This is a genomic window from Roseateles chitinivorans, from assembly GCF_050632145.1.
GTDB lineage: Bacteria > Pseudomonadota > Gammaproteobacteria > Burkholderiales > Burkholderiaceae_C > Roseateles > Roseateles chitinivorans_B.
The window spans coordinates 4563505-4674268 of sequence record NZ_CP192577.1; the positions used below are offsets into that span (position 1 = coordinate 4563505).

Annotated in this window: 110 protein-coding genes and 3 pseudogenes (2 of these 113 running past the window's edge); 73 read left to right on the plus strand and 40 right to left on the minus strand. The window is 65.3% G+C overall.

Annotation, left to right across the window (positions count from 1 at the left end):
- The 4 genes from ACQ86G_RS20950 to ACQ86G_RS20965 all read left to right on the plus strand — a co-directional run.
- Positions 1-161: the final stretch of a post-PEP-CTERM-1 domain-containing protein gene (locus ACQ86G_RS20950; protein WP_431257132.1), read on the plus strand. It extends 289 nt beyond the left edge of the window; the window shows 161 of its 450 coding nt (coding positions 290-450); its start codon lies beyond the left edge, outside the window; its stop codon occupies positions 159-161.
- Between the two features lie 3 nt (positions 162-164).
- Positions 165-1649 (plus strand): PA domain-containing protein, encoded by a 1485-nt coding sequence (locus ACQ86G_RS20955; protein ID WP_431257133.1) that lies wholly within the window; start codon positions 165-167, stop codon positions 1647-1649.
- Positions 1650-1952: 303 nt separating this feature from the next.
- Positions 1953-2228 (plus strand): HU family DNA-binding protein, encoded by a 276-nt coding sequence (locus tag ACQ86G_RS20960; RefSeq protein WP_067272237.1) that lies wholly within the window; start codon positions 1953-1955, stop codon positions 2226-2228.
- Positions 2229-2416: 188 nt separating this feature from the next.
- On the plus strand, positions 2417-4678 hold the full coding sequence (locus ACQ86G_RS20965) for a putative bifunctional diguanylate cyclase/phosphodiesterase (protein ID WP_431257134.1): 2262 nt from the start codon (positions 2417-2419) through the stop codon (positions 4676-4678).
- Between the two features lie 54 nt (positions 4679-4732).
- On the opposite strand, the gene ACQ86G_RS20970 is transcribed toward ACQ86G_RS20965, so the two are convergent.
- Positions 4733-5566, minus strand: coding sequence for an enoyl-CoA hydratase-related protein (locus ACQ86G_RS20970; RefSeq protein ID WP_431257135.1), 834 nt, complete (start codon positions 5564-5566; stop codon positions 4733-4735).
- Between the two features lie 153 nt (positions 5567-5719).
- Positions 5720-6907, minus strand: coding sequence for an NO-inducible flavohemoprotein (gene hmpA / locus ACQ86G_RS20975; RefSeq protein ID WP_431257136.1), 1188 nt, complete (start codon positions 6905-6907; stop codon positions 5720-5722).
- A gap of 183 nt (positions 6908-7090) precedes the next feature.
- Here hmpA and norR point away from each other — a divergent pair, with 183 nt between their 5' ends.
- Entirely contained in the window at positions 7091-8719 is a 1629-nt protein-coding gene (gene norR / locus ACQ86G_RS20980) for a nitric oxide reductase transcriptional regulator NorR (protein ID WP_431257137.1), read from the plus strand.
- On the opposite strand, the gene ACQ86G_RS20985 is transcribed toward norR, so the two are convergent.
- The 9 genes from ACQ86G_RS20985 to ACQ86G_RS21025 all read right to left on the minus strand — a co-directional run bounded on the left by ACQ86G_RS20985 (position 8703) and on the right by ACQ86G_RS21025 (position 14890).
- The gene (locus ACQ86G_RS20985) at positions 8703-9005 is read right to left on the minus strand and encodes a hypothetical protein (RefSeq protein WP_431257138.1); all 303 of its coding nucleotides are present in this window, start codon (positions 9003-9005) and stop codon (positions 8703-8705) included. The genes norR and ACQ86G_RS20985 overlap by 17 nt on opposite strands.
- Before the next feature lie 8 nt (positions 9006-9013).
- On the minus strand, positions 9014-9460 hold the full coding sequence (locus ACQ86G_RS20990; RefSeq protein ID WP_431257139.1) for a hypothetical protein: 447 nt from the start codon (positions 9458-9460) through the stop codon (positions 9014-9016).
- A gap of 125 nt (positions 9461-9585) precedes the next feature.
- A complete protein-coding gene (locus tag ACQ86G_RS20995) occupies positions 9586-10077 on the minus strand; it encodes a hypothetical protein (protein ID WP_431257140.1) in 492 nt (163 codons plus the stop codon).
- The gene (locus ACQ86G_RS21000; protein WP_431257141.1) at positions 10077-11078 is read right to left on the minus strand and encodes a DUF4238 domain-containing protein; all 1002 of its coding nucleotides are present in this window, start codon (positions 11076-11078) and stop codon (positions 10077-10079) included. The genes ACQ86G_RS20995 and ACQ86G_RS21000 overlap by 1 nt, the downstream gene beginning before the upstream one ends.
- 20 nt (positions 11079-11098) lie before the next feature.
- The gene (locus ACQ86G_RS21005; RefSeq protein WP_431257142.1) at positions 11099-12103 is read right to left on the minus strand and encodes a hypothetical protein; all 1005 of its coding nucleotides are present in this window, start codon (positions 12101-12103) and stop codon (positions 11099-11101) included.
- A gap of 380 nt (positions 12104-12483) precedes the next feature.
- Positions 12484-12735, minus strand: coding sequence for a hypothetical protein (locus tag ACQ86G_RS21010; RefSeq protein WP_431257143.1), 252 nt, complete (start codon positions 12733-12735; stop codon positions 12484-12486).
- Positions 12736-12939: 204 nt separating this feature from the next.
- Complete coding sequence (locus ACQ86G_RS21015) at positions 12940-13974, minus strand: DNA-binding protein (RefSeq protein WP_431261459.1); 1035 nt, start codon at positions 13972-13974, stop codon at positions 12940-12942.
- 326 nt (positions 13975-14300) lie between these two features.
- A complete protein-coding gene (locus ACQ86G_RS21020; protein ID WP_431257144.1) occupies positions 14301-14621 on the minus strand; it encodes a hypothetical protein in 321 nt (106 codons plus the stop codon).
- Positions 14618-14890 carry a hypothetical protein gene (locus ACQ86G_RS21025; protein WP_431257145.1) on the minus strand — a complete coding sequence of 91 codons (273 nt, stop codon included), beginning with the start codon at positions 14888-14890 and terminating at the stop codon, positions 14618-14620. The genes ACQ86G_RS21020 and ACQ86G_RS21025 overlap by 4 nt, the downstream gene beginning before the upstream one ends.
- A 55-nt stretch (positions 14891-14945) precedes the next feature.
- Between ACQ86G_RS21025 and ACQ86G_RS21030 the strand changes: the two genes are divergently transcribed.
- Positions 14946-15341, plus strand: coding sequence for a hypothetical protein (locus ACQ86G_RS21030; protein WP_431257146.1), 396 nt, complete (start codon positions 14946-14948; stop codon positions 15339-15341).
- 18 nt (positions 15342-15359) lie between these two features.
- Here ACQ86G_RS21030 and ACQ86G_RS21035 read toward each other — a convergent pair whose 3' ends face one another.
- On the minus strand, positions 15360-15608 hold the full coding sequence (locus ACQ86G_RS21035) for a hypothetical protein (RefSeq protein WP_431257147.1): 249 nt from the start codon (positions 15606-15608) through the stop codon (positions 15360-15362).
- A gap of 93 nt (positions 15609-15701) precedes the next feature.
- Complete coding sequence (locus ACQ86G_RS21040) at positions 15702-16208, minus strand: hypothetical protein (RefSeq protein ID WP_431257148.1); 507 nt, start codon at positions 16206-16208, stop codon at positions 15702-15704.
- A gap of 134 nt (positions 16209-16342) precedes the next feature.
- Between ACQ86G_RS21040 and ACQ86G_RS21045 the strand changes: the two genes are divergently transcribed.
- Positions 16343-16699: a helix-turn-helix domain-containing protein gene (locus tag ACQ86G_RS21045; RefSeq protein WP_088404272.1), complete on the plus strand. Its 357-nt coding sequence runs from the start codon at positions 16343-16345 to the stop codon at positions 16697-16699.
- A 46-nt stretch (positions 16700-16745) separates the two neighbouring features.
- A complete protein-coding gene (locus tag ACQ86G_RS21050) occupies positions 16746-17042 on the plus strand; it encodes a BPSL0761 family protein (protein WP_088404271.1) in 297 nt (98 codons plus the stop codon).
- Positions 17043-17053: 11 nt separating this feature from the next.
- Here the strand turns inward: ACQ86G_RS21050 and ACQ86G_RS21055 are convergent, their stop codons facing one another.
- Complete coding sequence (locus ACQ86G_RS21055) at positions 17054-17287, minus strand: helix-turn-helix domain-containing protein (protein WP_421038142.1); 234 nt, start codon at positions 17285-17287, stop codon at positions 17054-17056.
- A 365-nt stretch (positions 17288-17652) separates the two neighbouring features.
- Here ACQ86G_RS21055 and ACQ86G_RS21060 point away from each other — a divergent pair, with 365 nt between their 5' ends.
- Genes ACQ86G_RS21060 through ACQ86G_RS21070 form a run of 3 tightly spaced genes read left to right on the plus strand, consistent with a single transcriptional unit; the run spans position 17653 to position 20108 of the window.
- The gene (locus tag ACQ86G_RS21060) at positions 17653-17859 is read left to right on the plus strand and encodes a hypothetical protein (protein WP_431257149.1); all 207 of its coding nucleotides are present in this window, start codon (positions 17653-17655) and stop codon (positions 17857-17859) included.
- A 42-nt stretch (positions 17860-17901) separates the two neighbouring features.
- Positions 17902-19140, plus strand: coding sequence for a hypothetical protein (locus tag ACQ86G_RS21065; protein WP_431257150.1), 1239 nt, complete (start codon positions 17902-17904; stop codon positions 19138-19140).
- Complete coding sequence (locus ACQ86G_RS21070; RefSeq protein ID WP_088404267.1) at positions 19137-20108, plus strand: tyrosine-type recombinase/integrase; 972 nt, start codon at positions 19137-19139, stop codon at positions 20106-20108. The genes ACQ86G_RS21065 and ACQ86G_RS21070 overlap by 4 nt, the downstream gene beginning before the upstream one ends.
- A gap of 126 nt (positions 20109-20234) precedes the next feature.
- Here the strand turns inward: ACQ86G_RS21070 and ACQ86G_RS21075 are convergent, their stop codons facing one another.
- Positions 20235-21896, minus strand: coding sequence for an alpha-D-glucose phosphate-specific phosphoglucomutase (locus ACQ86G_RS21075; protein ID WP_431257151.1), 1662 nt, complete (start codon positions 21894-21896; stop codon positions 20235-20237).
- Between the two features lie 146 nt (positions 21897-22042).
- Here ACQ86G_RS21075 and ACQ86G_RS21080 point away from each other — a divergent pair, with 146 nt between their 5' ends.
- Positions 22043-22462 (plus strand): hypothetical protein, encoded by a 420-nt coding sequence (locus tag ACQ86G_RS21080; protein WP_431257152.1) that lies wholly within the window; start codon positions 22043-22045, stop codon positions 22460-22462.
- Here the strand turns inward: ACQ86G_RS21080 and ACQ86G_RS21085 are convergent.
- Complete coding sequence (locus ACQ86G_RS21085) at positions 22451-22867, minus strand: zinc ribbon domain-containing protein (RefSeq protein WP_088404265.1); 417 nt, start codon at positions 22865-22867, stop codon at positions 22451-22453. The two genes, ACQ86G_RS21080 and ACQ86G_RS21085, sit on opposite strands and share 12 nt — an antisense overlap.
- Positions 22868-22981: 114 nt before the next feature.
- Between ACQ86G_RS21085 and ACQ86G_RS21090 the strand changes: the two genes are divergently transcribed.
- The 12 genes from ACQ86G_RS21090 to ACQ86G_RS21145 all read left to right on the plus strand — a co-directional run bounded on the left by ACQ86G_RS21090 (position 22982) and on the right by ACQ86G_RS21145 (position 36666).
- The gene (locus ACQ86G_RS21090; RefSeq protein WP_088404264.1) at positions 22982-23482 is read left to right on the plus strand and encodes an MgtC/SapB family protein; all 501 of its coding nucleotides are present in this window, start codon (positions 22982-22984) and stop codon (positions 23480-23482) included.
- Between the two features lie 118 nt (positions 23483-23600).
- Positions 23601-23942: a CzcE family metal-binding protein gene (locus tag ACQ86G_RS21095; RefSeq protein WP_431257153.1), complete on the plus strand. Its 342-nt coding sequence runs from the start codon at positions 23601-23603 to the stop codon at positions 23940-23942.
- A 93-nt stretch (positions 23943-24035) separates the two neighbouring features.
- Entirely contained in the window at positions 24036-24407 is a 372-nt protein-coding gene (czcI, locus tag ACQ86G_RS21100; protein WP_088404262.1) for a cation efflux protein, CzcI family, read from the plus strand.
- A gap of 103 nt (positions 24408-24510) precedes the next feature.
- The gene (locus ACQ86G_RS21105) at positions 24511-25806 is read left to right on the plus strand and encodes a TolC family protein (protein WP_431257154.1); all 1296 of its coding nucleotides are present in this window, start codon (positions 24511-24513) and stop codon (positions 25804-25806) included.
- 26 nt (positions 25807-25832) lie between these two features.
- Positions 25833-27440 carry an efflux RND transporter periplasmic adaptor subunit gene (locus tag ACQ86G_RS21110; protein ID WP_431257155.1) on the plus strand — a complete coding sequence of 536 codons (1608 nt, stop codon included), beginning with the start codon at positions 25833-25835 and terminating at the stop codon, positions 27438-27440.
- A gap of 14 nt (positions 27441-27454) precedes the next feature.
- A complete protein-coding gene (locus ACQ86G_RS21115; protein ID WP_088404259.1) occupies positions 27455-30634 on the plus strand; it encodes a CusA/CzcA family heavy metal efflux RND transporter in 3180 nt (1059 codons plus the stop codon).
- Positions 30635-30732: 98 nt separating this feature from the next.
- Positions 30733-31680, plus strand: a complete 948-nt coding sequence (locus tag ACQ86G_RS21120) for a cation diffusion facilitator family transporter (RefSeq protein WP_088404258.1) — start codon at positions 30733-30735, stop codon at positions 31678-31680.
- 107 nt (positions 31681-31787) lie between these two features.
- Complete coding sequence (locus tag ACQ86G_RS21125; protein WP_416759315.1) at positions 31788-31937, plus strand: hypothetical protein; 150 nt, start codon at positions 31788-31790, stop codon at positions 31935-31937.
- 39 nt (positions 31938-31976) lie between these two features.
- The gene (locus ACQ86G_RS21130) at positions 31977-34097 is read left to right on the plus strand and encodes a heavy metal translocating P-type ATPase (protein ID WP_431257156.1); all 2121 of its coding nucleotides are present in this window, start codon (positions 31977-31979) and stop codon (positions 34095-34097) included.
- A 28-nt stretch (positions 34098-34125) separates the two neighbouring features.
- Entirely contained in the window at positions 34126-34812 is a 687-nt protein-coding gene (locus ACQ86G_RS21135; RefSeq protein WP_088384632.1) for a heavy metal response regulator transcription factor, read from the plus strand.
- A 62-nt stretch (positions 34813-34874) separates the two neighbouring features.
- A complete protein-coding gene (locus ACQ86G_RS21140; protein WP_431257157.1) occupies positions 34875-36146 on the plus strand; it encodes a heavy metal sensor histidine kinase in 1272 nt (423 codons plus the stop codon).
- A gap of 121 nt (positions 36147-36267) precedes the next feature.
- Complete coding sequence (locus ACQ86G_RS21145) at positions 36268-36666, plus strand: hypothetical protein (protein WP_431257158.1); 399 nt, start codon at positions 36268-36270, stop codon at positions 36664-36666.
- 17 nt (positions 36667-36683) lie between these two features.
- Here the strand turns inward: ACQ86G_RS21145 and ACQ86G_RS21150 are convergent, their stop codons facing one another.
- Positions 36684-37250, minus strand: coding sequence for a hypothetical protein (locus ACQ86G_RS21150; protein WP_431257159.1), 567 nt, complete (start codon positions 37248-37250; stop codon positions 36684-36686).
- 224 nt (positions 37251-37474) lie between these two features.
- Here ACQ86G_RS21150 and ACQ86G_RS21155 point away from each other — a divergent pair, with 224 nt between their 5' ends.
- Together ACQ86G_RS21155 and flgB are read left to right on the plus strand one after the other, a co-directional pair.
- The gene (locus tag ACQ86G_RS21155) at positions 37475-37819 is read left to right on the plus strand and encodes a CzcE family metal-binding protein (protein WP_431257160.1); all 345 of its coding nucleotides are present in this window, start codon (positions 37475-37477) and stop codon (positions 37817-37819) included.
- 44 nt (positions 37820-37863) lie between these two features.
- Positions 37864-38334, plus strand: coding sequence for a flagellar basal body rod protein FlgB (flgB, locus tag ACQ86G_RS21160; protein ID WP_088404252.1), 471 nt, complete (start codon positions 37864-37866; stop codon positions 38332-38334).
- A 45-nt stretch (positions 38335-38379) separates the two neighbouring features.
- Here flgB and ACQ86G_RS21165 read toward each other — a convergent pair whose 3' ends face one another.
- Together ACQ86G_RS21165 and ACQ86G_RS21170 are read right to left on the minus strand one after the other, a co-directional pair.
- A complete protein-coding gene (locus ACQ86G_RS21165) occupies positions 38380-38574 on the minus strand; it encodes a hypothetical protein (protein ID WP_431257161.1) in 195 nt (64 codons plus the stop codon).
- Positions 38575-38678: 104 nt separating this feature from the next.
- Positions 38679-39724, minus strand: a pseudogene (locus ACQ86G_RS21170) (porin).
- Positions 39725-40102: 378 nt separating this feature from the next.
- On the opposite strand from ACQ86G_RS21170, the gene ACQ86G_RS21175 reads away from it, so the two are divergent.
- The 6 genes from ACQ86G_RS21175 to ACQ86G_RS21200 all read left to right on the plus strand — a co-directional run bounded on the left by ACQ86G_RS21175 (position 40103) and on the right by ACQ86G_RS21200 (position 45597).
- Positions 40103-41626, plus strand: a complete 1524-nt coding sequence (locus tag ACQ86G_RS21175; protein WP_431257162.1) for a hypothetical protein — start codon at positions 40103-40105, stop codon at positions 41624-41626.
- 51 nt (positions 41627-41677) lie between these two features.
- The gene (locus ACQ86G_RS21180) at positions 41678-42712 is read left to right on the plus strand and encodes a glycosyltransferase family 2 protein (protein WP_431257163.1); all 1035 of its coding nucleotides are present in this window, start codon (positions 41678-41680) and stop codon (positions 42710-42712) included.
- Positions 42713-42797: 85 nt separating this feature from the next.
- Positions 42798-43409, plus strand: a complete 612-nt coding sequence (locus ACQ86G_RS21185; RefSeq protein WP_431261460.1) for an ArnT family glycosyltransferase — start codon at positions 42798-42800, stop codon at positions 43407-43409.
- Complete coding sequence (locus tag ACQ86G_RS21190; protein ID WP_431257164.1) at positions 43406-44227, plus strand: hypothetical protein; 822 nt, start codon at positions 43406-43408, stop codon at positions 44225-44227. Before ACQ86G_RS21185 ends, ACQ86G_RS21190 begins: the two co-directional genes overlap by 4 nt.
- Before the next feature lie 138 nt (positions 44228-44365).
- Positions 44366-45226, plus strand: coding sequence for a flagellar motor stator protein MotA (gene motA, locus ACQ86G_RS21195; protein ID WP_088404247.1), 861 nt, complete (start codon positions 44366-44368; stop codon positions 45224-45226).
- Positions 45223-45597 carry a diacylglycerol kinase gene (locus tag ACQ86G_RS21200; protein WP_088404246.1) on the plus strand — a complete coding sequence of 125 codons (375 nt, stop codon included), beginning with the start codon at positions 45223-45225 and terminating at the stop codon, positions 45595-45597. The genes motA and ACQ86G_RS21200 overlap by 4 nt, the downstream gene beginning before the upstream one ends.
- 311 nt (positions 45598-45908) lie before the next feature.
- Here ACQ86G_RS21200 and cadR read toward each other — a convergent pair whose 3' ends face one another.
- Positions 45909-46355: a Cd(II)/Pb(II)-responsive transcriptional regulator gene (gene cadR, locus ACQ86G_RS21205; RefSeq protein WP_088404245.1), complete on the minus strand. Its 447-nt coding sequence runs from the start codon at positions 46353-46355 to the stop codon at positions 45909-45911.
- A gap of 85 nt (positions 46356-46440) precedes the next feature.
- Here cadR and ACQ86G_RS21210 point away from each other — a divergent pair, with 85 nt between their 5' ends.
- Both ACQ86G_RS21210 and ACQ86G_RS21215 read left to right on the plus strand, forming a co-directional pair.
- Complete coding sequence (locus ACQ86G_RS21210) at positions 46441-49029, plus strand: heavy metal translocating P-type ATPase (RefSeq protein WP_431257165.1); 2589 nt, start codon at positions 46441-46443, stop codon at positions 49027-49029.
- A 135-nt stretch (positions 49030-49164) separates the two neighbouring features.
- On the plus strand, positions 49165-51084 hold the full coding sequence (locus tag ACQ86G_RS21215; RefSeq protein WP_431257166.1) for an FTR1 family protein: 1920 nt from the start codon (positions 49165-49167) through the stop codon (positions 51082-51084).
- Between the two features lie 33 nt (positions 51085-51117).
- On the opposite strand, the pseudogene ACQ86G_RS21220 reads toward ACQ86G_RS21215, so the two are convergent.
- The 8 genes and pseudogenes from ACQ86G_RS21220 to ACQ86G_RS21255 form a co-directional block, all read right to left on the minus strand.
- Positions 51118-51378 (minus strand): annotated as a pseudogene (locus ACQ86G_RS21220) (MFS transporter); the annotation flags it as partial.
- 67 nt (positions 51379-51445) lie between these two features.
- A complete protein-coding gene (gene arsH, locus ACQ86G_RS21225; RefSeq protein ID WP_431257167.1) occupies positions 51446-52168 on the minus strand; it encodes an arsenical resistance protein ArsH in 723 nt (240 codons plus the stop codon).
- Complete coding sequence (gene arsB, locus ACQ86G_RS21230; RefSeq protein WP_088404241.1) at positions 52161-53240, minus strand: ACR3 family arsenite efflux transporter; 1080 nt, start codon at positions 53238-53240, stop codon at positions 52161-52163. The genes arsH and arsB overlap by 8 nt, the downstream gene beginning before the upstream one ends.
- A gap of 9 nt (positions 53241-53249) precedes the next feature.
- A complete protein-coding gene (locus ACQ86G_RS21235) occupies positions 53250-53738 on the minus strand; it encodes an arsenate reductase ArsC (protein ID WP_088404240.1) in 489 nt (162 codons plus the stop codon).
- A 3-nt stretch (positions 53739-53741) separates the two neighbouring features.
- A complete protein-coding gene (locus ACQ86G_RS21240) occupies positions 53742-54236 on the minus strand; it encodes an arsenate reductase ArsC (protein ID WP_431257168.1) in 495 nt (164 codons plus the stop codon).
- A gap of 12 nt (positions 54237-54248) precedes the next feature.
- The gene (locus ACQ86G_RS21245; RefSeq protein ID WP_431261461.1) at positions 54249-54575 is read right to left on the minus strand and encodes an ArsR/SmtB family transcription factor; all 327 of its coding nucleotides are present in this window, start codon (positions 54573-54575) and stop codon (positions 54249-54251) included.
- 499 nt (positions 54576-55074) lie between these two features.
- Positions 55075-56436 carry a heavy metal sensor histidine kinase gene (locus tag ACQ86G_RS21250; RefSeq protein WP_088404238.1) on the minus strand — a complete coding sequence of 454 codons (1362 nt, stop codon included), beginning with the start codon at positions 56434-56436 and terminating at the stop codon, positions 55075-55077.
- Between the two features lie 56 nt (positions 56437-56492).
- Positions 56493-57173, minus strand: coding sequence for a heavy metal response regulator transcription factor (locus ACQ86G_RS21255; RefSeq protein WP_088404582.1), 681 nt, complete (start codon positions 57171-57173; stop codon positions 56493-56495).
- Between the two features lie 157 nt (positions 57174-57330).
- On the opposite strand from ACQ86G_RS21255, the gene ACQ86G_RS21260 reads away from it, so the two are divergent.
- The 11 genes from ACQ86G_RS21260 to ACQ86G_RS21310 all read left to right on the plus strand — a co-directional run bounded on the left by ACQ86G_RS21260 (position 57331) and on the right by ACQ86G_RS21310 (position 67290).
- Positions 57331-57663 carry a copper-binding protein gene (locus tag ACQ86G_RS21260; protein WP_431257169.1) on the plus strand — a complete coding sequence of 111 codons (333 nt, stop codon included), beginning with the start codon at positions 57331-57333 and terminating at the stop codon, positions 57661-57663.
- A 116-nt stretch (positions 57664-57779) separates the two neighbouring features.
- Complete coding sequence (locus ACQ86G_RS21265; RefSeq protein WP_431257170.1) at positions 57780-58256, plus strand: hypothetical protein; 477 nt, start codon at positions 57780-57782, stop codon at positions 58254-58256.
- A 723-nt stretch (positions 58257-58979) separates the two neighbouring features.
- Positions 58980-60422, plus strand: a complete 1443-nt coding sequence (locus ACQ86G_RS21270) for a TolC family protein (protein WP_088404235.1) — start codon at positions 58980-58982, stop codon at positions 60420-60422.
- Positions 60423-60439: 17 nt separating this feature from the next.
- A complete protein-coding gene (locus ACQ86G_RS21275) occupies positions 60440-61852 on the plus strand; it encodes a multicopper oxidase family protein (protein ID WP_431257171.1) in 1413 nt (470 codons plus the stop codon).
- Between the two features lie 53 nt (positions 61853-61905).
- On the plus strand, positions 61906-62451 hold the full coding sequence (locus ACQ86G_RS21280; RefSeq protein WP_431257172.1) for a cupredoxin domain-containing protein: 546 nt from the start codon (positions 61906-61908) through the stop codon (positions 62449-62451).
- A 7-nt stretch (positions 62452-62458) separates the two neighbouring features.
- On the plus strand, positions 62459-62941 hold the full coding sequence (locus tag ACQ86G_RS21285; protein ID WP_088404232.1) for a DUF411 domain-containing protein: 483 nt from the start codon (positions 62459-62461) through the stop codon (positions 62939-62941).
- A 29-nt stretch (positions 62942-62970) separates the two neighbouring features.
- Positions 62971-63315, plus strand: coding sequence for a copper-binding protein (locus tag ACQ86G_RS21290; protein WP_431257173.1), 345 nt, complete (start codon positions 62971-62973; stop codon positions 63313-63315).
- Positions 63316-63344: 29 nt separating this feature from the next.
- Positions 63345-63695: a hypothetical protein gene (locus ACQ86G_RS21295; RefSeq protein WP_431257174.1), complete on the plus strand. Its 351-nt coding sequence runs from the start codon at positions 63345-63347 to the stop codon at positions 63693-63695.
- A gap of 230 nt (positions 63696-63925) precedes the next feature.
- The gene (locus ACQ86G_RS21300) at positions 63926-64267 is read left to right on the plus strand and encodes a four-helix bundle copper-binding protein (protein ID WP_088404581.1); all 342 of its coding nucleotides are present in this window, start codon (positions 63926-63928) and stop codon (positions 64265-64267) included.
- Positions 64268-64493: 226 nt separating this feature from the next.
- Positions 64494-64757 carry a heavy-metal-associated domain-containing protein gene (locus ACQ86G_RS21305; RefSeq protein ID WP_088404229.1) on the plus strand — a complete coding sequence of 88 codons (264 nt, stop codon included), beginning with the start codon at positions 64494-64496 and terminating at the stop codon, positions 64755-64757.
- Positions 64758-64869: 112 nt separating this feature from the next.
- Complete coding sequence (locus ACQ86G_RS21310; RefSeq protein ID WP_431257175.1) at positions 64870-67290, plus strand: copper-transporting P-type ATPase; 2421 nt, start codon at positions 64870-64872, stop codon at positions 67288-67290.
- A gap of 96 nt (positions 67291-67386) precedes the next feature.
- Here the strand turns inward: ACQ86G_RS21310 and ACQ86G_RS21315 are convergent, their stop codons facing one another.
- Positions 67387-68010, minus strand: a complete 624-nt coding sequence (locus ACQ86G_RS21315; protein WP_088404227.1) for a DUF4148 domain-containing protein — start codon at positions 68008-68010, stop codon at positions 67387-67389.
- 248 nt (positions 68011-68258) lie between these two features.
- Between ACQ86G_RS21315 and ACQ86G_RS21320 the strand changes: the two genes are divergently transcribed.
- The 7 genes and pseudogenes from ACQ86G_RS21320 to ACQ86G_RS21350 all read left to right on the plus strand — a co-directional run bounded on the left by ACQ86G_RS21320 (position 68259) and on the right by ACQ86G_RS21350 (position 78921).
- Positions 68259-68603 carry a DUF305 domain-containing protein gene (locus tag ACQ86G_RS21320; protein WP_431257176.1) on the plus strand — a complete coding sequence of 115 codons (345 nt, stop codon included), beginning with the start codon at positions 68259-68261 and terminating at the stop codon, positions 68601-68603.
- 262 nt (positions 68604-68865) lie between these two features.
- Positions 68866-69207, plus strand: coding sequence for a hypothetical protein (locus ACQ86G_RS21325; RefSeq protein ID WP_431257177.1), 342 nt, complete (start codon positions 68866-68868; stop codon positions 69205-69207).
- Positions 69208-69284: 77 nt separating this feature from the next.
- Positions 69285-70517, plus strand: a complete 1233-nt coding sequence (locus ACQ86G_RS21330; RefSeq protein ID WP_431257178.1) for a TolC family protein — start codon at positions 69285-69287, stop codon at positions 70515-70517.
- Complete coding sequence (locus tag ACQ86G_RS21335; protein ID WP_431257179.1) at positions 70514-72049, plus strand: efflux RND transporter periplasmic adaptor subunit; 1536 nt, start codon at positions 70514-70516, stop codon at positions 72047-72049. The genes ACQ86G_RS21330 and ACQ86G_RS21335 overlap by 4 nt, the downstream gene beginning before the upstream one ends.
- Entirely contained in the window at positions 72046-75225 is a 3180-nt protein-coding gene (locus tag ACQ86G_RS21340) for an efflux RND transporter permease subunit (protein WP_431257180.1), read from the plus strand. Before ACQ86G_RS21335 ends, ACQ86G_RS21340 begins: the two co-directional genes overlap by 4 nt.
- Before the next feature lie 13 nt (positions 75226-75238).
- Positions 75239-75583: a copper-binding protein gene (locus tag ACQ86G_RS21345; RefSeq protein ID WP_431257181.1), complete on the plus strand. Its 345-nt coding sequence runs from the start codon at positions 75239-75241 to the stop codon at positions 75581-75583.
- Between the two features lie 378 nt (positions 75584-75961).
- Positions 75962-78921: pseudogene (locus ACQ86G_RS21350) on the plus strand (Tn3 family transposase).
- Positions 78922-78959: 38 nt separating this feature from the next.
- On the opposite strand, the gene ACQ86G_RS21355 reads toward ACQ86G_RS21350, so the two are convergent.
- A complete protein-coding gene (locus tag ACQ86G_RS21355) occupies positions 78960-79622 on the minus strand; it encodes an MBL fold metallo-hydrolase (RefSeq protein ID WP_431257182.1) in 663 nt (220 codons plus the stop codon).
- Positions 79623-79711: 89 nt separating this feature from the next.
- Between ACQ86G_RS21355 and ACQ86G_RS21360 the strand changes: the two genes are divergently transcribed.
- Positions 79712-80110 (plus strand): winged helix-turn-helix transcriptional regulator, encoded by a 399-nt coding sequence (locus ACQ86G_RS21360; protein ID WP_431257183.1) that lies wholly within the window; start codon positions 79712-79714, stop codon positions 80108-80110.
- A 4-nt stretch (positions 80111-80114) separates the two neighbouring features.
- Here the strand turns inward: ACQ86G_RS21360 and ACQ86G_RS21365 are convergent, their stop codons facing one another.
- The 6 genes from ACQ86G_RS21365 to ACQ86G_RS21390 all read right to left on the minus strand — a co-directional run bounded on the left by ACQ86G_RS21365 (position 80115) and on the right by ACQ86G_RS21390 (position 86563).
- Positions 80115-80522, minus strand: coding sequence for a di-heme oxidoredictase family protein (locus ACQ86G_RS21365; RefSeq protein ID WP_431257184.1), 408 nt, complete (start codon positions 80520-80522; stop codon positions 80115-80117).
- Entirely contained in the window at positions 80453-81058 is a 606-nt protein-coding gene (locus tag ACQ86G_RS21370; RefSeq protein WP_431257185.1) for a di-heme oxidoredictase family protein, read from the minus strand. Before ACQ86G_RS21370 ends, ACQ86G_RS21365 begins: the two co-directional genes overlap by 70 nt.
- Positions 81055-82278, minus strand: a complete 1224-nt coding sequence (locus tag ACQ86G_RS21375) for a hypothetical protein (RefSeq protein ID WP_431257186.1) — start codon at positions 82276-82278, stop codon at positions 81055-81057. The genes ACQ86G_RS21370 and ACQ86G_RS21375 overlap by 4 nt, the downstream gene beginning before the upstream one ends.
- Positions 82279-82643: 365 nt before the next feature.
- Positions 82644-84422, minus strand: a complete 1779-nt coding sequence (locus tag ACQ86G_RS21380) for a hypothetical protein (RefSeq protein ID WP_431257187.1) — start codon at positions 84420-84422, stop codon at positions 82644-82646.
- Between the two features lie 16 nt (positions 84423-84438).
- A complete protein-coding gene (locus ACQ86G_RS21385; RefSeq protein WP_431257188.1) occupies positions 84439-85956 on the minus strand; it encodes a TIGR01777 family oxidoreductase in 1518 nt (505 codons plus the stop codon).
- A 1-nt stretch (position 85957) separates the two neighbouring features.
- Positions 85958-86563 carry a DUF4166 domain-containing protein gene (locus ACQ86G_RS21390; protein WP_431257189.1) on the minus strand — a complete coding sequence of 202 codons (606 nt, stop codon included), beginning with the start codon at positions 86561-86563 and terminating at the stop codon, positions 85958-85960.
- A gap of 238 nt (positions 86564-86801) precedes the next feature.
- Between ACQ86G_RS21390 and ACQ86G_RS21395 the strand changes: the two genes are divergently transcribed.
- On the plus strand, positions 86802-88670 hold the full coding sequence (locus ACQ86G_RS21395; protein WP_431257190.1) for a sensor histidine kinase: 1869 nt from the start codon (positions 86802-86804) through the stop codon (positions 88668-88670).
- Positions 88667-90046, plus strand: coding sequence for a sigma-54-dependent transcriptional regulator (locus ACQ86G_RS21400; RefSeq protein ID WP_431257191.1), 1380 nt, complete (start codon positions 88667-88669; stop codon positions 90044-90046). The genes ACQ86G_RS21395 and ACQ86G_RS21400 overlap by 4 nt, the downstream gene beginning before the upstream one ends.
- Before the next feature lie 94 nt (positions 90047-90140).
- On the opposite strand, the gene ACQ86G_RS21405 is transcribed toward ACQ86G_RS21400, so the two are convergent.
- Positions 90141-90920 (minus strand): SDR family oxidoreductase, encoded by a 780-nt coding sequence (locus ACQ86G_RS21405; RefSeq protein ID WP_431257192.1) that lies wholly within the window; start codon positions 90918-90920, stop codon positions 90141-90143.
- Positions 90921-91034: 114 nt separating this feature from the next.
- Between ACQ86G_RS21405 and ACQ86G_RS21410 the strand changes: the two genes are divergently transcribed.
- The gene (locus tag ACQ86G_RS21410; protein ID WP_431257193.1) at positions 91035-91964 is read left to right on the plus strand and encodes a LysR substrate-binding domain-containing protein; all 930 of its coding nucleotides are present in this window, start codon (positions 91035-91037) and stop codon (positions 91962-91964) included.
- A 30-nt stretch (positions 91965-91994) separates the two neighbouring features.
- Here the strand turns inward: ACQ86G_RS21410 and ACQ86G_RS21415 are convergent, their stop codons facing one another.
- Complete coding sequence (locus ACQ86G_RS21415; protein WP_431257194.1) at positions 91995-92909, minus strand: alpha/beta fold hydrolase; 915 nt, start codon at positions 92907-92909, stop codon at positions 91995-91997.
- Positions 92910-92994: 85 nt separating this feature from the next.
- Positions 92995-93393, minus strand: a complete 399-nt coding sequence (locus ACQ86G_RS21420; RefSeq protein ID WP_431257195.1) for a VOC family protein — start codon at positions 93391-93393, stop codon at positions 92995-92997.
- Between the two features lie 173 nt (positions 93394-93566).
- Here ACQ86G_RS21420 and ACQ86G_RS21425 point away from each other — a divergent pair, with 173 nt between their 5' ends.
- Together ACQ86G_RS21425 and ACQ86G_RS21430 are read left to right on the plus strand one after the other, a co-directional pair.
- The gene (locus tag ACQ86G_RS21425) at positions 93567-94199 is read left to right on the plus strand and encodes a TetR/AcrR family transcriptional regulator (protein ID WP_431257196.1); all 633 of its coding nucleotides are present in this window, start codon (positions 93567-93569) and stop codon (positions 94197-94199) included.
- A gap of 325 nt (positions 94200-94524) precedes the next feature.
- Positions 94525-101211 carry a DUF3320 domain-containing protein gene (locus ACQ86G_RS21430; RefSeq protein WP_431257197.1) on the plus strand — a complete coding sequence of 2229 codons (6687 nt, stop codon included), beginning with the start codon at positions 94525-94527 and terminating at the stop codon, positions 101209-101211.
- Positions 101212-101454: 243 nt separating this feature from the next.
- Here ACQ86G_RS21430 and ACQ86G_RS21435 read toward each other — a convergent pair whose 3' ends face one another.
- Positions 101455-101751: a hypothetical protein gene (locus ACQ86G_RS21435; RefSeq protein ID WP_431257198.1), complete on the minus strand. Its 297-nt coding sequence runs from the start codon at positions 101749-101751 to the stop codon at positions 101455-101457.
- A gap of 198 nt (positions 101752-101949) precedes the next feature.
- Here ACQ86G_RS21435 and ACQ86G_RS21440 point away from each other — a divergent pair, with 198 nt between their 5' ends.
- The 15 genes from ACQ86G_RS21440 to ACQ86G_RS21510 all read left to right on the plus strand — a co-directional run.
- Positions 101950-102144, plus strand: coding sequence for a hypothetical protein (locus ACQ86G_RS21440; protein ID WP_431257199.1), 195 nt, complete (start codon positions 101950-101952; stop codon positions 102142-102144).
- Positions 102145-102148: 4 nt separating this feature from the next.
- On the plus strand, positions 102149-102274 hold the full coding sequence (locus ACQ86G_RS21445; protein ID WP_431257200.1) for a hypothetical protein: 126 nt from the start codon (positions 102149-102151) through the stop codon (positions 102272-102274).
- Complete coding sequence (locus ACQ86G_RS21450) at positions 102271-102531, plus strand: hypothetical protein (RefSeq protein ID WP_431257201.1); 261 nt, start codon at positions 102271-102273, stop codon at positions 102529-102531. The genes ACQ86G_RS21445 and ACQ86G_RS21450 overlap by 4 nt, the downstream gene beginning before the upstream one ends.
- On the plus strand, positions 102531-102746 hold the full coding sequence (locus ACQ86G_RS21455; RefSeq protein ID WP_431257202.1) for a hypothetical protein: 216 nt from the start codon (positions 102531-102533) through the stop codon (positions 102744-102746). The genes ACQ86G_RS21450 and ACQ86G_RS21455 overlap by 1 nt, the downstream gene beginning before the upstream one ends.
- Before the next feature lie 2 nt (positions 102747-102748).
- On the plus strand, positions 102749-103516 hold the full coding sequence (locus ACQ86G_RS21460; RefSeq protein ID WP_431257203.1) for a DNA adenine methylase: 768 nt from the start codon (positions 102749-102751) through the stop codon (positions 103514-103516).
- Positions 103513-105552 (plus strand): replication endonuclease, encoded by a 2040-nt coding sequence (locus ACQ86G_RS21465; RefSeq protein WP_431257204.1) that lies wholly within the window; start codon positions 103513-103515, stop codon positions 105550-105552. The genes ACQ86G_RS21460 and ACQ86G_RS21465 overlap by 4 nt, the downstream gene beginning before the upstream one ends.
- A complete protein-coding gene (locus tag ACQ86G_RS21470; protein WP_431257205.1) occupies positions 105498-105689 on the plus strand; it encodes a hypothetical protein in 192 nt (63 codons plus the stop codon). The genes ACQ86G_RS21465 and ACQ86G_RS21470 overlap by 55 nt, the downstream gene beginning before the upstream one ends.
- Before the next feature lie 352 nt (positions 105690-106041).
- Complete coding sequence (locus ACQ86G_RS21475) at positions 106042-106539, plus strand: hypothetical protein (protein ID WP_431257206.1); 498 nt, start codon at positions 106042-106044, stop codon at positions 106537-106539.
- Positions 106529-107260, plus strand: a complete 732-nt coding sequence (locus ACQ86G_RS21480) for a hypothetical protein (protein ID WP_431257207.1) — start codon at positions 106529-106531, stop codon at positions 107258-107260. Before ACQ86G_RS21475 ends, ACQ86G_RS21480 begins: the two co-directional genes overlap by 11 nt.
- Before the next feature lie 246 nt (positions 107261-107506).
- On the plus strand, positions 107507-108331 hold the full coding sequence (locus tag ACQ86G_RS21485; protein ID WP_431257208.1) for a major capsid protein P2: 825 nt from the start codon (positions 107507-107509) through the stop codon (positions 108329-108331).
- 23 nt (positions 108332-108354) lie between these two features.
- Complete coding sequence (locus ACQ86G_RS21490; RefSeq protein ID WP_431257209.1) at positions 108355-108795, plus strand: hypothetical protein; 441 nt, start codon at positions 108355-108357, stop codon at positions 108793-108795.
- 10 nt (positions 108796-108805) lie between these two features.
- Complete coding sequence (locus tag ACQ86G_RS21495; RefSeq protein ID WP_431257210.1) at positions 108806-108988, plus strand: hypothetical protein; 183 nt, start codon at positions 108806-108808, stop codon at positions 108986-108988.
- A 3-nt stretch (positions 108989-108991) separates the two neighbouring features.
- A complete protein-coding gene (locus tag ACQ86G_RS21500; RefSeq protein ID WP_431257211.1) occupies positions 108992-109429 on the plus strand; it encodes a hypothetical protein in 438 nt (145 codons plus the stop codon).
- Positions 109429-110088 (plus strand): hypothetical protein, encoded by a 660-nt coding sequence (locus tag ACQ86G_RS21505; RefSeq protein WP_431257212.1) that lies wholly within the window; start codon positions 109429-109431, stop codon positions 110086-110088. The genes ACQ86G_RS21500 and ACQ86G_RS21505 overlap by 1 nt, the downstream gene beginning before the upstream one ends.
- Positions 110085-110764: the beginning of a hypothetical protein gene (locus tag ACQ86G_RS21510; protein WP_431257213.1), read on the plus strand. The gene runs 754 nt beyond the window's last position; only the first 680 of its 1434 coding nucleotides appear in the window; it begins with the start codon at positions 110085-110087; its stop codon lies beyond the right edge, outside the window. Before ACQ86G_RS21505 ends, ACQ86G_RS21510 begins: the two co-directional genes overlap by 4 nt.

A 110764-nucleotide genomic window follows, 5' to 3' on the forward strand; every position in this document is an offset into this window, starting at 1 on the left:
CGGTCGGCATCCGCATGACCGACGAGATGGCCAGCCAGTCCGTGATCGTGCGCGGCGCCGACGGCAAGCTGATCGAAGCCTGCTTCGCCAGCAAGGAAGAGGCCGAGGCCTTCATCAAGAGCGGCGGCACCCTCGCCAAGTCGGCCCTGCCCACGGAGTAAGCCATGCACAAGCAATTCAAGAAGAACCTGATCCGCACGGCCGTCCTGGCCGCGCTGTGCGGTGCCGGCCTGGCGCAGGCCGCGACCATCGTGATCCAGAGCCGGGATCTGCCCGGCGTCGGCTTCAACGACGCGACGCCGGTGGCGCCGGTCGGCGGCAACCCCGGCACCACGCTGGGCGAGCAGCGCATGTTCGTGTACCGCTACGTCGCCGACGTGTGGGAGAAGGCGCTGGACAGCAACGTCACGATCACCGTGAACGCCGGCTGGGAAGCGCTGAGCTGCACGGCCTCGTCGGCCACGCTGGGCAGCGCGGGCGCCTGGAACATCTGGCACGACTTCGCGGGCAGCCAGCCCGGCACCTGGTACCCCCAGGCGCTGGCCAACAAGCTCGCCGGCGTGAACCTGAGCGAAGGCATGGAAGATGACGGCACCGGCTACGCCGGCGTCGACATCAAGACCCAGTTCAACATCAACCTCGGCAAGAGCGACTGCCTGGCCGGTTCGCCGTTCTACCTGGGCATCGACGGCAACTTCGGTACCGGCGTGAACTTCGTCGAGACGCTGCTGCATGAACTGGGCCATGGCCTGGGCTTCAGCGTGCTGTCGGTGCAGACCTCGACCGGCTTCCGCATCAATGCGGCGGGCACGGCCTATGTCGCCAATGGCGGCCTTCCCAGCATCTGGGAACGCTTCATGTACGACAACACCGTGGGCAAGACCTGGCTCGACATGAGCAGCGCGGAGCGTCGCGCCTCGGCCATCAACCCGCTGGGCCTGGCCTGGATCGGCGCCAACGTGCTCGCCGGCGCCGACATGCTCGCCGCCACGCCGGTGCTGAAGGTCGCGACCTCGGCGCCTGGTCAGTCCGGCCAGTATCCGTATGGCACGGCCTCCTTCGGCCCGGCGGTCAGCAGCGGCCTGAACCTGGGTGCGCTGGCGACCGTGCCGGCGGATCCGGTCAACGGCGCGGGTTGCCTGACCTTCAGCGCGGCCGATGCGGCGGCGGTGGCGGGCAAGGTGGCGGTCATCGATCGCGGCACCTGCGGCTTCGCGGTGAAGGCCAAGAACGCGCAGAACGCGGGCGCGACCGGCGTGATCATCGCCAACAACGCGGCCGGCGCGGCCCCGGGCCTGGGCGGCGCGGATCCGACGGTGGTGATCCCGACGGTCAGCGTCTCGCAGGCCGACGGCGTCAAGCTGCGCGCGGCGATCGCCGCGTCGGTGCCCTACGGGACCCGCGGCAAGCCGGGCGTGGCGACCTCGTCGCTGTCCAGCGATCCGAGCCGGCGCGCCGGTGCCGATGCGCTGGGTCGCCCGCTGCTGTACACGCCGAACCCGCTGGTGGGCGGTTCGTCCGTGTCGCACTGGGACGTCTCGGCGACGCCGAACCTGCTGATGGAGCCCAACATCAGCCCCGACCTGGGCCTGATCCTGGTGGCGCCGAAGGACCTGACCAAGCCGCTGCTGAAGGATCTGGGCTGGTAATCCGCCCCGGTTCCGGTGCCTGACCGGCCCCCTGCGGGCGGGTCAGGTAGGATGGACCTCGAAAGCCTGGTGCGTAAGCGCCAGGCTTTTTCTTGCACGCGGCAACCCGAGGTGGGCGGATCCCGCTCGAATGTCGACGTCATGTCGCCGGAATGTCGCTCAAACGGGCGATGAAATCCGCCATGCGGACGTTTGAGGGGTGAAGCCGGCCTCAGGTTGCGTCTTCAAACAGGCGGGGGTCAGGACTGGCTGATAATCGCCGGCCCCGGCTCGCCGGAACCTGGTTTTTTACTGGAAGCATTGATGAACAAGAGTGAACTGATCGAAGGCATCGCCACCAAGGCTGGCGTGACCCGTGCCGTGGCCGCGACCGCCCTGGACGCGACCCTGGAAACCATCACCGAAGCGCTGGCCTCCGGCGACCAGATCGCCCTGGTGGGCTTCGGCACCTTCAAGGTGAGCGACCGCGCTGCCCGCACCGGCAAGAACCCCGCCACCGGCGAAGCGCTGGACATCCCGGCCTCCAAGGTCGCGAAGTTCACCGCCGGCAAGGCGCTGAAGGATGCGGTGAACAAGTAAGCCTCCCGGCTTGCCGTCACTGGGCGACGCCCGCTCCTGCGACAGCAGGGCGGGCGTTGTCGTTTTTGGGGGGCAGGCTGTCGGCAACTTGCTGACGCGCGTTGAGGATATCCGCCGCTGGTGAGGCGGGGACCCGGTCGGAACAATCAGCCCAGGTCCCAGCTCGCACCCCTTCGCGGAGCCCCACCATGACACATCACGCCCAGATCGCGTTCCCGCCGGAGAGGCCGTCCCGCGGCGCGCCGCCCGCCGCCGTCGAGGAAGCGCGTGCCGCGCCGGTGGACCGCTGGCGGCGGTGGGCGGGGCCGGCAGGCGGCATCCAGCGCAAGCTGATGGGCCTGGTCGCCGTGGCGTGTGCCGCCGTGGCCCTGATCACCGGCGCCGCCTTGACGGTGCAGTGGCAATCCCTGGAGCAGGCCGCGCAGGTCGAGGCACGCAACCTCGCGTTGTCGCTGGCACAGACGATGTCCGCGTCGACGAGCCACACGCTGCACTTCCTGCCCGGCACCCATGGCGTCGACCAGCGCGACCTCTTCGTGCTGGACCGCGAGCGCCGCACGCTCGCCAGCGTCGTGCCGGCCGAGATCGGCTCGCTCTATGTCGACGACAAGTCCACGACGATCGATGAGGTGCTGCGCGACGGCATGCCGCGCAGCTTCACCGAGACGAGCGCCCAACATCCCGAGGGCGCCCGCTTCATGGCGGTCGCCGTCCGGGCGTCCGCCGCGCCGGATGCCCCGGTCACCGGCGTCCTCGCGCTCGAATCCAGCCGCCTGGCCCGGCAACTGATCGCCGACAGCGCCCCGCGCCTGTATGCGATCGCGCTGACCGGACTGGCGGTGATGTTGGGGGTCGCCCTGGCCGGCACGCGTTGGGCGCGCCGGCTTTCCGCCTCCATCGAGGATCTGCGCGCCGGTGTCGACGCCTTCGCCGAGGGCCGTCTCGGCACCCGGCTGGTCCCGCAGGGAACCGCCGAGGTTGCCGCATTGGGTCGCGCCTTCAACGGCATGGCCGAGGCGTTGGAGCGCACCACGCTCGAGCTGCGCCTGGAAAGCGAGATGGCGAGGGAGGCGGCGGCCCAGGTCGAGCGCCTGGCCTTCACCGATCCCGTGACGGGTCTGGGCAATCGCGCGTCGCTGTCGCGGCTGCTGAGCAAGCAGATCGCCTGGGCTGCCGCGTCGGATCGCGGCTTCGCGTTGCTGATGCTGGGCTTGGACCGCTTCCGCAACGTCAACGACTCGCTCGGGCACGGCGTCGGCGATGAGTTGCTGAGCCTGCTCGGTGAACGCCTGCAGGCCGCCGTCGGCGCGCACCGGATGGTCGTGCGCCTGGGCAGCGACGAATTCGCCCTGCTGCTGGACGAGCTCGATCCGGCGGCCCTGGGCGCGACCGCGCGTCACCTGATCGACACGCTGGGCGCGCCGTGCCGCATCCGCGGCAACGAACTGCGCCTGAGCGCCAGCGTCGGCGTGGCGCTCTGTCCCAAGGACGGCGGCAACGAAGAGACGCTGATGCGTCATGCCGACATCGCGATGCACAACGCCAAGGAGGACGGCGGCGGCACCTTCAAGCTCTACGCCGAGGACCTCAACCGCCATTCCGTCGAGCGGCTGGCCTTCGAGGCCGCGCTGCGCCAGGCCGTCGAGGCCGAGGCGCTGTCCGTCCACTACCAGCCCAAGGTCTCGGCGCACACGGGACTGATCGAAGGCGTCGAGGCGCTGGTGCGCTGGAAGCATCCTCAACTGGGCAGCATCTCGCCCGTGAAGTTCATCCCGATCGCCGAGGAGACCGGCCTGATCGTCCCGCTGGGACGCTGGGTGATGCGCCAGGCCTGCGAACAGCTGGTCGCCTGGCAGCGCGAGGGGCTGCCCGCGATCGGCATGGCGATCAACCTGTCGCCGGCCCAGTTCCGCAGTCCCTCGATGCTCGCCGACATCGACGCGGCGATCGCGGACTCCGGCGTCGATCCGACGCGGCTGGAATTCGAGATCACCGAAAGCATGCTGATGCAGGACGGGGGCCGGACCGCCGGGATGCTGAGGGCGCTCAAGGCGCGCGGCGTGCGCCTGGCGGTGGACGATTTCGGCACGGGTTATTCGTCGCTGTCGCAACTGCGCAGTTTCCCGGTCGACACGCTGAAGATCGACCGGAGTTTCGTGCGCGGCATCGCCGACGACGTCGAGGACCGCGCGATCGCCCAGGCCATCGTGCAGATGGCCCGCACGCTGCGGCTCAAGGTGGTCGCAGAAGGCGTGGAGACGGACGCGCAGGAGCGCGTGCTGGGCGCCCTCGGGTGCGACCTGTTGCAGGGCTTCCTGTACAGCCCGGGCGTGCCCGCGGCCGAACTCGAGGCGATGCTGCGGCGCGAAACCGACCGCGGGGAGTACTGCGCCCAGGCCGTGGCCACGCTGACCGGCCTGGAAGTCAAGTTCGCGGCGACGAACTTCTGACGGGGCAGGAGCGGCGGGCGCCGCGGGCGTGGTAGGTCGCCGCGCCGATCGCGCTCAGCCTTCCCGGAAGTACTTCAGCGCGGCCAGGTCGGGGAACGCCGTCGGCCGCTTGGCCTGGGCCGCCGCGAACGCCTCCATCAGGTTGCTGTTCTGCCAGATCGCCGCCTGCAGCCAGCCCATCTGCTGGAGGCTGTCCTTGACGCCGTGGTCGCGCGCGTAATGGATCGCCTGCTTGCTGCCCCAGATCGCCACCGGCGGCTTCTGCGCGATCTCGCGCGCGCATTGCAGCGCGGCCTCGACGCATTCCGCCTGCGTCGCGAAGACATCGTTGACCAGGCCCACCGCCTGCGCCCGCGCCGCCGGCATGCGGCGGCCCGTGTACGCGAGTTCCTTGACCACCCCCAGCGGCACGAGTTTCGGCAGCCGCTGCAGCGTCCCCAGGTCGGCCACCATGCCGATGTTGATCTCCTGGATGCAGAAGAACGCGCCGGTCTCCGCGTAGCGGATGTCGCAGGCCGCGACCAGGTCCACCGCGCCGCCGATGCAGCCGCCCTGGATGGCCGCGATCGTGGGCACGCGCAGCTCGTCGAGCTGGTTGAAGGCCCGCTGCATGTCGGCCAGCAGGTCGACGATCGCCGCGCGGCCTTCGGCGCTGCGGTCGTCGAGCTGGATGCCGCCGTTCTGGAACACCTCCAGCGACATCCCGGCGCTGAAGTGCCTGCCCGTCGACGAGATCACCAGCGCCCGCAGCGTCGGGCTGCGGTGGAGCTGCGCCAGCACCGTCTCCAGCTCGCGCCACAGCTGTGGCGACATCGTGTTCATCGCGTCCGGCCGGTTCAGCACCAGATGGCCGACGCCGGCTTCTTCGGTCAGGGTGAGGCAATCCATGCGAGTCTCCTTCAGTCGTTGCTGTCGTCCCTGTCACCGGCCTGGCGCGGCGGACCGCGTGCGGGCACTGTGCAGGGGATCGGACCATGCTAGCGGGAGACCGCCGGACGCCGCGTCAAGGACGCGACGTCCGATGCCGATTGGAGAGCGCTCTCAGGCGCCGACCAGTTCCTCGGCCGGGCCGAAGAACTCGTAGCGGAGCTGCGTCGTCGGGATGCCCAGCGAGCGGCCGGCCCGGTAGACCGCCTGCATGAAGGGCTTGGGCCCGAGCAGGTACAGGTCGACGTCGCGATCCTCCGGCAGGTGGCGCGCCAGCAGCGCATCGGTGACGTGGCCGACCTCGTGCGGCTCGTCGCCTTCGCGCGGCGCGTCGTAGACATAGAGCGCCTCGACGTTCTCGTGCGCGGCGGCGAGCAGGTCCACGCGCTCCCGGAACGCATGCACGCCGCCGTGGCGCGCCGCATGGATGAAGCGGATCGGCCGGCCGCTGGCCGCCGTCGATTCGAGCATGGACATCGCCGGGGTGATGCCCACGCCGCCGGTCACCAGCACCAGCGGGCGCGTGGCCGCGGCGTCGAGGGTGAACTCGCCCGCCGGCGCCTGCACGTCGAGCCGGCTGCCGACCTCGGCCGTGTCGTGCATCCAGTTGGATACCAGCCCGCCGTCCTCGCGCTTGATGCTGACGCGGTACCAGGGCTTGCCCGGCGCATCCGACAGCGAGTAGTTCCGGCGCACCGTCCTGCCGTCGATGTCCAGCACCAGGGTCAGGTATTGCCCGGGATGGAAAGGCGGCAGCGGCTGGCCGTCCACCGGCTCCAGGTAGAACGAGGTGATCAGCTCGCTCTCGCGTTCCTTGCGCGCGACGACCATCGTGCGCTGTCCGCGCCAGCCGCCCGGCAGCGCGGCGGTGGCGGCGTAGACCTGTTCCTCGGCGTCGATCAGCAGCTGGGCCAGCGCGCCGTAGGCCTCGGCCCAGGCGGCGATGATCTCGGCGGTCGCGACGTCCGCGCCCAGCACCTCGCGGATCGCGGCCAGCAGACACGCGCCGACGATCGGGTAATGCGCGGGCTGCACGCCCAGCGCCACGTGCTTCTGGATGATGCGGGGCAGGGCAGGGGCCAGTTCGTGGACGCGGTCGATGTGACTCGCGTAGGCCAGCACCGCGCCGGCCAGCGCCCGCGCCTGCGTGCCTTCGGCCTGGTGCGCCTCGTTGAAGAAGGCCTTCAGTTCGGGATGCTCGGTCAGCATCGCGCGGTAGAAATGCCGCGTGATGTCCTCGCCGCGTGACTTCAGCAGCGGCACCGTGGCCTGGATCAGGGCGATGGTCTGGGGCTTGAACATGAGCTTCTGGACTCCGGAGTCGTTGAGGATGCAACCCTCATCTCACGTTCCGTGCCAGCGCTCGCGACTTTATAAATAAGTCGCAACTTGTTGATTTTCAATGACTACGATTTTTCCGATGGACATAAAAGGTCCAAATGACCGAACATCGGGCGCAGTCCAAATGACAACGAACAGGTCGTAGTGACACCAGATTCCCGCTACCGCCAGCTGCTCGCCGCCGTGCGCGGCCTCGTGCGATGCGACGCCGCCGCGTTGCTGCGGCTGCTGCCGGGCGAAGGCGCGCCCGTGCTGCAACCGGTGGCGGTGGATGGTCTCGCGGAGGAGGCGCTCGGTCGACGCTTCCCGGTGGCGGCGCATCCCCGCCTGGCGCGTCTGATGGACAGCCGGCAGGGGTTGCGCTTTCCCTCCGACGCGGGCCTGCCTGATCCTTATGACGGGCTGCTGGAACATCAGCAGGAACTCGAGGCGGTGCACGACTGCATGGGTGCACCCGTGCGCGTCGACGGACGGATCTGGGGCCTCGTGACCCTGGATGCGATGGACCCGCGCGCCTTCGACGGCGTCGACGACGGCCGTCTGCAGGGCATCGTCCGACTGCTCGAGGCCGGCATCGCCGCCGAGGAGACCATCGCCGAGCTGGCCCGCCGCGCCGAGCAGGAACAGGCGCTGGCACGCGCCGCCTCACGCGGCGGATCGCGCGAGCTGCTCGGCCGCAGCGCGGCGATGGTCCGGCTGCGGGAGGAGATCGACACCGTCGCCGGCTCCGACCTGACGGTGCTGGTCCTCGGCGAGACCGGCGTGGGCAAGGAGCTCGTGGCGGAACGGCTGCATGCGCGCTCGCCGCGGCGCGACCGCCCGCTGGTGCAGATCAACTGCGCGGCGCTGCCGGAGACGCTGGCGGACAGCGAGCTCTTCGGCCACAAGCGCGGTGCGTTCACCGGCGCCGTCGCCGACCGCAGCGGCAAGTTCGAGCTGGCCGACGGCGGCACGCTGCTGCTGGACGAGGTCGGCGAGTTGCCGCTGCCGGTGCAGGCCAAGCTGTTGCGGGTGCTGCAGAGCGGCGACGTGCAGCGGCCCGGCAGCGATCGAGTGCAGAAGGTCGATGTGCGCGTGATCGCGGCGACCAACCGCGACCTGCGCGAGGAAGTCGCGCGCGGCCGCTTTCGCGCCGATCTGTATCACCGGCTGTCGGTCTATCCGCTGCACGTGCCGCCGTTGCGCGAGCGCGGCCGCGATGTGCTGGCGCTGGCCGGCGGTTTCCTCGAGGAGAACCAGCACCGCCTCGGCGCGCGCAACCTGCGCCTGTCGCCGGCCGCGTCGGAGGCCCTGCTGGCCTACGACTGGCCGGGCAACGTGCGCGAGCTGGAGCACCTCATCAGCCGCGCCGCGTTGCGCGCGTTGTCGTCGGCGGGCCGGGGAGGGCGCTGGATCGCGATCGAGCCAGCGCATCTGGGATTGACGGCGGACGTCGGGACCGCGCGTCCTGCCGCCATGTCGTCCGCCCCACCTATTTCACCGGCGGCGAGGCACGACGCGGATCCTCGGCGCGCGCAGGCCCCGGAACAGGACCCGGAACAGGACCCGGAGCGGGGTCAGGAACGGGGTCACGAGGTGGGCACCTCGGGATCGCCCCCAGGCCTGGGCCTCCGCGAAGCCACCGACCGCTTCCAGCGCCAGTGGATCGAAGCCGCCATCGCGCGGCACGGCGGGGCGATGGCCGCCGCCGCCCGCGAGGCGGGCATGGATCGGAGCAACTTCCTGCGCCTGGCCAGGCGGCTCGGTGTCCCGGGGCTCAGCGGCAGACCGTGACCGCGTCCCAGGGCATCTCGCCCTTGTTCACCTTGGCGCCGAGGGCCAGCACGTCGTCGCCGGCCGCCTGGGGGTAGCGCTGCTTCATCGCAGTGATGAGGGCGGTCGAGTCGGCGGCCTTCGACAGCGCTTCGCCGTAGGCCTCGAGATAGTCGAGGCTGAAGCGCACGGCGCTGAGGTCCTCGGCGGCGCCCGGCCTGGCATGACCCGGCACCACCGTGGTCGGCGCGAGCGCCTCGATGCGGCGCAGGTCGAGGATTGGCCGTGATTCTTGAAAAATCCGCAAGAAGTGCTCTATGTGCCTGATTTTTCAAGTGTTTTCAAACGCGATTGCAACGCTTCCGATGTCGCGTCGCATAGGCCCTCGCGTTCCAAGTTCTTGCTCCGTAGCTTGCGATGGAGCGAATCCCTCACCGCACTCGGCTTGAATGCCGCCGAGTCGGTACAACGGAGCAGCTTCTTTGACAGGTCGGTTTCCACCGCCACAGCTTCGGCGCTGACCAGGCGCCGCGTGCTCCGCTCTACAAGTTCCACACCCGGTTGGCCGATGATCGAGACCACCAGGATGGTCCCGAGCATGCGCCAGGGCATCTTGTCGAGGTTGTTGACCAGCATCGCTCCCAAGCGAGCGATTGCACTGTCATTGCGGAAATACCAGAGGTAGGCGTGCTCGCCCTGGGGCGGCGTGGCCTCGGAGGAACGGGCGGTCGTCGTGCGCGAGGCGCGGTTCGGCTTGCTCATGCGGAAAATGCTACGGAGCCTGCAAACCGGGCCGGAGGCCTGTTTTCCGGATTTGGCGGCACGAGCAGCGCCGCTCGCGATACTGCTGCTTCTAATCCCCTGTGGCGCCGAACCGAGGAGGAAGCTCAAGGGACGTCAGCGATCTTCGCCGCGTGGCGTAGCAGCGCAACGATCAGCCTGGCGCACGAGTCGCGGAACTCGTCATGTAGTGCGGGGTCCAGGAGCGGGGTTAGTGCCCGGGCCGAATTACTTTCATGCTGGACGCTGAAAGCTTTTCCGTCCGCGTGGGCGATCGTGCCGTGGCGCAGTTCCATGAGGAGGTCTCGCAGAGCCTGGAACTTGGCCAGATCGACGTGATGCGGGAAAGCCTCCCGCTCAAGCGCGTCAAGTTCCACCGCCATCTGCTTGTTCGAAGCGACTGCGGCGCCATCCTCGTAGCCGACCGTATAAAGCTGCCCGAAATACACGATCGCCAGCCGGATTAGGTGCCGCGCCGCGCTCTGCGCTTCGGTTGAGTGCAGAGCCTCACTTGCCGGAAGGCCCTGCAGCCGCTGCGCCAGATCGAGACAGTCCCGGCAGTCCGTGAGCGCCGTGGCCCACAGGAGTGCACGTCCCATCAAGGGTTTCGCCACTGCTGCCCCTTCGTTGGAGTGCGGGGTGTCTCTTCTGATGCGTTCTGAGTGTTCAGCGCGGCGGCGAGGCCCGCATCCGCGTTGACCGCCGCTGGTTGCGGGCGTGGGCCGAGGCCAAGCCCCGCGTCGGCGGCCTCCTTGGCCAGACGGGCTTGCAACAAGCGCTTGTGCGCGAGATCGGTGCCGTAGACGTAGACGCTTGCCTGCTCGACCATGAAGCGATTCAATTCCCTCAGGAATACCACGTCCCCTTTCTTGACGATGCGGCGGGCCGTTTCGCGAGAGTTGAACGCCAGGAAGGCCCGGTCCGGAGCCACTGGTAGGTACAGCAGAAAGTTGTCATTGAGCGCGCCGAACAGCGTCAGCGGCCGGTCCCCAATGAGCAGCCGCTCCGAGGTGCCAGTGAACCGCCTTGTCACCCACGAAGCCTCGAAGATCGTCCGGTTGAGCGCCGAGGTCTGGATAAGCGTCGGCAGCGAGCGCGTGCCGAAATCGTTGAGCAGGTCTGGGGAGTTCTTTTCCACGTAGCGCCTGAGGCTTGCCTCGGGCTGCGGACCGCGCGAATCCAGGAAGTCGTCGGGCCAGGTGTCGAGCTCGTCGCCCAGGGCCTCGATGCCACGAGCGCGCACATGCGCAACCGTGCCCGGACCGCGTAGGGCCAGCGACACCAGAAAGAGCGTCCACGCGTACTGCTGTTGTTCGGTGAGGCGGTTGAGCTGATCGTCCAAGATTGCTCGATGAACCTGCGACGCGGGTTCGTCGACGTGCAGCGTCATGAACTCTCGCTCAAGAACCTGGTTCGGTTCCCCACGCTCGCGGCCGATGGCATAGAGGTCGCGCTCCTTCGCAACAGACCTCGCCTTGTAGCGTTTTTCGGAGATGTCGCCCCGCAGCCATCGCATGGCGGACAGGCGGCCGTTTGCGTTGCCTTCCCAGCGGCTCAAAAGGAATCGCGGGATGAAGTGATGCTCTTTGTGCGTTCCCATGTGCAAGGGCAGCCGGCGTGTCAGTCGCAGATGTGGATGCCGGTGTGGCGCAGCATGTCGGTGGATCTCATCGCATGAAGGCCTTGCATGGTGGACAAGCGTTTGGACGCCGGTGTGATCAGCCTGGCGACGCGACGGATTTCGGCATCCCGCAAGCCAAAGACCGTGCCGGCCAAGCGAGGGGCATCACCGTCGAGGGCATCAACGATTGCGTTCATCGCGCCCTGCAGGTCCGGGCTCAGCCGGGTCACGTTCAGGTCGTCAAACGCGAAGCCCAAAAAGACAAGGCGTTCGGCCTCCGAGATGATCTTCTTGGCCCGATCGAAGCCCTCGGAGTGCTGGTCCCCGCGGTGCTCGGGAATCACCCGGATCTGCGCCGCGGCTTTGGTTACCAAGCGCTGACGATGCTGCTCGTCGGCCGAGGAGATACCGGAGTCGCGCAATCCGCCCAGCCCATAGGGAACGAAGTTCTGCGATTGGGGGTTAAGGCTACCCAGGCTGCCATACACGTGGACGATCGGGAACTGCGCTGTCGCTGTCCACGCTTCGTCATCGGTCAGCTTGTACGTGTGCCGCAGGAAGCTCCACAGTGCCAGTTCCAAGGAACGGTCGTAGTTGAAGGTGACGAACGAGACCTTGTTGCTGCCCAGGTGCTCGCGAGGACAACGGATGGCATTGAACACGGCTGCGTACCAATCGTCGTCGTTGGCGTCGTCAAACAACCGATGAACTACCTCGTAGCCAAGCAAGACCTTGGCGATGGCAATTCGGCCGATCTCCGCGAACTCCATGCGATTCGCGAGGAACGCGTCAATGGACGGCGCCTTTGATTCGATGAAGGCCTGGAAAAACTCGGTCGTCGAGGGTTCAACGGCGATGGGTTTGGGCCGATCAAGAAACTTCACATCGTGCAGGTACGTCGCCGGCACTTTCATGATGTCCTGGCGCAGCTTGACGCCCAGGGGAAAGCCATAGGGGTAGCTAGCGCCGGCGCCTAGAACGAACACGGTGTTTTTGTGAATCAAGGCCTCTCTCCTCCCTTGCGTTCCTATTCTGCTGCATGCAGCACACGCGGGGGCGACCGGAGTCGAACGTGCTCAGGCGACCGGTGGCGGTTCGCGCCAGGTCCGCCTGAGCCACGTCACCCTCGGCGCGGTTGATCGGTTCGTTCGTCGCTGCGACATCTCGCACGATCTCCAGGCCCACGACGGCAGGATCGTGAACTGGGCCCTGTGGAGCTCCCGGTCGACCCTGCCGCCGAGGTGACGCCGCCGGCGGAAGTCGCGGCGAGGGCGAAGCATGTGATCGAAGTACTAGGTACGGCTTCGCTGCCACCCTGAGTGATGGTCTACCGCTTGGCCAAGTCAAACGCGAACTGAGCGGCCGGCGCGATCTCGCCCTTTGCTCATCTCACGAGGGCGATCAACGCCAATACGGAGCACCCCGCTTCGGCAATAAGCAAAAGCCGCCTGGTGCGGGGGTTAGGGTAGATCTCGGGAATCCCCCACCCTTTCACCGCATAGCGCAGATTAATGACAAACAGTGACGTCACGGCCACCCCTAGCAAAATTCGAAACGGGGCGGGTGGCAACCAATTCAACAGCACCGCCGACGCCAACACCCCCGTCAAAAGCGTAAGCGCAGAGATGAGTTTCATTTCAGTTGATCACTTGCAAGATTCGTCGGCCCACTTATCCATCCAGAACTTTGCAACAGCTAGGTCGCCTCCGCCCTGCTCGTACTGCCTCGCGAGCTCGGCGTTCCGCGACACCCACATCCTGCAAGGTGTAGTAGCCCATTGCGCGGGCAAGTCGATTCAAGAGTTGACGCATGGCGGTGATCGCATTGAAAGGGCAGCTGGTTAGGACTCGGCCTGGGTAAGCATTGGCGGGTTGCCGGCGGATCCGATGCGGGCCAGCACGTCCTTCATCAGCTGATCTTGCGCCTGCGCTGAGGCGCTGAGTGCGGCGAGCTGGCGCTCCAGTTCAAGGTTGCGCTCACCCAGCGCAGTGGCCCGGGCAAGCAGCGTTTCGTACTGGCTGTTGGCCCGTGACGCCTGGGCCCGCAGATCATCGGCGACCTGGGTCTGTGCGGCCAGTCGCTGCGCGGCAGGTTTGAGTTCACGCAGCAGATCATCGAGCTGGCGTTTCTCCGCCCGCACGCCGGTCAACTGAGCCAGTGCGTCCGCTTTCTCCTGCAAGCCGTTACGCAGTTCGGTGTGCTTTGCGGTCAGCGCTTCGGAGGACGCGCGTAGCTCCCCTTGCAGATACTGGAGCTGCTGCTCATGCTGGCGCGCCTCGCGGTCGCGTTGTTCGCGCGATGACTGACGGAAGTGCTCCAGCGCCTCCCGGGCGTTGTCGTGCTTCTCTTCCAGCGAAGCTATGTGGCTCCGTGCCGCCTTCAATTGCTCCTGGAGGCCGGTGACTTGGGCACCGAGCTGAGCGGTCTGCTCAGCGCGTTCCAGGCGGGTTGCCGCCAGATCAGCCTCCAATTCCTGCCTCCGCGCGCGCTCGCCAGCGAGTTCGGCCGCCAGGCGCTCGATCTCCAGGCGCGCTGTGCGCGCGTCGGCCTGCGTCCGCTCCAGCGCCTCACAGACGCGCTTGAGTTGGGCAGCGTGTCCTGATTGCAGTATGTCCAGCCGCTCCTTTGCCTCGTACTCCAGCCGTCCCGCCAAGTTGGCCACGAACGCCTGCAGTTCCTCGCTGACCGACGCCTGTGGGGAGCTGACGCCGCCCTCGTCGGCCTCGATCTCCTTGAGGTGGCGGTAGATGGTGGCCTTCGAGCCGGTGTTGCCCAGTTCGATGCGGATCGCATCGATCGACGGGTGCTTACCGGCCTTCATTAGGCCCATCCTTGCTCGCTGTACTTCTGCCTTGCTCACGCCTGGTCGTGCCATGTCCGCCGCCAATTTCGTATGTGATACGTAATGCAGATGGTACGTATTACGATAAGAGATTTCAAGAGCCAAATTGCGCGTTGCAATGAGATTGGTTAATGTCTGGTTATTCAACCTGAGCGCAGGAATGCGACGTGGACCCCATCCGAAGGGGCCAAAACCGTCTGGAACCCTGGTTCCCCGCGAAAAGTCCGCTGAAATCCGTCCTACTCTACGAACGAACGATTTCCGGAAAACAAGTAGACGCAACGCGCCATCCGTCGCCGCTCGCGTCGATCCAAGGAGGAAGATGATCGCAAGGGGCCGCTGCCCGGGAGCTGAATGGCTTATGCCGATCCCGTCGAAGGGGTGTCCGGCGCCGGGACGATGCGTGTGACCTTGGCGCCCTGGAACGCCCGCTGAACCGCCGCAGCGGCTCCGTTCAAGGCCTCTTGGGCCGTGCGCGCTGGCGTGATGAACTGGAGTTCTACTGAGCACGTCGCGCCGGCTCCGACCAGCGTGTCAAAGCATCCTGCGTCGTCCAGCCGCTGCATAAGCGACTCCATCACGGGGTCGTGCTCGGCCAGTTCCACCTGCAGCGTGAACTCGAACTCAAGGTCAACGACCGCCTTCGCAGCCAAGTCCGCCGCTAAATGCGCGTTGCTCATAGTGCCGCGGCCGGCTCCACCTCGCCGGCGGCCAGTTCATCATGCGTTGGGGTGGCGACTGCCTCGCCGTCGCGCCGCAACTCAGCACGGCTTCGTTCAAGCAGGCCGCGCTTGGCCGGGTCGGCATTGATGCGACGTCGAGCTTCCAGGATGGCGCCCCTGTGCTCGGGCCGCCGCTGGGCCCAGTCCGCAAGAAGCGCACCATGCCGTTGTGGGTAGACAGCCCACCACTCGACGATCGTCGACGCGTCGTTCAGGTCCAGCAGCATGCGAGCCCTTTGAAGTTGGAGCTCCGCTATACTGTATGCAAATACAGTATCCATCATGTTGGTTCGGGCAGTTCGACTTCGGCGCCAAGGGGTCCGGCTTCCTATTGAAGAGCTGCGGGCGGAAGTTCCGCTCGCGGGCCATCTTCTGATGCGGGAAAGCGCATATCAAGGCCGCGACGGACGCGGTAAGCAGGTCTGCCTGCTGATGCCGCCCTCAGGCAGTGCCGTCCCGATCGTCGAACTGTTCTCGGCGCGGCTCCTGCGCATCGAATCACGCGGCCTCCTGATCGGAGGCCACGAAGAGTTCTGGAACAGGAAGCAGAAGACCTCGCATGTGCAAGTGCTGTGGGCCTGGCCCATGCCGCCGGAGATCAGGGAAGAAGCACCACCGTCCACGGTAAGCAGCCCGGAAGTGCGTCGTCTCCTTGAGGCATTGGACGCCATGGCTTGATACCTTGCAGTCTTGCGATCAAGCTGCGCCCGGCCCGGTGCCCAATGCTGGGTTCTCGACGATGCTGCCATCGTTGAGCCAGAACTGGATCGCCCAGTTGATCGTGATAGACATGCGCCGCTCGCCATCGATAACCCAGTGGATGGCCTCCCCGTCGAACATCAGGTGTCCCTGGTCAGGCTCGATCAGTTCGTCGTACTGGTCTCGAGCGGTCATAAAGTTCAGCATGATCCCTTTACGGATCTCGAAAAAACGCTCCGTGTTCATCTCCGAGAGGTGGACGGTGAAGTTGGTGAACTGGGGGCCGTGCTAGCGCCGGGCATGAACCGCACGTGCCGCGGCCCACATGAGAGCGGTCGCCTATTTCGCATGCGATGAACGACGCCTGGTCCGTCCCGATCCAGCCGATCTTGGCCGTAGCGCTCGGGAGCCGCCGTTCAACCGCAGCAGCAGTTCTCCGCTGGGGCCAGCCTTCGGCGGCTCGATCAGGATGCCGGCCTCTAGCTTCTTCCCGGCCACATCCAAGAGGGTGACGAACTTGCCGGCCTCGCTGCTGTCGAGCCAGACTTCGTTGATCTGCCGCGACGACCATTGGCCCGTCGGCGATGCCCAGGCCGGAATCATGGCGACGAGTCCTCGTATGCGGGAGGCCTCGATGGACTTGATCGCGTCGGCCAAATCGGTCTCCCAGGCGATGCACAGGGTGTGGCTAGTCGCCCAATCTAGGTTGCCGGTATCGGCCCGTTCTACGGTCAACAAGTACCACGGGGCGTGCAGCGTCATCTCGACGACCCGCCAGTGCTTGCCACCCGGGACGTTGAGGCCTGCGGGCATCTGAAACTCGTACTGCGGAAGCGAGAGAAACATCAGTCTGATGCCGCAAACAACGAGGGTTGGGCGGCGCGATTGTTGACATGCGGACAATTGTTCGCGGCCCCCGTCCATATCCAAATTTTTGATACGGCGCGGGCTCGGATACGGTGCGAGGCTGAGAGCGATACATGGCCAAAACTCTGCACAGCCGACACAACGAGATATTTCTGGAAAAGCTGCGCAAGCTTCGGGAGTCCCGCGGCTTGCGCCAGGCTGATCTCGCGCTTCTGATCGGCCGTAGCCAAGGCGCGGTGAGCTACGTCGAGAGCGGTCAAACTCGCCTGGACATCATCGGCCTGCGAGACTGGTTGGAAGCGCTGGACTATGGCTTCTTGCGCTTCCTCAAGGAACTCGACGCAGACTTGCGCCGACTGGATGCGCTGAGGATGCGTCCCAAGGCGGGGAAGCCGGGCAAGCGTGCGGCGCGGACGGCTCGAACACAGCTCAGCCAACTGCTTCTTGCCGGTCCCGTGAGCGACGAATGAATCGCCCCAGCCATCGACCCGCACGACGATCCGATGAGGCCTGGGGATGACTACTCCGGACGAGCGGCGCCGCAACCTTCTGTGGGGGCGTGAGATGCTGAAGGAGTTCAGCGTGGACACCGGCTTGACGTCGGACTGGCGCGCAGCTGCCGGCGTGCTGCTGGCCAGTTATCCGTCGCTGGACTTCCTGCGGCACTTCGACGCCACTGAGCCCAGCGAGCTCGATCCCTACGCCGGCGTACTCTTTCAGGTGCGAATGCTCTTCAGCCGCGTGCTGGCCAGTTCCTGCTGCTCCGAGCAACGCGCATACAGCCTTCGGGTCGTGCTCCGACACTTTCCATAACCGGTCTGCGGCTACAGGAGGCTGGGAAATTGATGACGCTGAATTCGCTCGTCAAGACGTTTGACAAACGCTTCGAGCGTGGTTCCGCAGGCATGCGTCCATAGGGCCAGCTCGAACACGTCGACGCGCCGACGCCCGGACTCGCAACGACTGACGATGTCCTGGCCGATCTGCATGCGCTCCGCCAACTCCATCTGGCTGAGGCCGGCCTCAGCCCTGAGGGCGTTCAGCTCCTCAAGGAACAACTGGTACTTCTCACTATGGAGCGGGCTTCTCATCCTGTTGCGGCAGCGACTGCAACAGCACAGGATCAGAGGGAAGAGAAATTATGGGAAAACGCCATAATTCAGAGGGACTAGTCCCTGATCCACCCCGAGCTTCGCCATCGACTCGCATGCGTGGTCGCCTTGCCCTCTCGCGACGGTGAGGCGCAGCTAATGCGCTACCCGACGACTCCCAGCCGACCTCGGCCTCAAATCGGATAATCCATGCGGGACCTATCGCAGGCCCATGAGTTAGTGGGCGAAGCGCTCTACGCGCGCGTATGCCGTTCAGCAAGTGCCCCGCACAGGGCGCCCTTGAAAATTCTGAGGCTGACGAGACCACAGGGATGGATGAAGACTTCTGGGCCGAATCGGATGTCGAGGCTGTCGAACCGGACCAGTTCCGGGCGGTGTTGGTATTGGGATTGAGAACGCGCTTGGGCGATGACAACGATGTGATCCGCATCCCTCTTACGGGCGAGCACCCCACTGCGGACGAGGCGCGCGCTGCCGCCCGCGCCGCCATCGCAGCAATGGGGCAAGGCGGTCAGTAGGTCAACACGGCAACGCATCCTTCACGAAGGCACTGAGGCACGATGACGCTCCTACACCAAGGATGCATTTACTGTGGCCAGGATGGGCCGTTCAACGCCGAGCATGCGATCCCGGCCGGCTTGGGCGCGGGTGACGAACTCGTGCTCGAAGATCTGGTGTGCAAGGCGTGCAACGACTTCTTCTCGCGAGATTTGGAGGTCCGAGTGCTGCGTCGCGGCGATATCGGTCTTGGACGCCTGGCGCTGCAGCCGCACGGGAGGTCGAGGGGAAGCAAGACGCGCGCGCCAACCTTTGAGATGTCCTCCGCCAAGCTGTTGACCGAGGATGGGCGCGCGCTGGAGATCGCGCTTGGGACGGGTCTGGCGCCAGAGATCCTGCCGCAGCTCACCCTTCGCGGCCGTGAGTTGGAGGGCAACGGAAGCGATCGCGCCAAGGTGGGCGCGTTCTTGCAGCGCCTGGACCGGGTGTTGGGCGAGCGCATCGAGCTCGTGCTCAAGCGCCTGGAGTCTGAAAAGTCGCTCACCTTTGAGGATCTGCGCTGGAACGGCGGCGCCTATGAGCACGTCGGCGCGCGGACTGAAGGCAAGCCAGGCAAGGACGCGATCTGGATGGAATCACCGCAGCCCGACACAGGCGGCCTTCCGAGGGCTCTTCAGCGCCAGAACGGCTCCATCGTTTTTCAAGTCAAGGAGCGCGATGTGCGTGCGGCGGCGACGTTGGCGACGCTCCTCCGTCGCAACTTGCCCACGCTCCAGCAGTCCCTGTCGTCCGTGGCGCGAGAGACTGACATCCAGCAGCCGCAGATCAGGGTCACGGGCCACTCGCCACTGGAGGAAGACGTGGCCCGGTTGATCGCCAAGATCGGTTTCAATCTCCTCGCCCTGGAACAAGGCGCGGAATTCTGCCGACACACGCGGTTCGACGTCCTTCGCTCGGCCGTTCGCACGGGCAGCCCTGAACTTCTCATGTCGGAGTGGAGGGAGACCGAAGGCCTGTTGCCAATGCTGCGGCGAATCTTCGCTCAGCGGCACTGGATGATGCTGGCGCCCATGCCTAACCCAGCGACGCAGGGACATGGGCTTGCCTTCGGCTGTAGCTTTTATGGCGGCGTTTCCCGGATCGTTCTGCTCACTGAAGACCTGCCGGCGCAGAACTTTGACTTTCACGTCTTCTACGCGGTCGACTACCAGACGCACAGCGTCGCCCGATACGACCTTCGCCAAATCGTGCAGATGATGCAGCAGCCAATGCAAGGCGATAACACGGTTGTTTCTTCATGAACGCCAACGTCCAGCAGTACATCGATGCCGCCGATCGTGAGAACACGACACGCAGCTACGCCTCGGCGCTTCGCCACTTCGAAGTGGAGTGGAAGGGGCTGCTCCCAGCGACGATCGATACCGTCGCCAGGTACCTGGCGGAACACGCCACCGTCTACAAGATCAGCACCTTGAGGCTGCATCTGGCTGCGTTGGCGCGGTGGCACGCTGACAACGGCTTTGCGGATCCGACCAGATCGCCGCTCGTGCTCAAAGTGCTCCGAGGAATCCGGGCTAAACACGCTGCTCCGCAGCGTCAAGCACGGCCTCTTCAACTCGACGTCTTGGAGCAGGCATGCGAATGGCTGTTGCAAGCGCAAGTCGCAGCGGTTGAGAGTGGTCGCCGTGCTGAAGCGCTGCGCCGCGCGCGCGATCGATCCCTGCTGCTGCTCGGATTCTGGCGAGCGTTCCGGTCGGACGAGCTTGCGCGGATGCGCATCGAGGAAGTCCGAGCCGTGCGCGGTCAAGGGCTAACGTGCAGGCCAGGACGAACGAAGACTTCAGACGAGGAAGACGATCGAGCATTCCGTTGTCCGGCGCTGTCGCGGCTATGTCCCGTCGACGCCTACCTGGACTGGCTCGAACTCAGCGGCAGAACCACCGGGCCTGTCTTCCCAGGTATCGACAGGTGGGGAAACATTGCTCATGAGCACATGGCCAGCCAGGCGGTGCTCCCGCTGTTGCGACGGATCCTCAAGGATGCGCAGGTTCAAGAAGCCGACACCTATTCCAGCCATTCGCTGCGCCGCGGCTTCGCAGGCTGGGCGAGCGCCAACGGGTGGGACTTGAAGGAACTCATGGAGCACGTGGGGTGGCGCGACGTAGGTTCAGCCATGCGCTATATCGATGTCCCGCAAGACTCGGTGAAGGCCAAGATTGAACGCGCGCTGGCCACCAGCGACGGTAGACCAACCAAAGCCTCGCGCTGAGGCAAGGTGCCACTTGAGGGTCCAGCACCTGGCCCCAGCGCCCGTGCAATCCTCTCGCATGTGGCCAGTCGCGAGACCTGCTCACGCACAGGGCGCGGCAGTCGGGGGCGCGCGATGGCCCCGCCGTTAGCGGTTTGCATCCGCCATGCTGCGATCAGCGATCGACCCTGCGTCGCAAAGCAGCTTTTGAAGGTGCTCGTTGCTTTCGAAGCTCTCTCCGTAAATTTTGTATACATCCTCGGTTCCAGAGGGGCGCATTGCGACCCAGCCGCGGCGCGAAGTCAGCTTGACGCCGCCGATTGGCTGATCATTGCCCTGCGCTCGCGTTTGCACTTGCGTGATCTCATCGCCGACGAGCATCAGCCGCTGAAAGTCTTCGGCGTTCGCGTTCGACAACCGAGTCCGCTGCTCCCGGGTGGCGGGAGCGTCGATGCGATCTGACCACGTCGACCCTAGCGTGGCACTCAACGTGCGGTAGTACAGCCCAGGATCCGCCCCGGCACGCGCGGTGATCTCCGCAGCGAGCAGCCCTGCCGCGATCCCATCTTTCTCCGTTGTCCACACCGAACCGTCGCGCCTTAGGAACGACGCTCCGGCGCTCTCTTCACATGCCATCGCCAGTTCACGGTCATAGAGACCCTGGGCGAACCATTTGAAACCCACTGGCGTCTCCAGGACGCGGCGATCCCTGGCCCGCGCGACTCGGTCGATCATGGAGGTCGTTACGACGGTCTTGCCTACGGCCGCAGCGGCTGGCCATTGGGGGCGATGCGTCAGCAGGTAATCCGTCGCGACGCTGAGGAAGTGATTCGGTGGCAGCAGGCCGCTACTCGGACATACGACGCCGTGTCGGTCATGATCCGTGTCGCAAGCGAACGCGACGTCGAACAAGGAACACTTGCGCGTGAGCGCCTGCATGGCGAACGCGGAAGACGGATCCATGCGGATCTGGCCGTCCCAGTCCAGCGGCATGAACGAAAACGTGGGGTCGACGTTGGCGTTGACCACGGTCAACGGGAGGCGATATCGGTCGGCGATGGCTTCCCAATACATGACGCCGGCACCGCCCATCGGGTCGACCCCGATGCGAACCCCCGAATCTCGAATCGCTTGCAGGTCGATGACGTGGCTCAGCGCCACCACGTAGCGCTGCAGAAAGTCGTAGGGGCGCTCGGCCCCAGAGGCCAAGGGCCTGGCAACTACAACGCGTCTCACGCGCTTGCAGTTCTCCACGAGATGCTGGTTGGCCAGTTCCTCGATCGCCGTTGCGGCTTGGCTGTCGGCCGGCCCGCCGTGGGGAAGGTTGTACTTGAACCCACCGTCCCGCGGTGGATTGTGTGAGGGCGTCACGATGATGCCGTCGGCCAGAGGACCGGGCGCGTGCATCCGGTTGAAGTCGAGGATGGCGAGGGAAACAGCGGGCGTTGGCGTGAACTGGCCTGACGGCGCCACACGGACATCTACGCCGTTGGCCGCGAGGACCTCCAGGGCACTCGTACGCGCCGGCAGGGACAACGCATGCGTGTCGATGCCAAGGAAGAGTGGGCCTGTCGTCCCCACGCTCCTTCGATAGTCACAGATGGCCTGCGTGATCGCCCAGATGTGCCGCTCATTGAAAGAGCCATCCAAGGACGAGCCGCGGTGCCCGGAGGTGCCGAACCGCACGCGTTGCTGTGGGTCTTCGGAGTTGGGGATCAGTGAGAAATAGGCGCCCCGCAGGGCGCTCACATCGATGAGGTCCTCCTCGCGCGCCGGCTCGCCGGCCCGAGGGGAAATGCGTGTCGTCATCAGAGTTCCTTGGTCCGATCGTGAGGAGCTGGGACCTCGAACGATCGGAAGTTGTCAGTCTTGTAATCCAGCGGTCAGTGTTTGGCGGGGCTGCCAGTTCCACAGTTCGACCCTTCTCGGCAATCGACGGGCACAGGGTGGTGGAAATGGGGCGAGCCAAGCAGATCGATCGGCAGCGGCCTCACTGGGGCATCGTCCTGGTGACGCTGGCGCTCTTCCTGTGGGGATGTACGACGCCAGGGGTGCCGACTCACCTCGAAAGCCAGGGTTGGCGTCTTGCGACGCTTTGGGCGGTGCGCCCCGCGGCAGAGTTCAAGGTGCCGGCTGCGTCGCTGGATTGCCGCCGACCCGAAGACACGACCGCGCCCTATGCCCTGGCCAGCTACCGGAGCAACCATCGGGGCTGGATCCTGCTGCTGCCGGCGGGAACGACCCAAGCGACATCAGACCCGCGCTTTGTCCTCGTCAAGCCAGGCTCCTGCGAAGCACCAATCGAACAGCTCGCTGACGGCGAAGCACCGCCACTGCAGGTCGAACGTCCAGACGAGCGAGGTTCAACCAGATGAAGCGGGAGACGCGGCGGGAATGGGCGTGCCGCAATTTGGGCAGAACTTGCCTTCCGTGCCGAGCGGTTCGGCGCACTTCCCGCAAGCCGTGGGGCGCAGCGCGAAACCGCACTGGGTGCAGAAGCGGCCTGCAGCGTTGTTGCTCGCGCCGCAGCGCATGCAGGCGACATGCTGTTCGTTGGAGCGCTCCATTGGCGGCTGCGACGGTTCCGACCATCCCGAATTCCGACTGCCGTGCGAGTCGTACCTCGGGTCGCCGAGACGGCGATGCCCGCCGTGGTGATCACTTCGTCCGTGACCACCGCTGTGGTGGCCGCTGAACAGGCGGCGAAGAATGGACATGGTCGCTCCGATACATCGTGGTTGGCGGGCTGGGAGCCAGGGGGCTGCCCAGTGCGTCGCCATGATGAGTTGCCGCTGCGGGCAAGCCGCTGACGGCGCGATTACGGTGTTGTCAGGAATGCCTAACGCTTGCCGCTTTGCCGATCGTTCTCACTATCAAACGGCTAGGAGCCAAACATGACAGGTCAAGTGAATTGGGTCGAGATCGCCTCCCACGTGATGGACTTGGGGATCGCGTACGTGCTTGCGTTGCCCATCGGCTGGGACCGGGAGCGCAAGGAGCGCAGCGCTGGCATACGCACCTTTCCTCTCGTGGCCATCGCCAGTTGTGGCTTCGTGCTGGTCGCCATCCGTGTACTGGGCATCGACTCGATCGGTCAGGCCCGCATCCTGGAAGGTCTCATCACCGGCGTCGGCTTCATCGGAGGTGGGGCGATCCTGAAGCACTCTGCCGGCGCTTCGGGAACAGCCACTGCGGCAAGTCTTTGGGCGACCGGCGCGGTCGGCGGTGCGGTTGGCTACGGCCTGTATGACATCGCGGTGATCCTCAGCCTGGTGACCTACGCCACGCTTCGCTGGATGGCGCCGCTGAAAGAGGTCGCGCGCACCGACGACGAAGGGCCGTCCGCGGGTGCTCAACCTGCTTCTGCGGCCGACCGCGCCACTCTCAGAAGCTGACAGTTTTGTAATCAACACGCACGGTTTGCTGGAAGGTGCCGACTTCTAAAGTTCACTCCGCGATGAACGTTGTGTCGCCTCCGTCGGAGGTCACGTTCACGAACAAGGAGTACATCAAGTGAAGGTTTCCGTGTCGATCCTCTCTGCCGTTGCCGCTGTGATGCTGACCGCTGGCGCCCAAGCTGCAACCCAGTCGGAGCTCATGATGAACGGCCGCTCGCCGCACGGCCTGCCCGTCGCAGCAGTGAAGGCCGATAAGGTGGTCAACGTCAAGCAAGGCGGCTTTGTGAACGTCGACTGCGGCCAGATCGTCGAGTTCCGTGACGGTGCGAAGACCTTCACCTGGAAGTTCGACTCGGCGCAACATCGCGCCGTGAACCTGCCCGTCATCGCACCGGAAGGCTTCGCTAACACGAACTTCACGGTTTACGTCGGCCGCAATGAGTCCGAAGGCAGTTAAGCCCGGTCGGGCTGTGCCCGATTGCCTACACGTGTCCCTTAAAGGCTAGGTCAACGGCTCTTCTGAACCGTTGACCGCACTAGACTGCGCCATATGCGTCGCTGGCTCTCAATCTTCTTGCTGGTGCTGCTGCCCTTCCAGTTCACCTGGGGAGCAGCGGCAGCCTATTGCGAGCACGAGAGTTCGAGGGAGGCCAGTCACTTCGGTCATCACGTGCATTCGCACGCCGATGTTGGGCAGCAGGCTCAGGGCAAAAAGCCACAGCCCAGCGACAAGACCAAGCTCGGAAAAGCCAGCTTGGACAACGACTGCGGTGCGTGTCATCTCAGTGGTGCCAAGCCGGTCTCCAGCACCAGCATGGCGCTCGCGGATCTCAGCGCGCAGATCATGCGTGGCCTAAACGAGCAAGTCTTCTCGACTCGGGCTCCTGATCATCCAGAACGCCCCAATTGGCGCATCGCCTGATTCGGCGATCGCAGCGGGTTCCTTCCTGTTCCTCCTCTAGCGGCTTGAGCCGCGCTGCCTTCGTCGAATCCTTCGAGTTGTTTCCACAACCCTGGAGTTTTCGATGCGCAGATTGCTTGTGCCGCTTGCTTGTGCGGCACTCTTCCAAATTCAAGCCTTCGCCCAAGCTGGCGAAACCCGTCCCGCAACCCCTGAAGCCGCGGCCTCTGCCGCTGGTTCCTCGGCCGGTACTGTCTATCCTCAATCTGGACTGACGCTCGATGCGGCCGTGCAAACGGCGTTGCGTCAGAACCCGCTTCTGCGATCGTTCGGATACGAGCTCGAGTCCAACGATGGCGCGATTCGTCAGGCGGGCCTGATCCCGAATCCCACGCTCGGCTTGAGCACTGAGGACACCCGCAAGGCCACGCGTACGACGCAGGTCACGCTCAGCCAGACCATCGAACTGGGAGGCAAGCGATCCGCTCGCGTCGAGCTGGCTCAGCGCACCCGCGATGTCGCGGCGCTGGAGCTAGAGACGCAGCGTGCTGAAACTCGCGCCGGCGCCATCCAGGCCTTCTTCGACGTACTGATCGCGCAGGAACGCGTGAAAGTCGCCGAAGAGTCTCAGCGCATTGCCACCAACGGCGCAGACGCCGTGGGTCGTCGCGTGACCGCGGGCAAGGTGTCGCCTACCGAAGAGACGCGGGCTCGTGTTGCGCAATCCACGGCGCGGATCGAGCAACGCCTGGCGCAGGCGGACCTGACCGCAGCCCTGAAAGCGCTGAGCGCGGTGATGGGGGTGCCTCAGGGGTCGATCTCGCTGGTCGACGGCAGCCCTGACGCGCTGCCGGCGCTACCTGGTGCTGAAACCCTTGGGAACCGCATCCAGGGCTCTCCGATCCTGCGTCGTGCGCAGATGGAGGTTCAGCGCGCGGAAGCGGCCTTCAATCTGGAACGCGCTCGCGGCGTCCCCGATGTCACGGTCGGCCTTGGCGCGCAACGCGCACCCGACATCGGCCGCACGCAGCCGTTGATCAGCGTCTCGATTCCGATTCCCTTGTTCGACCGGAATCAGGGCGCTCAGTTCCAGGCGCTGCGCAAGCGCGACGCGGCGCAGGCGATGGCTCAAGCGGAGGAGCAGCGACTGCGTTCCGAGGTGCTGCAGGCCGTCGACCAGCTCGACGCGCGTACCGACGAGATCGAGGCACTGCGTCGCGATGTGCTCCCCGGGGCCCAGACCGCCTACGAGGCTGCGCGCCGCGGCTTCGAGCTGGGCAAGTTCGGCTTCCTGGATGTGCTGGATGCGCAGCGCACCTTCTTGCAGGCGCGCGGGCAGTACTTCACCGCGCTCTCTCAAGCCCACCGCCTCTTCGCGGAGATCGATCGCCGGCTCGGTAGCGCCGACGCTCGTCCCTGAACAACGATCCATCAACGAGTTTCCAAATGACATCCAAGAACGAACTCAAGGAACGCCTGCGCAGCGGCGCCGGCAAGAAGCAGGCGATCGCCATTGCCGTGGTGCTGGCGCTTGGCGCCGCAGCCGCCGTCGGGCTGATGACCACGGGCGGGAAGTCTGGCGGCGAAGAGTCGCACGCACACGAAGAAGCCAAGGGCCATGGCGACGGCGAACATCACGGGGAAGCCAAGGCCGGTGGCGAAAAGGGCCACGACGACGCCAAGGGGCATGGGGACGGCGAACACCACGAAGAAGCCAAGAAGGGCAGCCGTGGTGGTGAGCTGATCTCCAAGGGCAACGTGACCGTCGAGGCGCTGCTGTCCGAGGATCAGGGTACTCCCCGCCTCAAGATCTGGGTGTCTCAGGCAGGCAAGGATGTCGCGCCGGGTCAGCTGCAGGTGACTGCGCAGATCAAGCGTCCGGGCGGCGAGGAGCAGAAGCTGACGTTCGCGGCTCAGAAGGACGCGCTTGTCAGCGCCCAACCTGTTGAAGAGCCGCATGTCTTTGAGGGCGTCATTCAGGTCGTGGTGGGCGGTCAGACCCAGTCGTTCCCGTTCTCGCCCAGCGAAGGCGTGATTGCGTTGACCGCTGAGCAGCAGAAGTCTTCAGGCATCGTAGTCGAGGCCACCAAGGCAGCTTCGCTGGCAGCCAGCTACCAGTTGCCGGGCGAGGTCAAGTTCAACGAGGACACCACCGCGCACGTCGTCCCACGCGTGGCCGGAGTCGTCGAATCCGTGCCGGTGGCGCTGGGCCAGATGGTTCGCAAGGGCCAGGTGCTGGCCGTGGTGAACAGCACGTCGATCTCCGACCAGCGTGCCGACCTGCAAGGTGCGCAGAAGCGCCTGCAACTGGCCAAGATCACGTACGAGCGTGAGAAGAGCCTGTACGAGGCGAAGATCTCGCCGCAGCAGGATGTTCAGATTGCCGAGCAAGCCATGCGCGAGGCGGAGATCGCGGTGTCGAACGCCCGGCAGAAGCTCCAGGCCGTCGGCGCTACGCTGGATAGCGGTGCCCTCAACCGGTATGAGCTGCGTGCGCCGTTCGATGGCACGATCGTCGAGAAGCACATCGCGTTGGGCGAGCAGGTACGCGAGGACGCCAATGTCTTCACGGTCGCCGATCTGCGCACCGTGTGGGCCCAGATCAATGTCCCTGCCAAGGACCTGCCGCTGGTGCGCGTCGGCGACAACGTGGTCGTGCGCGCGGCGGCGTTCGAGCAGTCCGCGATCGGCAAGGTCGCCTACGTTGGCTCCCTCATCGGCGAGTCGACCCGCACGGCCCAAGCTCGCGTGACCCTGGAGAACCCCAAAACCGCGTGGCGGCCGGGCCTGTTCGTCAACGTCGAGATGAAGAGTGAGACCTTCGACGCGGCGGTGACCGTGACCTCTGAAGCCGTTCAGACGATGGAAGAGAAGCCCGTCGTGTTCGTCAAGACCGGTTCGGGCTTTGTCGCCCAGCCCGTCAAGGTGGGCCGCACGGACGGCAAGCGGGTCGAGATCGTCGAAGGTCTGAAGGCCGGTGTGCCCTACATCGCTGTGGGCAGCTTCGTTGCCAAGGCCGAGGCCGGCAAGTCCACGGCTTCCCACGCCCATTAAAGAGATGACGCAACATGTTTGAACGCATCATCCGCTTCGCCATCGAGCATCGATGGCTTGTCATGCTTGCCGTCTTCGGGATGGCCGCACTCGGGGTGTTCAGCTATCAAAAGCTGCCCATCGACGCCGTGCCGGACATCACCAACGTGCAGGTGCAGATCAACACCGGTGCGCCAGGCTATTCGCCGCTGGAAACCGAACAGCGCGTCACCTATCCAATCGAGACGGTGATGGCCGGCCTGCCTGGCCTGCAGCAGACCCGTTCGCTGTCGCGCTACGGGCTGTCCCAAGTGACGGTCATCTTCAACGACGGCACGGACATCTACTTCGCCCGCCAGCTCGTCAACGAACGAATCCAGTCCGCGCGATCTCAGCTGCCCGAGGGCGTGACGCCCAACATCGGGCCGATCTCGACGGGGTTGGGTGAGATTTTCCTTTGGACTGTCGAGAGCGAGCCAGGCGCGAAGAAGCCCAATGGTGAGCTGTATACGCCGGCAGACCTGCGCGAGATTCAGGACTGGGTCATCAAGCCGCAGCTGAAGAACGTGACGGGCGTGACTGAGATCAACTCCATCGGCGGCTTCGCCAAGGAGTACCACGTCGCCCCCGATCCGTCCAAGCTGTCCTCGTACGGCCTGACGCTCAGCGACGTGGTGACTGCCCTCGATCGCAACAACGCCAACGTCGGCGCGGGCTACATCGAGCGCCGCGGTGAACAGTACCTGATCCGAGCCCCGGGCCAGGTGCGCTCGATGACCGACATCGGCAACATCGTCCTGCTCAACGCAGGCGGCGTCCCGGTGCGCGTGCGCGATGTCGCCACGGTCGAAATCGGCCGTGAGTTGCGGACCGGCGCTGCGACCGACAACGGCCGCGAGGTCGTGCTCGGTACCGTCTTCATGCTAATCGGTGAGAACAGCCGGACGGTCTCGCAAGCGGTTGCCAAGAAGATGGCCGAGATCAACGCGAACATGCCCAAGGGCGTCCATGCGGTCACGGTCTACGACCGAACCAAGCTGGTCGACAAGGCGATCGCCACCGTCAAGAAGAACTTGATCGAAGGCGCTGTGCTCGTCATCGCCATCCTGTTCTTGTTCCTGGGCAACATCCGTGCGGCCATCCTGACGGCCATGGTGATTCCGCTTTCGATGCTGTTCACCTTCACCGGCATGGTGAATCAGAAGGTCAGCGCCAACCTGATGAGTCTGGGGGCACTGGACTTCGGCATCATCATCGACGGCGCAGTGGTGATCGTCGAGAACTGCGTGCGGCGCCTGGCGCATGCGCAGGAGCACAAGGGACGGCTGCTGACGCGCTCGGAGCGCTTCCATGAAGTGTTCCTCGCCTCGCAGGAAGCTCGTCGTCCGCTGCTGTTCGGGCAGCTGATCATCATGATCGTCTACCTGCCGATCTTTGCTCTGGCCGGCGTCGAAGGGAAGATGTTCCATCCGATGGCCTTCACGGTCGTGATCGCCCTGGTCGGCGCCATGATCCTGTCGATCACGTTCGTTCCCGCAGCGGTCGCGCTGTTCATCGGCAAGAAGGTTGCTGAGAAAGAAAACTGGCTGATGAGCTGGGCGCGCCGCGCGTATGAGCCGCTGCTCAACTACGTGATGGGTGCCAAGGCGGTGGTGTTGACGTTCGCCGCAGTGATGATCGTGCTGACGGGCCTGATCGCCGCGCGGATGGGCAGCGAATTCATCCCCAGCCTGAACGAGGGCGACTTCGCGATTCAAGCGCTGCGAATTCCGGGAACGAGCCTCACGCAGTCGCTGACGATGCAGCAGCAGCTGGAGTCGACGCTGAAGGCCAAGTTCCCTGAGATCGACCGTGTCTTCGCTCGAACCGGTACCGCCGAGATCGCGTCGGACCCGATGCCACCGAACATCTCGGACGGATACGTGATGCTCAAGCCTCAGGACGAGTGGCCCGATCCGAAGCGCACGCGTGACGACCTGTTGGCGGCCGTGCAGGCCGAGGCGGCCAAGCTGCCGGGTCAGAACTACGAGTTCTCGCAACCGATTCAGCTGCGTTTCAACGAACTGATCTCGGGCGTGCGTTCCGACGTCGCGGTGAAGATCTTCGGCGACGACATGGACGTCCTGAACGCCACGGCTCAGAAGATCCAGGGCTTGCTGCAAGGCATCCAGGGTTCGTCCGAGGTGAACGTGGAGCAGACCACCGGCCTTCCGATGCTGAGCGTGACTGTCGACCGGGAGCGCACCGCGCGCTACGGGATCAACGTTCAAGACGTGCAGGACACACTCGCAACTGCAGTCGGCGGGCGTGACGCGGGGATCATGTTCGAAGGCGATCGCCGCTTCGGCATCCTCGTCCGACTGCCCGAAGTGCTGCGCGCCGACGTGGAGGCCATCAAGCGACTGCCTATCCCGATGCCAGTCGGGGCTGATGGCGCGCGCCGCTTCATCCCGCTCAGTGAAGTCGCTGACTTCACGACTGCACCGGGTCCCAACCAGGTCAGTCGCGAGAACGGCAAGCGTCGCATCGTGGTGAGCTCGAACGTGCGTGGTCGCGACCTGGGCAGCTTTGTCGCCGAGGCCCAGCAGTTGATTGGCGCGCAGGTCCAGGTCCCGACCGGCTACTGGATGGTCTGGGGCGGCCAGTTCGAGAACCTGCAGTCGGCGACTCAGCGTCTCCAGATCGTGGTCCCGGTGTCCTTGTTGCTGGTGTTCGTGCTGCTCTTTGCCATGTTCGGGAATATGAAGGATGGCTTCATCGTTTTCACCGGGATCCCGTTCGCCTTGACGGGCGGCATCGTGGCCCTGTGGTTGCGAGACATCCCACTTTCGATCTCAGCGGCAGTCGGGTTCATCGCGCTTTCTGGGGTAGCGGTGCTCAACGGGCTCGTGATGATCTCGTTCATCCGCAACCTGCGCGAGTCGGGCAAGGGGCTGGACGAGGCGATCCACGAAGGCGCGCTGACGCGTCTGCGTCCGGTGCTGATGACGGCGCTTGTGGCCTCGCTTGGCTTCGTTCCGATGGCGCTTGCCACCGGCACCGGCGCCGAAGTCCAACGTCCGCTCGCCACCGTGGTGATCGGGGGCATCTTGTCCTCGACGGCGTTGACGCTTCTGGTTCTCCCCATCCTCTACCGCTTGGCACACCGGCGCGACGAGGAGGAGGAGCAACTTGAGAGCCGGTCCGCGGCTGTCGAGCAGGGAAGCGCCCATTAAGCGCCGGCGGTCCCGCGCAAGGCTGAAGGGCCGAGTGCGGGGCCGCTGGGTATTCCTGTTGCCGAGGATGGGATTCAAAACGAACAAGGAGATGACCCATGTCCAAGGACCACGACCACTCTGCCGCGGCAGGAGGCAATGAGCGCTCGCTCTGGATCGCCTTCACGCTGACCTTCGGCTTTCTGATCGCCGAGGTCATCGGTGGTATCGCGACGAAGAGCCTGGCGCTCATCTCGGACGCCGCCCATATGTTCACTGACGCGGCCGCCCTCGCCATCGCGCTGGCAGCCATACGCATCGCCAGACGGCCAGCAGACAAGAAGAGAAGCTTCGGCTATCACCGCTTCGAGATCCTCGCCGCGGCGTTTAACGCCCTGCTGCTCTTCGGGGTGGCGATCTACATCCTGTATGAGGCTTGGCAGCGGCTGAACTCGCCTGCTGAGGTTCAGTCGGTAGGCATGTTGGTGATCGCCTCGCTCGGTCTGATCGTCAACATCGTGAGCATGCGCATGCTCATGGGCGGCAAGGATTCGAGTCTCAACGTCAAGGGTGCCTACCTGGAGGTCTGGAGCGATCTCCTGGGATCGGTCGGCGTCATCGTGGCGGCCATCGTCATTCGTTTCACCGGCTGGGCCTGGGTCGACAGTCTGGTCGCCGTGGGCATCGGTCTTTGGGTGTTGCCTCGGACCTGGGTGCTCCTGCGTGAGAGCCTGAACATCCTCCTTGAAGGCGTGCCTGACGGGGTGGACGTGACCGCGATCGAGTCCGCGATGACCGCAACTTCTGGCGTCACGGGGATCCATGACCTGCACATCTGGGGGCTGTCCAGTGGCAAGACGAGTTTGAGCGCGCATGTTGTGCACGAGGACTCGGTCTCCGTGGGTCCACTGTTGACCCAACTGCGTCAGATGCTCAAGGAGCAGTTCGAGATTGCTCACGTCACCTTGCAGATGGAGACCGAGGCTTGCAGCGACGCACTCGATCAGAACCACTGGGTCGAGCCGCGCACCGGGCTTGCGGAGAAGGCCTTGAAGGCCTCCAGGTAAATCTAGGAATGCGGATGCTTGGCTTGGGTCATCGGTATGAGCCCGGACGGAGCGTTCGCGAGCGAAAGTCTCAGATGAGCTCGGGCTCTCACGAAACCCTCCATGTGATGTTCAAGTACCTGGCCATCGTCGGCTGGGGAGTCGCGCTCGTGTACCTGACCTACACCTCGATCCGGGACTACATGTCGCTGAAGGATCGTCGTGCAGCGAGAAGAGCCGAGCGGCTTGCGAAGAGGTCCAGGAAGAAGCGGCGGTAGGTCGCTGACGCCCCCATGCACTTAAAGCCGGAGAACCAGATGGCTGAACCAAAAAATTCTGAACAGGCCAAGTCCCAGTCGCTGGAGTCCGACACGCCTAGCGCGTCGACTCCTCCGTCGCCGGATCACAAGCATGTGAAGGGCGAGAAGCATGACCACGGGAACGAGGCCGCCGAAGACCACGGCGATCACGATCATGGCCATGAGGGCGGCATCTTCGGCAGCAACACGGAGTTGATCTTCTCGTTGCTGTGCGGCGCGCTGTTGCTGGCGGGGTGGCTGCTCGGCAAGTATCAACTGCTCTCGTCCACGCTGGAGACGAGCCTGTACGTTGTGGCTTACGTCTTCGGCGGCTTCTTCACGCTGCGCGAGGCGGTGGAGAACATCCGGAAGCGGCGCTTCGAGATCGACACGCTGATGCTCGTTGCCGCTACCGGCGCGGCCGCGCTCGGCGAATGGGCTGAAGGCGCCTTGCTGCTGTTCCTCTTCAGTCTCGGACATTCGCTTGAGCACTACGCGATGGGCCGCGCAAGACGGGCGATTGAGGCGTTGTCCAAGCTGGCGCCCGAGACCGCGCTTCGCAAGCGTGACGGCACGACGCAGGAGGTACCAATCGCCGAACTGGAACCCGGTGACATCGTGGTGATCAAGCCAAACGAGCGGATGCCGGCCGACGGCTTTGTGATCATGGGCAAGTCCAGCGTGAACCAGGCGCCTGTCACCGGGGAGAGTATTCCCGTGGAGAAGCAGCCCGTGGAAGACGCGCAGCAGGCGCTTGCCGCGTTCGATCGCGTCGCGGCAACGAGCCGCGTGTTTGCCGGCACGATCAACGGCTCCGGGTCACTGGAGGTGATGGTCGCCAAACGATCCACCGAGTCCACCATGGCGCGCGTCGTGAAGATGGTGACCGAGGCGCAGCAGCAGCAGTCCCCCACCCAGTCGTTCACGGCGAGGTTCGAACGCATCTTCGTGCCAACGGTGCTGGGCTTCGTCGGCGCGCTGTTGTTCGCGGGTTTCATCATCGACGAGCCGTTCAGTGCGACGTTCTACCGGGCGATGGCGGTGCTGGTGGCTGCTAGCCCATGTGCGCTTGCCATCTCGGTTCCAAGTGCCGTTCTGAGCGGCGTTGCACGGGCGGCGCGTGGTGGCGTTCTCATCAAGGGCGGTGCGCCGCTTGAGAACTTGGGCGTTTTGACCGCGATCGCGTTCGACAAGACGGGCACGCTCACGGAAGGCAAACCCAAGCTCGTGGATGTCCAGGCTGCGCCTGGCGTTGATCAGGATGAACTGCTGGCCGTGGCTGTCGCCATCGAAAGTCACAGCGATCACCCGCTGGCAGCCGCCATCGTGTCCGGCGCGAAAGAGCGGATGCAGGGGACGGATCAGCCCTTGAACGCGGAAGATGTTCACAGCGTCACCGGCAAGGGAGTCACGGGACGGATCGGCGCCGACGACGTCTGGATTGGCAAGGCCAAGCTCTTCGTGGAAGATGTTGGCGGCCTGCCGCCGGAAGTCGCGGGCATCGATCAGCACCTGATCGAGAAGGGCCGCACAACGATGATCGTCAAGCGCGGAGCGCGCTTCCTGGGTGTCATTGGCGTCATGGACACGCCGCGCCCGGCCGCCGCGGACGTCATGAGCAAGCTTCAGAAGCTCGGGGTCAAGGACCTGATCATGATCTCGGGGGACAACCAGCGGGTCGCCGACGCGGTGGCGAAGTCCGTCGGCCTGAGCGAGGCCAAGGGGGAGTTGATGCCGGACGACAAGGTCGGCTTCATCAAGCAGCTCAGCGCCAATGAGGGCAAGGTGGCAATGGTCGGGGACGGCGTCAACGATGCTCCGGCCATGGCCAGTGCAACGGTCGGGATTGCCATGGGCGCGGCCGGATCGGACGTGGCGTTGGAGACGGCAGACGTGGCGTTGATGGCGGACGATCTCTCGAAGCTTCCGTTCGTGGTCGGACTGTCGCGCAGGGCGAGCGGCGTCATCCGGCAGAACCTGTGGGTCTCCCTGGGCGTCGTGGCGGTCTTGATTCCGGCCACGCTCTTCGGCTTGAATATCGGCACCGCGGTCCTGTTCCACGAGGGTTCCACCCTCATCGTGGTCATCAACGCGCTTCGCCTGCTCGCCTACGGCGACCAGAAGGCGTCGGACGCATGAGATCGACGAACAACAACGAGATCCGCCCATGAAACTTTTGATCGTCGAGGACGAGGAAAAGGCCGCTGAGTACCTTCGCAAGGGCCTCACCGAGGAAGGCTATTCCGTGGAGGTCGCCCACAACGGCGTCGACGGACTGCACATGGCCTCGGTCAACAACTACGACTTGCTCATCCTTGACGGGCAGTTGCCGGGCATTGATGGGCTGGCCATGCTGAGCGCGATCCGTCAGAGCAGCGATGTTCCCATCCTGATGGTCACGGCACGCTCGCGCGTCGAAGATCGCGTCAAGGGCCTGCAAAGCGGCGCTGACGACTACCTCACCAAGCCCTACGCGTTCTCCGAACTCGTGGCCCGGGTTCAGGTTCTCCTGCGCCGGCGGACGGGCGGTCGACAGGTGACCGAGGAGTCTGTGTACCGTGTGGCCGATCTGGAGGTGGATCCCATCCGTCGCAAGGTCAGCCGCGCCGGTCAGCGGATTGACCTCACCACCAAGGAGTTTGGTCTCCTCGCGCTGTTGATGCGTCGAAAAGGCGAGGTGCTCTCCAGGACAGAGATCGCGGAGCAGGTCTGGGACATGAACTTCGACAGCGACACCAATGTGGTCGAGGTGGCTATACGCCGACTGCGCGTGAAGATTGATCAGCCTTTCGATCGAGCCCTGATCCACACCGTGCGTGGGATGGGTTACGTCATCGAAGACCGGCCCGCATGAGCGTCGCAATGCATGCGGGAAGCCTTCGGGCACGGCTCCTTCGTCGACTCGCTCTGCAGTCCATGGCGGGGCTCGGCGTCGTGTGCGTGGCTGTCTACGTGGTGATCTTCCTGACGCTCGATCAGCGCCAGAACCAGACCCTAGACATGAAGCGCGAGGCCGTTGAGCATCTCCTGAGGGAAGGTCGTGGCGCGCACGATCTGGACAGTGTGCGGCACCTGCTGAACGACTTTCTCGCTGGGCACGACGAGCTCACGCTGAGCGTGGCGGACAACTCGGGCCACATCTTTCTTCCGCCGCAACGCGCGGCGAGCGCCGACGTCAAGGTCGAGCGATTCCCGGTGCCGCTGCCTCCCGATCTGGGGGGCGCGGGGACAGCGTCGCTTGCCTTCGACCAGAGCAAGGACAAAGAGCTGCTCCTGCGGCTCGCATGGACGCTCGGCTTCGCCGCTGTCGGCGGCTCCCTGGTGCTCTCGGCGGCGGCGGCTTTTGGGGTCAGGCGCGAACTCGCGCCCCTTCGTGCACTTGTCAGACAGACCGCTGCAGTGAGCGCGGATCGTTTGGAGCTGCGGCTCGACGGCCGCGATCAGGTCGAAGAACTGCAGCCGCTCATCGCTCAAACGAACGATCTGCTTGATCGCCTCGCCATTGCCTACAGGCAGATGGAGTCGTTCAACGCTGATGTCGCACACGAGCTGAACAATCCGCTCTCGATCCTAATCAACAGCTGCGACTTCGCGCTACGGCGTCCCCGCTCGCCCGACGAGCTCAAGGAGACGCTTCAGTCAAACCTCGAGGAGCTTCGTCGCATCGCCAGGATCGTGGCGGACATGCTCTTTCTTGCGAATGCACAGCGAGGCGCTCAGGCCAGCCGCGACGAGGTCACGGAGTTGGCGGAACTCTGTGCAGAGGTGCTGGACTATCACGAAGGCTCCCTGCAGGAAGCGGGCGTTCGCGGCGTCGTGCGCGGGCGTGCCCGAGCCAGCGTGGACACCGGCTTGTTGCAGCGCGCGATCGCCAATCTGGTGGGTAACGCTCGCCGCTATGCGACCCGCGGGACGGAGGTGGTGGTCGAGATCGAGCCACGCGGCAAAGAGATTTATATCGGCGTGATCAACGAGGGTCCGGAGATCCCCGCGGAACACCTGCCAAGGCTCTTCGACCGTTTTTACCGCGTCGACCCTTCCCGCACCGGCGCCAGCAAGAACCATGGCCTTGGGCTCTCCATCGTCGCGGCAATTGCACGAATGCATGGAGGCAAGGCGACCGCAGCGTCCGTGGGCGGCAAGACACGCATCGGCTTCACGATCTCTTCCGGCGCGGTGCCCACTTGATTCGCCGAAACGCTGCCGAGGCGGAGGAGGTCTGTCTGCCACGACGGGGCCGAAGTGCTGGCCTAGTCGCAGGCGTCCCTCTGGCATGCGTTCCTTTAGCGCCCGGGGAAGAATTTGAACGATGATGAAGTCTGAGGAAGCGGTGAGCGCCACCGACGCGGAACTGCGCATGTCCGAGCAGGCAGCCGTTCGGGTTACGAGGGAGCTGCGGGATCTGGACAAGCTGATCCTTGCGCTTCCTTCGATGTTGGCGCACTGCAAAGTCGCCACGTTGAAGCGGCAAGCTGAGGCGATGAAGTCTTTGAGTTCAGTTCTGATGTTGACGATCCTTCTGGATCGTCCATTTTCGGAGGTGCTCGATGCGTCCGACGATCTGGCCAGGTCTGTTCGCCCCTTTGTCCAGCTCGCATCCAAGTCGCGCTTGTCTCTAAGCGCGCAGCTCGCCACGCGGCTGCTCTCAGATTTGGGCAATCAGCTGCACGCAGACATTGCCATCGCGTTACGTAGTGAAGGCGCGTAACCCTTGCGATACGCAGACTAGTCGCTGCCCGCGGCGGGGGTCTTCTCCTTCAAGAGGGTGCTCAGATGAGGGATCACGTTCTCATCGACGTGGTCCAGCATGGCCTTCGTGGCGTGGGCGTCTACGCTGGGAAGGTCGATGCCGACCTGTTGAGACCAGCTTCGGATCAAGCCAAGGAAGATCATCGAAAGGCTTTGGCCATCTTCCATGAAGCGCAACAAGAAGGCCTTCAGGTTCTTCCTCCCATCATCCGAATGAAGATCCAAGCCTCCCGGCACGTCGAACAAGCGGTGCGCGATGATGTTGCGGCTCTCCAGAAATCGCTCGAAGCGCTCGTCGAATGTCGGGTGTAGGTCCACCCGCTCTCGCAAGATCCGCAATAGCTGGCCGAGGGTCGCCTTGCTGTGGCGTCGCAGAATTTCATCAAGCTGCTCTGGCGACACGAGCGGCTCGTCCCGGAGAACGAACGTCAGGCAGGTGCTCATCAGGCGTTCCACGCCCTGTCCCGCCACCACCGCCAACCCCAGCGTCTTCAGCACGTCGTCCTGTTCGGGCGTGTATCCCGATGCAATGTTGCTGCTCACCTTGGCACCTCCGTCGCTCCATTCTGCGCTGGATGTCCGCCTTGTTCATCTCGCAGCGTCTGGTCCCAAGGACGGAGAACGGCGGCGCACCGCGGGCGCGAGCTAACAAACTTGTCATCACTACGACAGGTCCGTTGAAAGCGACAGATTTCTAAAGTGCTGTTCATGGTGGATGCGGTAGGTGCTCCTGTTGAGCACGGCTCCACCGGAACAAGGAGATCTGTATGAACCGAACCGTTGCCATGATCGCTGTCGCTGCCAGCCTGTTCGCCGGCCTGAACGCGCCGGTCGCAGCACAGACGACCGAGCGCCTGATGAACGGAAATTCCATCTACGGCGTGCCGTTCGCAGGTCAGAAGACCGATTTCGTCGTAGACCTCGATTCGCGCAAGGCCATCAACATCGAATGCGGCCAGACCGTGCAGTTTCGCCAAGGCGGCAAGACCTTCGCCTGGAAGTTCGACGTCGTCGGTCACCGCGCGGTAGATCTGTCCAAGATCGCTCCGGCGGGCTTCGCGAGCAAGCCGTTCAAGGTCTACGTCGACAAGAACGAAGGCGAACGAGCCTGAAACCCACGAAGCCGCACCAGCGGCTTCGCTTTTTGGGGGATGCCATGGATGGGATCAAGGACACGAGGTTCGGCGCCGCCACGGCGAAGCAGGCGCAGGATTCAGATGAGTGGCGGGCGCAGGCGCTGGTATTTCGCGGTAAGCGCCAAGCCATGCTGGCGAGCAACATCGCCAACGCTGACACGCCCAACTACAAGGCGCGCGACATCTCGTTTGCAGACGTCCTGAAGGCCTCAAGCCAGGCCGAGGAACTGACCGACCAGGATGGCAAGGAAACGGGGGTGGCCCGGGACGTGCCGCTCATACCCTCGAGCACGCTGGCGTTCGCAGGCTACAGACAGCCGTTGCAAGACAGCATCGATGGCAACACCGTCGAGGTCGAGCGCGAGCAGGCTGAGTTCGCTCGCAACACGATTCTGTACACCCTGGCGATGGCCTCGCTGGATGATGAGGCCACGGAGTTCAAACAGGCAGCTGCGCTGCCAAACGCTGCGTCGCCCACAAGGCGTGGCTGATCACTGATCAGTTCGCGATTGACCTGTAGGTTCGACGCGGCCGGTTCAATCGCCTCGGGTCATCGCGGCGAGGGCGTCGAGCGCCGCACCTTCGGCAAGCTCCGGGCGGTCGTATTCCCCCTCGATCGGGACGCGAATAGGCGGCCCTAGTTCGGGCGGCGGGGTGAGCACCAGCACGGCCACGAAACGCCCGGACTCGTTGCAGTCGACTTCGAGGTTCGAAACCCAGTCCTCGTCCATCAGACCTCCGCTCGGTGTTTGCTTCTGAAAGCCAGATGGTAGGTCGATAAAAAGGGATGCGCGATGCGCATCCCCTTCGCCTTTACCTTGCAGAAAGCCTAGCCTTAGAAGCTATGGCGCACCCCCACTTCCGCGCCGGAGGAGTTCTGGCCGCCCAGCATGCCCGCCGGCGTCGTGTACAGCACGGAGCTGCGAGCGGCGCCCTTGTTGGTCACGCGAGCCACGGTGCCGTAGAGCGCCGTGCGCTTCGAGAAGTCGTAGACGTATCCCAGCGCCAGACGGGTGCTGTCGTCGCCATCGGCGAAGCCAGAACCAACCGCGCCGCCGGAGCGGTTGGCGTTGGTGTAGCCCACGCGGATCTGACCGACGGTCACCGGGATGGTCGCGCCCACCGAGACCTCGGTCGACTTGCGTTCGCCCCACTTCTTCACGTCAACCAGGGTGTGCAGGACCCCCACGGTGACTTGTAGTTGAACAGCAGGTTGTAGTTCTTGAACTTGGACAGGTTGGCGCCGACATCCGTCGTGCCGTAGGCACCGCCCACCAGGAAGCTCTTGTCTTCGTAGCCGATGCGGCCGCCGTAGTACTTGTTGCCCACGGTGTTGCCCTCGCCTGCGGCGACATGGAACTGACCGTAGACGCCGCCCAGGTTCTTCGGCAGGAAGTAGCTCACGCCGTTGTCTGTACGCTGGATCGTGGTCGCACCACTGCCCAGGTTCGCGCCGCTGCCATAAACAAAGATGCCACGAGATCCCACACCCACGATGCCGAACTCATCATTTAGCGCGTTGTTGTAGGTCGGCGTCGTGTCGCGGCCCAGGCGGACCTCACCGAAGTCACCCATCAGGCTGATCGTCGAGCGGCGGTTCCAGTACTTGCTCGCGTTGGAGGTACCGGTATCCAGATCGATGCCCGACTCCAGGTGGAAGCCAGCCGACAGACCGCCGCCCAGTTCTTCAACGCCACGAACGCCCAGCCGGCTAGTCGTGTTGGCACCGGACGTCACGCCCTTGACCGTACCCGCGTTGCCGTTCTTCACCTGGCGGACCGCAACGTCAGCGACGCCGAACAGCGTCACGGACGAGGTTTGCGCGAAGGCCGAGCCGGCAAGCGCGCTGCATGCCAATGCCAAGAGGACTGGCTTATTCATGAACTTCTCCTATTCGATGGTCGATGCATAGAGACGCGATTCGCCTCAAGCACGACGCAGGCTAGGGAGAAGAGCAAGGGAAATCCACGAGTTCTACCGATTGAGCGGGTGCGTGCTCGCGCACGGTGGTCCAAACGGTCGTGAGGCGTGTCGCTGAGGACACAGCCGAAGCAGCAGGAAATTTCTGATGCGAGGTCACATGTTCGACACGTCCGGGAACGACCGACGCCATCGCCATCGAAGCTGACGAACCGGTAATCAGACGGTCAGTTGTTGGTCAATGCCTGATCTCTAGTCTCTCGTCTGCTCGCGATGTTCCGGCGATGCGAGTGTCCCGAGGATGCTCGGCAAATGCGCCAGTGCGAAGAAAGGCGCTCGATGAGAAGACAAGACATTCAACTGATTTCCAGGGCAAGACGAGGAGATGCTGCGGCCTGCTTCGAGGCGGGGCGCATGTACCTTGAAGGGATGAAGGGATTCCCGCGGCACGTGCCGCTTGGGCTTGAGTACCTGAGTCATGTCGAGACTCTCAAGGAAGAAGAGGCTCAACGTCTTATCGTTGAGGCGCTCGACTTGCATGAGATCGCTGTTCACGGACGTGTATCCACACTTGAGCGGGCGGCACGTCTGGGTAGCGGAGAAGCGCAGCTCAGGGTAGCCATTTGGAATCTGCTCACGCAGGTCGATCAGAGTGAGGCGGTGGGCTGGCTTCGGCTTGCTGCGCGATCTGGTCAGAGCAGCGCAAAGGACGCGCTGACGCTACCGGCCTCCGCGGCTGAATCCGACGATGCGGCAGTGGTGCGTGTGAAGGCCCTCCTGGGGGTCCCGAAGATCGGGTGGCCCGAGCTAATTGCGCTGGCGATGGAGCGGGCGCTTGTGAGAAAAGAGCCGCGCCTTCTACTGCGAGCCCTCGCAGTGAGCCTGGCCCTCGGACAGTTGTCCAACTCGACCTTGGCCGACCAGGTGTACGCCGCGATCAGCTTTGCCAAGTCGATCCCCGATGTGCGAATCACGGTCGATACGAAGGCCATCGAGGTGTTGCTCGATGACTGCGTTGACCGAGGGAACTGTGCTGCGGCGTTGCTGCTGGGCCAGGCCCTGAGCGGCAACAACGTCGGATCGATTGACTGGGAAATGCTGGTGCCGGCGCTGAACAGACGCAAGGCTTCCGCACTGCTCATGCGGGCAGCCGACGCTGGGTATGGCGAAGCCTGGACCCGGCTCTACGAGCTCCATGCCAACAACCACAGCTCCGTGGCCAATCCACCGATGGCGCGCTTCTTCTTGGAGAAAGCTGCGGCGAGCGGGGACGTTTCAGCGCAGCGCCGGCTGGGCGCAACGATCCTGCGCGCCGCTGCATCCCTACGTGAAGCCGAACAGGGGTTGCACTGGTTGTACCTGGCGTCGCAGTCTCAGGATTTCCAAGCCCAGGGACTGATCCGCACCTTCATCCTTCCTGTTCAAGGCTGCGAGTCCGACGCCGCGCGCGGAATTTTTGAGGTGGCGAAGACCAACGGCGCCTTGGCCGCACGGCTAAGGGTGGCAAGGGACTTCGGTCTCACCAAACTCGAGGCCATGACGGTGGACATCGTCGAAGGACTGCGGCCTTGGGGCTTGGTAGTGGGGAAGAACCCGTTCATCCAGCATGCAAGGCTGTCTTCTCCGCGGGCTATACCCGCGCTCTCCTCTTCGACTTTGCAAACCCTGAAGCGCAGCGCGGGCTACCTCGCTGATGGCAGCGTGCAGGGCTCTGGACCTCGTGATATCGAGCTCCGGCATCGCGCGGCCAGATTGAAGCAAGCGTTGGACAGCCACGGGCTGTCCGAGTCTCTCACTTCGCGAAGGCGAGCTCTGACGCGCTGGATGCCATGCGCGGTGGACCACGATGGGCGCGTCAAGTGAAGTTGCAGCTGGATGCAGCCATGGGGCACGAGGAAGAGGAGCTTGGCTGAGATGTTCAACGCTGCCTGGTCCCCGGCTCCCCTTCAACTTGTCCCCGCCGCGCCAATGCGCCAGATGGCCGGTGCAGTTTCCGTCGTCGTGCCGGTCTTCAATGAAGCGGCCAGCCTGAAGGCATTCCATGAAAGACTGAGCTCAGCACTGCTGTCTCTGGATCGTCGCGTAGAGATCCTCTACATCGACGACGGCAGCACTGACGGGACGCGCGACGCCTTGAACGCGCTCCGCGCGCTAGACCCTCGCGTGGGTGTCGCATCCTTCAGCCGAAATTTCGGCAAGGAAGCGGCCATGACCGCGGGGCTGCATCTGGCGCGCGGCGAAGCGGTGATCCTGATCGATGCCGACCTCCAAGATCCTCCCGCGTTAATCCCCGAGATGATTCGTACTTGGGAGGAAGGCGCCGACGTCGTCACGATGCGCCGGAGGTCGCGCGCCGGAGAAAGCTGGCTCAAGACGTTCTCGGCGTTCGCGTTCTACCGCATCTTCAACATGCTGTCGGAAACCTCAATGCCGCCCGACGTGGGGGACTTCCGCCTGCTGAGCCGTCGCGTCGTGGACGCCATCAATCGGCTCCCGGAACGCAACCGCTTCATGAAGGGCCTGTTTGCGTGGGTCGGGTTCAAGGCCGTCACGATCGACTATGACCGGGACGCGCGAAACCAAGGCCACACCAAGTGGGGCTTTCGCAAGCTCTGGCGCTTCGCGGTGGAGGGGATCGTCGGATTCTCGACGGTGCCGTTGAAGATGGCCACCTACGTGGGCCTGACCTGCGCTGTCGCGTCTTTCCTCTACGCGGTGTACTTCCTCGCGAAGACGGCGCTGTTCGGCGAGCCCATACATGGGTTTCCGACCCTGATCATCAGCATTTTGATCCTCGGCGGACTTCAGCTGATGGCCATCGGCATCCTCGGTGAGTACGTGAGCCGTCTTTTCATCGAGTCCAAAGCCAGGCCGCTGTACCTGATCGAAGAGTTCCGTCCCGCGGTGTCCTCGCCACCCCTGTGGGTCGCTGGAGCCAGGCCTTGGTGAGCCGCGCCTTGGATGTACGCGAAGTAGCCCACACACCTCCCAGAGCGATATCGACCACATTCTGGGTGGTCGTCTTGTTGGCGCTCTGCATCGGTCTTCGCACCCTGACGCTGGGGACCTACCCCTTTCGGACAACACCGAGGCCCGGTACGCGGAGATCGCTCGAATCATGATGTCGGGTGGCGACTGGATCAATCTTCACCTGCCTGGGGATGTCGTCTTCTGGGGCAAGCCGCCGCTGTCGACCTGGTTCTCCGCGACCGGTCAACTGGCTCTCGGCGCTAACGAGTGGGGTGCTCGCCTGCCCATGCTGGTGCTCGCCATGATGGTCACGCTGATCGTCTGGAGATGGTTGCGTGACTCCAGTGCCCGCGAGGCCATCCTTGGCGTCGCCGTGTTGTGGGGCAGCGCGGTGTTCTTCGTGAGTGCGGGCGCGGTGATGACCGACATGGCTCTGACCGTCGCCGTGACGCTCAGCATTGGCGGCTTCTGGTGGGCGATCTCCGGGACCAACCTGACCAGAGTGCGTGTCGGCGCACTGGCGTTCTTTGTGGGGCTCGCCTTGGGACTGCTGGCGAAGGGACCGGTGGCGCTTGTTCTGTCTTTGGTCCCGGTCGCCGTGCATGGCCTGAGCTGTCGCGGCGCGTTCCGAGATGTGATCGTGCTGCCCTGGTTCAAGGGGGACTGCTGGTCTTGAGCATTGCGGGACCTTGGTACGTGATGGCGGAGCTTCGCAGCCCGGGGTTCCTCGAATACTTCCTCGTCGGGGAGCACTGGAGCCGGTTCACGCAGCCGGGATGGACCGGTGACCTCTATGGCACCGCGCACGAGCAGGCCAGGGGAATAGTCTGGGCATACCTGGCGGTTGGGTTCTTGCCGTGGAGCCTGCTTCTGCCCTGGCTGTTGATCGGCAGGCGCAGGGCCGCGAGGCAAATCGCCGGAGGTACGCGATCGGAGAGATCTCCTGACACGGCGCTACTCGTCGCTTGGGCGCTGACGCCAGCGCTGCTGTTCTCGGCGTCGAGAAACATTCTTTGGACGTACGTGCTCCCGGCCGCGCCTGCGTTGGCGATTCTTGCCGGGCGTTGGCTTGCACGAGATACGCGGCAAGGCGTCGTTCACGGGCTTGTCGCTACGGGACTTGTCCTCCTGACCGGTGGGGCCGCCGCGCTGCTCTTGAGCCAAGGGTCGGTCGGCGCCATCCGATCTGCATCTGGCGTGCTGCTCCCCCTGCTGTCTGGCGGTCACAAGGCCTCGGAAGTGTCGTTCCTCAATGCGCTGCCGTACTCCGCCAGTTTCTACACCGCTGGCAAAGCGCACGACGTGGTCAAGGACGAGGAACTTGACCTGTGGCTTCGCCGCGATCCGAAGCTCGGTCCCCTTCATGAGCATGAATTCCTGGTGACCACCGAGAAGTCTTGGCGGTCCCTGTCCGGGAGTCGCCGCTCCCAGCTGCATGTGCTCTTCGATGCCGATGGTTATGTCCTGCTCGTCCGCGCAGGTCCAGCTGGATGAATCGCCCCACACCGTCCGATGCGGCGTGAGGCCGGCCCGAAACCTCACGAACTCGCCGTGCCTTCGGGGCGCGGCTTCAACGCTGCGGCAGTCACGGCGAAATCGTCGACGCGTAGCACCAATTTTGGAGATTGATCAATGTTCATAGCCATCGGGTGGGCGCTCGCCTTGGCTTGCATCTTTGGCGTGTTCATCGCGCACGGGGGCAACATCGGCGTCGTGCTCAAGGCCTTGCCGTTCGAGATGACCACCATCTTCGGCGCGGCGATCGGCGCCATGTTGGCGACCAATCCTCCCAAGGTCATGAAGGCGACGGTGAAGGGTCTCGCGGCCTGCTTCAAGGGCAGCAAGTACACGAAGGCGCGTTACATGGAGCTGCTCGCGCTGATGTACGACATTCTTCAGAAGGCTCGCAAGGAAGGGCTGATGTCCATCGAAAAGGACGTCGAGGATCCGCATAGCTCGCCGCTGTTCCAGAAGTACCCGACGGTGGGCAACGACCATCACGTCACGGAGTTCATCACCGACTACCTGCGGATGATGGTCTCGGGCAACCTGAACGCGCACGAGATCGAATCCTTGATGGACGCTGAGATCGACACGCATCACCACGAGGCCTTCCTCGCCGTGATCGCGGTGCAGCGTCTGGCGGGCGGGCTGCCGGCCTTCGGCATCGTCGCCGCTGTGCTGGGCGTGGTGAACACCATGGGCTCGGTCGGTCAGCCGCCGGCGGTGCTGGGTGGGATGATCGGCTCGGCGCTGGTCGGTACATTCCTAGGGATCTTGCTGGCCTACGCTTTCGCTGAGCCGCTGGCCGGCGCGCTCGAATCCAAGGTGGACGAGGCCGGCAAGGAACTTCAGTGCATCAAGACCACGCTGCTGGCATCTATGCAGGGCTACGCGCCGCAAGTCGCCATCGAGTTCGGTCGCAAGGTGCTCTATTCGACCGAGCGTCCGTCGTTCGCGGAACTCGAGGGTCACGTGAAGGGCAAGCGGTGAATCCCCACAAGGGTCGAACAGGCCTCGATCGGCTCGTACATGCGTTTGGGTATTCGCTGCAAGGCCTTCGAGCTGCGTTTGTCGGCGAGTCCGCCTTCCGACAGGAGGTAGCGGTCGCCATCGTGCTGATGCCGCTTGCGCTCTGGTTGGGAGGAAACGGCGTTGAGCGGGCGCTGCTGATATCGTCGATCTGGTTGGTGCTTATCGTGGAGCTGCTCAACTCAGCTCTTGAAGCCGCGATTGATCGGATCTCTTTTGACCGTCACGAGTTGTCCAAGCGGGCCAAAGACATGGGCAGCGCCGCTGTCTTGCTCGCCATCGCGTTGGCTGCGACAGTCTGGGCTGCGGTGCTTGCGAGCCGCTGGCTATGACCGGGAAGCCTCGCGATGCCATCCCGCAGCCCTGTCATGCTCTGACAGGGCGGGCGCACTCGATGAATTGCAGTTGCCGCTTCCAAGCGCCTCGCCAGATTCCATAGCCAGTGAAGCTGCAGCTGGAAGCTGCCGTGGGTCGTGAGAATGAGGAGCCTGGCTGAGATGTTAGATCCCGCTCTACGCACCCTACAACTTATTCCTGCAGTGCTGAGGCGGCATATACAGGTGCAACGTTCATGACAGCTGTCAGCCCATCCGAAGGCGGCGGCGGCGCGCTGGTAGATAGCGGTGGGTGCGGCGAGTTAAGGTCAGTGTCCGTGAACGGCGCGTCGCTTGGGAACGGCCGTCGAGAGCCCCTCCTGCGAAGCTTCGTTCAGCCCGGCAAGGATGCCGCAATGCTGGGCCGTACGCTCGTCGTCGCATCGCCTGCGCAGATCCACGAGCTGCTCTTCCAGCAGACGCAGCTCCTCGATGCGTTTTGAGACGTGACCAATGTGCTCGTCCAACAACGCGTTTACGTCGCCGCACGCGGCGGCGGGCTCATCACGAAAACGAAGCAACACCCGCACCTCGTCTAAAGACATGTCCAGGCTACGGCAGTACCGAATCATCTGAAGGCGATCCAGGTGGGCCGCTTCGTAGATCCGAAAGTTTCCGGAGGTCCGCGCCGGCGCCGGAAGTAAACCTTCCCGTTCATAGAACCGGATCGTTTCGATCGGCGTCGATGCGGCGGAGGAGAGTTCGCCAATCTTCATGGGGCTCCCGGCAGCGGATAAGTCATCTCGATTTTAGGGGTCATTGGGTTGACTCTGTAGTTGGTATAGGTTTTCCAATCGGGGCATGAGCACCTCTTCGCTGAATGACATCACTGCCTCCAAGGCTACGGCAGGCACAGCCGCCTGCGCGGGCAGCTGTTCCTCGTCAGGCTGCGGTGACCAGGCCGAGGCCCCCAAGGCGTCGGCGCTCGCCAGCGCACACACCAGCGTCCTCGACCTGCACATCCCTTCCATGGACTGCCCCAACGAGGAGCGTCCCATTCGAGCAGCGGTGGAAAAGATCGCCGGCGTTCGGGGCATGCGGTTCGATCTGGCTCAGCGCGGCTTAGCTGTCGACGCTCCTCAAGACGCGTGGCCGCACGTGATCGCGGCCATCAACGGCTTGGGCTTCGCTACGGATCCTGCGGCGCAATCGCCCGAGTCGGCATCTGAGACGCACGTCGAGACGGCCGCGGTGTCCGCTGGCGCCACGGCATGTCGCGACCCCTCGTGCTCGGAGCCGATCGCCGTTTCCAGCGAGGCGGCGCCGCACGGCGGCACCGCCTTCGCAGGCCTGCTGCTACGCGTGCCAGCGATGGATTGCCCGACCGAGGAGGCGCAGATTCGACGCGCGCTTGAGCGGGTCCCAGATGTCCGTCGCCTACAGTTCGACCTTCCCGCACGCACACTGTCGGTGGACGCGCCGGCTTGGGCCAAGGATGCCGTGGTGCAGGCGCTGCTGGCAACCGGCTTCAAGTCTGAGGTGCTCAGCGAGCCACCGTCGGCCGAATTGACTGCGAAATCCCAACGCGCCGAGTTAACGCGGTTGATCGCTGCGCTGGCGGTGGCCATCCTCGCGGAAGGCTTCCATTTCTTCGCTCCCGACACCACCGTCTGGAAGGTAGTCGGCATGGGCGCTGCGGCTGCGGCCATTGCTCTCTCGGGCCTTTCTGTCTTCAAGAAGGGGCTGTCCGCGCTGCTGCGCGGGCAGCTCAACATCAACGCGCTGATGAGCGTGGCCGTGATCGGCGCCTTCCTCATTGGTCAGTGGCCTGAGGCCGCCATGGTGATGGCCCTGTACTCGCTGGCCGAGCTGATCGAAGCCCGCTCGGTCGACAGGGCAAGAAACGCCATCGCAGGGCTGCTGTCGCTTTCACCCAGCCAAGCGGAAGTCCAGCAGCCGGATGGGTCCTGGACGCTCCGACGAGCCAAGCTTGTCCAGGTCGGCTCGCTCGTGCGGGTCAAGCCTGGCGAACGATTTGCACTGGACGGCCGCGTGAGCGCTGGCCATGGCGCCGTGGACCAATCGCCGGTGACGGGCGAGAGCGTGCCGGTGGACAAGGCGCCAGGCGACGACGTATTTGCGGGAACGATCAACCAGAGCGGCTCGCTGGAGTTCCGCGTCACCAAGCCGGCCAGCGACACGGTGCTTGCTGGAATCATCCACGCAGTCGAAGAGGCCCAGAGCCAACGCGCGCCGACGCAGCGGTTCGTCGACAAGTTCGCCGCCGTCTACACACCGGCGATCTTCGTACTGGCGCTCGCGGTGGCGCTGGGTACGCCGCTTCTGCTTGGCTGGGACTGGATGACCGCCGTCTATAAAGCACTGGTGCTGCTTGTCATCGCCTGCCCGTGTGCGCTGGTGATCTCCACGCCGGTGACTGTTGTGAGCGGCCTCGCAGCTGCTGCGCGCCGCGGCATCTTGATCAAGGGGGGCGCCTACCTGGAGCATGCCCGCAAACTCTCCGTCCTTGGCCTGGACAAGACCGGCACCCTGACCGAGGGACGGCCCAAGTTGGTGGCGAGCCAGGTCGTTGCTGACAGCGGCGACGAGGGCAAGGTCCTTCGCGTGGCCAAGAGCTTGGCGGCCCGATCCGATCATCCGGTGTCCAAGGCTGTCGTGGACGGTCTGGCCGGCGAGCCCCTTGAGGTGACGGCCTTCGGCGCTGAACTGGGCAAAGGCGTTCACGGCACGATCGACGGTGTCGAGTACGTCCTGGGCAACCACCGCTGGATCCACGAACGCGGACAGTGTTCGGCCGAGCTGGAGGCGGCCCTGCTTAAGCACGAGTCGCAAGGCCGCACGCTCTCCCTGCTTGCCAGCAGCAGCCAAGTGCTCGCGATGTTTGCCGTTGCAGACACCACCAAAGACACAAGCCGCCAGGCGATCGCCGAACTCAAGGCCGTAGGCGTGCGCACGGTCATGCTGACCGGGGACAACGAGGCGACGGCCAAGGCGATTGGTCAGGAGGTCGGCGTCGACGAGGTTCGCGCGAACTTGCTGCCCCAAGACAAGCAGGCATGGGTGACCCAAACCGCTGCGGCTCAGGATGTAGGCATGGTCGGCGACGGGGTCAATGACAGTCCGTCGCTGGCTGCCGCCTCGGTGGGGTTCTCCATGGGCGCTGCGGGCACGGACACCGCTAAGGAAGCCGCCGACGTCTTGATCATGAACGACGACCTCCGCAAGGTTGCAGAAACCATCAGGCTTTCGAAGCGGACATACTCGATCCTTTGGCAGAACATCACGCTCGCGCTGGGCATCAAGGCCGTTTTCTTTGTCTTGGCGGTGTTCGGCAGCGCCTCCATGTGGATGGCCGTGTTCGCCGACATGGGAGCCAGCTTGCTGGTGGTGTTCAACGGGCTGCGACTTCTCAAACCGCTTCGCGCTTGACCCAATCCTTTTTGCCCAATCGTTAGCTCGCCTAAGCAGTAGTTAACGCAATCTTTAGGCCCGCTCGACGGGCCGCCTTTTCGTTCGGGAACAACAATGAGTCGCACTCACGGCGTTCTACACGCCGGTCTCAGCATGGCGCGCAAGATCCTCGCAGCGGGCTTGGTCCTCTTCAGCATGGTGGCCAGCGGCGCTGCGAGTGCCGCGGAGGCTGACGTGCGCCGCGTATGGCAGATCCTCGACTACTTGGCTGTCGACTATTCGGGTGCGGTACAGGACGGCAAGATCGTTGCGCAGTCCGAGTACGACGAGATGCGGGAGTTCGCCAAGACCGCGCACGACAAGATCGCTGCCTTGGAAGACAAGCCCGAACGCGCGACCTTGCTGCGCGAAAGCGAAGCCCTTCAAGCGCAGATTGCTGCCAAATCCAATGCCACCAAGGTCGGTGGTTTGGCCAAGGCGTTGGCCAATCACCTGATCGCGGTCTACCCGGTCCCGCTCGCACCCACCGCGCTGCCTGACCTGAAGCTGGGCGCCTCGGTCTACGCGGCTAACTGCGCGGCCTGCCATGGCGCTTCAGGCAACGGCGACGGCCCTCTGGCTAAGCAGCTCGATCCCAAGCCGATCGCGTTCAGTGACCACGACCGGGCTCGCCAGCGCAGCGTGTTCGCGCTGTACCAGGCGGCTAGCCAGGGGATCGCCGGAACCGCGATGCCTGCGTTTGGTCAGCTATCCGAGGAAGATCGTTGGGCGGTCGCGATGTACTTGGGCACTTTCGCCCATGACGACAAGCAGCGCGAGCAGGGACAGCGCATCTGGAAGGAATCCGATAAGGCGCGCAGCGAGGTCAGCGGGATCGATCACTTCGTTCGCCTGACTGAATCCGAACTCGCGGGCGCCCTTGGGGAGGCCCAAGCTGCGGCGACGATGGCCTATCTCCATGCGCACCCCGAGGCACTTGCGGCGCCGCACGCGAACAGCCTCACGCTTGCGCGCGAGCGGTTGCATCAAAGCGTTGACGCGTTCAAGGCGGGCAAGCCCAAGGACGCCGCCGAGCTGGCGTTGTCGTCCTATCTCGACGGCGTGGAACCCTACGAGCAAGCGCTGGCAGCCCGTGAAGGCTCCTTAAAGGACCAGATCGAAGTGGCAATGGGGCAGTACCGCTCGCTGATCGCATCCAAAGCTCCGCTTCAAGAAATCGAAGCGTCGGTCGCCAAGATTGACGGGCTGTTCGACGCCGCAGATCAAGTGCTGGCATCCGCAGGCGCTGACTCGACGGCCGCATTCTTCGGAAGCCTGACCATCCTGCTGCGCGAAGGCATCGAAGCGCTGCTGGTCGTGGTCGCGATGATCGCTTTCCTGCGACAGGCCAAGCGTCCCGACGTGCTGCCGTACGTTCATGCGGGCTGGATTGGCGCCTTGGGGGCCGGGGGCGTCACCTGGGCCATCGCGACGTATGCGGTGTCGATCAGCGGCGCCAACCGTGAGGTCACCGAGGGGCTGTCGAGCCTGTTCGCGGCCATCGTGCTCCTGAGCGTTGGCATCTGGATGCATCAGAAGAGCGTGGCCGGCCAATGGCAGGCCTACCTCCGCGAGCGCATGTCCGCAGCGCTGAACCGACGTTCGGCTTTCTTCATGTTCGGTCTGGCCTTCGTGGCCGTGTACCGCGAGGTGTTCGAGACGATCCTGTTCTACGCCGCGTTGTGGGGCCAGGGGAACGACGGTGCCATTCTTTACGGTCTGGGCGTCGGTGTGCTTTGCCTGGCGCTCATCACGGTGCTCCTGCTGCGGTACAGCGCCCGTCTTCCAATCGGCAAGTTCTTCTCCGTGAGTTCGTGGCTTGTGGCCATCCTCGCTGTGGTCCTGACGGGTAAGGGCGTGGCCGCCCTGCAAGAGGCTGGCTGGATCGCGCCGAGCGCGCTGTCCGCTCCGCGTCTCGAAGTTCTGGGGGTCTATCCATCGGTCATCGGCCTGACCGCCCAGGGGGCCGTTCTTCTGCTCGTCCTGGCCTTCTTCCTGCGAAATGCAAGATCAAAAGCGGTGCGCGCTCATTGAAGCGGACCGAGCGGCATGCAACACTCGGCGGGCCTAGGGATGCCGAGCTGTGGTCCGCACTTCCAGCGATAGGAAGAATAGGCTAGCAAGAGCCAGGGTGCTGAGTCCGGCAGTGATCGCGAGCGCACCCGCTCCCCATACATCGACGGCCAGACCAAAAGCCCAAGGCGCCAGCGCTTGCGCGATTCGCGCAGGCACCCTCAAGACTCCCTGCCGATATCCGTACCCGTGGGCAACCGCGAGCGGAAGCGTCCCCTTGGCGATAGTCAGGATGCCGTTTCCCGCGCCGTGCAGCTGACCTCGCGGCGAAGCTCGACGGACAGGCTTTGGAGAGATCGGGGCCGCAGCCCCGCACTCGCGCTCAAATGGCGCTCTGATTGACCCGTTCGGACAGCTTCTCCGCCGTCTCCTTGCGCTCGCTGTACCGATCGACTAGGTAGTGGCCGTGATCGCGCGTCAGCAGCGTGAACTTGAACAGCTCTTCCATCACGTCGACCACGCGGTCGTAGTACGAGGACGGCTTCATGCGTCCCTCCTCGGTGAACTCCGCGAAAGCCTTGGCGACGGACGACTGGTTAGGGATGGTCAGCATCCGCATCCAACGGCCGAGCACGCCCATCTGGTTCACCGCGTTGAAGCTCTGCGAGCCGCCCGAGACCTGCATCACCGCCAGCGTTTTGCCCTGCGTCGGACGGACGGCACCCGACGTGAGCGGGATCCAGTCGATCTGCGACTTCATCACGCCGGTCATCGCGCCGTGGCGCTCGGGGGAGCACCACACCATGCCTTCGGACCAGTCGGCCAACTTGCGCAGTTCCTGGACCTTGGGGTGGGTGTCGGCCGCATCGTCGGGCAGCGGCAGACCGGACGGATCGAAGATCTTCAACTCGCCGCCCATGGCCTCCAGCAGCCGTGCCGCTTCAAAGGTCAGGAGACGGCTGTAGGACCGGACACGCAGTGACCCATACAGCATCAGGAATCGGGGACGATGCTTCGACGGCTCGCGCACCGTCAGCCGCTGCTGATCCGGCACATCGAAGAGGTCGGACTGCAGTGCCGGGAAAGTCGGATCGAGCTCAAGCACGTTGCGCTCCTCGTTCGTACCAGGCTTGCGAGCGGTTCACGATGGCGACGACTGCGAGCATCACCGGCACTTCGATCAGCACGCCGACCACGGTGGCCAAGGCGGCGCCGGATTGGAAGCCGAAGAGGCTGATGGCGGTGGCCACGGCCAGCTCGAAGAAGTTGCTGGCGCCGATCAGCGCCGACGGACCGGCGACGCAGTGCTGAACACCCATCCTTCGGTTGAGCCAATAGGCCAGGCCCGAGTTCAGCACTACCTGGATGAGGATGGGCACGGCCAGCAAGGCGATGACCAACGGTTGCTCGATGATGCGATCGCCCTGGAAGGCGAACAGCAGCACGAGCGTCAGCAGCAGCGCAGCAATCGAAAGCGGGCCCAGCTTGGTGGCGACTACCTGGAAGTGCGCGGCACCACGCTTGAGTAGCTGTCTGCGCCACAGCTGGGACAGGATGACTGGCACGACGATGTAGAGGCCGACCGAGGTCATCAACGTGTCCCACGGTACCGTGATTGAGGACAGGCCCAGCAGCAGCGCGACGATGGGTGCGAAGGCGACGATCATGATCGCGTCGTTGAGAGCCACTTGGGACAGCGTGAAGTACGGATCTCCCTTGCAGAGCTGGCTCCACACGAAGACCATGGCCGTGCACGGCGCCGCGGCCAGCAGGATGAGCCCGGCGATGTAGCTGTCGAGTTGATCGGCCGGAAGCCACGCGGCGAACAGGTGGCGAACGAAGATCCAGCCGAGCAGCGCCATCGAGAAGGGCTTTACCGCCCAGTTGATGAACAGCGTGACGCCGATGCCCCTGGCGTGCGCCTTGACCTGGCCGAGCGCCGCGAAGTCGATCTTCAGCAGCATCGGAACGATCATGACCCAGATGAGCAGGCCTACAGGAATGTTGACCTGGGCCACTTCGAGGGAGGCGACCGCCTTGAATACGCCGGGAAAGAACTGGCCCAGCGCGACGCCCCCGACGATGCACAGGGCTACCCAGACGCTGAGGTAGCGTTCGAAGAAGCTGATGGCCGGCTTGGCCGCGGCGGCGACGGGCTTGAGAATTGCGGTAGTCATGGCCGGACGTCAGGACTTCGAGATGGCATCGAGCGCGCGCTGGAGCTCGGCGTTGGACATGGTCTCCAGCGGCAGTTGTGCCAGCTGGAGCATTCGGTACCCGATGGCCTGCCGCGTGAGCTCGAAGGCCTGCGGCTTGTCCGCCTCGGGCGCATTCGACGGGTCGGCGTAGCCCCAGTGAACCTTGACGGGGCTGCCGGGCCAGTAGGGACACTGCTCAGCCGCGGCGCTGTCGCACACGGTGATGACAACGCGCATCTCGGGCGCGCCATCGGTGACGAACTCGTCCCAGCTCTTGCTGCGATAGGCGCTCGTGTCGATGCCTGCGTCGCCCAGCGCTTGGAGGGCATAGGGATTGATGCGCCCGCTCGGCGCGCTGCCGGCGCTGAAGGCATGGATGTCTTTGCCCAGACGCTGGGCCCAGTGGTTCAGCATGCCCTCGCTCAGCACGCTTCGCGCCGAGTTGTGGGTGCACAGGATGAGAACGTTGGTGGTCATGGCTCAGCGGGTCCCGATGTCTTTGACTTCCTTGTGGATGGCCATGGCGTCCAGGCTCTGCAGCGGCAAGGACATCATCAGTTCGAGGCGGCGCTTCATCGTGACTGCCGCGGCGCGGAAGGCTTGCTGCTGCGTGTCTTCGCTGCCCTCGACAGCCGCAGGGTCCGGCATGCCCCAATGCGCGGTCAGCGGCTGGCCGGGCCACACCGGGCAAACCTCGCCAGCGGCCTGGTCGCAGACGGTGAACACGAAATCCATCTCGGGAGCGCCCGGCTGAGCGAACTCCTCCCAGCTCTTGCTACGGAACCCGTCCGTGGGGATGCCGAGTTGGCTGAGCTCCTTGAGGGCCAGCGGATGTACTGCGCCCTTGGGGTGGCTGCCTGCCGAATACGCCTGGAAGCGGCCGTTCCCCAGATGGTTGAGCAAGCCCTCGGCGAGGACGGACCGTGCAGAGTTGCCCGTGCAGATGAACAGCACGTTGTAGACCGTCGATGTCATGTCAGTTTCCTTTCAGCAGTCGCAGTTGGTCGATGTGGATTCCACGGCGCAGGCGGTGCCCTGGCAGCAGTTTTCGGTGAGGTAGGCCAGGAGCGCGTTCATCTGCGGGTACACGGCGCGATAGATCACATGCCGGCCCGATTGCTCCGAGGTGACGAGTCCTGCTTCGCTGAGGTCCTTCAGATGGAAACCCAGCTTGGCGTAGGCCACCCCCAGCATCTCGACGAGGGCGCCCGGTGTGAGGCCGTCCTCTCCCGCGACGACCAGTGCGCGAAACGCGTCGAGACGAATCGGATGCGCCAGCGCGCCGAGGCCAGCAAGGGCTGTTGTCTTGTCCATGGCGATCATTACAACAAAACTTGTAATGACCCGCAAGGCCCCGGGCTTGAAGAAAGATCAATACGGCAGCTACGCTTTGCGCACTCCCTGCTTCGCCGCCGCACCCGTCGCCCGGGAACATCTCTCATGAACGTAGGGCCATCCAGGCCTTGCCCGCACTCTCACCGCGCATTCCTAAGGACGTTGGCCTTCAAAGCGACACCTACTCCGACCATTCACTATGCTTTGGCTTTGCTAGCTGGGCCACCGTCAATGGGCGAGCTGAAGGAACTCATGAACATATGGGTGGCGCGACGTGACCTCAGCGCGACGCTTCATCGATGCGCCCCAAAATGCGGTGAAATCGAAATTGAACACCTACTCGCTGGCTGCGGCATAGTCCTCGAGGCGACAAGCACGGACGATCTCATCAGCGGGCCCTTCCCGAGAAGGCCAGGTGTGGTATCACTTGAGGTCCCCGACGCTGTGATGATCGTCGTAGGCTCTCCTCCCGAGAGGTTCAGGCGCTGGGGGCAGAGGCACGCTGATTTGGCCATTCAAGGCCTACAGCGGTCCAGCCATTCTGTGATCCGGCGAAAACGCGCCCGCCATGCATGACTGCGATGGCCCTGACGATGGCCAAACCCAGCCCGTGATGGCTGCCCGACTTTTCACGCGCGGGATCGCCTCGCACGAAGCGATCGAAGAGTCGCGGCAGCAGTTCCGGCGCAAGGGCGGGCCCCGGATTCCGCACGGACACACGCACGGCGTTTGATTCAAGCATCTTCAACTCGATGATGATCGCCTCGCCGCGCGGCGTGTACCGGGCCGCGTTGCCGACAAGATTCACAAGCGCCCGCCGAATCAGACCGGCGTTGCCCTGGACCTTGGCATTGCCTTCGATGCGCAACCGAACGCCTTGCTCTTCGAGCATGGGTTCGAAGTACTCGGCGATGTGCTCTGCCTGGTCTCGAAGATCGAGCGGATCGAGGCGATCGGCGAGCTGCCCTTGATCAGCCTTGGACAGGAACAACATGTCATTGACGAGGCTGGAGAGTTCCCGCAGAACTTCCAGGTTCGTTCCCAACACTTCGCGCAGTTCAGCTGCAGGACGATCTCGAATCAGCGCTACTTCGGTGCTGCTTATCATGGTGGCCAGCGGCGTGCGTAGTTCATGCGCGACGTCTGCGCTGAAGCCTTCCAGTTGACCGTAGGCCGCCTCGACACGGCCAAGCGCGCTGTTGAACGCGTGAACCAACTCCTGCACCTCTGCAGTGTTGACCGGCGATAGTCGTGAAGAGAGCGACCGCGGGTTGAGCGCCGCCGCCTCCTCTGAAAGCTGACGTACCGGACGAAGCGATCTGCGCGCGACCCACGCGGAGATCAAGACGATCAGCGCAACGCCCACACCACACACAATTGCGAGGCGGTTGCCATAGCGACGCAACATCGCTTCCTGATCGCGAGCGTCAATCGCGACGATCAACGCCTGATGTCCAAGTACCGGGTGGGCCGGGATGGAAACTTGCCGCGCCTGCATCACAAGCCCGTCCTCCCGAACGACCTCGAGCTGATTGGCCGTCTTCGCAAGGACTGGCGGCTGACTTCCACCATAGAGGCTGCGGCCGTTTTCTCCCACCAGCCAGATGCGCATCTGTCCATGCCCGATCAATACGTCGTTGAGGTGATGCGTCAGCGCCGGCACATCTGCGGGACTGCGCACTTCCTCCAACAGATGCTCGACCACGTCGATCTTGCCCTCAAGGTCATGCTCCCGGGCCCGCTCGATCTCGCGCTTGAGACCGCTGTGAAGAAGGAGTGCGACTGCGACGAAAACGGCAACGGCCAGCAAAGTCATTGCAAGCGTCAGCCGCTGAGCCATCGACCGCAAGGGACTTCGCGGCCACGAGGGGGCGAGCAGTGAGAGATGGTCTCGCCTCAACCGCGATCCTCCAGCACATACCCCATTCCGCGGACCGTGTGCAGCAAGGGCTTGTCGAAACCCTCATCAAGTTTCACCCGCAACCGACGTACCGCGACATCAATCGCGTTGGTCTCGCTATCGAAATTCAGATCCCAGACCTGCTCTGCGAGCACCGTTCGGGAAAGGACTTCGCCGTGGCGCCGCAGCATGACGGACAACAGGGTGAACTCCTTGGGCGAAAGATCCAGACGCTTGCCCGCCCGCGTCACCTTGCGTCGGGACAGATCGACCTCTAGGTCCCCCAAGCGCAGCGAGGTCAAGGGTTGGGAGGCATGCGTGGCGCCGCGGCGAAGAAGCGCTTCGATGCGAGCGAGAAGCTCAGTGAAGGCGAAGGGCTTGATCAGGTAATCGTCCGCGCCAACCTTGAGACCATGCACGCGGTCTTCCACCTTGTCGCGCGCTGTGAGCATCAGCACCGGCGTGGACTTGTGCTCCCTTAGCCGGCGCAGGACCTCGAACCCGTCAATGCCAGGCAGCATCACATCAAGTACGACGAGGTCGTACTGACCTTCGACGGACAAATGCTGCCCATCAATCCCGTCGCCGGCCAAATCCACCACATAGCCGCTTTCCGTGAGGCCCTTTTTGAGGTAGCTGGCCAAGCGGGCCTCGTCCTCGATCACTAAGATTCTCATGACCAAAGTGTGACGCAGGACGGCCTTCCGCAGGAGGACAGCCACATTACCGGTCTGTCATGTTCCTGTCCCCGCGCCGTGGGGACAGGGTTTGTACAGTCGCGCCCAAGCTACTTGCGAACGCCCTGCAGGTAGCTCTTCCTTCAGGAGCTACGTCATGAGTCTGCGCACCCTTGTGGTCTCGATCGCCTTGGCCGGCGTCGCGTCTGTCGCACCGTGGGTCGCGGTGGCGGCCAACGAGGTCAGCGGCACTGCGACCAAGGCATCGTCAAGCAGCAGCTTCACCCCGGGCGAGGTCAAAAGGATCGATGCTGGCCAAGGCAAGTTGACGCTCAAGCATGGCCCCATCGAGAACCTTGGCATGCCGGGCATGACGATGGTTTTTCGGGCTGACGCGTCGGTCCTGGCGCAGCTCCAGGTCGGCGACCAGATCAGGTTCAAGGCTGACAAAGTGGATGGAACGATCCAGATCACGGAGCTGCAAAAGTGAGTGGTTTCCCTGAGTCTTGCCGCACCGATCCCGAGCGCTACACCGCCTTGTAGAACCTACCGGTTCACCGATTGCCCCAATTTCACAACTGGCCTTTGCGCCCCTACACTCACGCCATGACCCTGTTGGTCCGAACCGTCTTCGTTTGCTTGCTTGCCGTCGCCATCCCCTTGCAGGGTGCGGTGGCTGCGGCCATGCGCTGCTGCGGAATGGAACACCATCAAGTTGACACCGCGCTCGTCGAGAAGCACGCGGGCCACGACCATCATGACCATTCCGCCCCTTTGGACGTCCTGGATGAGCACTTGCAAGACGGTTACGGTCATGCGCAGCCAGGAGTTCACGGGGTTGATTCCAGCGCCGCGCACAACCACGGGCTTTCGCACGGGGACCTGAAGCAGGCCGGGGCAGCCAAGGCCTCGGCCAAATGCAACGTCTGCGCGTCCTGCTGTGGCGCTGCCGCGCTGCCGTCGCGCGCCGCAACCGTGATCCACGTCGCGACCGAAAAGGATCGCTACTGCGCGTCGGTCTCTCCTGACGCGGAGTTCACGACAAGCGGCCCTGAGCGGCCCCCACGAACCTCCTTCCTCTGACGACGTTCGCCGTGTGCGACGCCGGGTCCGCTCGTCTTGAGCGCGGACCCCGGTTGAACGCGGCGAGCTGAGCTGCTATGCCTTCGGACCTGTTCGAGGCGTGGCGAGTCTGTCCTACCCCAGGACAGCGTTCACGAGGAACGACATGTTTTCCCGAACTACCCTTGGCGCGTGGGCACTGGCCCTTGCGACGCCCGCATTCGCCCAACATCCGGGCCACGGCACCGTACCCAATACAGAGCCCGCCCGATCGAGTCCCAAGTCGCAGGCCGTGGCGCCGGCATTAGCAACTGGCCAAGGCGCCGGCACTGGAGAAGCGGCGGCAGGCAAAGCCGCAAACGACCTACGCCACCTCCCAACCTTCGAGAGCTACCGCCGGTTCGCCGACGAGCCGATTCAGTCCTGGAAGGCCGCCAACGACCGGGTGGGCCAGATCGGGGGCTGGCGCACCTACGCCAAGGAGGCCTCGGGCGGGACGGAGCAGCAGGCTCCCGAGCCTCAAGGGCATGCCGGTCATGAAGCGAAGCCGGAGCAGCCGAGTGCGAACTCGCCGCGTCCGAACACTGCCACGGCGCCAAATCCCTCGCAGCAGACCGAGATGGTCAAACCGCCAGTCAACGCTGCGGGTCGCGCACCCGCCAAGGCAGCGCAGCCAGCCGCCGCGCCTGCAAGCACGGCCGGGGGCAGCCATCCCCAACATCACTGAACTACTGGAGACCGTGCATGAATAGCCGGCACAGCCGCGTCCCGCGGCGCATTACCTGGGTGGTCGTTCCGCTAGCGGCAACGTTGCTGGCCGGTTGCGCCAGCACCGCCATCGACAGCAACTTCAATGACGTGCAGCTCCTCGCGCAAAGCCGACTCGGCGCCGAAGTGAAATGGCTGCGCTCACCTGAGGCCCGCGAGCAGGCCGCCAAGGACGTGCAGTCGATCTTGGCCCAGCCCCTCAGCGCCAACGACGCAGTACGTCTTGCGCTGGCCTACAGCCCGGCGCTGCAGGCCACGCTCTACGACAGCGCGGCTGCGTCCGCCGCGGCCGCTCAAGGTGCCAGGCTTCCCAACCCGGTGTTCACCTTCGAGCGCCTGGTGCGAGGACAAGGGGCCGATCGAGACCTCGATATCGGTCGGTCGCTGGGCATCTCCGTATTCGACCTCTTGCTGCTGCCAAGCCGCATGCGGATCGCCAGCTTCCAACAGCAGCAGATCCAACTGCGACTCGCCGGCGACGTCGTTCAGGCGGCCACTGACGCGAGGCAGAACTGGGTCCGCGCAGTTGCCGCACAGCAGCAGGTCCAGTACGCAGAGCAGGTCAAGGCGGCGGCCGACGCAAGCGCGGAACTCGCTCGACGTATGCAGGCCGTGGGCAACTTCAGCAAGCTCCAGCGGGCCAGGGAGCAGGCTTTTGCCGCTGAGGCGGTGGCTCAACTGGCCCGTGCGCGGCAAAGCGCGCAAAGCAGCCGCGAAGCGCTTGTGCGCACTCTGGGGCTGGATGCCGCGCAGGCGCGCCAGCTCAAGCTGCCGGAGCGACTGCCGGACCTGCCCAAAACTCCGCGCGATGAGGCCCAGGTCGCGCAGCAGGCAATCGAGCAGCGCCTCGACGTGCGCATGGCGCAGGCCGATCTTCGAGCGACGGCCCGTGAACTTGGACTCAGTCGCGTGACCAGCGTCATCAACGGACTCCATGTCGCAGCAGTGCGCAACAGCGAGACCGGCGAGCCGCCGCAAAGAGGGTTTGAGCTTGAACTGCCGATTCCGCTGTTCGATTTTGGCGACGCGGTCCGTGCGCGTTCTCAGGCTACCTACATGGCCGCGGTTAATCGCACCGCGCAGCTGGCCGTGGACGCGACCTCGCAAGTTCGCGAAACCTACGGTGCCTATCGAACCTCATTCGATGTTGCCCGGCATTACATGGACGAAGTGGTGCCGCTGCGTAAAACCATCTCGGAAGAGAACCAGCTTCGCTACAACGGCATGTTGATCGGGGTGTTCGAACTCATCGCCGACGCGCGCGACCAGGTCGCCAGCGTCAACCAAGCACTGGAAGCGCAGCGCGACTTCTGGTTGGCAGATGCGGCGCTTCAAGCCACCTTGATCGGCAAGCCCGCAGGACCCATCGCCTTCCAATCTCCCTCCGCTGCCCCGACCGGCGGCGACGCAGGCCACTGATTTCGACGGAGAGTTCCATGACAAACAGCCGACGCCGATTCCTGGCGGGAACCGCAGCCGCGGGCGCCGCCGTGGCGGCCTCGACCGTGAGCAAAGTGGCGATGGCCGCCTTGCCCGAGCCGGTCTATCAATCCAACCCCTTGTCCGCCGCACCGCTGCATCCCACAACGGGCCGTCCCTACAACCCGATGGTGACGCTCAACGGCTGGAGCTTGCCCTGGCGCATGAACAACGGCGTCAAGGAGTTCCATCTCGTGGCCGAGCCTGTGGTGCGAGAGTTCGCCCCGGGAATGAAGGCTCACCTCTGGGGCTATAACGGTAGCTCGCCGGGTCCGACCATCGAGCTCGTGGAAGGCGACAGGGTTCGCTTGTTTGTGACCAACAAGTTGCCCGAGCACACGACGATCCACTGGCATGGCGTGCGGCTTCCTAACGGCATGGACGGCGTAGGCGGACTCACGCAGCCGCACATTCAGCCGGGCAAGACTTTCGTGTACGAGTTCGTCGTACGGCGAAGCGGCACCTTCATGTACCACCCGCATGCTGACGAAATGGTGCAGATGGCCATGGGGATGTACGGCATGTTCATCGTGCATCCAAAAGAGCCGAAGTTCATGCCGGTCGATCGCGACTACGGCTTCATCTTGACGGCCTTCGACATCGAGCCGGGCAGCTACACCCCGCGGGTGAGCGAGATGACCGACTTCAATCTCTGGACCTTCAACTCGCGCGTCTTCCCGGGAATCGACCCGATGGTGGCACGCCAAGGTGAGCGCGTGCGCATCCGCGTGGGCAACCTCACGATGACCAACCATCCCATCCACCTGCACGGGCATGAATTCGTGGTCGCGGGGACCGACGGCGGCTGGACTCGAGAAAGCGCCCGCTGGGAAGAGGTGACCACGGATGTGGCTGTCGGTCAGATGCGTGCGATCGAGTTCGTCGCTAGCGAACCGGGGGACTGGGCGTTCCATTGCCACAAGAGTCACCACACGATGAATGCCATGGGCCACGGTCTGCCCAACATGATCGGCGTCGACCACACCGGCATCGTCAAGCAGGTCAACAACCTCATCCCTGACTACATGGCCATGGGCGAGCGAGGGATGGCCGACATGGCGGAAATGGAGATGCCGATTCCCGACAACACGCTGCCCATGATGACTGGGCAAGGCCCGTTCGGCCCCGTGGAAATGGGCGGCATGTTCACCGTGCTGAAGGTGCGCGCCGACCAAAAGCGTGGCGACTTCAAGGATCCGGGCTGGTACCAGCATCCCAAGGGCGAGGTGGCGTACGAGTTCACCGGTGCACTGCCCGAGCCGGCGCGATCGTTCAGCGCTGGCGGCCAATCCATGCCACTGGCGCGCAAACCGGCGAGAAACGTCGAAATGCGCGTGCGCAAGCCCAGCGGCGGGCACGACAACCACTGACGGCCAATCTCACTCTCAACCTCCAAGTAAAAAGCGTTCTAGAAGGAAGCATCATGAACATCAAACACACGTTCTTGGCGACTCTCGTCGCCATTGCCACCAGCGCGGCATTTGCCTCTGGCAACCACGCCGGCACACACGCGCATGGCGATGAAGACAGTGCCATCGGCAAGCCCGGCAAGGCACAACAGGTCACGCGCACCGTCAACGTCGACATGACCGACAACATGCGCTTCACGCCGGCCAGTATTGACGTCAAGCAAGGCGAGACGATCCGCTTTAAGGTCAAGAACTCCGGTCAGGTCAAACACGAATTCGTGCTGGGCACCGAGCAGGAGCTCAAGGAACACTACCAGGTCATGCTCAAGAACCCGGAGATGGAGCATGAAGATCCCCAGATGATCACGTTGGCCGGCGGGAAAACCGGTGAGGTGATCTGGCAGTTCACGAAGGCTGGCAAGGTCGACTTTGCATGTCTGCAGCCCGGTCACTACGACGCGGGCATGAAGGGCGCGGTCACGGTCGCGAAGTCGGGCTCCAAGGCGGCCTCTACCAAGCCCGGGTCCAAGGCGGACGGACACGCCGATCACGCGCACTGACGGAGCCATGACCAATTTCGTGAACCGGCGAGACGTCGTCTGGGCCGGTCTGGGCCTGACGCTTGCAGCGGCTGGCTCTGCCATCGCCCGGACGTCGCCGGCTGCCGTGTCCTTGGAAGTCTGGAAGTCGCCCGAGTGCGGCTGCTGCAAAGCCTGGCTCTCACATCTGCAGGCACAAGGACTGAACGTCGGCGCGGTCCACAACACTGGCAACACCGACGTGCGCAAGTCCGTTGGCATCCCCTTGGCACTCGGCTCTTGTCACACCGCCCGCATCGATGGTTACGCGATCGAAGGGCACGTACCGGCCAGAGAGATCAAGCGGCTGCTCAAGGAGCGTCCCGCCGCAGTCGGGCTGGCCGTGCCCGGCATGCCGCTGGGCAGCCCCGGCATGGATGGCCCGGATTTTGACAACCAGACACAGCCCTACGACGTATTGCTCGTTCTCAAGGACGGCACCACCCGCGTTTTCCAGTCCTATCACCGTTGACCAAAGGAGCTCTCATGAAGTCCAACTCTGTGCGCTGCACCCTGACCGCGCTGGCACTGATGGCCGCCAGCTGGGCCCACGCAGCAGGAGACCAAGCCCTGCAACAGCCGCCCCTGTCCGCCTCGGCGCAGGCCTCGACGGCCGACGCATCGGCCATGACCGACGGCGAGGTCCGGCGCGTCGACGCTGCCAACAAAAAGATCACCCTCAAGCACGGCGAGATCAAGAACCTTGAGATGCCGCCCATGACCATGGTGTTCCAGGTCGAGGACGCATCCGCGCTGGAGAAATTGAAGGTGGGCGACAAGGTGCGCTTCGCCGCCGAGAAGCGCGCGGGCGCTCTGGTCGTCACGCGCATCGAGGCCGCCAAGTGAGGCCGCGCTGGGCCGTCCTTGCCGTCGTCGTGATCTCGGCCCTGGCCACGTCAGCGCGTGCAGACCCTGTTGACGTGCCGTGGCAGGCAGACGCAACGGCGCATGGCGAGTGGCAGATCGCCCCGGGCAAGTTTGCCGAGTGGTGCACTCAGTTGCGTCAAGGGGAGAAAGTCCAGTGGCGGTTCGACGCCGACGCGCCGTTGAACTTCAACGTGCACTACCACGAGGGAAAAGAGGTGCGCTTTCCCGCCAAACAGGATACGGCGAGCAAGTCCGAAGGTTTACTCGACGTTCCCAGCGATCAGCACTACTGCTGGATGTGGTCCAACAAGTCCAAGGCAGCTGTGACGGCGCGCGCGACGCTACGAAAGGTCCCTTGAGCCACCCCGGCGGCGCTGCGCAACAAACCACGATGTAGATCACGTCACTGCGACAGCACTTCTTGCAAACACCTTTGCCTGACTTGCCCCGATGAGGCAGGCAGGCAGGGGCGTGCGCATTTTTCAGCTTGATTCCGAGCTGTCCGGTGGAACTCAACCGCGCTTCGCCGGGTGCGTGATTTGCTCGCTGAAATGGCCGAATCGCCGGCGAACATATGGAGCGAAAGATCATGGCTCATCAGGAATTCGACTCGTGCATCGACGCGTGCGACGACTGCGCGGCTGCGTGCAATCACTGCGCCAGCGCCTGTCTCCAAGAGACGGACGTGAACGCGATGTCACGCTGCATCGCGCTCGACATTGACTGCGCCGCGATCTGCCAGCTCGCGTCGGCCGCGATGGCTCGCAACAGCGAGCACGCCGGCTCGATCTGCAAGCTTTGCGCGGACATCTGCGAAGCATGCGCAAAGGAATGTGGGCAGCACGAGATGGACCATTGCGCGGCCTGCGCGCGGGCGTGTCGGCGTTGCGCCGACGAGTGCCGTCGCATGGCTGAAACGGCCAGCGCATAGGCCGGCGCATCGGTCAGAGCACGGGCCAGAGGGACCGCGCTCCTGGGCAGGGCGCCATCGGTAGCGCCCATACCGTGTCTGTTGCGAGGAACTCTGAACGTTCTCGAACGAACCCGGGAATGCGCAAGTTCTGGGTAGGGACTACCAGAAAGTGCTGGACCTTCCCACGATAGGAGGCTTCAAAGTGGCACTTGCCGGAACGTTCCGGTCTGATAGGGAGTAGCCCATGCTTGAGTTTGAAGTCCCCGACATGAGCTGCCGCAGTTGCGTCAGCAAGATCAGCAAGGCAATCAGGGAGGTGGATCCCCAGGCGCAGGTGGACGTGGACCTGGCTTCCAAGCGCGTGCGAGTCGACTCGACCGGGTCGGCGCCGGAGGAGCTCAGCGCGGCCATCGCTCAGGCGGGATACACCCCCAGTGTGCAGACACAAGTCACGTTGAGGGCCGGCGCCGAGGGCAACGGCATCAGCTGCTGCGGCGGTTGCCGATAGCCGCATTGCCATTGGTAGTGCGAGCCAGAGGTTGCGCGAGGCCGTCGCCTGCCTGTAAGGCTGTGGCGCGATGCATCCACACCGTCATGTCCCAACAAGCGGAAGCAGAAAAATGAGCGAAGACGCCAGCGATCAAGCTTCGGGTCACCGTCACGCGCAGACCGCGCCAAGTGGCGCCTCAGCCGTGCCTCAGTTCACCTGCCCCATGCACCCCGATATCCATCAAGATGGTCCCGGGCGCTGCCCGAGGTGCGGCATGCAGCTGATCCAGACAGCAGGCGACAACGGCCAGAACCTTGCACCCGCAGGAACGTATCAGGGATCGGAACACTGCTGCTCCAATCTCGCTTCATCTGACTCTGAGCCGCCGGCGCAGGCCTCAGCTCCAAGCTTGCCCGCACAGGCGTCGATGATCTACACCTGCCCCATGCATCCGGAGGTCCGGCAAGATCACCCGGGTAGCTGCCCGAAGTGCGGCATGACCTTGGAGCCCCTCATTCCTGAGGCCGCTCAAGACGATGACAACCCTGAACTTCGCGACTTCGCGCGACGCTTTTGGTGGACCTTGCCGCTGACCGCGACCGTGACGGTCCTGGCCATGGCCGGTCATCGAGTGGGGTGGCTCTCACCGACCAGGCAGAGCTGGGTGGAACTTGTGCTGTCGTTGCCAATCGTTCTTTGGGCGGGTTGGCCGTTCTTGGTGCGGTGCGTGCAGTCGGTGAAGCTGCGCAGCCCCAACATGTGGACCTTGATAGGCCTGGGGATCGGAGCCGCCTTTGCCTACAGCATCGTCGCCACGATGGTGCCCCACGTATTCCCATCGAGCTTCATGGCTCATGGCCGCATTGGCGTGTATTTCGAGGCCGCGGCGGTGATCATTTCGCTGACTCTGCTCGGCCAGATGCTGGAACTGCGCGCCCGCTCGCAGACCTCCGCGGCGATCAAGTCGCTGCTCGGCCTCGCTCCCAAAACCGCCAGACGAATCGATTCAGATGGCAGTGAGGCGGATGTACCGCTGACCCAGGTGCATGTGGGGGATCGCCTGCGCATCCGACCTGGCGAGAAGGTGCCGGTGGATGGCGTCGTCGAGGAGGGACAAAGCGCGATCGATGAATCGATGCTGACGGGAGAACCTGTACCTGTGACCAAGCGAGTTGGAGATCGAGTGATCGGCGCGACCATCAACACGTCAGGCGCGCTGATCATGCGATCGGAGCGTGTCGGGTCCCAGACGATGCTTTCTCAGATCGTACAGATGGTCGCCCAGGCCCAGCGCTCCAGGGCACCTATGCAGCGGATGGCAGACCAGGTCGCTGGCTGGTTTGTGCTGGCTGTCATCGCAGTGGCGCTGCTGTCGTTCTTCGCTTGGGGGCTGCTGGGTGGAGAGCAAGGATGGCAGTACGGCTTGATCAACGCGGTCAGTGTTCTGATCATTGCCTGCCCGTGCGCGTTAGGCTTGGCCACGCCGATGTCCATCATGGTGGCCACGGGGAAAGCGGCCACTCAAGGAATCTTGTTCCGGGACGCCTCTGCCATTGAACATCTGCGACGCGTGGACACGATGGTGGTCGACAAGACCGGCACGTTGACCGAAGGTCGACCGGTCTTCGAGCAGGTCATAGCGGCTCCGGGCCAAACCCAGGTCGAGGTGTTGCGCTTGGCCGCAAGCTTGGATCAGGGCAGCGAGCACCCGCTGGCCCAAGCGATCGTTCAAGCCGCGCGGGCTCAGAAGCTGGAGCTCGTAGCCGCCACGAACTTCGAGTCATCGACTGGCATCGGGGTGCGCGGCCAAGTCGCTGACCAACGCTTGTCGCTTGGCAACACGGCATTGATGGCACAGGACGGTGTTGATGTGAGCCCGCTGCGCAAGTCTGCTGAAGTGCTTCGGGCCCATGGCAGCAGCGTGATGTACCTGGCCGGCAACCAAGTGCTGATGGGTTTGCTGGCCGTCTCTGATCCCATCAAGCAGAGCACACCCGAAGCGCTACGTTCATTGCATGCGGCAGGTATGCGGGTCGTGATGGCAACCGGTGATGGCCTCACAACGGCGCAGGCAGTCGCGCGCGAATTGGGAATCGACGAGGTGCACGGCGAAGTGCAGCCCGCGGACAAGCTTGCGCTTGTGCAGCGTCTGCAAGATGAAGGTCGCGTCGTGGGCATGGCGGGAGACGGCATCAACGACGCTCCGGCGCTCGCAAAGGCCGATGTGGGCGTGGCCATGGGTACGGGCACCGACGTGGCCATGAACAGCGCGCAGTTGACGCTGGTCAAGGGCGATCTGCGCGGCATCGCTCGGGCCAAAGAGATCTCAGACGCGACGGTGACCAACATGCGTCAGAACCTGGGTTTCGCCTTTTTCTACAACGCGTTGGGCGTTCCTTTGGCCGCAGGTGTCCTGTATCCCTTCACCGGCTGGCTTCTGTCGCCGATGATCGCGGCGCTCGCCATGAGCTTGTCTTCGGTCAGCGTGGTATTCAATTCCCTGCGCCTGCGACAGGCCGCGCCAGCGCAGGAGGATGATCGACATCAGTGAAGGTACGCGGCCTTGCAAGCCTGAGCGAGCTGGTGCGCGACCAACCTCGGGACGGTCGCCACCAATGCCAACACCCCAGCGCAAGACGCTTGCCGTTCAGTAGCCGCGGTTGGTGTTCATGCGCCGAAGGGTGCCGTTCTCACGAGCCACACGCAACTCTTCCAGGACTTCTGCGCGACTGCGTCCTCCAGCTGCAGGCGCCTCGAACTGCAATGCGCTGCTTTGCGTTTGCGCCGCCGACGTCGACAGACCTTCCTTCGATGGGACGCGGCGAGCCGGCGCCGGTTCGAACTCAGGGGCATAGCCGCTCTCGCTGTTCATTTTGGCCAGCGAGCCATCTTCCCGGGCGCGCTTCAGATCGTCGATTACCTCGGCGCGAGTCCGGCCGCCTCCAGCAGCGGGTGCGTCGAACTGCAGCGGTGCCCTCTGGCCAACCGCAGCGGCGTTGGATGCCTTGGCGGGCACGGTTTGGCGACCGTCGGTTTCAAACTCCGGGGCGTAGCCTGCTTCGCTGTTGATCTTGGCCAACGAGCCGTCGGCTCGCGCCCGTTGCAGCTCGGCAATGACGTCCGCCCGCGTCTTGGTCGACGGCATGAGGTGGTAAGAACCTCCCGTTTCGCTGTTGCTTTGCGTGAAGCCACTATCGGCGAGCGCCGGGGTAGCCATCGCAACGAGCGCTGCAGCGGCGGCCGATGCGAAGGGGGTGACGATTCGGGACATGATGAACTCCTGTAGGTTGTCTCGCGAGCGACCCCCTTGGCGAGGGGGTGCTCGGGGCCTTGGCGTCGAGATTGATCGCCATGGAGAGCACTGTAGAAATCTGGCGGCCACAAAGGCCTGTCGAGACCATTACGAAGCTGTCATGGACTGACACGCGTCCTAGCATTGGGATTGCCTCTTGCCCTTGAGAGCCAGCCACCTCACGTCGTGATCGGGCTGGTCCTTCAACCTTCTCGCAGGAGCGCCTCATGAACTCAATCCACGTTTTTCGCAAGCTCGGACTCATCGCGATCGCCGGCGCCTTGAGCGCCGCTGCCGCCTTTGCGCAGTCGTCGAACCCCGCTTCGGAACAACTCAAGAAGTCGATGGACGCGGGCATGCGATCGATGCAAGGGATGAAGCTCAGCGGTGATACCGACATGGACTTCGCCATGATGATGAAAATGCATCATCAACAGGCGCTTGAGATGGCGAAGGTTCAAGTCCAGCAAGGAAGATCTGCGCCCCTGAAGACGATGGCCCAGAAGATCATCGACGACCAGACAAAGGAGATCGCGCAGCTCGATGCTTGGATGCAGCAGCACCATCGGTGACCCAAGTCGGGAGAGCCCGGCCGACGAGGGCAAACAAGATGAGGCGCTCCAGCCACTCCGTGGGCAGACGTCCAGGCGTGCGCACCTGTTGGCCGGGCACGTTGAAGCGTGAACGGAAGAGAGTACGAGCCGTCCATGCGGCATCTGCACGCTGAGCTGAAGGGGCCCCATGGTTGGTCGCGTGCGGCCATGCAAGGGTTGCTACTACACTTAGGCGATCATGCTTCGCCGCCTTGCCCACCGCCTCACCGTCACGTGCTACGTGGCGCTGTCGCTGCTGTTCTCGCAGCTGGCGTTGGCTAACTATGTCTGCCCGCAAGAGCGGGACATGGCGGCGATGGCCGAGATGGTGGCGTCCGGATCGCCCTGCGAAGGCATGGACATGGACCAGCCCGCGCTGTGCGCGGAGCACTCGTCCGGCACACCCCAGTCGTTCGAGCCCATCAAGCTGCCGACCCTCGCGCCGGCCCTGGTGGTGTCGATCCTGGAGGTGAGCTTCGACCTTGGCGACGATGGCCGCCTGGCAGCTTCGGCGGCGACGCCCGCTGAGGATCGACCGCCACCCGATCCAATCTTCCTTTCCACGCTCAGACTCCGAGTCTGATCAGCTCCGTCGATTGACTGGCGCCGGCGCGGCACGTCCGCTCCCCGGCCTCGTTGTCGTTCGTCTTCGGAGCTCTCGTGAACCCAAGAATCACCCTGCGCGCCGCCGCCTTGGCTGCCGCATTGCTGCCCCTGCTGAGTCAGGGCGCCACTCTCACGCTTGACCAGGCCATGAGCCTAGCGGTCCAGCGATCGGAAGCAACCCGGTCCGCCAGGGCCGGCGTCACAAGCGCAGTCGAATCCGCGCGCGCCGCTGCCCAATTGCCGGATCCCGTGCTGCGCGCTGGCATCGACAACCTGCCCATTTCCGGCAGCGACCGCTTCAGCGGTCGGGATTCGATGACCATGAAGCGTGTCGGTATCTCTCAGGAATGGCTGTCCGCCAGCAAACGCGCAGCGCGACAAGCCGTTGCGGATGCCGCAGTACAACGCGAGGCCGCAGTCGCGCTGGCCTCGCAGACCGACGTGCGCCTGCAGACCGGTCTGGCATACCTGGATGTCTACTTCGCGCGCTCGGCGTTGGAGTTGGTGAGGGAGGCGGAGCATCACGCCCATGACGAGCTGGAGGCCGCCCGCGCGCGGTTCGCTTCGGCCACGGCGACCAGCCAGGAAGTGCTCGGACTGTCCGGTGCGCGCGGCATGGCGGAAGACGAGACCGCCGAGGCGCGTCAGCAATTGGAAGTGGCGCGTGTCGCGTTGACACGCTGGATCGGAGCTTCCGTCGATGACCTGGCCGCGCCGGAGGCGCTGCCGGCGCCCACCGAGTCCGCGTACGTTGCGAATCATCCTGCCGTCATCGCTGCGGAGCGGGATGTCGATCTGGCTCGCGCGGACACCGAGTCGGCGCGAACAAATCGCCACCCGAACTGGTCCTGGGAGGTGAGCTACGGACAGCGGTCGCGCTATCCGGACATGGTGTCGGTGGGCATCAGCATCCCGCTCGCAATTGCGCCGGCGCAACGCCAGGACCGCGAGCTCGCGGCCAAGCTCGCCCTCGCGGAGAAGGCTGAGGCACAGCTCGCGGAGACGACCCGCATGGCCAGCGGCGAGTACCGCATGCTTGCCGCCGAAGCGGCGCGCCTGGCCGGACGCGTGGACCGCTATCGGACGGCGGTCGTCCTGCCGGCGCAGCAGCGCACCGCCGTGGCGATGGCCGCCTATCGTTCGAACCAGGTGCCGCTGACCACGCTCTTCGAATCGCGCCACGCCGAACTGGAGGCGCGGCGCAAGCTCCTTGCGCTCCAGCGCGATCTGGCCAGGGCGCAAGCGTCGCTGGCGTTCAAGGCCGTGGTCGAAGGAGACCGTCAATGAAGCGCGCAGCAGTCGTTGTTTCGCTGGTGGCGATCGGTGTCGCGCTGGCGCTGGGTGGCTTCTACGTCGGACGAACGGTCGATGGCACCGTCCGCATGGACGACGGACGACCCGCGGCGGCCTCCGCCGCCGGGAGTGATCGCAAGGTGCTGTACTGGCACGACCCCATGGTCCCGGGACGTCGCTTCGACAAGCCCGGCAAATCCCCGTTCATGGACATGCAGCTGGTGCCGGTGTTCGCCGACGAAGCCACGGACGCCGGTGTCAGGATCGGCGCCACGGTGCAGCAGAACCTCGGCGTGCGCACGGTTGCCGCGAAGATGACCGACGTGTCGTCGTCCTTCGACGCGGTTGGCGCAGTGCAGTTCGATGAAAGGCTCAACGTCGCCGTCCAGACGCGCGTCGCGGGCTACGTCGAACGCCTGCTCGTGCGGGCGCCCATGTCCACGGTGCGAAAGGGGCAGCCGCTCGCCACGATCTTCGCGCCGGATTGGCTGGGACCCCTGAACGAACTGCTGGCGCTGAAGCGTGCTGGCGCCGCGCCGGAGTTGATCGCGGCTGCACGGGAACGCCTGAAGGCGATGTCCATTCCCGAGACCTTGGTCCGGCACAGCGAGGACGCGGGCACGGCTCAGGCGCGCTTCACCCTCGATGCGCCTGCGGGCGGCGTAGTAGCAGAGCTGGGCGTTCGCGAAGGTGTGGCGGTGGCGGCAGGAACCACGCTCTTCCGCATCGTCGGCCTGGAACGTGTGTGGGCGGTGGTTGAGGTGCCGGAGGCTCAGGCGGCCGGCTTGGCACGCGGCCAGAAGGTCAGCGCGACGCTGCAGTCCGACGCTGCGCAAATGTTCGACGGTGAACTGAAGGAGATCCTTCCTCAAGTCAGCGCCGACACGCGCACGCTGCAGGCGCGCTTCGAGGTAGACAACCGGAGCGGGAAGCTGGTGCCCGGCATGCTGCTGCGCCTACGGATCGCTGGCGCGACCGCATCACGGCTCGTTGTGCCCGCCGAGGCCGTGATCCGCACCGGAGCACGCGCCGTCGTCATCGTTCGCCAACAGGGCGGCACATTCGAGCCGCGGGAGGTCAAGCTGGGGGTGGATCTGGGCAACGACGTCGAGGTCCTCGATGGGGTGCGTCCCGGTGAGGAGGTGGTGGCCAGCGGCCAGTTCCTCATCGATTCCGAGGCGAACTTGAAGTCCTCGCTGGGGACGATGAGCGCGGCGCCGGCCGTGCCTTCCGCCTCTATGACGTCGATGGCTTCCGGCCCTGTCGTAACGCCGAAATCCGCTGTCGCCGCGACCACGTATCGCGCAGAGGGCACGATCGAGAGCATCGATGCCGACAGCATCACCCTGTCGCACGGCCCCGTGCCGGCCCTGAAGTGGCCTGGCATGACCATGGGCTTCAGTAAGCCTGATCCCCATGCCTTCGCCGACGTGAAGCCCGGCGACAAGGTCCGTATCGAGTTCGGGCAAGGCGGCCCCATGGAGTGGGAACTCGTGTCGGTGCGCAGGATCGGAGGCGCGCCATGATCGCCGCGCTCATCCGCTGGTCCATCGGCAACCGCTTCCTGGTGCTCATTGCCACCGCAATGCTGGTCGCCGCGGGCCTGTGGTCCGTCGCACGCACGCCGGTGGACGCCTTGCCCGACCTGTCGGACACACAGGTCATCGTGCGAACCAGCTACCCGGGCAAGCCGCCGCAGGTGGTCGAGGACCTGGTCACCTACCCGCTGACCACGACGATGCTCAGCGTCCCCGGCGCGAAGACCGTCCGCGGGTACAGCTTCTTCGGCGACTCCTTCGTCTATGTGCTCTTCGACGATCGGACCGACCCGTACTGGGCCCGATCCCGTGTGAGTGAGGCGTTGGGCCAGGTCCAAGGTCGGCTGCCGCCGGGGGCCACCGCGGTGCTGGGTCCGGATGCGACCGGCGTGGGCTGGATCTACGAATACGCCCTGGTCGATCGCACGGGCGCGCACGACCTCGGGCAACTGCGCGCGCTCAACGACTGGTTCCTGAAGTTCGAGCTCAAGACGGTGCCGGACGTGGCCGAAGTGGCCAGCCTGGGCGGCATGGTCCGGCAGTACCAGATCGTGCTCGATCCGGATCGGATGCGCGCGCTCGGCGTGACGCAGGAGGCCGTCCTGGCCGCGTTGCGTGATGCCAATCAGGCCTCGGGAGGCTCCGTGGTGGAAATGGCGGAGAGCGAGTACATGGTGCGATCGCGCGGTTTCCTGAAGTCGCTCGACGACTTCCGCGACATCCCGATCCGCGTCGCGCGGGCTACGCCAGTGAGGCTGCGGGAGGTTGCTTTCGTGCAGGTCGGTCCCGAGATGCGCCGTGGCATCGCCGAGCTCGACGGCGAAGGTGAGGTCGCCGGCGGCGTGATCGTCATGCGCTCGGGGAAGAACGCCCGGACGACGATCGAGGCGGTCAAGGCCAGGATCGCCGAGCTCAAGCCGGGTCTGCCGCCGGGTGTGGAGATCGTGGAGACCTACGACCGGTCGACCCTCATCGATCGCGCGGTCGACCATCTGCGCGACAAGCTCATCGAGGAGTTCATTGTCGTGGCGGTGGTCTGCGCGGTGTTCCTGTTCCACCTGCGCTCCGCGCTGGTCGCGGTCGTGACCTTGCCCGTGGGGGTGCTGACGGCCTTCATCGTGATGCATTGGCAGGGTCTGAGCGCCAACATCTTGAGCCTGGGCGGCGTCGCGATCGCGCTGGGCGCGATGGTCGACGCGAGCGTGGTGCTGGTCGAAGCCGCGCATAAGCATCTGGAGCACTTCGAGGCGCGACAGGGGCGGCCGGCCGGTATCGCGGAGCGCTGGGCGCTCATCACCGAGGCCGCCGTCGAGGTCGGCCCGGCGCTGTTCTTCTCGCTGCTGGTGATCACGCTGTCCTTCCTGCCGGTGTTCACGCTGGAGGCGCAGGAGGGGCGGCTGTTCTCGCCGCTTGCGCTGACCAAGACCTATGCGATGGCCGCGGCCGCCGGCCTGTCCGTGACCTTGGTACCCGTGCTGATGGGCTATCTGATCCGGGGGCGCATCCCGAAGGAGACCGCCAATCCGATCAACCGGCTGCTCATCGCAATCTACCGGCCGGCGTTGGAGGCCGTGCTGCGATTCCCCAAGGCGACGCTGCTGGCATCGGTGCTCGTGCTGGCGATGACGGCGGTGCCGCTGATGAGACTTGGCGGCGAGTTCATGCCGCCCCTGGATGAGGGCGATCTGCTGTACATGCCGTCGGCGCTGCCCGGGCTGTCCGCGTCCAAGGCGGCGGAACTGCTGCAGCAGACCGACCGGCTCATCAAGACGGTGCCCGAAGTGGAGCGTGTCTTCGGCAAGGCGGGTCGCGCGGACACCGCGACGGATCCGGCACCGCTGGAGATGTTCGAGACGACGATCCGCTTCAAGCCGCGGGCGCAGTGGCGATCCGGCATGACCCCGGAAAAGCTCACCGAGGAACTGGACCGTGTCGTCAAGGTTCCCGGCCTGTCCAACGTCTGGGTGCCGCCCATCCGCAATCGCATCGACATGCTGGCGACCGGCATCAAGAGCCCGGTCGGCATCAAGGTGTCCGGTCCCGACCTGGCCACGTTGGACCGGCTGACGACGCAGATCGAATCGGCCGTCAAGCCAGTGCCCGGCGTGTCGTCCGCGTTGGCGGAGCGGCTGACCGGCGGCCGCTACATCGATGTCGATGTCGATCGCGCAGCCGCGGCGCGGTATGGACTGTCCGTGGTCGCGGTGCAGGCCATCGTCTCGACAGCCATCGGCGGCGAGAACGTCGGCGAGGTGATCGCGGGACGCGAGCGGTACCCCATCAACGTTCGATACCCGCGAGAGATCCGGGATTCGCTGGAGCGCCTACGCAAGCTGCCGTTCGTGACAGACCAGGGCGCGACCGTGCTGCTGCAGGACGTGGCGCGCGTGACGGTCGAAGAGGGGCCGCCCATGCTGCGCAGCGAGAACGCCCGGCTGTCCGGCTGGGTGTACGTCGATGTCCGCGGACGGGACCTGCGCTCGGTGGTCCGCGACATGCAATCGGCAGTGACGCAGCGCGTGGCTCTGCCGGCGGGCTATGCGCTGTCGTGGTCCGGCCAGTTCGAGTATCTGGAGCGCGCGACCGAGCGTCTGAAGGTGGTTGTGCCGGCCACGCTCGCCGTGATCTTCGTGCTGCTCTACCTGCTGTTCCGCTCGGCGGGTGACGCGCTGCTCGTGATGGCGGCGGTGCCGCTGTCGCTCGTGGGCGGCTTCTGGCTGGTGTGGGCGCTCGGCCATGCGGTGTCCGTAGCCACCGCCGTGGGCTTCATCGCCTTGGCCGGCCTGGCGGCGGAGTTCGGCGTGGTCATGCTGGTCTACCTCAAGAACGCGCATGCGCAGCGCCTGGCGGCCGGCGAGCCGGACGACGATGCCACGCTGCTCGCGGCGATCCGCGAAGGCGCCGTCCTGCGCGTGCGACCCAAGGCGATGACCGTCGCCGTGGTGATGGCGGGGCTGCTGCCCATCCTGCTCGGCAGCGGGACGGGATCCGAAGTCATGGGGCGCATCGCCGCGCCGATGGTGGGCGGCATGGTCACGGCACCGCTGCTCAGCATGCTCGTCGTTCCGGCCGCCTGGTACCTGCTACGGCGTCGACGCACCGCGGCGCCGCAAGTCTCCGACTCGCCTCCCATCGTTTCACCTTTCCAACCCACGCAACTCTGAAGGAGTTTCATCGATGAAGACCATCAACATGCTTGCCACCGCGCTGTTCGCCCTCGCCGGGATGCAGGCTCATGCTCAGGGCTCGTCTGGCACGATGTCCATGCCGATGCCGAGCAAGAACGCTGCGTCGGCCGCCATGCCCCTGGTGCAGGGCGAGGTGCGCAAGGTCGACCTCGCCAAGGGCCAAGTCGTCCTGCGGCATGGCGACATTCCCAATCTCGCGATGCCGGGGATGACCATGGGGTTTGACGTTGCAGAGAAGAGGCTGCTCGACGGCCTCAAGGTCGGCGATCAAGTCGAGTTCCAGGCCGAAATGATCAAGGGCAAGGCGACGGTGACGGAGCTCAAGCGGCGCTGATCTCAATTCGGTGGCACTTGATTGCAGGGCATCGGTGCTCCGATGAACACATGGCGGATGGGGCGGCGTGCTGCGAATGCCGGCGCCCCCGCAAAGGCCCAACTGTTTCAGGTAGGGTGTTCCCTAGTTCCTTAAGCCCATCGCCAACAGCGAACGCGAAGTCACCTCGCCACGGAGGAGCTGGGGGTCAGGTTTCGCCTTGAGCAAGCCAACTCGACACGCTGGTCGCTTCGAATGCGAAACGCCCGTTGTTCGGCATCGCCTTCTTCCGTGTTTCTGACTACCATCTTCGCCCAACGACGGATTGGGGCAGCACCTTCCAGGGCCGCGATCGACGTGCCAGTCGGCGTCGTTTGCACCACCCCGGGGTCCTGACCGATGAGCAACATCACCGAGACTGCGTATCCTCAGCTTCGAGAAGAGGTCCCGGAGAAGGATCTCCTGGCGTTGTTCACTCCATCGCAGAAGGAGCGTCAGTTTGTTGCTGACGCCTACCGTCGTGCAACGACACAGGCGCTCATCACCATGCAGCTGAAGGTGCTTCAGCGATTGGGTTATTTCCCGATGGCGGCGGATATCCCTTCGGTGATCGTGCGCCACATCTGCAAGCACTTTGGAGTGCCAGTCTTTGGAGCCAGAGATCTCAAGGCCTACGACGAGTCGGGGAGCAAGTCAATCCACCATCGGCTCCTCCGCGAGTACGCAGGACTGAAGGTCCTGGGAGCTGACGGAAGCGAGTGGCTCGACGATCAAGCGATCAAGGCGGCCCAGACGAAGCAGGAGTTGCCCGACATCATCAACGTGTTGCTCGAAGAGTTGCTTCATCACCGCTTCGAGCTGCCGGGCTTCGTGACCTTGTCTCGCGCTGCCGCAAGGGCAAGATCACGGGTCAACGACAGCCTGCAGCACGCCGTCGCCTCCCGCCTGGACGAGCACCAACGTGAACGCATCGATAGCCTCTTCAGAACGCGCTCTGGAAAGAGCCAGTGGGAACAACTCAAACGCGAACCCAAGCAACCGAGCGTTCGAGAGGTGGCCAGCTACCTGACGCACATTGAGGCGGTTCGCAAGCTGGCAGATGCGCTGCCCACGGCCAACGAGATGCCAGTGTCGAAGCGCACGCAGTTTGTGCTCGAAGCCCGAGCCTTGAACGTGCGAGAGATGGCCGCGCTCAAGCCGGTGAAGCGCTATGCACTCGCTGTGCTTCTCATTCACGCCCAGCTTCAGAAGGCCGTGGATGACGTGGCCGAGATCTTCATTCGATCCGTCAGGAACATGCACAACCTGGCGCGCGAGCGGCTGAAGGAGTACCAGCTTGAGCACGTCGCCCAAGGTGAGGCCCTCATTGCGCAGTTCCGCGATGTCCTCACGGCCTTCGAAGAAGATGGCAGCGATCCGGCCCGCGTCGAGCGCATGCGCAAGATCCTCGACGAGGAGCCGTCAATCTGGATCGAGCGATGCGATGAACACATGGCGTTCGCTGGGAATAACTACTACCCGTTCATGCTGCAGCAGTACCGCAGCAAACGCGCGCTCTTGTTTCAGTGCCTCGATGCCATGCAGCTGAAGTCATCGTCTCCGGATGAGAGTCTTCTGAAGACCGTTGCCTGGATGATGCAGTTCCGCTCCAGCCACAAGGAGTTCGTACGGGCAGATGCCGGACTTGAAGCCGTTGAACTGTCGTGGCTCTCAGAGCGACGGTGGCGCAACTTGATCGAGGGTGTCGGACCCAATGAAGGTCTGCTGCACCGAAAGTACCTTGAGCTCTGCGTCTTCTCCCATGTCATGGAGGAACTGAAGTCAGGTGACCTGTATGTCCAGAACAGCGATCAGTTTGACGACTATCGTGATCACTTGGTTGGTTGGGACGAGTTTGACGCTGAAGTGACCGACTACGCCAGCATGGTGGGGCTGCCAACAGACGGTGACGCCTTGGTGGCGCTGTTGAAGCAACAACTGCTTGAAGTAGCCCAGAAGGTCGACGATCGCTTCCCTGACAACGAGCACGTCGCTCTCACGGAGAACGGCCTGCTCCTCAGGCGCGCCGATCGAGCGCCGCCGCCAGATGGCTTGCCTGAGCTCGATCAAGCGATCACGAACTCCATGGCCACGACGAGCATTCTCGACGTGCTGACCGAGACCGAGCGATGGTTAGACCTGCACAAGCAGTTCGGACCGCTGTCCGGGTTCGAAAGCAAGGTTGACGATCCGCGCAAGCGGTTTCTGACCACGCTGTTCTGCTACGGCTGCAATCTCGGCCCAACCCAAACGGCCTTGTCAGTCAAGGGTCTCTCGCGAAAACAGGTGGCCTGGCTGAATCTTCACCACGTGACCGAGGAGCGGTTGGACAAAGCGATCTTCAAGGTCGTCAATGCCTACAACCGGTTCGCGCTTCCCCAGTTTTGGGGCACGGGCAAGTCGGCTTCTGCCGATGGCACCAAGTGGAACGTCTACGAGCAGAACCTGATGTCCGAGTACCACCTGAGGTACGGGGGCTACGGCGGGATCGGCTACTACCACGTGTCCGACATGTACATCGCCTTGTTCGGGAACTTCATTCCCTGCGGCGTGTATGAAGCGGTGTACATCCTTGATGGACTCGTCAAGAACGAGTCGGACATCCAGCCCGATACGCTACACGGCGACACGCAGGCTCAAAGCGCGCCGGTCTTCGGACTTGCGCACTTGCTTGGCATCAAGCTCATGCCTCGCATCCGGAACATCAAGGATCTCGTGTTCTATAGGGCTGAGGCCGGCGTCCCATACAAGCACATCCAGAGCCTGTTCCGCGGAACCATCGACTGGGATCTGCTGGCCTTGCACTATCGAGACATGCTGCGTGTCGCTGTATCGATCAAATTGGGGAAGATCACGCCGTCGATGATCCTGCGCCGCCTGGGTACGTTTAGCCGTAAGAACAAGCTTTACTTCGCCTTCAGAGAGTTGGGCAGAGTGATCCGGACGATGTTTCTCCTGAACTACGTTAACGACATCGAGTTGCGGCGCTCCATCCACGCCGCCACCAACAAGAGCGAGGAATTCAATAACTTCGTGAAGTGGCTGTTCTTCGGAGGGAGGGGATCATTGCTGAGAACCTCCGACACGAGCAGCGGAAGGTCATCAAGTACAGCCAGTTAGTGGCCAACATGGTCATCCTTCACAACGTCCAATGGATGTCGCGCAAGCTGAAGGAACTGCAGGCCGAAGGCTTCTTGCTCGGCGAGCCAGTGCTTCGCGGGCTGTCGCCTTACAGAACCGCCCACATCAATAGGTTCGGCGACTACACACTGGACCTGTCAAAGCCCGTCGAGCCGATCGACTACAAGATTAGATTCTGAAGTCCTGACAAGCACTTAGGTAGCTTCCTGCGGATTTTTCAGGAATCACGGCCGACCCTCAGGTCCTGTGCCCAGCATCGGCGCTCGGCCGGCGAGGCGCTGTCGCTGGTCCACAGGTGCATGTCGCCGAACACGCGCACGCCGCCGACGACGGCCTTGATCGACGGGATCCACACGAAGCTGTAGAAGCCCGCCGGGCCCTCCAGGCCCACGACCTGCAGCGACTGGCCTTCGAGCTCGATGCGGTCGCCCTTCAGCACCTCGGGCACGATGGGATGCTTCGGGCCGTTGGCCCCCAGCATCGGTCCCCAGACCTTCAACTTCCCGGGCAGGCTGCTCCGGATATGCGCCACGGTGGCCGGGGTGGCGACGATGCGGGCGTCGGGAAACGCCTGGTGGATCACCTCCAGCCCGAAGTAGTAGTCCGGGTCGCCCTGGCTCACGTACACGAGCTTCAGTCGCTTGCCGCTGGCCAGCACGTCGGCCACCAGGCGATGGGCATCGGCACGGGTGAACTGCGCGTCGATCAGCACCGCCTCGGTCCTGCCGCTGACCAGGACCGAGGCGACGTGGAAGCTCCGGGCGTCGGCGCGGTAGGTCTGCAGGTGCAGCGGGGCCTCCTCGGCGCGGGCGGGTTGCCCCAGCAGCAAGGCCAGGGCGGCGGCGAGCGAGAGGGCGACGGTGGAGATCGGGTGCTTCATGGGTGCGGCGTCCTTGTGGACAGGTGGAGAAGGGCCGCAGAATGCCGAGTCCACGAACTTTTCGTAAGTACGTACCAAAAGGTAAGCCCATGATCACCACCCTGCTGGGGTACGTCCCCGAGGAACCCGGCGCGCGCGGCGAACTGCTGGCGGCCGACTGCCCGTCACGCGACGTCATGCAGCACGTCACCGGCCGCTGGGGCGTGATGGTCCTGCTGGTGCTGCTCAAGGGCACGCACCGTTTCAGCGAACTGCGGCGCAGCATCGGCGGCGTCAGCGAGAAGATGCTGGCGCAGACCCTGCAGGCGCTGGAGGGCGACGGCTTCGTGCTGCGCACCTCGCATCCGGAGATGCCGCCTCGCGTGGAGTACCGCCTGTCGCCGATGGGCATCGAGGTGGCGCAGATGGTGGAGGCGTTGGCCGACTGGATCGAAGGCAGCCTGCCACGCATCCTGCGGCATCGGGCGCAGGCGGCGGCAGGCGCCTGAGGCCTCAGAGCGACCGCAGCCAGGCGAGCAGCGCGTCGCGATCCGCCTTCGACAGCTGCTCGAAGCGCCGGCGCGATCGCTCCGCTTCCCCGCCGTGCCACAGGATGGCCTCCGTCAGCGTGCGGGCGCGCCCGTCATGCAGGTAACCCACCGGGATCGCCTCGGCCACCTGCTCGGTGTAGCCGATGCCCCACAGCGGCGACGTGCGCCACATCGCGCCCCGCGCCTGGCCCTCGGGCAGCGAGTCCGCCAGCGCCGGGCCCATGTCGTGCAGCAGCAGGTCGGTGAAGGGGTGGATCGTCTGGTTGCGCAGTTCCGCGAACGGATGGGTCCGGCCCGTCTTCATCTCCGCCGTGTGGCAGGCCGCGCAGCGCAGCGCGTCGAACACCCGGCGGCCGGCGGCCACCTGCACCGGATCGATGCGATGCGCCTGCGGCGGAGAGACCCCTTCGGGAACCCGCTCGCCAGGCTGCGCTGCGCCGGCACGGCCAGCAGCTGCATGTACTGCGTCAACGCGGTGAGGTCGGCTTCCTGGATGCCTTTTTGCGCCGACGCCGTGCGGCAACCCGCCGGGTCCGTCGAGCAGCTGCGGTTCGGGAACACCGGCGACGCCACCGACATGTCGTTCAGCAGCGCCGCGGCCACCTGGTGGCGCAGGCTGGCCTTGGACGCCTTCCAGCCGAAGCGGCCCAGCCGCGTCGCGCCGGTCTCCGGATCGACGACGAAGTTCGCCTGGCCCAGGACGCCGTCCGAATCGGGTCTCGATCGCGCGCGCGCCAGGATGTCCGCTTCGGGCACGGCCTCCAGCAGGCCGAGGCCGATCATCGGTTGGGCGGCCCTCGCCGACCACAGGGACGGGGCGGGGCCGTCGAAGCCGAACGTCGGTCGGCGCAGCGCGATCGTCGTGCCGTCGGCCAGCGTGACGGCGCGGGTCTCGAAGCCCGTCACCTTGACCCCGTTCCCCCGTCCAGCACCTTGCCGGAGGCCGACGCCACATGCATCTGGATCGCCGAGCCGTAGCGCGGGTCCGGACGGATCGCGCCGTCGGCGTCCTTCACGCCCACGTGGAAGGCCATCCCGTCCACGCGCTGGTCGACCATGAACGGCGCGGGGCTGCGGCCGTTGTTGGCGTGGCATTGCACGCAGGTCGTCGCATTGAAGCGGGCCCCCGCCAAGCCGGCGATGGCGGCCATCGGCTCGTTGCCGGGCTCGAGGTGCTCCCCGGTCACGACGCTGCTGTGGGCGGTGCGGCGACCTTCCACGAAGCGCTGCATGTTCTGCATGCCGATGTGGTTGACCGGCTGCTGGAACATCCGGAGGCCTTCATCCGAATAGTTGTACGAGACGGAACCGAGGCCGCCCGACAGCGTGGACGCCGGCAGCGGCGCGCTGTTCAGGCGGGGTTGGACGCCGTACCACGGGGTCAGGCCTTGCCCCACGACGTAGAGCCATTCGCCGGCGACGTAGCGCAGTCCGCCGCTGTCGCCGGCGGACTGCATGGACGGCGTCGTCGTGGACATCGACGGGGCCACCTCGATCGGATCGCCGATCCGCAGCGGCCTGGCGTTCACGCGGGTGCCGTCGGGAAAGCCGTCGGCGCCCAGGCCGGCATGATCCGGGTAGTCCTTGATCACGACCGTGCAGTGGTCGGGGCCGGGCTGGCCGTTGGCGGGATAGTCCACCGGCCGGCAGATCGTGCCCGTCGGGTCCAGCAGCTCGCCGTTGTTCATCCAGCCATAGGCGGTCACGCCGACGCGGTCGAAGGCGCGGAAGAACGCGGTCCCGCCCGGCAGGAAGTCCACGGTCGGGTTGTAGGTGTTGACCTTCAGCGTGGGTCGCGTGACACCGGCCACCCGGCTGTCGTCGATGATCTCCAGCCCCCACGTGCGGTGCCTGAAGGAATTCGGCACGAAGGCCAGCGCGGCCCCCGACCCCCGGTCCACCGGGTGACCCGTCGCGTCGACGGTCTCGTTGGGGCCGTTGCCGACCTCGTTCCACTCCTCGCCGCGCTCGCGGCCATGGCGGCCGACGCCGCGGTTGCCGAAGCGCGTGACCAGCGTGCCGTCGGGCAGGGTGAACTGCAGCGTCTCGACCGGCGCCTGCGGCTGGAACAGCGGGACCAGGTCCGTGCCGCGGGCGGGCACGGGGAAGGGCGTCGTGATCAGCACCGGGAGGCCGTTGCCGGCCTCCGACGCGCTGTCGGCCCCCCGGAGGCCCCGGACGCCCCGGAAACCGCAACGGGCGCGGTGTCCTCCGCCTTGACCCCGCCGCCGGACCGCAAGCCCGGGATACCCGGACCGCCGTGGCCCTGCGGGCTGCCATCGCCCCCGTAGGCCAGCATCAGCGTGCTGCCGACGAGTGCGGGGACCAGCGCGCAGCCCACGGCGATGCCGAGTTGCCTGAACGCCATGGATGGTCCCCTCCCGTGCCTGTGGGTGCGATTGGTGCCCCTTCTTCGAGGGACGAGCGGCGGGAGTGTCGGCGTTTGTTTTGCCGACCGGCAAGTTTAAATGTGTGTCGAATTGATGCGGCGTCAGGCGTGGGAGACCGCCGCGGGGTCCGGCGCCTTCGGTCCGCCGACCGCGCCGAGCGCGCCGCCCCAGACGTGGTACAGCGCCTGCAGCACCACGTACTTCAGCATCTGCGTGGTGACGTTGGCATCCTTTTCGCTGAGGCCGTAGTTCTGCATCAGCGTCGTCGGCAGGCTGGCCACCATGGCCGTCAGGCCGCCGAAGCCGGCGCTGAGGATGGCATGCGAGGTCCAGCCCACCTTGCTGGCGAAGACGTCGCCCAGGGCCTCCGGGAAGGTGCTCTTCAGGTTCTTCACGTGGGCGCCGGCGCGCGCGGCGGCGCTGAGGATCTGCTCCGCGGCCGGCTTCTGCAGGTGATCGAGGCAGGCGCCGAGGTCGTCCCGCGCCAGGAAGTGCTGGAAGCCGGCGCGCCCGGCGCTGACGTCGAAGTCGTTCTTGATGACCCGCATGCCGCCCCCGCCCAGCGGCAGGCCGAGGGCCGGGTCGAGGATGCCGTCCATGGCGGCACGCTTCTCGGGCTGGCCCTTGAGCTCGTAGTTGAGCATCGCGGGGATGCGCACCAGCCCGTTGCGCACGGCACCGTAGCTCAGGCCCGCCGCCTTCGAGTTGTCGGCGGCCATGCTGGTCTTGGTGGGCGGGTTCGCGCTGGCGATGGGCTCGGGCAACTGCTCGCCCGGCGGGCGCGTGAAGTAGGCGTCCTTGAAGGTCTTGCCCGTGGCGGCACCGGACGCGACGTCCAGCATCGACAGCGCGAAGCCCATCACCGCGCCGGTGATGAGCGCCGGCACGGCGACCGGCAACGAGGGCATCGCCTTCATCAGGCCGGTGAGGGTCAGGTCGGCGAGCTTCAGGTTGGCCGGGATGGTGCCGAGGTTGAAACCGCTGGCCGAGGCCATGCCGTGCATCATCGCCGTGCCCTGGTCGCGCCACTGCACCTGCTTGAGCACGGAGACGAAGTCGTCGCGGTTGTGGATGCCGCGCGACTCGAGCACCGCGGCCTGCTGCGTGGCCAGGCGCTCCAGCGCGGGGATGTCTTCGGGGCCCTGGCGCATCGCGCTGAGCAGGTAGGCGACGCAGCCGGTGACGTCCTCGGGCAGCTTCTGCGCGAGCGAGCCGATGTCGATGCGCGGGTTGACGTCACGCGGGCTCGGCACGGTGGCCGCGCTCAGCGAGGCCAGGCCGCCGGGCGCGCGGGGACCGGGGTCCGCCTCCGCGCGGGGCAGGGGATCGAACGCGCCCGGCATGCCGCGGGTGAGTTGGGTGATCTCGTCGTGCGTCTCGCGCGGCAGCGCGGACGAGTGGCCGGTCTCGGTGGCCGCGCTGCGACGCTGCTCGGTGATCGACGGCGCACTGCCGCTGCGCAGCGCATCGCTGGCGAGCGAACTGCTGCTGCCGTTGAGGTTGGCGGTCAGCGGCGTCATCGGGATGTTCTCGCCGCTGCCGTGCGGATCGGCCGCCCGCCCGGCGCCGCCGCTGCTCGCGGACGACGTCCGGCTGAGCACCTTGGGGGCCGTCTGGCGCGGTGGCGTGGACGGCCGCGACCGCGCTGGCGCCTCCGATCCGCCGTCGGTCTTCGTCGCCTCGCGGGACGATCGACGCGAGGACAGGCCCTCGGGCAGGATGTGTTCGCTCGAGGATGGCCTCGACGGGGTCTCGACGACGGCCGGCGTGATCGGCGTGATCGACGTCATGGGCGTCGCCTGCGTCTGCGGCCCGGTGAGTGTCTCGGCCGACGGGGGAGGGAGGGTGATCGCGCGTGCGGTGGGGATGGTGCTGCTCATGACGCCTGGCGTGCCGTTACATCGATGCGGCATCGTCGGCAGTGCGTCCCCCGTCCGAGGGCCGGATCCGAACGGGTGCCCGCGGATGCGAAGCGAGGTCGCGCAGCGCCGCGGCCAGCGTCGGGAAGCGGTAGACGAAGCCACCCGCCTGGGCGATACGCGGCACGACGCGCTGCCCGTCCAGCAGCAGCGTCGACATCTCGCCCGCGAGCCACCGCAGCGGCGCCGCCGGCATCCGCATCCAGGCGGTGCGACCGAAGGACGCGGCGAGGACGGTCGAGAACACCGCCTGCGAGCAGCGGTCCGGCGCTACCGCGTTGACGGCACCGCGCACATCCGGGCGACGCAGCGCCCAGTCGATGAAGCCGACGGCGTCGTCCAGGTGGATCCACGGCACCGGCTGGCGGCCGTCGCCCAGCTGCGCGCCCAGCCCGAGGCGCGCCGCGAGCGCCTGCATCGGATAGGCGCCGTCCTCGCGGCCAAGGATCACGCCGAAGCGCAGCCGTACCACCCGCATGCCGACCGTTTCCAGCCGCATCGCCTCATGCTCGATGGCGGCGCAGAGGTCGGACTGGAAGACGCCCGGTTGCGCGGGCGACCCTTCGTCGCAGAGTTCGGCGGCCGCCGGCGCGCCGTAGAAGCCCACCGCGGACGCCGCCACCAGCACCTGCGGAGGACGCTCCAGCCGACGCGCCAGCCGATGGAGCTGCTCGGTCAGGCCCGTGCGGCTCTCCATCAGCTCGCGCCGACGCGCGCGGGTCCACGGGCGGCCGAGCACGCGGGCGCCGGCCAGATGGACGATGGCCTCGAGGCGGGTCTCGGCGGCGATGTCGTCGAGCGCGCCGATCACGGCGATGTCCGCGCCGAACTGGAGCCGCGCCTGCTTCGGGTCGCGCGACAGCACGATCAGCCGGCGACCCTGCGACCGCAGGCGACGCACCAGCGCCTGGCCAACGAATCCGGTCGCGCCGGTGATCAGCACCGCCGGCGCCAGCCGAGGCACCGCAGGCAGCGCCGGCTGCTCACGCAGGGCCGCGCTCTCGCGGCCCAGGCGACGCACGGCCAGCGCGTTGCGCACGCTCCACGCCCACACGACGATCGCCATGGCCGTGAAGAGCCATGACACGAGGCCGCGTCCGGCGGGCGCCAGGCCGGTCGGCTGCTGCCACCACTCGATCAGGCGCGGCCCCATCAATCCGAGGAACAGCCCGTAGCAGACCGTCAGCACGGTGTGCAGCCAGCGCTCGAAGGGCGGCAACTGGCGGGTACGGTCTTCCTCCAGGAAGTCGGTCAGCGTGATGACGACTTCCACGCCCAGCACCGCCGCGACCGCGACGGCGAGCGCGCCGTGCCACGACCACCAGGCCAGGCCGAGGAAGAGGGCGCCGTACAGCGCCTCGCGTCCCGCGTGCAGGGCGAGTTCGCGCCGGGCGCCGCGCTGCTGCGGCAGCCGCGCGGCCCATTCGTGGTGCCAGAGGTTGTCGAACGCGCCGAGCAGCGCCTGGCCGATGAGGACGGCATCGAGGATGTGCATGTCAGGACTCCTGGACCGGGTCGATGGGATCGATGAAGACGCCGGTCTGTTGAAAGGTCAGGCCCCACCGGGCGTGGGTCATGGTCAAGGTGAAGCGGAAGCGGCCGCCGCCGAGGTCGCGGTGCTCGACGCGGCACTGGCCGGGGCTGAGCAGGTCGGGCAGGCGCAGGCGGACCGGTCCGAGGCACCAGAGGTAGTGGCGGCTCCGGAAGACCAGGGCGCCGTCGTCCTCCAGGACGTCCAGCGCCATCGCGAGGCCGCCACGCGTGCGCTCGAGCACGCCGGGACCGGCCGGATGCGCGCGCTTGACGGACTGGACGACGCGGCGGCCCAGCCGGCGGGACCAGATGACGCCGCCGAGGCCGTCGGGCGTGACGGCGACTTCGGCCGGCAGGTCCCGGGCGCAATCGGGCGTCAGCGGTCCGCGCAGCGGCCATGCGAGCCAGGCCAGCACGCGCCCCAACCGGGAGCAGTGCAGGTCCATCCGGCCGGCGTAGCAGACCGGCTCCGCATGCCTGCCGAAACGGCGCTGCACCGCCGCGGGCAGACGCGCCCAGGCCTCGGCGCCCATCAGGGCGGGAAGGTCGAGGGCGGCTTGAGCCGGCACGGGTACCGTTGGCGTTGGCGAGGCCGATGGCGTGGCGGATCCGGAAGCCGGAACCGGGGCCGCCAGTGGGGACCGGCGCTGAAGCGGGGGGCGGAAGAGGGCGTTCATGCCTCCTCTATCGCGAGAAACGGGCCACCCTGAAAGGGCGGCTAAGTCGTTGATTTGATTGGGAGGGATACCCTGGACTGTGTTCGTCGTATACAGTTGCCGCCCTGTCGACTGTCTACGACGTATACACATGCTGCTGCGGGTGACGATGGGGCTGGCGCTGGCCGAGACGCTGCTGCTGGCGGGCGTGCTGACGGCCTGGGCCGACCGGGTGGCGGGCGGCCGGCTGCTGGCCGCCTTCCTGGTCGGCATCGCGGTCTGGATTTCCGGCAACGAGCTGCCGAACTGGCTCGGACCGGAGGTCGAGATGCTCTCGCTCCGCGTGCTGGCGACGGCGCCGCTGTCCGCCGCGGTGTTCTTCCACTTCTGCGTCGTGTTCTGCCGCGCGCCGCTGCGCCGCGGCTGGATCACCGCGGCCTATGTGCTCGGCGGCGTCGCGGTGCTGGCGTCGCAGCTGCTGAGTCCGGCGCATTTCGTCGACCACCCCGACGTGGGCCGCCTGGCCGTCGCCGAACCGGCCGCCGTGATTGCCAGCCTGTCGTGGGTGGTGCTCGGACTGGGCGGCGTCGGCGTGCTGCTGCGCACGCTGATGCGTCCGCCCATCGACGGTCGGGGCCCCGCGCGGGGTCAGGTCGCGGCCGTCACCGCCTCCTGCCTGTGGGGGCTGGTCTGCCTGGGCGGCTACGCCATCGCGCTGATGCGCTGGCCGGTCTATCCGTTCCCGCTGCTGGCCTTCCCGCTGTATCCGCTGATGCTGGTCTACGGGATCCTGCGCTACGGCGTGTTCGTCGCGAACGCCTGGGCCGGCAAGGCGCTGGTGTGGACCTTGCTGCTCGCGTCGGGCATCGCGATCGTGGGGTTGATGCCGCTGGTGCTGCCGTTCGAGTCGCGCTGGCTCAGCGGTCTGGCGGTCGCCGCCGGCTGTCTGGCGCTGAACGGACCGGTTCGGCGCTTCGTGCAGCGGCTGATCTACCCGGGCGGCGAGGTCAGCGCACAGGACCTCGGCCGCTGGCGCGAGACGCTGCAGGCGGCCGACAGCCTCGATCGGCTGGGCGCGGAAGCCTCCGCGCTGCTCAGCCGGCGGCTGGGCACGCCGGTGACGGTGACCGTGGAAGCGGAGGCGGATGCGGTGGAGGGCGCCGAGGAAAGTGCCGAGGAAGGCGCGGACCGGGCATTGCCGTCGGCGGATCGCCCCGCGCTGACGATGCATCGCGAGGGCGTGACCTGGACGCCGCGCTGGACCGCGTGGGAAGCGGCACCGCCCGGACAGCGCCACGTGGCGGAGTTGTTCGCGACCGTGCTGGCCGACGCGGCCTTGCGCGTCGGACAGGCGCAGCAGGCGGCGGCCCGCGAGCGCGACCGCCAGGTCCAGGCGCGGCTCGCCGAACTGGGCGCGTTGGCCGCGACCGTGGCACACGACATCCGCAACCCGCTCAACATCATCGGCATGGCGGTGGCGATGGCACCGACGGAGACGCGCCAGGAGGTGGGCGCGCAGGTGGCGCGGATCGCGCACCTCACCAGCGATCTGCTCGACTACGCCAAGCCCTGGCGGCTGCAGCGCGAGCGCGTCGAGCTGCGTTCCCTGATCGAGGGCGTGATCCGGCGTCAGCCCGGCGCACGGCTGTCGGCCGCGTGGCCGTCCGAAGCGTGGGTGGAGAGCATCGACCCGAGGCGCCTGGAACAGGCGCTGATCAACCTCGTCGAGAACGCGCGCGGCGCGTCGGCGGCGGGCTGCGAGATCGACGTCGAGCTGGACGCCAGGCCGGCCGCCGGACCGGGCGGCGCACTGCTCCGGCTGCACGTCTGCGACGACGGCGCGGGCGTGCCCGAGGAGCTCCGCGAACGCCTCTTCGAGCCCTTCGCCTCGCGCAGCCCGGGCGGCACGGGGCTGGGCCTGGCGATCGTCGCGCGCATCGCCGAGGCGCACGGCGGACGCGCCTCGCTGACCGTCCGTCCGCCCTGGACGACCTGTTTCACGCTGGAGTTGCCGCGATGAGTCCCTCTTCCACGTCTCCCCTCCACGGCCGCGTCCTGCTCGTCGACGACGAGCCCGCGTTCCAGCGGCTGGGCGGTGGTTTCCTGCGCAACCTCGGCCACGAGGTCCTCACGGCGGGCGACGGCGAGGAGGCGCTCTCGACCTTCGCGCGCGAGCAGCCCGACCTCGTGCTGCTGGACCTGGCGATGCCGCCCAGCATGGACCCCGAGCAAGGCCTGACCCTGATCCCGCGCTTCGCCGGCGCACCGGTCGTGGTGCTCACCGGCCATGCCGAGCACGAGCTCGCGCTACGCGCGGCGGACCTCGGCGCCTGGGACTTCCTGGCCAAGCCGATCGACCCGGACCTGCTGCGTTTCGTCGTCGACCGGGCGCTGCGCAAGCGCAGGCTCGACGCGGAACTGGCGCAACTGCGGCGCCGGCAGGGCGAGGACTCGATGGGGCTGGTCGGCCAGTCGGCGGTGCTGCAATCGTTGCGGGCGATGGTCCGACGCGTCGCGCCGACGCGGGTGAACGTGCTGGTGCTCGGTCCGACGGGGACCGGCAAGGAACTGGTCGCGCGGGCCCTGCACGAGCAGGGGCCGATGGCCGCCGCGCCGTTCGTGCCGGTCCATTGCGGCGCGCTGTCGGCGGAACTGCTGGAGAGCGAACTCTTCGGCCACCTGAAGGGCAGCTTCACCGGCGCCTACCGCGATCAGCCGGGGCTGGTCGAGGTCGCGCGCGGCGGGACGCTGTTCCTCGACGAGGTCGGCGAGATGCCGCCGGCGATGCAGGTGAAGCTGCTGCGGTTCCTGCAGGAAGGCACCTACATGCCGGTGGGCGGACGGGTCACCAAGACCAGCGAGGTCCGCGTGGTCGCCGCGACGCACCGCGACCTGGAGGCGATGGTGCGGGCCGGCGAGTTCCGCGAGGACCTGTACTACCGGCTCAAGGGCGTGGTGCTGCGCACGCCGGCGTTGTCGGAGCGCCGCGGCGACGTGCCGGTGCTCGCGGCCAGTTTCGCGCGACAGCGCGGCGCGGGCATCGGGGCGGGCGCGATGGGGTGGCTCGCGGCGCGCGAGTGGCCTGGCAATGTGCGGGAGCTGAAGGCGGTGGTCGATGCCGCGGCGGCGCTGCTGCTGCCCGGGCAGCAGGACGTCGACGCGGAGGCGTTGTCGCTGGCGGCCGGCGAGGAGCCCATCCCGACGGCGCCGGTCCTCGCCAGCCCCGACGCCGACGATCGCGGGGGCCTGCTCGACCAGGCGATGATGGAGCTGGAGCGGCGGCTGCTCAGCGAGGCGATGCAGGCGACCGAGGGCAACCAGTCCGAGGCGGCGCGGCGCCTCGGGATCTCCCGGGCGGGGTTGATCAAGAAGCTCGGGCGACTCGGGTTGAAGTGACGCCGGGGACCGACGCCCCGGGATCGGCCAGCCCTCGCAAGGGCTGGCACGACAGGGCCGACTCGACAGGGCCGGCACGATCCGGCGGTCGGACTCAGGCCGCGAAGCCGCCGTCGATCAGCAGGTCGGCGCCGGTGACGAACGCGGCTTCGGGGCCGGCCAGGTAGGCCACCATGGCGGCGATCTCGTCGGCCTTGCCGTGGCGCGGCAGGGCCATCAGGCCGTGCAGGCCGGCGGCGAAATCGCTGTGCGCCGGATTCATGTCGGTGTCGACCGGGCCGGGGGCCACGTTGTTGACGGTGATGCCGCGCGGTCCGAGGTCGCGCGCGAGGCCCTTGACCAGGCCGACCAGCGCGGACTTGCTCATGGCGTAGGCGGCGCCGCCGACGAAGGGCATGCGCTGTGCGTTGGTGCTCCCGATGTTGATGATGCGGCCGCCCTCGCGCATGTGCCTGACCGCGGCCTGCGTGGCGACGAAGACCGAGCGCACGTTGACGGCGACGGTGCGGTCGAAGTCCTCCAGCGAGAAGGACTCGATCGAACCCAGGTGCAGCACGCCGGCGCTGTTGACCAGGATGTCCAGGCGACCGAAGCGCTCGGCGACGCCGTCGATGGCGCGGGTGAGGGCGGCGGCGTCGGTGGCGTCCGCCTTCACGGCGATCGCTTGTCCGCCGGCCGCCTGGATCTCTTCGACCAGTGCTTCGGCGGCGATGGCCGACGACGCGTAGCCGATCGCGACAGTGGCGCCGTCGCGGGCCAGGCGGCGGGCGGAAGCCGCGCCGATGCCGCGGGACCCGCCGTGGATGAAGGCGACCTTGCCGGCCAGGACGGCGTTGGTGGAGGTCTTGGCGGAGGTGTGGGTGGCGGTGCTCATGGTGTTTCCTTTCGGAGAGGGGTGGTTGATGGACTCAACTATGGTCGTCGCCACCTGATTGCGGTAGTTGGAAAGGTGCGTGTTCAGTTTCAACCATTGGTATAAGCTGGCGCCATGTCGACCGAACTGAGCAGCACCCTCGATGCCTTCCTCGCCGCCGCCGACGAGGGGAGCTTTTCCGCCGCCGCGCGGCGGCTGGGCCTGACGCCCGCAGCGGTGAGCAAGAGCGTGGCGCAGTTCGAGGCGAGGCTGGGCGTGCGGCTGTTCCAGCGCAGCACCCGCAACCTCGCACTGACGACCGACGGCGAGCGCCTCTACGCGCAGGTGCGACGGCCGTGGAGCGAGATCGGCGACGCGTTGACCGACCTGAGGCAGGGCGCCGGCAAACCCGCGGGGACCCTGAAGGTCGCGCTGGCCCACACGGTGGGGCGCGAGTACTTCGTGCCGATGATGGACGAGTTCGTGCGGCGCTATCCGGACGTCGTGCCGGACCTGCATTTCGACAACCGCCAGGTCGATCTGGTCGCCGAGGGATTCGACGTCGCCATCGGCGGCGGGATCGAATTGACGGATGCGCTGATCGCGCGCGAACTCGCGCGCCTGAGGATCGTGCTCGTCGCCGCGCCAGCGTATCTGGCGGCGAACCCGGTGCCGAAGCAGCCGGGCGATCTGGCGCGTCACCGCGGGCTGCTGCGACGCTCGCTGAGTTCAGGACGGCTGGTGCCGTGGGTCCTCAAGAACAAGGCCGGCGAGGAGGTGGTGGCCAGCGTGCGTCCGGTGATGGTGCTCGACGATCCCGAGGCCATGGGCCGCGCGGCGGCCAGCGGCATGGGCATCGCGTTGCTGCCGCTGCCGCATGCGGTGCCGTTCCTCGAGCGCGGCGAACTGGTGCCGGTGCTGCCGGCCTGGTATGCCGAGGCCTTGCCGCTGGCGATCTACTACACGAGCCGCCGGCTGGTGCCGGCCAAGGTGCGGGTGTTCGTCGATCACGTGATCGAGCAGTTCAAGGCCAAGGGGTATGCGGCGAGGTTCAAGCAGGGATGAGCGCGCTCGGGGGCACGCGAAGGAGGGCGCTCAGGTCGAGCGCTGCAGGAAGCGCTCGATCTCGCTCGCGATCCATCGCGGCTGTTCATGCACGATCCAGTGCGTGGCGCCGGGCACCTTCAAGAGTTCCATCCGCGGCACGTAGTCGTCGAGTCCGTCGAGCAGCCCCGGCAGCAGCGCGGTGTCGTCGAGCGCCCAGAACACCAGCGTCGGCATGGTCACCATCAGCCGTTCGCGCGGGAGCACCGGGATGCTGTCGACGGTCTGGCCGGGCAGTGGTGGCTTCATCGGCGTGACGCGATAAAGGTTGCAGGCGCCGGTGAGTCCGGCGCGCCAGACCTCCCGGTACTGCTCCTTGAGATCCTCGGTGAGCCATCCGAAACCGTCGGGACCCGCCTTCATGTGGGTGAAGAACGTCCACAGGCGCTGGAAGTCGTCTTCGGCAAGCAGCGCCTCGGCATCGGGCCGGGCGAGGAAGTTCATGTACGCGCTGGCCTCGCGCTGCGCCGGGTTGTCGCGCAGCTCTCGCGACAGCGTGCCCGCGTGCGGCGAGTTGATGATGACCAGCTTCCCGACCTGATCCGGAAACGCGTTGGCGTAGCCCCAGGCGAAGGCGCCGCCCCAGTCGTGCGCAACGAGCGCGGCCATCGTGCCGTCGGCGCGCTCGGTGGCGACGAGCTGCTGGATGTCCTGCACCATCAGCTGCGCCTTGTAGGCGGCGACCTCGGTCGGCGCGCTCGACCGTTCGAAGCCGCGCAGGTTCGGCGCGATGCAGCGATGCCCGCCGTGCGCGGGATCGGCGAAGTAGGTCAGCAACTCGTCCCAGATGAAGGCCGCCTCGGGGAACCCATGCAGGAACACCATCAGCGGCCGCCCCGGCTCGCCGGCGGCGCGGCAGCTCAGGGTGATGCCGTTGGGGAGGTGGCGTTGGAAGGTGTCGATCATGGGGCGGTTCTCCGAATCGTGTCCCGCCCCGGAACCTATCTCAAGGCGCGTCGATCCGCTGCTGCGTCGGCGACGCGCCTCTGTCTCAGGTCAAGCCGAATTTCTTTCGGGCCATCTCCGTGACCGGCGTGAAGAGATTGACGAGCTGACCGTCCGGGTCTCGCAGGAGCAGAGACCGGTTGCCCCACGGCATGGTCGTCGGCGCCTGGACCACCAGCACCTCGTCGCGCAGTAAGGCGTGGCGGGCATCAACGTCTTCCACGAGGAACTCGAGTATGGCCGATCGATTGGCCGCGGCCTCGGCGATGTCCTGGCCGAACAGTGCCAGGGTGCGCGTGCTGCCGATGGCCAGGGTCGCGGCAGGCGTGCCGAACTCAGCAAAATCTTCGGTGAACCAGGTCGGGGGAAGGCTCAGTACGCGCTCGTAGAAGGACACGAGCCGCTGGATGTCCTCGGTGATGATTCGGACGGAAACGAAGTTCATGCGGGTCCCAGGAAAGACGGTTGAGGACATTTCGCTACCAATTAGTGGCGATATTTGAGCGTATCGAAATGACCTCCTGACGTCAATGAAATGAGGGGTCGTCGCGGATTGAGCTGAGTTCGTGTCGTGGTATATACGCTACCAACTTGTAGCGAATGACGGCAAGGCCAGGCATGAAAGACGACGATGCGGCGCAGCTCCGGAAAGAGGCTGCCCCGGCGACCAGGAAGCTCGACGAGCGGGTGCGGAAGTCCCGCGAGACGGTGCTGCGCACGACCTGCGACATCCTGGCCGCGCGCGGGATGAGTGGCGTGAGCGTCGATGAGGTGTCGAAGCTCTCCGGGGTGGCCAAGACCACCATCTACCGTCAATGGCGGACGGGATCGGCCCTGGTGCTGGAGGCGTGCGCACTGATCAGCACGGCGCAGACGACGCCCGACACAGGGACGCTGCTGGGGGACGCGAACGCCCTGGTGATGGAACTGGCTCGCATGCTGCGGGAAGAGAGGTGGCCGAGCGTGCTGCCGTCCCTCGTCGACGCCGCAGAGCGGGATGCGGATTTGGCCAGGATCACAGGGGCCATCCAGATCGATCACACGGCGCCGTACCTGGCCGTGCTGAAGCGCGCCCAGGTCCGCGGTGAGTTGCCGGCGGACGCGGATCTGCCGGCCATCGTGGCCCAGTTGGTGGGACCGGTTTTCTACCGGCGCTGGTTCTCCCGCGAGTCGATCGATGCCCGATTCGTGAAGCGGGTCGTGTCGGCGGCGTTGTCGGGTGCGGTCGTCCGTGCAGGACGAGCCCTCTGAAGTTGACGAGGCCGCGCCGACATCTGCGGTCCTCGGCGAGCGATCGTCGACGGACGGACCTGGCCTCCAAGTTGTTTGACAGGAGTGCTGAGCCGAAGGGCGCGGTCTCACCTCGCCCTGACACGCCGGTGGGTGCGACCACAGCGCCGGTTAGCCTGCCCGAGCTCTCGACCTCTGTGTCAAAGCGATCCTCCGCCAGCCCCCTATTTACGCGCTGTGGATTGCCGCGCCGACGTGCCAAGATACATTTGTATACGGACGTGCCGCAGGCATATCCGAGGGAGGGCCCAAGAGCCCAAGGTCAACACGAGACGGGAGGGCTGGGATGTCCCACAAGATGGAGTCGCCCCAGGCAAGTCAGCCTCTGGACACAACCGACGCCGACGCTTCTAGCACCTCGCCCGAGAGCGATCACGCGGCGCCTTTGGAGCCGCCGCCGGCGCTGTCTGTCGACGCCACGCTCGCTGCGAAGCTCAGCCTCGCTGACTTTCAGAACGCAGTTCCCCTGCTCCGCGAGCTTACGGTGGCAAGCACCCTGAAGTTCGACACCGAACAGCTAGAGCTCTCCCTGACTTCCACGCCCGCGTTCGTCAAGCCGAAGACCTGGAGGCTGGACGCGATCCGCTCGGGCGACCGTTACCGGATCAAGGACATAGACGTTCAGCTAGATGGTCCGCTGCTCACGCGGCTCACGGAGGCTGAAACTGCGACCGTAACCCTGACCGTTCGCGCTGCCGGCGCGGAGGTGGAGGTACTCACAGAAACGTCAAAGGCTGTTGAGCTACTGCCCCGCAACCAGTGGGGTGGTCTGTCCCACCTACCCGACATGGTTGCGGCTTTCGTGCAGCCCAACGATCCAGCGGTCGACCGCGTCCTGAAGAAGACCGCGGATTTACTGCGCGAGCACGGGAAAGATACCGCCCTGGATGGGTATAAGCAGGGCAGTTCCAAACGAGCCTGGGAACTCGCAGCAGCAGTCTGGGGTGCCGTGGTCTCGATGAAGATCGACTACGCCCTACCGCCGGCTAGCTTCGAGCATCGCGGTCAGAAGATTCGTGGCGCAACGCAGATCGCAGACTCCGGGCTGGGAACCTGCATGGACCTAGCCCTCTTGTTCTGCTCGACGCTGGAACAGCTAGGGCTCAACCCTGTGGTGGTCTTTACGCGTGGGCATGCGTTTGCCGGCGTGTGGTTGAAGTCGGAGGAGTTCTCGACAACGGTTGTCGACGACGTGACGGCCCTGCGCAAGCGACTGAAGCTCAAGGAGCTGGTCCTGTTCGAGACCACCTTGGTCACGCAGCGCCCCCAAGTACCGTTCAGCCGAGCAGCCGAGGTTGGCGCCGATCAGATCGCCGAAGGCAAGGACGATACGTTCGAGCTTGCCGTCGACATCCGGCGCGCTCGGCTGCAGCGCATCAAGCCGTTGTCCAGCCCCGAACTCTTACAAGTTCCTGAGCCCGTCGAAATCATTGCCGACGGCACGATTCTGCTCGAGGACGCGCCGGACCTCCCGGATGACGACCTGCAGGTCACTGACGACGCCACGCTTGACCCTAGAGACCGCTTGGCCCGCTGGCAGCGCAAGCTGCTCGACCTGTCGCTGCGCAACAACTTGCTCAATTTCAAGGCGAACAAGAAGGCGCTGAGGCTCGACGCCCCCGACCCTGGGCTGCTTGAAGACGTCATGTCTGATGGCAAGGAGCTGAAACTGCAGCCTCGACCGGACCTGATGGACGGTAACGATCCACGCAGCCAGGCCATCCATGAGGGTAGGGACCGCGAGAACCTGCGTCGTCAGTTCGCACTGGATGCGCTGCGCCGGCGAGAAGTGTTCGTTGAGCTCTCCAAGGATGAGCTCGAGGCGCGCATGGTCGAGATGTACCGCAACGCGCGCACGACTCTCCAAGAAGGGGGCGCGAACACGCTGTACCTGGCGCTGGGCTTCCTCACCTGGAACCGCGCTGACAAAGAGGAAGTGAAGCACCGTGCGCCGCTCATCCTGATTCCGGTTTCCCTGAATCGACGCAGCGTGAGGTCAGGCTTCACGATGACGCTGCACGACGACGAGCCTCGGTTCAACCCGACGCTCATCGAGATGCTGCGCCAGGATTTTCATCTGAACCTTGGCATCGCCGACGGTGAGCTTCCTCGCGACGAAGCGGGTTTGGACATCGCCAAGATTTGGAAGTCGGTGTCCGTTGCTGTGAAGGACATCAAGGGCTGGGAGGTGTCTGAGGAGGTGGTGTTGTCCACGTTCTCCTTCGCCAAGTACCTAATGTGGGTTGACCTGACGCAGCGAACAGATCAGTTGCGCCTCAATCCAGTCGTCAAGCACTTGATTGACACGCCTCGCGACCCCTATCCAAGCTCATCTACTTTCCCCAGTCCAAAGTCTCTCGACAGGGACTTCTCTCCGCAGCAGACCTTCTGCCCGCTACCTTCGGACTCCTCGCAACTCTCGGCGGTGATGGCGGCCGCTCGTGGCAAGGACTTTGTACTCATCGGCCCGCCAGGCACGGGGAAGAGCCAAACCATCTCGAACACCATCGCCCAGTGCCTGGCCGAAGGCAAGCGCGTGCTGTTCGTGTCAGAGAAGATTGCAGCGTTGGACGTTGTGTACCGCCGCCTGCGTGAGGTAGGCCTTGGTGAGTTCTGCCTGGAACTGCACTCGAGCAAGGCTCGAAAGGCAGATGTGCTGGCGCAGCTGAAGTCCTCGTGGGAGGCTCGCGGGGAGGTTGACTCGGCTGTCTGGGAGCAAGAGGCCGACCGCTTGAAGCGAGTGCGTGATGAGCTCAACATCTACGTCGAGCGACTGCATCATCGCCACGCGAATGGCAGGTCCATCTATGACGCCATCGGCGCAGTTGTCGATGGTTTTGACGTGCCCAGCTTGCCTTTGTCATGGGCAACGCACGCTGCACACACCAAGACCGACACTGAGCTACTGCGGGAGGTCGTTGCACGCCTCGAGGTGAACGCGGGGGCTGTCGGAGCCGATGCGCTTTCGGGCGGACCGCTGCTGGACATCGGCCATGCCGACTGGTCTCCGAGTTGGCAGCAAGGCGTCGTCGAGGCAGCGCGACAGCTGCTTCCCGTTTGTGAGGAGGTCCTGTCTGCCTACGAGCGCTTCCGCGCCGTTACGAGGCTGCCTTCAGTACCCCTGACCCGTCGCGCGCGCGTGGCCACAGCGTCACTCGCCCGGTGCCTGCCCCATGCTGCGGGGCGAGATTGGAGCTTCGCCTTCGCGGCCGATGCCAGGAGCACCGTGGAACGCCTTGTTGCGGGAAGTTCCATGCTGCAGAAGCATGCGGCGCTGTCCGGGCAACTATCTGGTGGTTGGGACCTCGCTCTGCGAGGCAATGCGACGCAGGCCGTTGGCCTGCTCAGGAAGCGCCGGGAGTTGTTCGCCAGCCTGCCCACCCCTTGGTCGCAGTTTGCGCTGGAGACGTTGCGCAAGGGCACAAGTTTGCTGAACGAGCTCGGCGACCTGGAGCAAGGCCTGTCTGTGCGCTACTCCGAAGGGGTGGAACAGCTGAACGTGTACCAACTGAGCCGAGACTATGCCAAAGCGGCCAAGTCCGTGTGGCCGCTTACGTGGCTAGGCAAGCGCAAGATCAAGCAGCAGATCGAAGCGGTGGTGGCAGGGGAGGGCGAGCCCAGGGTGGCTGACGACCTGACGAAGCTCGTTGCCATTCGCGAGAAGCGCGCCGAAATCGAGAAGCTGGACCCGGCTGATGAGCTCGCTGGTGTCTGGAGGGGCTTGAAGTCCAGACTCGACGTGCTGACGGCGGCTGCCAAGCTGCAGGACGTCTTGAAGCTGGCGCGTGCCAACGGACACTGCGTTCTCGATGGGCTCGAACCATTGAGCGCTGGGCGTGGCGGTGAGGCGCTAGCTGCTGATGTGAGCAAGCTGCAGGAGATTGTGAATCTGGATGCACAGGTGGCCGAGGCTGGCAACCTTGAGAGCGCCACCGACGGGCTTTGGAAGGGCCTCGACACGAACATTTCAGCGCTGGAAGACGCTATTGCATTCACGAAAGCCTTGCCGGAGGTTCGCTCATCTGGAGCGATGACGGCGGCCTTCGAACTCGTGGCCCAAGGTGCATGCGGTGAGAGGTTGGCCAAGGATCATGCCACCCTGAAGGAGCGAGGCGCCCTCGAAGCGAAGCTGGCCGACCTGGACGACCTGAGGTCGCTGTGTCTGGGCGTTTGGAAGTACCTTGAGACCGATCAGGACGAGGTGGCAAAGGCCGTCTCGTTCCAGCGGTCCATCGCAGCAGCGGTTTCAAATCTCGCTGCAGCACCGGAAGATGTTGCGGACGTCTGCAAGGCTCTTGAGCAACTCGTCACGGAGGGGAACGCGCTGCTGGACGTCGCCGGTCCCGTCGCTGCGGCGGGTGATCTGTACCTCGACTCTATCGGGCGACTTCAACCTAGCATCGACCTGCTTGCAAGCCGCGGAACGTTCACGCCCGAAGCTGAGGCGGGGTACAGCGATTCGGACTTGCATCAGCTGAAGGCCCGCGCTGAGGCAATCATCGCTTCGGAGCACAGGCTCAACGCTTGGTGCGCTTGGCGCAAAGTCAGCCAGCAGGCGATGGCCCTTGGCTTGAGTTCAATCGTCGCTGGTTTGACCAATGGGGCTTTGCGGCCAAGCAACGTTCGCCGCGCATTTGAGACGAACTACTGCCGTTGGTGGTTGAACGCCGTAGTCGACAGCGAACATGTCATCCGCACCTTCGTGTCCGCGGAGCACGAGCGACGCATCACGGACTTCAGGGCACTCGACAAGCGCTTCACCGAGCTGACGAAATCTTGGTTGCGGGCGAATTTGTGTAGAGGCCTGCCGGCGCCGGACGACGTGACGCGAAGTTCCGAATGGGGTTTCCTGAAGCACGAGATCACCAAGAAGCGCGCGCACAAGCCGCTGCGGGAACTCATCAGCAACATCCCCACAGCGTTGACCAAGCTGACGCCATGTCTGCTGATGAGCCCTCTGTCCATCGCACAGTATCTTGCAGCGGATTCAGAGCCGTTCGATGTGGTGATTTTCGATGAGGCCTCTCAGATTCCAGTTTGGGACGCCATCGGTGCGATTGCTCGCGGACGCCAAGTTGTCATGGTGGGGGACCCGAAGCAACTTCCGCCAACGAGCTTCTTTGACCGTGCCGAATCGTCGACTGACGACGAGGATGTCGAAGGAGACATGGAGAGCATCCTCGACGAATGCATGGGCGCCAGCCTGCCCACGTTGAACCTCGATTGGCACTATCGGAGCCGCAATGAGAGCCTGATTGCCTTCTCTAATCACCGCTACTACGGTGGTCGCTTGGTGACGTTCCCGTCCCCGGTCACCGAAGATCGGGCGGTCAGCTTCCACTACGTCAAGGGCTCCTATGCGAAGGGCGGCGCCCGGACCAACCAGGCTGAGGCCAAGGCGCTGGTCGCTGACGTCGTGAAGCGTCTCAAGACACCAGGCTTTCGAGAATCCAAGCTGACCATCGGTGTAGTGACTTTCAACACCGAGCAGCAGAAACTCATCGAGGACCTGCTGGACGAAGAGCGGCGCAAGGACTCGAGCCTTGAGCCGTACTTTGCCGAGTCGGAGTTGGAGCCGCTGTTCGTCAAGAACCTGGAGAGCGTCCAGGGGGACGAACGCGACATCATGTACTTCTCCATCACGTTTGGGCCCGACTCAAACAACGTCGTGTCAATGAATTTCGGTCCGATGAACCGCACGGGAGGCGAGCGTCGCCTCAACGTTGCCATCACTCGCGCGCGGCAGGAACTGCGAGTGTTCTCGACGCTTCGCGGCGATCAGATGGACCTGTCGCGGACTCAAGCCGTCGGCGTCCGAGACCTGAAGCACTTCCTCGAGTTTGCTGAGCGCGGATCACGGGCGCTTCTTGAGGCGACAGCTGGCAGTCTCGGTGGATTCGAAAGTCCGTTCGAGGAGGCAGTTGCTGCGGCGCTGACTGCAAGGAACTGGCAACTTCATACACAAGTCGGCGCTTCGTCCTTCCGTGTCGACCTTGCCGTGGTCCATCCGGACGCGCTCGGCAGCTATCTCACAGGCATTGAGTGCGATGGAGCGACCTACCACCGGTCGGCCACCGCACGCGACCGGGATATGTTGCGCGAACAGGTGCTGCGTGGACTCGGCTGGGAGATCCTGCGCATCTGGTCAACCGACTGGTGGGTTGACCCGAAGGGCGTCATCGAGCGCATCTGCAAGCAACTTGACGACCTTTTAGCCGTTAGCCGCGCGAAGCGAGCGGTTGAGGCTGAGAAGGCCGCGGCGGAGGCGGAGGCTCGGGAGGCCATTGAGAAGGCGATGGCAGAGGCGCCAGTGGCTGTCCCGCCGCCGAACCCGTTGTCGAATACGGTACATGTTGTGCCTGAGGTGACCGACCAGGTGCCCGCGGCACAAAGAGAGGTGCCCGAGGAGGTGTATGCACGACGGGCATCTAGTGATGAAACGAGTCTACTGTCGAGAGGGTTTGCAGAGTGCGATCCCGCTGTTGCGGTAGAGGCGTGCGACCCCGATGCATTCTTCGATGGCTCGTACGACGAACGGCTGAAGGCGATGGTCGCATACGTCGTCGAACGCGAGGGGCCTGTGCTAGACCTCGTGCTTGCGCGTCGCATCTCTCGCGCCCATGGTTGGCAGCGCACGGGTAGCCGCATTCAGGACCGCGTTGAAGAGGTGGCGAGGCGAGTCTTTCAAAGTACAGAGGAGTCGGTTGGCACGTTTTATTGGCCTTCAGCCGTAAGCCCGGAAGGCAAGGTACTTTTTCGTGTCGCCTCTGCCGACTCCAGGCGTTCCGTAGACGAAATTTGCCTTGAGGAACTGACAGCCCTGGCAGCCTTGGTCGTCAACCCGGCTGCGTCCGACGACGAGAGCCTGATAGCCATGGCCAGAGAGCTTGGTCTCTTGCAACTGAGAGCTGCTAGCCGCGGGAGGCTGGAGCAGGCGCTTGCGCGCTTCCGTGCAGGGCAATACTTGGCCTGATGAATGGGCGGAGGTGGTCGATCGCATTTGGGAAACTGGGGTGTCGGCTTGCTTTGCCACCCAAGTCCAAGTTTTGCGTCGAGCGGCTTTCTGTTTGCCCGTAGCCCTGAAGAGCGCTTCAGTCGCATTACTGATAAGTCTGACAATGTGCATTACTGGCGCCCCGCTATAGCCAGTAAGTCATTGATTCACAAATAGAAACAGCCCCGAAGGGCTGTAGCAAAATGAGACAAGGGCCGGGCGTTATGACGCCTTCCGGCCCTTCTTCGCGTGGGACAAGCGCTCAAGGATGGCTTCCCAGACTTCGCGCTCTTCGGGGGCGGTCGCGCGCTCAAGGTTGACCAGGGCCACGGCTTCGAGCGGATCGACGCCGGCCAGCTCGCCAAGCCGCATGGCTATTGGGTTTCCGGGCTTTGAGGCGGTGTGGCGGTAGGTCGAAATCTTGCTCGGATCAATGCCCAGCAGCTTGCCGATTCGGTAATCGGTCACGTCGCCATGGCGCTTTTTCGCCATGTCGATCAGGTCGACGGTCTTGAGCATGGAAACCCCCGGTTTCGTGGCGTTGCGGATACAGGCGGCGACTATATCCCTGGCAAGCAGCTAGGACTATTCACTACGCCGCTTGCATATCTCCTAGCCACGGAGATACCGTGCGGCCGCCGCCCCGGATGTTTTCTCCCCGGTTCCGCCGGGGCGGCCCCGTGAGGGGTGGGGAGAGACAACGAACCTGGGGGTTCCATGCGCTACACCGTGAAGACCGTCGCTCAGACGCCGGTCCAAGTCGAGGCCGTCGCCGGCCAAGTCGTCATCAACGGACTGGCCCTGCTGCCGCACGAAGCGGACATGATCGGTCAGGCCCTCAGCCGCTGCGCTGATCGCGCCGAGAGCATCGCCGCCGAAGCCGCGGCGGCCCTGGAACCCCAAGCCGCCTGACGCCATGGGCAGCATCGCAAATGCGCTGCGGCGCTCGCGTGACCACGCTCGTCGGTCCGTCAACCTCGCCCTGCTGTCGCTCGCCATCAACGCGGCGACGCTGGTCCTGATCTTCTGGGGGCCGCGATGAGCGAGGCCATCGCCGCCGGGCTGTTCGATGCCCTCAAGCTGGTCCGCATGACCGAAGCGCTCGTTTGCAAGGACGGGACGAGCCTGGAGCTGCGCGACAACATCGGCGCCGCCCGGCTCAATCTCGTGTGTGCAATCGCGCTGATTCACGCGGGAGTCGCGGTTGCACCGTGTGGCCGTCGCCACGAAGGCGAAGCGCCTTGCCCACTGCCGGCCGGAACGCGCTGCCCGGACTGCTCCAGTGTGGGGATGGGCTGATGGGCCGCCACTACACCGAGGACGGTCCCGAGGACACGGGCGCCTACGTCGGCGGCGTGGCGTGCAGCGGGCACAACGGCTCGTTGCATCCATACCGCCACCCTCAACGCACGCCGTCGCTCATGACGCCGGAGCAGCGCGCCGCCTGGAACGAGGTGCGGTCGCGCCTGCTGGTGCGAGCGAAGGCGACCGAGCTGCAGCAGCTCCGGGGCTGACGATGCGGTACCCGGGAGGGAAGGGCGGGGCCGGCGTCTTTCAGGCCATCATCAACCAGTTTCCGCCGCACAGGGTCTACTTCGAGCCCTTCGTGGGCGGCGGCAACGTCTTCGAGCGCAAGGCGCCGGCGGCATCGTCAGTGCTGGCGGACCTTGATCGCGAAGTGGTCGAGCGCTGGCGTCTGGCCACCATCGGCAGGGCCGACGTTGAAGTACTGCACGGTGACGCGTTGGAGGTGCTGGCGGCTTTCGACTTCAAGGGCGATGAGCTGGTCTACCTGGACCCGCCCTATGTGCACAGCACGCGCCGCGACCTGAATCTGTACCGCTTCGAGATGAGCGACGCCGACCATCGGCGCCTGCTCGATCTGGCCGCGTCGATCAAGGCTATGGTCGCCATCAGCGGCTACCGGTCGCCCATGTACGACGACTGGGCCGCCGAGCACGGCTGGCGCCGGATCGACTTCAACGCCATGAGCCGGCGCGGCGTGCGCGTCGAGTCGCTCTGGATGAACTACCCGGCCCCGGCCGTCCTCGCCGACTTCAGCTATGCCGGATCCAACTTCCGAGAGCGCGAGCGGATCAAGCGCAAGGCGGCTCGCTGGTTGCGGCGATGGGAGCAGCTGCCGGATGTGGAGCGCGGCGCGATCCTGGCCGTGATGGCAGAGCGCGGCATCGCCTATCCACCTGGTCACACCGGCAAGGCTGGCGATGGGATCCCATCGGTGGAGCTGGCGATGGGTGATCGCGTCGACCAGGGGCAGGCATGACGATGCTGCAGCAGCAGACCGAGCGCATGCGCTGCATCCTGGCGCAGAACGCCACGAACGCAGAGCGCCGCGACACCGCATGGGCCGTCGGGCAGGTCGATGACTTCCCGGTGGCCTGGGCAGGCAAGCTGCTGGCGCGCTGGCGCCACGCGCGACCGGTCGACGCGGCCGGTGCAAACCTGGAGCTGCTCAAGACCGCATCCGCCATCGGCCGCGCGCACCGCTCGGGCGTGGCGGCTGACGCCAACGACGGCGAGATTCGACAGGAGGCGTCCACGCTCGCCCGCGACACCGCGCGCCGGCTGGACGGCATGCAACGCGCCTGGGCGGTCGAGCTGGCCGACCGTGAGCCGGCGCAGCGTGACCGGCTGATGATGTTGGCGTCCCTGCTGGAAGTCCTGCACTGGTCGAGCCTGCGCGGCGTCGCCGGCAAGGTGCTGGCGCATGCGCGCCGGCACATCCCGGGCGCGGTGGCGCGCACGCGCTGTGAGCGCTTCTGGCGCGGCGTGCTGCGCAGCGTCCACGCTACCGCCGTCGAGGCCACAGCGCGAACGATCGGGCTCGTCCACAAGCGCGCCGGCTGCTACGTCAGCAACGAGTCGCTGGCGCGCCGGCTGGGCCAGCGCAAGCGCAACGAAGCCGCGCTGGAGAGCGTCGCCGCTGTCAACGAACACGGGCAGGAATACACGCTGGCCGAGCTGGCGGCCAAGGGGCCGGCGAACCGCGCGATCCGCCGCATGGAGCTGATGACGCGCATCGCCGGTTTCGAGCTGATCGCCAAAGAATGCGGGCACGAAGCGCTGTTCATCACCGTGACGTGCCCCAGTCGCATGCACGCGTGGAGGACCCGGCCGGGACAGAGCTACGGCGTCGAGCCGAACCCGAAGCACGACGGCACACAGCCGGACCAGGCGCAGGCGTACCTCTGCCGCCAGTGGCGCAGCTTCAGCGAGGCTTGCCGGCGCTCGGGCGTGGAGCTCTACGGATTCCGCATCGCTGAGCCGAACCACGACGGCACGCCGCACTGGCACGCGCTGATGTTCTTCCCGCCGGTCGTCGCGCGCGGCACGCTGCGCAAGAACCACCGCGCCGGCCGGCCGGTGGCGCTGCGCGTCGTGCTGAAGAAGCTGCGGCAGTATTTCCTCCACAACGACAGCGCGACAGAGCGCGGCGCGCGCCGCCGCCGGGTCGTGGTCGAGCGGATCGACTGGACGCGCGGAAGCGCCGCCGGCTACATCGCCAAGTACGTCTCCAAGAACATTGACGGTTACAAGGTCGACAAGGACCTGTACGGGAACGACACCCTCACCAGCTCCCTGCGCGTGGACGCGTGGGCCAGCACCTGGAGGGTTCGGCAGTTCCAGCAGATCGGCGGCGCGCCGGTCGGCGTCTGGCGCGAGCTGCGCCGGCTGCATCCCGATCAGGGCGACACCTCCCCAGCTATCGCGATGGCGCTCGATGCGGTCAATGTCACCGCGGGCGCCGTCGACCACGAATGGGAAGCCGCGCAGCGGTACACCGCTGCCAATGGCTTCGCCACCTATCTGCACCTCCAGGGCGGCCACCGCGTGCCGCGGCGCGAGCTGCGCCTACAGGTGCTGCGCGAGTCCACGGGCGAACTGGGCCGCTACGGCGAGGCCATGCCGCCCAAGGCCGTCGGCGTCGTGACCGTCGAGCGCCGCGCAGAGGACGTGCCGGCGTTCGGCATCGTGCCGGCGTTCCGGCGCTTCCGGACCGTGCGCCGCGAAGTGATGAGCGAGCGGGCCGACTGGCTCGTGGTGCCAAAGGGCTTTGTCGCGCAGGCACGCGCTCGCCTGGAGGCTCCGGCGGCGCGCGCAGCGCGGCGCCCTTGGAGTCCTGTCAATAACTGCACGCGGCCGGATCGGCTCTTCGCCGGGCCGGTTGAGCGTCATGCAAAGCGGGGCCGCTGGCACCGCTGGGAAAAGGGAGCCGGGGGGCTTCAACCACAGGAGAGTCCCGAATGGGCAACACCGACACCCCCGAATCTGGCGCCAACGCCGTCACCGAAACCCTGACCCTGGAGCAGCTAAGCGAGCTGGCGACGGTCGCCGCGAGCCACCCGGCCGTGGCGCCGCCGCTGCGCGAGCTGGTGCCCGCCCTGGTCGCCCTGGTGCGCAGCCAGGCCGAATTCATCGCCTCGTTCCAGGGCTGAGCGATGAGCGCGGACAAGCCGAAGTCGGTGCTCATCGGCTTCGGCGTCTGTCCGCTGTGCGGGGGAAAACCCACGTCAAGCGGATCGACGCCGAAGGGAAGCGGCCCTACAGCCACTGCCTGGACGAACACGACAAGGGGTGTAGCCACACCCACTACGCCACGAACGCCCAGCAGGACGCGCTGATGCGCGGGCTGATGCGTCCCGTCGCTCCGCTGCCTAGCGCTACGCCCGCGGCGGCACCGGTCGCCGATCCGGCGCCCGCGCCGCCTAGCCCGCCTAGCGCTACGGCGCCGGCAGTAGCGCCAGCGCCTCGCAGGCGCGGTTTGTTCGGGTAAGGCAAGGGGTAGACATGGACGCACAACGTTTGGAGGCCCTGGGCGGCCTCGTGGATGACGCGGACGCCGCGGCCGGGCCGACGCCAGAGCAGGCGCAGCAGCAGGCCGAGCAAATCGCCGTCGAGGCGGCGGCGGATCAGGGCGCGCGGGAGTGGGGCATGCTGGCCTACACGATCGGCAACGCGCTGGCGATGTTCGCGCCGGAGCTGAAGCACGTGTACACGGAGGATGCTTGCCTCGCCTGGGGGCGGTCCGTCGTGCCCGTCGCCGATAAATACGGCTGGAGCGGCACGAGCAAGGTGCCCGAGCTGGGCATGGCGCTCGCGACCATCAGCCTCGCGGCCCCGACCGTCATCGTCATCCGGCACCGCTTGCAGAATCCGGACAAGGACAAGGGCGGCATGCTCACGCAGCTCAAGGACTGGTGGCGCAACAAGCGCGCCAAGAAGGCGTCAGAGATCGTGCGCGACGCCACGGACAAGGCCGCAGAGGGGATGGCCCATGACGGCTGACCTGGAGGCGCGAATCTGGGGCGTCGTGGGCGCCAGCGGCACCGGGAAAGGCATCTGGATCAAGGACCAGATCCGGCGCCTGAAGTCGCCGCGGATCATCGTCTGGGACTTCAAGAAGGAGTACGAGGACGCCGCGGGCAAGCGCCTGTCGCCGACCCTGGCCGACGTGCGCGCCCAGGTGATCGCGGCCGGCGACGGGCCGCTGCGGGTCAGGTATTGCCCCCGCGGCGCCGGAGAGAAGGCGCTGCGCAAGGAATTCGAGGGCCTGTGTGAGCTGGTCTACGCCGCGGAGCACTGCGTCTTCGTGGCAGAGGAACTCGCCAACGTCACCACGCCCGGCTGGGCGCCCGCGGCGTGGCGAAAGATGACCACCAGCGGCCGGCACGCCGGCATCCACATCATCGGCGCCACCCAGACGCCGGCCCTCGTGGACAAAACCTTCTTGGGCAACTGCACCCTGATCCACGCCGGGCCGCTGCGGGAGTACGCGCACCGGGTAGCGGTCGCGCGCTCGATGGACATTGACGAAGGCCGCCTGGCCAAGCTGGTGAAGTTCCAGTGGCTCGAAAAGGACTTCGACAGTGGCGAGGTCACGACGGGTTTCACCTACCCGAAGGGCTTCAAGGCGGCGCCTACGCCTAGGCGGGCTAGCGGTACGTCTACCGACTCGCTGGACCCTGGACGCGAGCCCACGGATGCCCCGAAAGTGAAGGCTCGTTAGGGCCCCCCGCGGGCCATGTCCATCGGCCCGCGGGCCACCCACCGAAAGGATTCATCGTGAAAGAAAAGCTCATCTTCGCCGCCGAAGTCGCCGTGGTCTTCGCCGCGCTGTACGCGTTCCAGAAGCACGTCTACAAGGTGCCGGTGATCGGCGACTACCTGCCCGGCGGCCAGTAAGCCAGCCCGGTAGCAGACGCAGCCCGGCCGTGCGCCGGGCGCCATCACACACGAGAACAGGACGACCACCATGGGCTACAAGCTCAAGCTCACCAACCTGCAAAACGTCGCGCCGGGCAACACGGCCACGCTCAAGGCGCCGGCCGGCCCGGGCGCTCCGACGTATGACCAGATCCGATTCACGCTGTCGGGCGGCATGACGCCCGCGCACATCGAGTCCATCCGGGGAAAGGCCAACGGCCGCATCTTCCTGGATGAGCAGGCCGGCACGGTTGTGAACCGCCGCGACGCCTATCGCGGCATCTTCACCAGCGCCAACTACGTGACGCTGGATTTCACCGAACCCAAGAGCCGCAACGGCGCCGCCGAACAGCTTCTGGCCTCCGTGCCGGCGTCGCTGCTCCAGTCGCTGGACTTCGAAATCAAGATCGCCGCGGGCGCGCCGGCCAACGGCCGCATCGACGCCAGCGCGAACTATCGCCCGCCGGTGAACAACCCCTACATTCGCAAGCTGCTGAACACCACGCAGAGCTTCTCGGCCGCGGGCACCGAAGCGTCGCCGAACATCATGTACCTGCCGGTCGGCGGGGCGGGCGGCAAGATCAAGCGCGTCTGGGTCCGCGAGTCCGTCAACGGGCTGGTGACCGGAGCTCAGATCCGCATCGCCAACAACGTGGTCCACGAGGTCACGCGCGCCCAGGTCGAGGACGATCAGAAGCGCAACGGCCTCGCGCCGGACGTCGGCATGTTCGTGCTCGACTTCATCGAAGACGGCAACCTCGCCGGCATGCTCGACACGGCGGGCGCGCCCAACGTGGAGCTGCGGCTGGTCACGTCCGCGGCCGGCACCTTCGGCGTGGACTACGAGCTGGTCGATCCGATCGGCCGTCTGTGATCGGCTGAGCCAAAGGAGTCAGCATGGCGGGCATCTTCGACATTCCGGGCTACTCGGATTGGACTGGCAGCGGCATCCCCGACACCAGTCTGATCAGCGTGTGGGACACGGCCAATTCCTACGGCCAGAACCCGCAGAACACGCAGCCGCGCACCGCCGACACGGTGCCCACCAATGCCATCGGCTCGATGCAACCGATTCAGTCGGGCGGCTTCGACATGGGCAACTGGGGCGGCTTCCTGCAACAGGGGCTCGGCGCGCTGCTGGGCTACGGCCTGACGAAGGACGCCGTGCAAAGCGGCGTCGTCCGGCCGGTGGGCGTCCTGCCCAACGGTCAGCAGGCGCAGGGCACGGTACAGCCGGGCCAGGCCTACGCGCAGCCGCAGATCCTGCCCGGCATCGGCCTGACGCAGATGCTGCTCATCGGCGGCGTGATCTTCGCCGTCGTAAAGCTGGCGAAGTAAGGGGCGTCCGATGCCGATGCCTCCCATCTCCCTCCAGACCCAGGCCAGCAGCAGCGCGTCCGGTCGTCAAGACCTCGCGGCCAACTTCGGCAAGACGATCAATTTCGGCGGCTCCGGCATGCTCGCGCAGGCCATGCCGCTGATGTTGCTCGCTGTCGTCGGCCTGCTGGTCCTGAGTCGCAACCGGAAGTAGCCCATGGGCCTCCTGAGTGGCTTGATGCCCAGCTTCAGCGGCGGCAGCGGCATCGGCAACAGCCAGTCGCAGCAGCAGAACAGCTCGGAGACGACGGACATGTCCGTGGTCGGCGCCGAAGGCTCGATCAATTCGAGCATCAAGCAGACCGTCTCGGGCAGCAACAACGTCATCACGACGACGGACCACGGCGCCGTGTCGGGCGCGCTCGCGCTCGCGATGCGCGGCGTCGAGGGCTGGCAGAAGACGGCGCAGGACGCCATCAGCGGCAGCAATGACCTCATGGCGGGCATCTTTGATGACAACGCCAAGCAGGCCGCGAACCTGACTCAGGCCGTGGTCGACCTCAAGACCAGCGACGTGCGCACGCTCGTCATCGCCGGCATGGCGGTGATCGGGCTCGTGGGCGTCACGCTGTTGCGAAACAAGAAGGTGGCCTGATGGACTTCACCACGACGCTGAAAGCCGGCGTGCCGCTGCGGCAGGGCACGGCCGGACGCATGCTGATGATTCTGGACACGGGGGCCGCGGGGAGCATCGCCGTGCGCATCAGCATCCCCCTTGCCACGGACGAGGAAATCAGCCAGGCGCGCAAGGGCTTCAAGGCCCGGCTTACTGGCGCGATCCCGTTTGACTCGGTCACGTTCACCTCACCGGTGGACACGACGATCCGCTACGTCATCAGCAACAACGACATCGATTTCGACCTGACGGACGGTGCGACGGTCAAGGCGGAAATCCAAGGCTTGCCGCTGCCGGTGTCGAATGACCGCGGATCGCCGGGGAACCTGCTCTACGTGTCGGGTGTGTCGCTGAGCGACGCGCCGGCCACGGCCGCGGCCAACAACGGCCCGGTGGCGTGCAGTCCTGTGGCCGTCGTGGTCGCCGCTGCCAGCGCGAACCGACGCGCGCTTCGCATCGCCAACATCGGTCCGGACCCGGTTGCCATCGGCGCCGCCGGCATCACCTGGGCAAAGCGCTGCGTGGTGCTGGAGGTGGGGGATATCTGGCTAGAGGACCGCGGCGCCAATCTGGCGTGGTCGGCCATCACTGACGCCGGCAAGACTGCGAGCGTCAACGTTCAGGAGGTCACGGCGTGACCGGCCTCATCAAGCGATATGCCACGCGGCCAGAAGTGGCTGCGGCAGTGCTGGGTCTGTCGAGCGCACTGGCTGCGCCGGCCGGCGCCGGCATGATCGGATTCGATGCGACGCTTGCGCCGGTGTCCTCGACGCTCCAGAAGCGGGCGGCGCTGGACTACTGGACGCCATCGGATTACCCATGGCTCGCAAAATTCGACGGCGTGACCGACGACACGGCGGCCATCGCGGCGTGTGCGACAGCCTGCCGGGCAGCGGCCGTGAAGAAGGGTATGCGCCTGCCGATGGGCAGGGCGGTCGTCTCCGCTTCGCTGGATCTGTCCGGGCTGGTCGTTGACGGTCCGGGCGAAGACAAGTGCGTGCTCCAGGCCACCGCGGCCCAGTTCGATGTCGTGACAACGACCGGCGAGACGGACCTGTTCGGGTTCACCATCTTCGGCGGCTGGGACGGCGCGACGGCGGGCCAGGCCGGCGACGGCATTGCGGTCAAGGCGGTGGCGCCCGCCTTCCCATACAACGTCCACATCGACGGAATCCGCCTGCTCAACTGCAAGCGGCGTGGCATCTACATCGAGCGCGGTGGATATGCGTCCATTACGCGCGTGCGCTGCAACGCGTCCGGGCTCCACGGGCTGGAGCTCTACGGGCCGGACGCCGCGAATGCCGCGACCACCGT

What these genes read in the sequence shown, in the direction of transcription:
- ACQ86G_RS20955 (WP_431257133.1), top strand. Translation starts at nt 165, where the DNA reads ATGCACAAGCAATTCAAGAAGAACCTGATCCGCACGGCCGTCCTGGCC.
- ACQ86G_RS20960 (WP_067272237.1), top strand. Translation starts at nt 1,953, where the DNA reads ATGAACAAGAGTGAACTGATCGAAGGCATCGCCACCAAGGCTGGCGTG.
- ACQ86G_RS20965 (WP_431257134.1), top strand. Translation starts at nt 2,417, where the DNA reads ATGACACATCACGCCCAGATCGCGTTCCCGCCGGAGAGGCCGTCCCGC.
- ACQ86G_RS20970 (WP_431257135.1), bottom strand. Translation starts at nt 5,566, where the DNA reads ATGGATTGCCTCACCCTGACCGAAGAAGCCGGCGTCGGCCATCTGGTG.
- hmpA (WP_431257136.1), bottom strand. Translation starts at nt 6,907, where the DNA reads ATGTTCAAGCCCCAGACCATCGCCCTGATCCAGGCCACGGTGCCGCTG.
- ACQ86G_RS20990 (WP_431257139.1), bottom strand. Translation starts at nt 9,460, where the DNA reads ATGAGCAAGCCGAACCGCGCCTCGCGCACGACGACCGCCCGTTCCTCC.
- ACQ86G_RS20995 (WP_431257140.1), bottom strand. Translation starts at nt 10,077, where the DNA reads ATGGGACGTGCACTCCTGTGGGCCACGGCGCTCACGGACTGCCGGGAC.
- ACQ86G_RS21000 (WP_431257141.1), bottom strand. Translation starts at nt 11,078, where the DNA reads ATGGGAACGCACAAAGAGCATCACTTCATCCCGCGATTCCTTTTGAGC.
- ACQ86G_RS21010 (WP_431257143.1), bottom strand. Translation starts at nt 12,735, where the DNA reads ATGAAACTCATCTCTGCGCTTACGCTTTTGACGGGGGTGTTGGCGTCG.
- ACQ86G_RS21015 (WP_431261459.1), bottom strand. Translation starts at nt 13,974, where the DNA reads ATGGCACGACCAGGCGTGAGCAAGGCAGAAGTACAGCGAGCAAGGATG.
- ACQ86G_RS21020 (WP_431257144.1), bottom strand. Translation starts at nt 14,621, where the DNA reads ATGAGCAACGCGCATTTAGCGGCGGACTTGGCTGCGAAGGCGGTCGTT.
- ACQ86G_RS21025 (WP_431257145.1), bottom strand. Translation starts at nt 14,890, where the DNA reads ATGCTGCTGGACCTGAACGACGCGTCGACGATCGTCGAGTGGTGGGCT.
- ACQ86G_RS21030 (WP_431257146.1), top strand. Translation starts at nt 14,946, where the DNA reads ATGTTGGTTCGGGCAGTTCGACTTCGGCGCCAAGGGGTCCGGCTTCCT.
- ACQ86G_RS21035 (WP_431257147.1), bottom strand. Translation starts at nt 15,608, where the DNA reads ATGAACACGGAGCGTTTTTTCGAGATCCGTAAAGGGATCATGCTGAAC.
- ACQ86G_RS21040 (WP_431257148.1), bottom strand. Translation starts at nt 16,208, where the DNA reads ATGTTTCTCTCGCTTCCGCAGTACGAGTTTCAGATGCCCGCAGGCCTC.
- ACQ86G_RS21045 (WP_088404272.1), top strand. Translation starts at nt 16,343, where the DNA reads ATGGCCAAAACTCTGCACAGCCGACACAACGAGATATTTCTGGAAAAG.
- ACQ86G_RS21050 (WP_088404271.1), top strand. Translation starts at nt 16,746, where the DNA reads ATGACTACTCCGGACGAGCGGCGCCGCAACCTTCTGTGGGGGCGTGAG.
- ACQ86G_RS21060 (WP_431257149.1), top strand. Translation starts at nt 17,653, where the DNA reads ATGGATGAAGACTTCTGGGCCGAATCGGATGTCGAGGCTGTCGAACCG.
- ACQ86G_RS21065 (WP_431257150.1), top strand. Translation starts at nt 17,902, where the DNA reads ATGACGCTCCTACACCAAGGATGCATTTACTGTGGCCAGGATGGGCCG.
- ACQ86G_RS21070 (WP_088404267.1), top strand. Translation starts at nt 19,137, where the DNA reads ATGAACGCCAACGTCCAGCAGTACATCGATGCCGCCGATCGTGAGAAC.
- ACQ86G_RS21075 (WP_431257151.1), bottom strand. Translation starts at nt 21,896, where the DNA reads ATGACGACACGCATTTCCCCTCGGGCCGGCGAGCCGGCGCGCGAGGAG.
- ACQ86G_RS21080 (WP_431257152.1), top strand. Translation starts at nt 22,043, where the DNA reads ATGGGGCGAGCCAAGCAGATCGATCGGCAGCGGCCTCACTGGGGCATC.
- ACQ86G_RS21085 (WP_088404265.1), bottom strand. Translation starts at nt 22,867, where the DNA reads ATGGCGACGCACTGGGCAGCCCCCTGGCTCCCAGCCCGCCAACCACGA.
- ACQ86G_RS21090 (WP_088404264.1), top strand. Translation starts at nt 22,982, where the DNA reads ATGACAGGTCAAGTGAATTGGGTCGAGATCGCCTCCCACGTGATGGAC.
- czcI (WP_088404262.1), top strand. Translation starts at nt 24,036, where the DNA reads ATGCGTCGCTGGCTCTCAATCTTCTTGCTGGTGCTGCTGCCCTTCCAG.
- ACQ86G_RS21105 (WP_431257154.1), top strand. Translation starts at nt 24,511, where the DNA reads ATGCGCAGATTGCTTGTGCCGCTTGCTTGTGCGGCACTCTTCCAAATT.
- ACQ86G_RS21110 (WP_431257155.1), top strand. Translation starts at nt 25,833, where the DNA reads ATGACATCCAAGAACGAACTCAAGGAACGCCTGCGCAGCGGCGCCGGC.
- ACQ86G_RS21115 (WP_088404259.1), top strand. Translation starts at nt 27,455, where the DNA reads ATGTTTGAACGCATCATCCGCTTCGCCATCGAGCATCGATGGCTTGTC.
- ACQ86G_RS21120 (WP_088404258.1), top strand. Translation starts at nt 30,733, where the DNA reads ATGTCCAAGGACCACGACCACTCTGCCGCGGCAGGAGGCAATGAGCGC.
- ACQ86G_RS21125 (WP_416759315.1), top strand. Translation starts at nt 31,788, where the DNA reads ATGTTCAAGTACCTGGCCATCGTCGGCTGGGGAGTCGCGCTCGTGTAC.
- ACQ86G_RS21130 (WP_431257156.1), top strand. Translation starts at nt 31,977, where the DNA reads ATGGCTGAACCAAAAAATTCTGAACAGGCCAAGTCCCAGTCGCTGGAG.
- ACQ86G_RS21135 (WP_088384632.1), top strand. Translation starts at nt 34,126, where the DNA reads ATGAAACTTTTGATCGTCGAGGACGAGGAAAAGGCCGCTGAGTACCTT.
- ACQ86G_RS21140 (WP_431257157.1), top strand. Translation starts at nt 34,875, where the DNA reads ATGGCGGGGCTCGGCGTCGTGTGCGTGGCTGTCTACGTGGTGATCTTC.
- ACQ86G_RS21145 (WP_431257158.1), top strand. Translation starts at nt 36,268, where the DNA reads ATGATGAAGTCTGAGGAAGCGGTGAGCGCCACCGACGCGGAACTGCGC.
- ACQ86G_RS21155 (WP_431257160.1), top strand. Translation starts at nt 37,475, where the DNA reads ATGAACCGAACCGTTGCCATGATCGCTGTCGCTGCCAGCCTGTTCGCC.
- flgB (WP_088404252.1), top strand. Translation starts at nt 37,864, where the DNA reads ATGGATGGGATCAAGGACACGAGGTTCGGCGCCGCCACGGCGAAGCAG.
- ACQ86G_RS21165 (WP_431257161.1), bottom strand. Translation starts at nt 38,574, where the DNA reads ATGGACGAGGACTGGGTTTCGAACCTCGAAGTCGACTGCAACGAGTCC.
- ACQ86G_RS21175 (WP_431257162.1), top strand. Translation starts at nt 40,103, where the DNA reads ATGAGAAGACAAGACATTCAACTGATTTCCAGGGCAAGACGAGGAGAT.
- ACQ86G_RS21180 (WP_431257163.1), top strand. Translation starts at nt 41,678, where the DNA reads ATGTTCAACGCTGCCTGGTCCCCGGCTCCCCTTCAACTTGTCCCCGCC.
- motA (WP_088404247.1), top strand. Translation starts at nt 44,366, where the DNA reads ATGTTCATAGCCATCGGGTGGGCGCTCGCCTTGGCTTGCATCTTTGGC.
- cadR (WP_088404245.1), bottom strand. Translation starts at nt 46,355, where the DNA reads ATGAAGATTGGCGAACTCTCCTCCGCCGCATCGACGCCGATCGAAACG.
- ACQ86G_RS21210 (WP_431257165.1), top strand. Translation starts at nt 46,441, where the DNA reads ATGAGCACCTCTTCGCTGAATGACATCACTGCCTCCAAGGCTACGGCA.
- ACQ86G_RS21215 (WP_431257166.1), top strand. Translation starts at nt 49,165, where the DNA reads ATGGCGCGCAAGATCCTCGCAGCGGGCTTGGTCCTCTTCAGCATGGTG.
- arsB (WP_088404241.1), bottom strand. Translation starts at nt 53,240, where the DNA reads ATGACTACCGCAATTCTCAAGCCCGTCGCCGCCGCGGCCAAGCCGGCC.
- ACQ86G_RS21235 (WP_088404240.1), bottom strand. Translation starts at nt 53,738, where the DNA reads ATGACCACCAACGTTCTCATCCTGTGCACCCACAACTCGGCGCGAAGC.
- ACQ86G_RS21240 (WP_431257168.1), bottom strand. Translation starts at nt 54,236, where the DNA reads ATGACATCGACGGTCTACAACGTGCTGTTCATCTGCACGGGCAACTCT.
- ACQ86G_RS21245 (WP_431261461.1), bottom strand. Translation starts at nt 54,575, where the DNA reads ATGGACAAGACAACAGCCCTTGCTGGCCTCGGCGCGCTGGCGCATCCG.
- ACQ86G_RS21250 (WP_088404238.1), bottom strand. Translation starts at nt 56,436, where the DNA reads ATGGCTCAGCGGCTGACGCTTGCAATGACTTTGCTGGCCGTTGCCGTT.
- ACQ86G_RS21255 (WP_088404582.1), bottom strand. Translation starts at nt 57,173, where the DNA reads ATGAGAATCTTAGTGATCGAGGACGAGGCCCGCTTGGCCAGCTACCTC.
- ACQ86G_RS21260 (WP_431257169.1), top strand. Translation starts at nt 57,331, where the DNA reads ATGAGTCTGCGCACCCTTGTGGTCTCGATCGCCTTGGCCGGCGTCGCG.
- ACQ86G_RS21265 (WP_431257170.1), top strand. Translation starts at nt 57,780, where the DNA reads ATGACCCTGTTGGTCCGAACCGTCTTCGTTTGCTTGCTTGCCGTCGCC.
- ACQ86G_RS21270 (WP_088404235.1), top strand. Translation starts at nt 58,980, where the DNA reads ATGAATAGCCGGCACAGCCGCGTCCCGCGGCGCATTACCTGGGTGGTC.
- ACQ86G_RS21275 (WP_431257171.1), top strand. Translation starts at nt 60,440, where the DNA reads ATGACAAACAGCCGACGCCGATTCCTGGCGGGAACCGCAGCCGCGGGC.
- ACQ86G_RS21280 (WP_431257172.1), top strand. Translation starts at nt 61,906, where the DNA reads ATGAACATCAAACACACGTTCTTGGCGACTCTCGTCGCCATTGCCACC.
- ACQ86G_RS21285 (WP_088404232.1), top strand. Translation starts at nt 62,459, where the DNA reads ATGACCAATTTCGTGAACCGGCGAGACGTCGTCTGGGCCGGTCTGGGC.
- ACQ86G_RS21300 (WP_088404581.1), top strand. Translation starts at nt 63,926, where the DNA reads ATGGCTCATCAGGAATTCGACTCGTGCATCGACGCGTGCGACGACTGC.
- ACQ86G_RS21305 (WP_088404229.1), top strand. Translation starts at nt 64,494, where the DNA reads ATGCTTGAGTTTGAAGTCCCCGACATGAGCTGCCGCAGTTGCGTCAGC.
- ACQ86G_RS21310 (WP_431257175.1), top strand. Translation starts at nt 64,870, where the DNA reads ATGAGCGAAGACGCCAGCGATCAAGCTTCGGGTCACCGTCACGCGCAG.
- ACQ86G_RS21315 (WP_088404227.1), bottom strand. Translation starts at nt 68,010, where the DNA reads ATGTCCCGAATCGTCACCCCCTTCGCATCGGCCGCCGCTGCAGCGCTC.
- ACQ86G_RS21320 (WP_431257176.1), top strand. Translation starts at nt 68,259, where the DNA reads ATGAACTCAATCCACGTTTTTCGCAAGCTCGGACTCATCGCGATCGCC.
- ACQ86G_RS21335 (WP_431257179.1), top strand. Translation starts at nt 70,514, where the DNA reads ATGAAGCGCGCAGCAGTCGTTGTTTCGCTGGTGGCGATCGGTGTCGCG.
- ACQ86G_RS21340 (WP_431257180.1), top strand. Translation starts at nt 72,046, where the DNA reads ATGATCGCCGCGCTCATCCGCTGGTCCATCGGCAACCGCTTCCTGGTG.
- ACQ86G_RS21345 (WP_431257181.1), top strand. Translation starts at nt 75,239, where the DNA reads ATGAAGACCATCAACATGCTTGCCACCGCGCTGTTCGCCCTCGCCGGG.
- ACQ86G_RS21355 (WP_431257182.1), bottom strand. Translation starts at nt 79,622, where the DNA reads ATGAAGCACCCGATCTCCACCGTCGCCCTCTCGCTCGCCGCCGCCCTG.
- ACQ86G_RS21360 (WP_431257183.1), top strand. Translation starts at nt 79,712, where the DNA reads ATGATCACCACCCTGCTGGGGTACGTCCCCGAGGAACCCGGCGCGCGC.
- ACQ86G_RS21380 (WP_431257187.1), bottom strand. Translation starts at nt 84,422, where the DNA reads ATGAGCAGCACCATCCCCACCGCACGCGCGATCACCCTCCCTCCCCCG.
- ACQ86G_RS21385 (WP_431257188.1), bottom strand. Translation starts at nt 85,956, where the DNA reads ATGCACATCCTCGATGCCGTCCTCATCGGCCAGGCGCTGCTCGGCGCG.
- ACQ86G_RS21395 (WP_431257190.1), top strand. Translation starts at nt 86,802, where the DNA reads ATGCTGCTGCGGGTGACGATGGGGCTGGCGCTGGCCGAGACGCTGCTG.
- ACQ86G_RS21400 (WP_431257191.1), top strand. Translation starts at nt 88,667, where the DNA reads ATGAGTCCCTCTTCCACGTCTCCCCTCCACGGCCGCGTCCTGCTCGTC.
- ACQ86G_RS21405 (WP_431257192.1), bottom strand. Translation starts at nt 90,920, where the DNA reads ATGAGCACCGCCACCCACACCTCCGCCAAGACCTCCACCAACGCCGTC.
- ACQ86G_RS21410 (WP_431257193.1), top strand. Translation starts at nt 91,035, where the DNA reads ATGTCGACCGAACTGAGCAGCACCCTCGATGCCTTCCTCGCCGCCGCC.
- ACQ86G_RS21415 (WP_431257194.1), bottom strand. Translation starts at nt 92,909, where the DNA reads ATGATCGACACCTTCCAACGCCACCTCCCCAACGGCATCACCCTGAGC.
- ACQ86G_RS21420 (WP_431257195.1), bottom strand. Translation starts at nt 93,393, where the DNA reads ATGAACTTCGTTTCCGTCCGAATCATCACCGAGGACATCCAGCGGCTC.
- ACQ86G_RS21425 (WP_431257196.1), top strand. Translation starts at nt 93,567, where the DNA reads ATGAAAGACGACGATGCGGCGCAGCTCCGGAAAGAGGCTGCCCCGGCG.
- ACQ86G_RS21430 (WP_431257197.1), top strand. Translation starts at nt 94,525, where the DNA reads ATGTCCCACAAGATGGAGTCGCCCCAGGCAAGTCAGCCTCTGGACACA.
- ACQ86G_RS21435 (WP_431257198.1), bottom strand. Translation starts at nt 101,751, where the DNA reads ATGCTCAAGACCGTCGACCTGATCGACATGGCGAAAAAGCGCCATGGC.
- ACQ86G_RS21440 (WP_431257199.1), top strand. Translation starts at nt 101,950, where the DNA reads ATGCGCTACACCGTGAAGACCGTCGCTCAGACGCCGGTCCAAGTCGAG.
- ACQ86G_RS21445 (WP_431257200.1), top strand. Translation starts at nt 102,149, where the DNA reads ATGGGCAGCATCGCAAATGCGCTGCGGCGCTCGCGTGACCACGCTCGT.
- ACQ86G_RS21450 (WP_431257201.1), top strand. Translation starts at nt 102,271, where the DNA reads ATGAGCGAGGCCATCGCCGCCGGGCTGTTCGATGCCCTCAAGCTGGTC.
- ACQ86G_RS21455 (WP_431257202.1), top strand. Translation starts at nt 102,531, where the DNA reads ATGGGCCGCCACTACACCGAGGACGGTCCCGAGGACACGGGCGCCTAC.
- ACQ86G_RS21460 (WP_431257203.1), top strand. Translation starts at nt 102,749, where the DNA reads ATGCGGTACCCGGGAGGGAAGGGCGGGGCCGGCGTCTTTCAGGCCATC.
- ACQ86G_RS21465 (WP_431257204.1), top strand. Translation starts at nt 103,513, where the DNA reads ATGACGATGCTGCAGCAGCAGACCGAGCGCATGCGCTGCATCCTGGCG.
- ACQ86G_RS21470 (WP_431257205.1), top strand. Translation starts at nt 105,498, where the DNA reads ATGGGCAACACCGACACCCCCGAATCTGGCGCCAACGCCGTCACCGAA.
- ACQ86G_RS21475 (WP_431257206.1), top strand. Translation starts at nt 106,042, where the DNA reads ATGGACGCACAACGTTTGGAGGCCCTGGGCGGCCTCGTGGATGACGCG.
- ACQ86G_RS21480 (WP_431257207.1), top strand. Translation starts at nt 106,529, where the DNA reads ATGACGGCTGACCTGGAGGCGCGAATCTGGGGCGTCGTGGGCGCCAGC.
- ACQ86G_RS21485 (WP_431257208.1), top strand. Translation starts at nt 107,507, where the DNA reads ATGGGCTACAAGCTCAAGCTCACCAACCTGCAAAACGTCGCGCCGGGC.
- ACQ86G_RS21490 (WP_431257209.1), top strand. Translation starts at nt 108,355, where the DNA reads ATGGCGGGCATCTTCGACATTCCGGGCTACTCGGATTGGACTGGCAGC.
- ACQ86G_RS21495 (WP_431257210.1), top strand. Translation starts at nt 108,806, where the DNA reads ATGCCGATGCCTCCCATCTCCCTCCAGACCCAGGCCAGCAGCAGCGCG.
- ACQ86G_RS21500 (WP_431257211.1), top strand. Translation starts at nt 108,992, where the DNA reads ATGGGCCTCCTGAGTGGCTTGATGCCCAGCTTCAGCGGCGGCAGCGGC.
- ACQ86G_RS21505 (WP_431257212.1), top strand. Translation starts at nt 109,429, where the DNA reads ATGGACTTCACCACGACGCTGAAAGCCGGCGTGCCGCTGCGGCAGGGC.